General features: G+C 41.2%; 92 protein-coding genes, 1 tRNA gene and 4 riboswitches (2 of these 97 cut by a window edge). Of the genes, 64 read left to right on the top strand and 29 right to left on the bottom strand.

Annotated elements, in window-relative coordinates; all coding sequences use genetic code 11:
• On the top strand, positions 1–1,975 hold the 3' portion of the coding sequence (locus tag QZR76_RS03545; protein WP_294140448.1) for a hypothetical protein. The gene continues 1,244 nt to the left of window position 1, outside the view; 1,975 of the gene's 3,219 nt are visible here — the last part of the coding sequence; its start codon lies off the left edge, out of view; the stop codon is at positions 1,973–1,975.
• Positions 1,976–2,151: 176 nt separating this feature from the next.
• Positions 2,152–2,607, top strand: coding sequence for a hypothetical protein (locus QZR76_RS03540; protein ID WP_294140446.1), 456 nt, complete (start codon positions 2,152–2,154; stop codon positions 2,605–2,607).
• Between the two features lie 88 nt (positions 2,608–2,695).
• Here QZR76_RS03540 and QZR76_RS03535 read toward each other — a convergent pair whose 3' ends face one another.
• On the bottom strand, positions 2,696–4,000 hold the full coding sequence (locus QZR76_RS03535; RefSeq protein WP_294140444.1) for a cobyrinate a,c-diamide synthase: 1,305 nt from the start codon (positions 3,998–4,000) through the stop codon (positions 2,696–2,698).
• 174 nt (positions 4,001–4,174) lie between these two features.
• Positions 4,175–4,386: riboswitch (cobalamin riboswitch) on the top strand.
• A 55-nt stretch (positions 4,387–4,441) separates the two neighbouring features.
• On the opposite strand from QZR76_RS03535, the gene QZR76_RS03530 reads away from it, so the two are divergent.
• The 8 genes from QZR76_RS03530 (at position 4,442) to QZR76_RS03495 (ending at position 15,269) form a co-directional block, all read left to right on the top strand.
• Positions 4,442–6,025, top strand: a complete 1,584-nt coding sequence (locus QZR76_RS03530) for a TonB-dependent receptor (protein WP_294140442.1) — start codon at positions 4,442–4,444, stop codon at positions 6,023–6,025.
• Positions 6,022–6,681, top strand: a complete 660-nt coding sequence (locus QZR76_RS03525) for a TonB-dependent receptor (protein ID WP_294140440.1) — start codon at positions 6,022–6,024, stop codon at positions 6,679–6,681. The genes QZR76_RS03530 and QZR76_RS03525 overlap by 4 nt, the downstream gene beginning before the upstream one ends.
• 82 nt (positions 6,682–6,763) lie before the next feature.
• Positions 6,764–7,687 carry a sirohydrochlorin cobaltochelatase gene (locus tag QZR76_RS03520; protein ID WP_294140439.1) on the top strand — a complete coding sequence of 308 codons (924 nt, stop codon included), beginning with the start codon at positions 6,764–6,766 and terminating at the stop codon, positions 7,685–7,687.
• Between the two features lie 201 nt (positions 7,688–7,888).
• Entirely contained in the window at positions 7,889–9,298 is a 1,410-nt protein-coding gene (gene cobJ / locus QZR76_RS03515; RefSeq protein ID WP_294140437.1) for a precorrin-3B C(17)-methyltransferase, read from the top strand.
• A gap of 53 nt (positions 9,299–9,351) precedes the next feature.
• Positions 9,352–10,536, top strand: a complete 1,185-nt coding sequence (gene cbiE / locus QZR76_RS03510; RefSeq protein WP_294140436.1) for a precorrin-6y C5,15-methyltransferase (decarboxylating) subunit CbiE — start codon at positions 9,352–9,354, stop codon at positions 10,534–10,536.
• 4 nt (positions 10,537–10,540) lie between these two features.
• Entirely contained in the window at positions 10,541–12,352 is a 1,812-nt protein-coding gene (gene cobM, locus QZR76_RS03505) for a precorrin-4 C(11)-methyltransferase (RefSeq protein WP_294140434.1), read from the top strand.
• A gap of 17 nt (positions 12,353–12,369) precedes the next feature.
• Positions 12,370–14,154 carry a cobalt-precorrin-5B (C(1))-methyltransferase CbiD gene (cbiD, locus tag QZR76_RS03500; RefSeq protein WP_294140432.1) on the top strand — a complete coding sequence of 595 codons (1,785 nt, stop codon included), beginning with the start codon at positions 12,370–12,372 and terminating at the stop codon, positions 14,152–14,154.
• 224 nt (positions 14,155–14,378) lie between these two features.
• On the top strand, positions 14,379–15,269 hold the full coding sequence (locus tag QZR76_RS03495) for a DMT family transporter (RefSeq protein WP_294140429.1): 891 nt from the start codon (positions 14,379–14,381) through the stop codon (positions 15,267–15,269).
• 41 nt (positions 15,270–15,310) lie between these two features.
• On the opposite strand, the gene QZR76_RS03490 is transcribed toward QZR76_RS03495, so the two are convergent.
• The 3 genes from QZR76_RS03490 to QZR76_RS03480 are packed head-to-tail and all read right to left on the bottom strand — an operon-like array spanning position 15,311 to position 18,446.
• Entirely contained in the window at positions 15,311–16,336 is a 1,026-nt protein-coding gene (locus tag QZR76_RS03490; RefSeq protein WP_294140427.1) for an ABC transporter ATP-binding protein, read from the bottom strand.
• Positions 16,337–16,345: 9 nt separating this feature from the next.
• Entirely contained in the window at positions 16,346–17,386 is a 1,041-nt protein-coding gene (locus QZR76_RS03485) for an iron ABC transporter permease (protein ID WP_294140426.1), read from the bottom strand.
• 4 nt (positions 17,387–17,390) lie between these two features.
• Positions 17,391–18,446: an ABC transporter substrate-binding protein gene (locus tag QZR76_RS03480; protein ID WP_294140479.1), complete on the bottom strand. Its 1,056-nt coding sequence runs from the start codon at positions 18,444–18,446 to the stop codon at positions 17,391–17,393.
• Between the two features lie 131 nt (positions 18,447–18,577).
• Positions 18,578–18,774: riboswitch (cobalamin riboswitch) on the bottom strand.
• Positions 18,775–18,885: 111 nt separating this feature from the next.
• Here QZR76_RS03480 and QZR76_RS03475 point away from each other — a divergent pair.
• The 4 genes from QZR76_RS03475 to QZR76_RS03460 all read left to right on the top strand — a co-directional run bounded on the left by QZR76_RS03475 (position 18,886) and on the right by QZR76_RS03460 (position 23,656).
• Positions 18,886–19,593: a precorrin-2 C(20)-methyltransferase gene (locus QZR76_RS03475; protein ID WP_294140424.1), complete on the top strand. Its 708-nt coding sequence runs from the start codon at positions 18,886–18,888 to the stop codon at positions 19,591–19,593.
• A 91-nt stretch (positions 19,594–19,684) separates the two neighbouring features.
• Positions 19,685–20,860: a BamA/TamA family outer membrane protein gene (locus QZR76_RS03470; RefSeq protein ID WP_294140422.1), complete on the top strand. Its 1,176-nt coding sequence runs from the start codon at positions 19,685–19,687 to the stop codon at positions 20,858–20,860.
• Between the two features lie 61 nt (positions 20,861–20,921).
• Positions 20,922–22,562 carry a lipid A phosphoethanolamine transferase gene (locus QZR76_RS03465; protein WP_294140420.1) on the top strand — a complete coding sequence of 547 codons (1,641 nt, stop codon included), beginning with the start codon at positions 20,922–20,924 and terminating at the stop codon, positions 22,560–22,562.
• Between the two features lie 104 nt (positions 22,563–22,666).
• The gene (locus QZR76_RS03460; protein WP_294140418.1) at positions 22,667–23,656 is read left to right on the top strand and encodes an aspartate-semialdehyde dehydrogenase; all 990 of its coding nucleotides are present in this window, start codon (positions 22,667–22,669) and stop codon (positions 23,654–23,656) included.
• A gap of 31 nt (positions 23,657–23,687) precedes the next feature.
• On the opposite strand, the gene QZR76_RS03455 is transcribed toward QZR76_RS03460, so the two are convergent.
• On the bottom strand, positions 23,688–24,371 hold the full coding sequence (locus tag QZR76_RS03455; protein WP_294140416.1) for a 4'-phosphopantetheinyl transferase superfamily protein: 684 nt from the start codon (positions 24,369–24,371) through the stop codon (positions 23,688–23,690).
• A gap of 485 nt (positions 24,372–24,856) precedes the next feature.
• Here QZR76_RS03455 and QZR76_RS03450 point away from each other — a divergent pair, with 485 nt between their 5' ends.
• The 3 genes from QZR76_RS03450 (at position 24,857) to QZR76_RS03440 (ending at position 30,412) form a co-directional block, all read left to right on the top strand.
• The gene (locus QZR76_RS03450) at positions 24,857–25,549 is read left to right on the top strand and encodes an energy transducer TonB (protein ID WP_294140415.1); all 693 of its coding nucleotides are present in this window, start codon (positions 24,857–24,859) and stop codon (positions 25,547–25,549) included.
• A gap of 62 nt (positions 25,550–25,611) precedes the next feature.
• A complete protein-coding gene (gene hflX / locus QZR76_RS03445) occupies positions 25,612–26,835 on the top strand; it encodes a GTPase HflX (protein WP_294140413.1) in 1,224 nt (407 codons plus the stop codon).
• A 334-nt stretch (positions 26,836–27,169) separates the two neighbouring features.
• The gene (locus tag QZR76_RS03440; protein ID WP_294140412.1) at positions 27,170–30,412 is read left to right on the top strand and encodes a hypothetical protein; all 3,243 of its coding nucleotides are present in this window, start codon (positions 27,170–27,172) and stop codon (positions 30,410–30,412) included.
• A gap of 31 nt (positions 30,413–30,443) precedes the next feature.
• On the opposite strand, the gene tyrS is transcribed toward QZR76_RS03440, so the two are convergent.
• Positions 30,444–31,736: a tyrosine--tRNA ligase gene (gene tyrS / locus QZR76_RS03435; RefSeq protein ID WP_294140411.1), complete on the bottom strand. Its 1,293-nt coding sequence runs from the start codon at positions 31,734–31,736 to the stop codon at positions 30,444–30,446.
• 28 nt (positions 31,737–31,764) lie between these two features.
• Positions 31,765–32,244 carry a CvpA family protein gene (locus QZR76_RS03430; RefSeq protein WP_294140410.1) on the bottom strand — a complete coding sequence of 160 codons (480 nt, stop codon included), beginning with the start codon at positions 32,242–32,244 and terminating at the stop codon, positions 31,765–31,767.
• A 391-nt stretch (positions 32,245–32,635) separates the two neighbouring features.
• On the opposite strand from QZR76_RS03430, the gene aspS reads away from it, so the two are divergent.
• The 7 genes from aspS to QZR76_RS03395 all read left to right on the top strand — a co-directional run bounded on the left by aspS (position 32,636) and on the right by QZR76_RS03395 (position 40,110).
• Positions 32,636–34,390 (top strand): aspartate--tRNA ligase, encoded by a 1,755-nt coding sequence (gene aspS / locus QZR76_RS03425; RefSeq protein WP_294140408.1) that lies wholly within the window; start codon positions 32,636–32,638, stop codon positions 34,388–34,390.
• A 53-nt stretch (positions 34,391–34,443) separates the two neighbouring features.
• Entirely contained in the window at positions 34,444–35,571 is a 1,128-nt protein-coding gene (locus QZR76_RS03420) for a DNA polymerase III subunit (RefSeq protein WP_294140406.1), read from the top strand.
• A 100-nt stretch (positions 35,572–35,671) separates the two neighbouring features.
• Positions 35,672–36,943, top strand: a complete 1,272-nt coding sequence (gene ricT / locus QZR76_RS03415) for a regulatory iron-sulfur-containing complex subunit RicT (RefSeq protein WP_294140404.1) — start codon at positions 35,672–35,674, stop codon at positions 36,941–36,943.
• Positions 36,936–37,754, top strand: a complete 819-nt coding sequence (locus QZR76_RS03410; protein ID WP_294140402.1) for a rhomboid family intramembrane serine protease — start codon at positions 36,936–36,938, stop codon at positions 37,752–37,754. Before ricT ends, QZR76_RS03410 begins: the two co-directional genes overlap by 8 nt.
• A gap of 6 nt (positions 37,755–37,760) precedes the next feature.
• Entirely contained in the window at positions 37,761–38,696 is a 936-nt protein-coding gene (locus QZR76_RS03405; RefSeq protein WP_294140400.1) for a rhomboid family intramembrane serine protease, read from the top strand.
• Positions 38,697–38,735: 39 nt separating this feature from the next.
• Positions 38,736–39,770, top strand: a complete 1,035-nt coding sequence (locus QZR76_RS03400; RefSeq protein ID WP_294140398.1) for an endonuclease/exonuclease/phosphatase family protein — start codon at positions 38,736–38,738, stop codon at positions 39,768–39,770.
• 266 nt (positions 39,771–40,036) lie between these two features.
• Positions 40,037–40,110, top strand: a tRNA-Ala gene (locus QZR76_RS03395).
• Between the two features lie 77 nt (positions 40,111–40,187).
• Here QZR76_RS03395 and QZR76_RS03390 read toward each other — a convergent pair.
• The gene (locus QZR76_RS03390; RefSeq protein ID WP_294140396.1) at positions 40,188–40,919 is read right to left on the bottom strand and encodes a transposase; all 732 of its coding nucleotides are present in this window, start codon (positions 40,917–40,919) and stop codon (positions 40,188–40,190) included.
• Between the two features lie 175 nt (positions 40,920–41,094).
• Here QZR76_RS03390 and QZR76_RS03385 point away from each other — a divergent pair, with 175 nt between their 5' ends.
• From QZR76_RS03385 to mutL, 3 genes are read left to right on the top strand one after another with little or no spacing between them, the layout of a single operon-like run.
• Positions 41,095–42,186 (top strand): lysylphosphatidylglycerol synthase transmembrane domain-containing protein, encoded by a 1,092-nt coding sequence (locus QZR76_RS03385; protein ID WP_294140395.1) that lies wholly within the window; start codon positions 41,095–41,097, stop codon positions 42,184–42,186.
• 7 nt (positions 42,187–42,193) lie between these two features.
• The gene (locus QZR76_RS03380) at positions 42,194–42,502 is read left to right on the top strand and encodes a hypothetical protein (protein ID WP_294140393.1); all 309 of its coding nucleotides are present in this window, start codon (positions 42,194–42,196) and stop codon (positions 42,500–42,502) included.
• Between the two features lie 20 nt (positions 42,503–42,522).
• Positions 42,523–44,394 (top strand): DNA mismatch repair endonuclease MutL, encoded by a 1,872-nt coding sequence (gene mutL, locus QZR76_RS03375; protein WP_294140392.1) that lies wholly within the window; start codon positions 42,523–42,525, stop codon positions 44,392–44,394.
• A 72-nt stretch (positions 44,395–44,466) separates the two neighbouring features.
• On the opposite strand, the gene QZR76_RS03370 is transcribed toward mutL, so the two are convergent.
• Positions 44,467–45,798 (bottom strand): TlpA disulfide reductase family protein, encoded by a 1,332-nt coding sequence (locus QZR76_RS03370; RefSeq protein WP_294140390.1) that lies wholly within the window; start codon positions 45,796–45,798, stop codon positions 44,467–44,469.
• A 150-nt stretch (positions 45,799–45,948) separates the two neighbouring features.
• Between QZR76_RS03370 and QZR76_RS03365 the strand changes: the two genes are divergently transcribed.
• Complete coding sequence (locus tag QZR76_RS03365; RefSeq protein ID WP_294140388.1) at positions 45,949–48,231, top strand: NADP-dependent malic enzyme; 2,283 nt, start codon at positions 45,949–45,951, stop codon at positions 48,229–48,231.
• A 139-nt stretch (positions 48,232–48,370) separates the two neighbouring features.
• A complete protein-coding gene (gene rpiB, locus QZR76_RS03360) occupies positions 48,371–48,802 on the top strand; it encodes a ribose 5-phosphate isomerase B (RefSeq protein WP_294140386.1) in 432 nt (143 codons plus the stop codon).
• Between the two features lie 55 nt (positions 48,803–48,857).
• Here the strand turns inward: rpiB and QZR76_RS03355 are convergent, their stop codons facing one another.
• The 4 genes from QZR76_RS03355 to QZR76_RS03340 all read right to left on the bottom strand — a co-directional run bounded on the left by QZR76_RS03355 (position 48,858) and on the right by QZR76_RS03340 (position 52,803).
• Positions 48,858–49,547 carry a response regulator transcription factor gene (locus QZR76_RS03355; protein WP_041503374.1) on the bottom strand — a complete coding sequence of 230 codons (690 nt, stop codon included), beginning with the start codon at positions 49,545–49,547 and terminating at the stop codon, positions 48,858–48,860.
• 61 nt (positions 49,548–49,608) lie between these two features.
• Entirely contained in the window at positions 49,609–51,147 is a 1,539-nt protein-coding gene (locus QZR76_RS03350) for a HAMP domain-containing sensor histidine kinase (protein ID WP_294140383.1), read from the bottom strand.
• 80 nt (positions 51,148–51,227) lie between these two features.
• Positions 51,228–52,250: a Holliday junction branch migration DNA helicase RuvB gene (gene ruvB / locus QZR76_RS03345; protein ID WP_294140381.1), complete on the bottom strand. Its 1,023-nt coding sequence runs from the start codon at positions 52,248–52,250 to the stop codon at positions 51,228–51,230.
• A 115-nt stretch (positions 52,251–52,365) separates the two neighbouring features.
• Positions 52,366–52,803 carry a nucleoside deaminase gene (locus QZR76_RS03340; RefSeq protein WP_294140477.1) on the bottom strand — a complete coding sequence of 146 codons (438 nt, stop codon included), beginning with the start codon at positions 52,801–52,803 and terminating at the stop codon, positions 52,366–52,368.
• Positions 52,804–52,982: 179 nt separating this feature from the next.
• Here QZR76_RS03340 and QZR76_RS03335 point away from each other — a divergent pair, with 179 nt between their 5' ends.
• A complete protein-coding gene (locus QZR76_RS03335; protein ID WP_294140380.1) occupies positions 52,983–54,176 on the top strand; it encodes a phosphoglycerate kinase in 1,194 nt (397 codons plus the stop codon).
• Positions 54,177–54,547: 371 nt separating this feature from the next.
• On the top strand, positions 54,548–55,135 hold the full coding sequence (locus QZR76_RS03330; RefSeq protein ID WP_294140378.1) for a MarC family protein: 588 nt from the start codon (positions 54,548–54,550) through the stop codon (positions 55,133–55,135).
• Here the strand turns inward: QZR76_RS03330 and QZR76_RS03325 are convergent, their stop codons facing one another.
• The gene (locus QZR76_RS03325; RefSeq protein WP_294140376.1) at positions 55,136–55,654 is read right to left on the bottom strand and encodes a cob(I)yrinic acid a,c-diamide adenosyltransferase; all 519 of its coding nucleotides are present in this window, start codon (positions 55,652–55,654) and stop codon (positions 55,136–55,138) included.
• A gap of 221 nt (positions 55,655–55,875) precedes the next feature.
• Positions 55,876–56,079, top strand: a riboswitch (cobalamin riboswitch).
• Positions 56,080–56,294: 215 nt separating this feature from the next.
• Here QZR76_RS03325 and QZR76_RS03320 point away from each other — a divergent pair.
• From QZR76_RS03320 to QZR76_RS03265, 12 genes are all read left to right on the top strand, one after another.
• A complete protein-coding gene (locus tag QZR76_RS03320) occupies positions 56,295–58,217 on the top strand; it encodes a TonB-dependent receptor (RefSeq protein WP_294140476.1) in 1,923 nt (640 codons plus the stop codon).
• 18 nt (positions 58,218–58,235) lie between these two features.
• Complete coding sequence (locus QZR76_RS03315) at positions 58,236–59,411, top strand: YncE family protein (protein ID WP_294140375.1); 1,176 nt, start codon at positions 58,236–58,238, stop codon at positions 59,409–59,411.
• Between the two features lie 13 nt (positions 59,412–59,424).
• Positions 59,425–61,107, top strand: a complete 1,683-nt coding sequence (locus QZR76_RS03310) for a PKD-like domain-containing protein (protein ID WP_294140374.1) — start codon at positions 59,425–59,427, stop codon at positions 61,105–61,107.
• 17 nt (positions 61,108–61,124) lie between these two features.
• Positions 61,125–63,209 (top strand): hypothetical protein, encoded by a 2,085-nt coding sequence (locus QZR76_RS03305; protein ID WP_294140373.1) that lies wholly within the window; start codon positions 61,125–61,127, stop codon positions 63,207–63,209.
• A 25-nt stretch (positions 63,210–63,234) separates the two neighbouring features.
• Complete coding sequence (locus QZR76_RS03300; RefSeq protein WP_294140371.1) at positions 63,235–65,145, top strand: hypothetical protein; 1,911 nt, start codon at positions 63,235–63,237, stop codon at positions 65,143–65,145.
• A 71-nt stretch (positions 65,146–65,216) separates the two neighbouring features.
• Complete coding sequence (locus tag QZR76_RS03295; RefSeq protein ID WP_294140368.1) at positions 65,217–66,338, top strand: ABC transporter substrate-binding protein; 1,122 nt, start codon at positions 65,217–65,219, stop codon at positions 66,336–66,338.
• Entirely contained in the window at positions 66,335–67,381 is a 1,047-nt protein-coding gene (locus QZR76_RS03290) for an iron ABC transporter permease (RefSeq protein ID WP_294140366.1), read from the top strand. Before QZR76_RS03295 ends, QZR76_RS03290 begins: the two co-directional genes overlap by 4 nt.
• Positions 67,382–67,383: 2 nt before the next feature.
• Positions 67,384–68,406: an ABC transporter ATP-binding protein gene (locus QZR76_RS03285; protein WP_294140364.1), complete on the top strand. Its 1,023-nt coding sequence runs from the start codon at positions 67,384–67,386 to the stop codon at positions 68,404–68,406.
• A gap of 250 nt (positions 68,407–68,656) precedes the next feature.
• Complete coding sequence (gene zupT / locus QZR76_RS03280; protein ID WP_294140363.1) at positions 68,657–69,460, top strand: zinc transporter ZupT; 804 nt, start codon at positions 68,657–68,659, stop codon at positions 69,458–69,460.
• 10 nt (positions 69,461–69,470) lie between these two features.
• Positions 69,471–70,376: a cation diffusion facilitator family transporter gene (locus tag QZR76_RS03275; RefSeq protein ID WP_294140361.1), complete on the top strand. Its 906-nt coding sequence runs from the start codon at positions 69,471–69,473 to the stop codon at positions 70,374–70,376.
• 156 nt (positions 70,377–70,532) lie between these two features.
• Positions 70,533–70,713: riboswitch (cobalamin riboswitch) on the top strand.
• Between the two features lie 101 nt (positions 70,714–70,814).
• Positions 70,815–71,180: an ATP cone domain-containing protein gene (locus tag QZR76_RS03270; protein ID WP_294140359.1), complete on the top strand. Its 366-nt coding sequence runs from the start codon at positions 70,815–70,817 to the stop codon at positions 71,178–71,180.
• Positions 71,129–71,851 carry an anaerobic ribonucleoside-triphosphate reductase activating protein gene (locus QZR76_RS03265; protein WP_363664461.1) on the top strand — a complete coding sequence of 241 codons (723 nt, stop codon included), beginning with the start codon at positions 71,129–71,131 and terminating at the stop codon, positions 71,849–71,851. Before QZR76_RS03270 ends, QZR76_RS03265 begins: the two co-directional genes overlap by 52 nt.
• Here the strand turns inward: QZR76_RS03265 and QZR76_RS03260 are convergent.
• Together QZR76_RS03260 and QZR76_RS03255 are read right to left on the bottom strand one after the other, a co-directional pair.
• Positions 71,831–72,499, bottom strand: a complete 669-nt coding sequence (locus tag QZR76_RS03260) for a TrkA family potassium uptake protein (RefSeq protein ID WP_294140358.1) — start codon at positions 72,497–72,499, stop codon at positions 71,831–71,833. The genes QZR76_RS03265 and QZR76_RS03260 overlap by 21 nt on opposite strands.
• 21 nt (positions 72,500–72,520) lie before the next feature.
• On the bottom strand, positions 72,521–74,335 hold the full coding sequence (locus QZR76_RS03255; RefSeq protein WP_294140356.1) for a potassium transporter TrkG: 1,815 nt from the start codon (positions 74,333–74,335) through the stop codon (positions 72,521–72,523).
• Positions 74,336–74,565: 230 nt separating this feature from the next.
• On the opposite strand from QZR76_RS03255, the gene QZR76_RS03250 reads away from it, so the two are divergent.
• From QZR76_RS03250 to QZR76_RS03240, 3 genes are read left to right on the top strand one after another with little or no spacing between them, the layout of a single operon-like run.
• Complete coding sequence (locus tag QZR76_RS03250) at positions 74,566–75,069, top strand: HAD-IIIA family hydrolase (RefSeq protein WP_363664443.1); 504 nt, start codon at positions 74,566–74,568, stop codon at positions 75,067–75,069.
• On the top strand, positions 75,060–77,096 hold the full coding sequence (locus QZR76_RS03245) for a tetratricopeptide repeat protein (RefSeq protein WP_294140352.1): 2,037 nt from the start codon (positions 75,060–75,062) through the stop codon (positions 77,094–77,096). Before QZR76_RS03250 ends, QZR76_RS03245 begins: the two co-directional genes overlap by 10 nt.
• Positions 77,089–77,796, top strand: coding sequence for a class I SAM-dependent methyltransferase (locus QZR76_RS03240; protein WP_294140350.1), 708 nt, complete (start codon positions 77,089–77,091; stop codon positions 77,794–77,796). Before QZR76_RS03245 ends, QZR76_RS03240 begins: the two co-directional genes overlap by 8 nt.
• 4 nt (positions 77,797–77,800) lie before the next feature.
• Here QZR76_RS03240 and QZR76_RS03235 read toward each other — a convergent pair whose 3' ends face one another.
• Entirely contained in the window at positions 77,801–78,169 is a 369-nt protein-coding gene (locus tag QZR76_RS03235; protein WP_294140348.1) for a DMT family protein, read from the bottom strand.
• A 132-nt stretch (positions 78,170–78,301) separates the two neighbouring features.
• Between QZR76_RS03235 and QZR76_RS03230 the strand changes: the two genes are divergently transcribed.
• Positions 78,302–79,138 carry an AAA family ATPase gene (locus tag QZR76_RS03230; RefSeq protein ID WP_294140346.1) on the top strand — a complete coding sequence of 279 codons (837 nt, stop codon included), beginning with the start codon at positions 78,302–78,304 and terminating at the stop codon, positions 79,136–79,138.
• Between the two features lie 34 nt (positions 79,139–79,172).
• Entirely contained in the window at positions 79,173–80,132 is a 960-nt protein-coding gene (locus QZR76_RS03225; protein WP_294140345.1) for a DUF4435 domain-containing protein, read from the top strand.
• Here the strand turns inward: QZR76_RS03225 and QZR76_RS03220 are convergent.
• From QZR76_RS03220 to QZR76_RS03210, 3 genes are all read right to left on the bottom strand, one after another.
• Entirely contained in the window at positions 80,118–81,029 is a 912-nt protein-coding gene (locus QZR76_RS03220) for a hypothetical protein (RefSeq protein WP_294140343.1), read from the bottom strand. The two genes, QZR76_RS03225 and QZR76_RS03220, sit on opposite strands and share 15 nt — an antisense overlap.
• A complete protein-coding gene (locus QZR76_RS03215) occupies positions 81,016–81,594 on the bottom strand; it encodes a sigma-70 family RNA polymerase sigma factor (protein WP_294140341.1) in 579 nt (192 codons plus the stop codon). Before QZR76_RS03215 ends, QZR76_RS03220 begins: the two co-directional genes overlap by 14 nt.
• A 134-nt stretch (positions 81,595–81,728) precedes the next feature.
• Positions 81,729–82,418 carry a DUF4163 domain-containing protein gene (locus QZR76_RS03210; protein ID WP_294140339.1) on the bottom strand — a complete coding sequence of 230 codons (690 nt, stop codon included), beginning with the start codon at positions 82,416–82,418 and terminating at the stop codon, positions 81,729–81,731.
• Positions 82,419–82,652: 234 nt separating this feature from the next.
• Here QZR76_RS03210 and QZR76_RS03205 point away from each other — a divergent pair, with 234 nt between their 5' ends.
• From QZR76_RS03205 to QZR76_RS03165, 9 genes are all read left to right on the top strand, one after another.
• Complete coding sequence (locus tag QZR76_RS03205) at positions 82,653–83,882, top strand: sigma-54 dependent transcriptional regulator (RefSeq protein ID WP_294140337.1); 1,230 nt, start codon at positions 82,653–82,655, stop codon at positions 83,880–83,882.
• 49 nt (positions 83,883–83,931) lie between these two features.
• A complete protein-coding gene (lptE, locus tag QZR76_RS03200) occupies positions 83,932–84,450 on the top strand; it encodes an LPS assembly lipoprotein LptE (protein WP_294140335.1) in 519 nt (172 codons plus the stop codon).
• A 14-nt stretch (positions 84,451–84,464) separates the two neighbouring features.
• The gene (locus QZR76_RS03195; protein WP_294140333.1) at positions 84,465–85,208 is read left to right on the top strand and encodes a hypothetical protein; all 744 of its coding nucleotides are present in this window, start codon (positions 84,465–84,467) and stop codon (positions 85,206–85,208) included.
• Positions 85,199–85,576 (top strand): preprotein translocase subunit SecG, encoded by a 378-nt coding sequence (secG, locus tag QZR76_RS03190; RefSeq protein WP_294140332.1) that lies wholly within the window; start codon positions 85,199–85,201, stop codon positions 85,574–85,576. The genes QZR76_RS03195 and secG overlap by 10 nt, the downstream gene beginning before the upstream one ends.
• 151 nt (positions 85,577–85,727) lie before the next feature.
• Positions 85,728–85,997 carry a co-chaperone GroES gene (locus tag QZR76_RS03185; RefSeq protein WP_041503344.1) on the top strand — a complete coding sequence of 90 codons (270 nt, stop codon included), beginning with the start codon at positions 85,728–85,730 and terminating at the stop codon, positions 85,995–85,997.
• Positions 85,998–86,041: 44 nt separating this feature from the next.
• Positions 86,042–87,673, top strand: a complete 1,632-nt coding sequence (gene groL, locus QZR76_RS03180; RefSeq protein ID WP_294140330.1) for a chaperonin GroEL — start codon at positions 86,042–86,044, stop codon at positions 87,671–87,673.
• Positions 87,674–87,878: 205 nt separating this feature from the next.
• Positions 87,879–89,573 (top strand): Na/Pi cotransporter family protein, encoded by a 1,695-nt coding sequence (locus tag QZR76_RS03175; protein WP_294140329.1) that lies wholly within the window; start codon positions 87,879–87,881, stop codon positions 89,571–89,573.
• Positions 89,574–89,615: 42 nt separating this feature from the next.
• Entirely contained in the window at positions 89,616–91,172 is a 1,557-nt protein-coding gene (locus QZR76_RS03170; RefSeq protein WP_294140328.1) for a glycine--tRNA ligase, read from the top strand.
• 244 nt (positions 91,173–91,416) lie between these two features.
• The gene (locus QZR76_RS03165; protein ID WP_294140326.1) at positions 91,417–92,655 is read left to right on the top strand and encodes a DcaP family trimeric outer membrane transporter; all 1,239 of its coding nucleotides are present in this window, start codon (positions 91,417–91,419) and stop codon (positions 92,653–92,655) included.
• 54 nt (positions 92,656–92,709) lie between these two features.
• On the opposite strand, the gene QZR76_RS03160 is transcribed toward QZR76_RS03165, so the two are convergent.
• The 9 genes from QZR76_RS03160 to fbp form a co-directional block, all read right to left on the bottom strand.
• Positions 92,710–93,651, bottom strand: a complete 942-nt coding sequence (locus tag QZR76_RS03160) for a bifunctional riboflavin kinase/FAD synthetase (protein WP_294140324.1) — start codon at positions 93,649–93,651, stop codon at positions 92,710–92,712.
• Between the two features lie 118 nt (positions 93,652–93,769).
• The gene (locus tag QZR76_RS03155; RefSeq protein WP_294140322.1) at positions 93,770–96,334 is read right to left on the bottom strand and encodes an adenosylcobalamin-dependent ribonucleoside-diphosphate reductase; all 2,565 of its coding nucleotides are present in this window, start codon (positions 96,332–96,334) and stop codon (positions 93,770–93,772) included.
• 283 nt (positions 96,335–96,617) lie between these two features.
• Entirely contained in the window at positions 96,618–97,148 is a 531-nt protein-coding gene (gene rimM, locus QZR76_RS03150) for a ribosome maturation factor RimM (protein WP_294140320.1), read from the bottom strand.
• An 8-nt stretch (positions 97,149–97,156) separates the two neighbouring features.
• Positions 97,157–97,735 (bottom strand): 30S ribosomal protein S16, encoded by a 579-nt coding sequence (locus QZR76_RS03145; RefSeq protein WP_294140317.1) that lies wholly within the window; start codon positions 97,733–97,735, stop codon positions 97,157–97,159.
• Positions 97,736–98,003: 268 nt separating this feature from the next.
• Complete coding sequence (locus QZR76_RS03140; protein ID WP_294140316.1) at positions 98,004–98,654, bottom strand: flavodoxin domain-containing protein; 651 nt, start codon at positions 98,652–98,654, stop codon at positions 98,004–98,006.
• A 72-nt stretch (positions 98,655–98,726) separates the two neighbouring features.
• Entirely contained in the window at positions 98,727–99,413 is a 687-nt protein-coding gene (locus tag QZR76_RS03135) for a hypothetical protein (RefSeq protein ID WP_294140314.1), read from the bottom strand.
• Positions 99,414–99,467: 54 nt separating this feature from the next.
• On the bottom strand, positions 99,468–99,665 hold the full coding sequence (locus QZR76_RS03130; RefSeq protein WP_294140312.1) for a hypothetical protein: 198 nt from the start codon (positions 99,663–99,665) through the stop codon (positions 99,468–99,470).
• Between the two features lie 8 nt (positions 99,666–99,673).
• Positions 99,674–101,731, bottom strand: a complete 2,058-nt coding sequence (locus QZR76_RS03125) for an acetate--CoA ligase (protein WP_294140311.1) — start codon at positions 101,729–101,731, stop codon at positions 99,674–99,676.
• Positions 101,732–101,804: 73 nt separating this feature from the next.
• Positions 101,805–102,824, bottom strand: coding sequence for a class 1 fructose-bisphosphatase (gene fbp, locus QZR76_RS03120; RefSeq protein WP_294140310.1), 1,020 nt, complete (start codon positions 102,822–102,824; stop codon positions 101,805–101,807).
• A gap of 111 nt (positions 102,825–102,935) precedes the next feature.
• On the opposite strand from fbp, the gene QZR76_RS03115 reads away from it, so the two are divergent.
• The 7 genes from QZR76_RS03115 to QZR76_RS03085 form a co-directional block, all read left to right on the top strand.
• A complete protein-coding gene (locus QZR76_RS03115) occupies positions 102,936–104,189 on the top strand; it encodes an aspartate kinase (RefSeq protein WP_294140309.1) in 1,254 nt (417 codons plus the stop codon).
• A gap of 13 nt (positions 104,190–104,202) precedes the next feature.
• A complete protein-coding gene (locus tag QZR76_RS03110) occupies positions 104,203–105,936 on the top strand; it encodes a hypothetical protein (RefSeq protein ID WP_294140307.1) in 1,734 nt (577 codons plus the stop codon).
• Positions 105,937–106,070: 134 nt separating this feature from the next.
• On the top strand, positions 106,071–109,499 hold the full coding sequence (gene ileS / locus QZR76_RS03105; RefSeq protein WP_294140306.1) for an isoleucine--tRNA ligase: 3,429 nt from the start codon (positions 106,071–106,073) through the stop codon (positions 109,497–109,499).
• 95 nt (positions 109,500–109,594) lie between these two features.
• Positions 109,595–109,975: a TraR/DksA C4-type zinc finger protein gene (locus QZR76_RS03100; protein WP_041503329.1), complete on the top strand. Its 381-nt coding sequence runs from the start codon at positions 109,595–109,597 to the stop codon at positions 109,973–109,975.
• A gap of 96 nt (positions 109,976–110,071) precedes the next feature.
• Positions 110,072–110,680, top strand: coding sequence for a lipoprotein signal peptidase (locus QZR76_RS03095; protein WP_294140304.1), 609 nt, complete (start codon positions 110,072–110,074; stop codon positions 110,678–110,680).
• 199 nt (positions 110,681–110,879) lie between these two features.
• Positions 110,880–113,258, top strand: a complete 2,379-nt coding sequence (topA, locus tag QZR76_RS03090; protein ID WP_294140302.1) for a type I DNA topoisomerase — start codon at positions 110,880–110,882, stop codon at positions 113,256–113,258.
• Positions 113,259–113,365: 107 nt separating this feature from the next.
• On the top strand, positions 113,366–115,343 hold the 5' portion of the coding sequence (locus QZR76_RS03085; protein ID WP_294140300.1) for a SurA N-terminal domain-containing protein. 155 nt of this gene lie beyond the right edge of the window; 1,978 of the gene's 2,133 nt are visible here — the first part of the coding sequence; the start codon lies at positions 113,366–113,368; its stop codon lies off the right edge, out of view.

Genomic DNA, 115,343 nt, shown 5'->3' with positions numbered 1-115,343 from the left:
CAAACGCTCGGCTTTTGTCTCGGGTAAATTCACGTTACTCATACCGCAAGTAATGTGGTACCCGACAGCGGTTCCCCCGGTCGAGTTGCAGGCATCCCAAGAGACTAATTTCACGGATTACACCCTTCGTGTTAAAAACCCGGGTGAAATGACCGTTTTATCGCAAGGAGAACCAACGAGAAAAGGAGATGACGTCACGTTCCATAATTTACAAAACCTGACCGGGCTAACCCTTTGTATCGGAAATTACGAGAAAAGGGCGATTACGGTCGATTCTGTTGCTATTGAGTTTTATACTTACCCGGGAAATGATTTCTACCTGAAATATTTCGATGAATGGGAAGTCCTGAAAAAAGATAACCCGGACCGGGAAAAAAAGTTAACGGAAATAATTCGTCAATGCAAAAATATAATCGAGGAGGGCAAACCCAATCCTTACCCCTTTCAATATTTTAAACTGATCGAAATACCTTCATCCTTTATAGAGGCATATTCGTTTAACGATAATATTCAACCGGAAATAGCACTTTTTAAGGAGCGATTCTGTACGATGGATCAATCCTTTGCTTTTCCTCGTGTTCTTCCCGATGACATGTCCATACAGGAAGATCTGCTGTACAAAAAGATGCCCTATTACTTGAGAGCGAGAAGAATAGATCGCATTTTCTCGGATTACAACAATAGTTTCACCTCCGACACGTATCAGGGTATAGAACTGATATTCAAACAAATGATAAAACCGATGGGAATTGCATCATATCATATAATGAGTCCGAAAATACTAAATCGTATAGCGGAAAAAGGATTAAAAGGCATCATCACGGAAGAATATAGCATGGAACAGAGCATTGCCATTACTTTAAAAGTTTCTCATTTACTGAGCTATCTCACGACAATTACCACCTGGGACTCCCTAAGCCGGTTTATACAGGAATTTAACGCCCATGCTCGTTTCCGGGAAGTTAACTTCGACTCGTTTATCGGAGAATTCGAACAGCGCTTCGGGCAGGACATCAAGGCTTACATGGACGAGTGGTACACGGGTCACCAGCTACCCTTATTAGCGATAAAAGATATGTCCTATAAAACAACTAAGGAGATGCAGATTATCGATTTCAAGGTAGGCAATTTCAGCGAAACGGACGGTATCGTTTCTATCATTACGTGTGGTTGGACTCAAAGTGGAAACGAGACAACCGATAATTGCCGGAGTTACGTGATTAAACCCGGGGAATGTAAACGAATTATCGTTCATGAAGACACAGGACATTCCTTGATATTGACCACGAACTTTTCGGGAAATTTACCGAAAAACATCCCGTTCAATTCCGGAGGATCTCCCTTATCGGGGCCCGTACCCAAAGCAGGGGTCACCCTGATCGAGAAAACTCAATTCTATCCCCCGGGAGAGATCATCGTCGACAACGAGGACGAAAACTTCCATTTGATCGATTCGACAAACAATCGGAAACGATTGGCCGATTTGATCAAAAAAGAGGACGATGATGGATACGATTATGAATACTTCCTCTGCGGTAATACGAAAGAAAACGGATGGAATCTTCCTTTCTTATTAAAGGATTTTTACGGCGAATATATTCGTAGTGCTTTCACCAAAAAATCCGGCACGGGAAAGTTCAAGGCCGAATGGATAGCCGACCTCCCGGAAGCAGGAAAATACGAGATATTTATCCATCGACCTCACTATACTCTGGGGGGTAAATACATATTTACAACCGATTATCCGGGGATGAAAAACTACTATACTGTCTATACCCCGGAAGGAAAAGAGGAAATCATTCTGGAAGTTCAAAAAGGAGATCCTTCTTGGGTATCATTAGGCACATTCACCCTACCGAAAGGAGAATCCCGTGTGATGTTGGACGACCGGGGAGTAGATCTCATCCAAGATGAACGTACATACGCCCAACTGGTGGTGGCCGATGCCGTGAAATGGGTGAAAACAAACCGATGATTCTCCAATTTACGATAATACCCACTTGAAATTTCATTTCAGGTGGGTATTATCATGTTAATTTTTAAAATACGGTAATACTTTCCTATCTTTAACGTATTTTATTATAAGACGTGGGAGCAAACCACATATTTTTAATTTAGAACGATGAGAATAATGACCTTACAATATCTCCTATGAAAACAAATTCCATTCTAAAAAGTATTTTATTCTGCATCCTATGCTGGGGATTCATTCCTGCTGCTTTTGCCCAGAAAACGTCATATTACCATATCACTCGGATCGATTCCGTTTACTCGTTAAAAGATTCCATACGTTCAGAAGAAAACACGCCCCTCCCGTTTTGTATTCGTTTTTCTCAAACGGACAAACAAAAGAAAGAGATTATCCGAATCCATATTCAGGAAAAAACAGCCACGACATGGAGTACTTTTATTCACGAAGAATACAATGATGTCATTAGTGTTTTCCGGAAATATTATATTCCGAGGAAAGGAGAATTTCGGTTGATTGTCGAATACAAACTCCCAAACGGTAAAATAGAAAATTATACTACTTCCATAAAATCATTAAAAAGTATTGAAATCATCCTCGACGGAAAAAAGAGAATCGTTAGAGAAAAGAACTTATAGCCATAACGATTCCATTTTATGATCATAGCATTATTCAAAACAAAATGGAATCACTTCTAATTTTCAATCATAACATAAAACAAAGGAATCAAATAATCGAATACAAAGCCCGAAACGTATCCTCATCCCAATAGAAATGGATATAGGAAGCCAGTATGTGTTTATCATGATAAATCGGCGTGTCCGTTTCCCGTCCCTTAGCACTATATGTCTTTCCAATTGTAGGGATGATGCGATCTTCTGGCAAAACCCGGGAATAATGAAATTCATGTCCCCGAAAAATATCTTTACCGATTTCAATCTGTCGATACCCCAGTTTCAATCCCATCTTCTCCATGGTCGCCTTTTGTTTTAAAAGTCCCACCATAGGGAATACATTTCCGTTCGGATCCGAAATAGAATTACAAAGATACATCATCCCTCCGCATTCGGCAAAAAGTTTTCCCCCATCCTCCCCGTAATCTCGGATCGATTTCAACATTTCCCGATTGGCTGCCAATTCGGCTAAGTAATACTCGGGATACCCACCGGGCAGATAAACAAAATCAGACAAGGGCAATTCCCGATCCCGTAAAGGACTGAAAAAAATAACTTCTCCCATCCGTTTTAAAACCTCGATATTTTCCCGGTAAGTGAAATTAAAAGCATTATCTCTGGCAACGGCAATCTTTAACCTCTTATTTTCCGTATTTTTGTTAACAACAATCGGTTCAAAGGCCCTTTGGGTCAACTCCAACAAACGATCGATATCTACTGTCTGCACGACACTCCTCGCTATCCGGTCGGCAAAAGCATTGAAATCAACGGCGTCATCAAGAGTTAATCCCAAATGCCGGGAAGGAATCTCGAAATCTTTTTGCTTCGGGATGTATCCCCAAGCTTCAATACCGACATCCTCGCACGCTTGTTGCAAATAAGAGTAATGCATAGCAGAACCGACAAAATTAAAAACGACTCCGGCAACCTGTAACTTCGGATAAAAATGCTTAAAACCATACAGGACAGGAGCTACAGAATAAGCCGTGGATTGGGCGTTCAACAACAATATCACAGGAATATCCAACAAAGCGGCAATCTCCGCACTACTCCCACTCATTCCGTCATAGCCGTCAAATAAACCCATCACCCCTTCCGTCACACACACATCCGAATGTTCGCCGTAACGGGCGTATACTTCTCGTACATGCTTTTCGGTAGCCATAAAAGTATCCAGATTCACCGATTCTTCCCCTGCTGCAATAGCATGATATTTCGTGTCGATATAATCCGGTCCGCATTTAAAAGGTTGTATGTTAAGACCTCGATTCTTCAAGGCCCGTAATAAACCGATCGTAAAAGTAGTTTTCCCGCTTCCCGAAGAAGCCGCTCCGATTAGAAATTGTGATTTCTGCATTTGATCCGAATTTGGAGACAAATATAATGATAATTGACGATTTAAATTAAAATAGCACACAGGGACGGGTACAATGGGCTATTTTTAATAAAAACCATCCCCACCGCAAGGATAACTCTTTATTTATAACTCGTCATTTTTTCAAGTATTTTTTTATTTTAAACCAAAAAATAATACATTTGCACCGTCTTTGGTGTTGTGTTACAATATCTGTTAACACACAAGAGGGAAGCCGGTTAGAATCCGGAACAGTGCCCGCTACTGTGATGCCCGGTTCTTCAAAAGAAGAATCAAAGAATAGATTCTTACACCACTGTCTAACCACGGACGGGAAGGTATCATTCTTAGGCGTAGTCAGGAGACCTGCCAAGACATATAAGGTAATAACATATTCCCGGGGCCAGGAATAGGATTATAAACAGCTAAAAATTAATCATCGCAATGAAAAAAATTGTTGTATTAACAGCTCTGCTGTTATCGGTTGTCAGCATCTCATTTGCCAACATGACACTAAAAGGAAAGGTTATCGATGCTAAAACCCAAAAAGCCCTCGCGGGAGCTAATGTAAGATTGGTTGGTACCAATATAGGTATCGCCACGGATAACAAAGGAGAGTTCATTCTAAAAAACATTGCTGACGGTGAATACACCCTCAGAGCCAGTTTCTCCGGCTATGAAACAGAAGACATAAAAGTAAACAGCAGCAAAGAAGACATCGTTTTCAAATTATCTTTGACTCCTGTAAACTTGAATCAGGTTGTCGTTACCGGTACGGGAACTCACCGCAGGCTAAAAGATTCTCCCGTACCCATGGAAGTTTTAAGCGGAGCAGAAATAAGAAAAGCCGGAGTCACCTCTTTCGAAGATGCTTTATTATTACTGAATCCCTCCTTTAACATCCGTCCTACCGTCATGGGTTCCTACTTTACAATGAACGGATTGGAGAATAAACATATTCTGATTTTAGTGGATGGGAAAAAAATGGCAGGAGATGTTTCCGGCAACACGGACCTGTCGCGTATCGATATGAGCCGGGTAAAGCGAATCGAAATATTAAAAGGAGCAGCTTCCTCCCTCTATGGTTCGGAAGCCATTGCCGGGGTAATCAATGTCATCACGGAACAACCCAAAGAAGCAATCAGCGTCCAATCCAAAACCCGATTCGGGGGAAAATCCAGTTTTGTTCAGAACGCCAGTCTGGATCTTAATTTCGGTAAGTTTACCTCTTCGACCTCTTATCAAAGACGTCAATCGGACGGATGGAAACTAAGTCCTTACGAAACAAGTGCGGACACCGTCATTCCGACCAGGAAAGAATCCGTTAACTCATTTTTCTCCAATATCGTGAGTCAACGTTTTACCTACGACCCGACCCAGAAACTATCCCTTTATGCCCAGGGAAGTTATTTTGACCGGGAAGTAAATCGTCCTGTTCAAGCAAAGAAAAACGACGGAGGATACACGTACGACTTAACCTATATGGATTACAATTTCGGTGTAGGCGGAAAATACCTGTTTGATAATAAAGCATATATTGCCCTGGATCTTTACATGGACAATTATGAATACAACAAGCTTTATACTGTAGCCCAAGTGGTTAAGAACGATACGACATTCCGGGTGGGAGACGAAGAACTGACCAAACGCCAAAAGTACTATAATGCCAATTTAAGAAGCGTATTCCGGGTAGGTGATTATAATAAATTTACCGTGGGAGCCGAATACGTGGACGATTATATGAAGAATCCCGGAAGTCTGGATGAACCTAAAGAGGTTTACACGATAGCCCTATACGCGCAAGACGAGATACGTCTTTGGGATAAGTTCCAGATCCTTCCCGGTTTCCGTTATGTATACCATGAAAATTTCAAAAATCGGTTTACCCCGAAGTTAGCTTTAATGTACTCTTTAGAAAAATTCAATTTCAGAGCTGCCTATTCGGCAGGTTTTAAAGCTCCGACCTTGCAAGAACTCTATTATGATTACGAGAACCGGGGATCTATTACCTCGGAAACCCTGATTTGAAACCGGAAAAATCAAACTACTATAGTCTGAACGTCGAATATGTAGGAAGATTCCTGAATATTTCCGTGAACGGATATATCAATGACATCAAAGATATCATCGACAGTTATGAATTGGAATTAACGGAAGAAGACAAGGAAAACGGAATAAAAACGAGAAAAATGTATCGTAACTTAGACAAAGCTCGCGTTCAAGGATTCGACATTTCTGTCAACAGTTACCTCGGATACGGTTTTTCCGCGGGTGGAGCCTACAATTGTGTCTACGCCAAGGACCGGAAAACTGGCCATCGCCTGAACGAAGCCGTAAGGCATGCAGCCACATTCCGTGCCGGATGGATGCATGAATGGAACAAATACAGACTGAACGTAAACGTAAACGGAAGAATACAAGGACAAAAATATATCTATTCCGAAACAAAAGATAAAACGACAGGAAACCCCATTTATACGGATAAGAGTGCTCCGAAGTACCAATTATGGAATCTGGCAACCACACATACTTTTGCCCCGGTAGGAAACTTCTTCTTTGAAGTGAATGCCGGAATAGATAACATTTTTGATTGGACCGATGATCGTCCGAACGGGGTGAATTATGCCACGTTGAATCCCGGCAGGACCTTATTTGCCAGTTTGATAATTCGTTTCACAAAATAATAATCTCCCCGGAGATGTTTGAAAAACACATCTACCCTTTTTTAGAATTTTCGAACATCCCGGGGGTTATTTCTTTTTTATCATGAAAAACATACTGATCATTCTTTTATTATTGCTCCAGACAACCGTTTTCGGGCATGGAGAGGGATTTAAAGACGCCGATATTTTCAAAACATTAGGACCCGATGATAAAATTGCCCTTCTTGTCGTACATTTCGGGACCACTCATGATGATACACGGGCTTTAACCATCGACGTCATTAATCAAAAAATTAAAAAGGCGTTTCCGGGTATTGAAGCCCGAGAAGCCTATACCTCCCGTATGATTATACGTCGTTTAAAAGAAAAAGGAATCCAAAAATCAAACCCGATAGAAGCCTTAAACAAACTGGCTGCAGAGGGCTATACTCACGTTATCATCCAGTCGACCAACATCATCGAAGGTGTTGAAATGGAATCCTTGCGTCGGGATGCAGCCCAATTGCAATCCAAATTCAAAGATATACGCGTTGGAAACCCATTACTCTACTCACCGGAAGACTACATTACGGCAGTAAAAGCGATTTCTGCAGAATTAAAAGGAAAGACAAAAGGAGAATGCATATTTGTCTGTCACGGGACCTATCATCCGGGAAATGCCTCTTACGGTATGCTCGATTATGTGATGAAGGCAGAAGGGCACAAAAATTACCATATCGGAACCATCGAAGGTTATCCGACATTCGAGAATGTCCTTTCCGGACTAAAAGCATCGGGAAATAAAGAAGTAACACTTGTCCCTTTTATGTTCGTCGCCGGTGACCATGCCAAAAACGACATTGCCGAAGATTGGAAAGAAGAGCTGGAAAAAAACGGATATCGGGTTTCTCTTTATTTGAAAGGATTGGGAGAATATCCCCGAATCCAAGACATCTTTATCCGACACGCCCAATACGCGGCAACTCATAAAAAAGAGGATATTGTAGCCAAGAAAAAGAAGTACGAAATATCGGATGACATCGACTAATAACCCACAGGGACGGGCGCAATGTGCTATTTTAATTGTAAATTGACGATTGTAGACTAAAAAAAGAACGAATTTAGGGATTGGGGATCAAAATCAAAAATTAGTTTCTGACCTTAAAGGAGATTATAGACTTTTCAGCCCCCATGAACCTTATGAAAGTGAAATAAAAAAAGTAACTTTGCCTTTACAAAAAAATGAAACATGAGTAAAGGAAAAATATACGTGGCAGGAATCGGTCCGGGAAGTGAGGACGATATTACACCTGCAGTAAGAGCAGCCATATCCGATTCCGATGTTGTTATCGGATATAAATACTATTTTAATTTTGTCCGAGAGATCATCGGTAGCCATGCCGAATGCATTGACACGGGAATGAAAAGAGAACAGGATCGGGCAACGGAAGCTTTCCGTCAGGCTCAAAACGGAAAAACGGTTTGTGTGATCAGTTCGGGTGATGCCGGTATTTACGGTATGGCCCCTCTTATTCTGGAGATGAAAAAGGAGTTGAATAGCGATATTGAGGTAGAAATTCTTCCCGGTATCAGCGCCTTTCAAAAAGGAGCCGCTCTTTTGGGGGCTCCGATCGGGCACGACTTCTGCATTATCTCTCTCTCCGACTTAATGACCCCTTGGGAAAAAATTGAAAAACGAATAGAGGCTGCTGCTGCCGCCGATTTCGTTACAGCCATATACAACCCGAAAAGCGAAGGCCGTTACTGGCAACTTCATCGTTTAAAGGAGATCTTTTCACAACACCGCCAACCGGAGAATCCGATCGGATTTGTCCGTCAGGCTGGTAGGACGGAGCAGGAGATAAAAATAACCACTCTTTCTGATTTTGACCCGGAAGAGGTAGATATGTTCACCATCGTCATCATCGGTAATTCTCAATCCTACACGTGGAATAACCACATCATCACTCCCCGCGGATACTACCGTAAACAAGAACCCGACGCAGAGACGAAAGTGGGACAGGAAATTATGATCCAAAGTTTCCGGACCATTGCTTCCGAACTAAAAAACAAGGATATACCTTTAGATCGAAAATGGGCTCTGTTACACACGATTCACACTACAGCCGATTTCGACATGGAAAATATCTTTTATTCCGATCCTCTGGCCGTAGAGACGTTGTTTCAAGGTTTCAAGGAAGGAAAAATCGATACCATTATCACAGATGTTACGATGGCAGCATCGGGTATCCGAAAAGGTGCTCTCGAACGCTTGGGTGTTTCCGTCAAATGTTATCTGCACGACGAACGGGTAGCAGAGATGGCCGCCCGGTTAAACATCACCCGTACACAAGCCGGTATCCGTTTAGCAGCAGAAGAACATCCGGGAGCCCTGTACATTTTCGGGAATGCACCTACCGCACTAATGGAACTTTGTTCGCTAATCCGCAAAGGAAAAGCTCAACCGGCCGGAGTCGTCGGAGCTCCCGTCGGTTTCGTCAACGTACGGGAATCCAAACACATGCTCAAAGCATTTACCCATATACCCAAAATCATTATAGAAGGACGCAAGGGAGGAAGTAACCTTGCCGCAACCATTGTCAATGCCATCCTTTGTTTTGACGATGCGGCTCAGTTACGTCCCGGAAGAGATTTATAACTTCAGACGTACCATTTGCGTTTTGAAGGTATTCCATTTTTAATTTTATACTTATGAAGTTTATCGTAATCGGATTGGATGACAACAAAGAACCGGATTTTAACGAACATATCCGTTCGCTCATTAATAGCCATTCTGTTTTCTCCGGAGGAAAACGACACCATGATCTCGTCAAGAACCTGCTTCCACCCGATTACACTTGGATAGACATAACCGTTCCTCTGGATAACGTGTTCCGACAATACACCTTATGGGGGGAAATGGTCGTTTTTGCTTCGGGAGATCCCCTTTTTTTCGGATTTGCGACTACGATCCAAAAGCGATTACCCCAGGCAAAAATCATACTATATCCCTATTTCAACTCGTTACAGATCTTATCTCATCGTCTACTTTTGCCCTACCACGACATGCATACGGTTTCTCTTACGGGGCGGCCGTGGCATGAATTCGACAGAGCTCTGATTGAAGGAAAAAGGAAAATAGGCATACTCACCGACCGGGAGAAAACTCCTCCCACAATTGCCCAACGAATGCTCGAATTCGGGTACGACAATTACCAAATGACAGTAGGAGAATTATTGGGAAATTCACAGGAACGTATCCGGACATTCTCTTTACCGGAAGTGAATAAACAGGAGTTTCAATTCCCCAATTGTATTATTTTGGAACAAACTTACCCGAGAGAACGACCTTTCGGCATACCGGAAGAGGAATTTCACCTGTTGAACGGGAGAAGCAAAATGATCACTAAAATGCCTATTCGCTTGCTCTCTTTAAGTATGTTAGATCTCCGTTCCCGGCAACATTTATGGGACATAGGATTCTGTACCGGCTCCGTATCCATCGAAGCCAAGTTACAATTTCCCCACCTGCATATCACGGCTTTTGAACAACGGGAGGAAGGAAAAGAATTAATATACGCAAACAGTCAAAAATTCGGCACCCCGGGAATCGACACGATCATAGGAGACTTCACGACGACGGATCTGACGGGGATTTCCTATCCAGATGCTGTTTTTATCGGGGGGCACGGAGGAAAAATGCACGATATCCTACATATCTTAAGTGAAAAGATCGTTCCGGAAAGTCCTGTCGTTTTTAATTCCGTATCCGAAGAGAGTGAACGATTATTTATTGCAGCAGCAGAGCAATACGGATTTACAATCACGGGCAGACACCGTATCGCCGTCGATCAATATAATCCGATAGAAATTATTCAAGCGACGAAAAACAGTTAATACCATGAACTCAATCGCCATCATCATAGCCTCAGACCAAGGAGCCGAAACCGCCCGGATCATCCGTCACGAAATTCAAAACAGCGAGATTTTTTCATCGGTGGAACGGGAAGGATGTACTCTCATAGAATCTATATCCACATTTACCTCAACTCATTTTCACGATTTCGATGCCTTTTTGTTTATAGGAGCCTTAGGTATATGTGTCCGGGCCATAGCCCCCTGCATTCAATCCAAATACAATGATCCTGCCGTGATCAATATAGACGCCGTAGGTAAACGTGTTATTTCAGTCCTGTCCGGACACGTGGGAGGAGCAAATGAACTGACCCGCCGTATCGCCGGGATTATCGGCGGAGAAGCCATTGTTACCACCCAAAGCGATAATACAAACCTATGGGCTCTCGATACCCTCGATCGACAATTCGGATGGAGAACGGACAAGACACACCCGATGAATGATATCATCATTGCCTTTGTAAACAAACTCCCGACAGCCCTATTACTGGAGGTCAGGGATAGAGGTACGGCTTACTTAGAACGTACCTGTCCGGAACATGTCGAAATATTCTATCGATGGGATGACATCCCACAAGAACGTTTCAAATTAGCCATAGCTGTTACTCCCTATCTGCATTCTTTTTCCATTCCTACACTCTCCTTCCGCCCACCCGTACTTCATTTGGGAATGGGTTGTAGAAAAGAGAGTAAGCCGGACGGGGTATGGGAATGGTTAAGTAAAGACTTACAAAATAAAGGCTTATCGCCGTTATCACTCAAAAATATTTCAACTATTGAACTGAAAAAAGACGAACCTCTCATCTTGGAAACAGCCCGGCAAGCAGGAGTTCCTCTTAAGATTTACACGGCGAAAGAACTGGAAGGGATAGAAGTTCCCAATCCTTCCGAAAAAGTGTTTGAAGTCGCTTCTGTCTATGGGGTAGCCGAATCCACGGCTTTAAAAAGTGCAGGAAACGATCAACTACTCATTGAGAAACAAAAAATGGCACTTACGGAAGGGAGTCATTTTACATACGCCGTCGCCGGAGACGCTCTTTCCGAACGCAAAGGTTTTATAGAAATTGTCGGAGCCGGCCCGGGAGATCCCGAACTAATTTCCGTAAAAGGAAAGCGCTTCCTCGAACAGGCAGACCTTATTCTATATGCCGGCAGTCTGGTTCCAGTAGAACTAACCTATTACGCCAAACCCGGAGCAACCGTACGCAGCTCGGCTTCCATGGATTTGGAAGAACAATTCGCAATCATGAAAGAGTTCTACGACAAAGGACTCTTTATTGTCAGGCTTCATACCGGAGATCCCTGTATTTACGGGGCAATCCAGGAACAAATGGCCTTTTTTGATGAATACGGCATGCACTATCATATTACGCCCGGAATCTCTTCATTCCTGGCAGCAGCAGCAGCCTTGCAATCTCAATTCACCATACCGGAAAAAGTACAGACTATCATCCTTACCCGGGGAGAAGGCCGTACCCCCATGCCGGAAAAAGAAAAACTACACTTGTTAGCCCGATCACAAAGTACCATGTGTATTTTTCTCAGTGCTTCTATCGTGGAACAAGTCCAAAGCGAGTTGCTGGAACACTATCCGCCGACAACTCCGGTGGCAGCCTGCTACCACCTGACCTGGAAAGACGAACGGATTTACCGGGGTGAACTAAAGAATCTGGCCCGAATCGTGAAAGAAAACCATCTGACACTCACGACAATGATCGTAGTGGGAGAAGCTATTGACAACAGACAAGGACTTTCTCGGCTCTATTCTCACCAGTTTAAACACCTGTTCCGAAAATAAAATAAATTAAAATTATTATGGTTTTAATATTCGGAGGAACAACAGAAGGAAGAACGGCGGTTCGCACATTGGACGAAGCGGGAACTTCCTATTACTATTCCACCCGAGGTATAACCCAACAGTTGGAATGTAAACACGGTACCCGGATCAATGGAGAGATGGACCGGACATCCATGCGCAATTTCTGTATCTCTCATGAAATCCGCCTTATCGTGGATGCAGCCCACCCTTTTGCAGAAAATTTGCATACGAATATTGCCTCCATATCCGAAGAATTGGAAATCCCCGTTATTCGTTTTGAACGCCGTTACCCCGAGCACGATCCAGCACTGATCTGGTGTGACTCTTTTGACGAAGCCATCCGATATCTTAAGCAACACTCCATCCGGAATCTATTGGCACTAACAGGTGTCCAGACAATTCGTAAATTACGCCCTTATTGGTCGCAATATCCGTGTTGGTTCAGAATACTCAACCGGGAAGATTCTCTGCAACTTGCTCTGAAGGAAGATTTTCCCCGTGAAAAACTACTTTTTTGGCAAGAAGGAGAAGAAGAACTCGTTCTTTTAAAAAAAATACGCCCGGAAGCCATTCTTACAAAAGAGAGTGGAGAATCAGGTTTCTTTACGGAAAAAGCAGAAGCCGCCAAAGCACTACATATTCCGCTACTTGTCATAAAGCGTCCTACATTACCGGATTCTTTTTATACTGTCAATGGCGAACACGGACTTCGTTACCGGGTAGAGCGTCTTCTACCGGGATTTTATCCATTACGTAGTGGATTCACGACGGGAACCTGTGCTACTGCGGCAACAAAAGCCGCACTACAAGGACTTCTTACCGGAACAGTTCCAACAGATGCAACGATAACTCTGCCCAACGGAGAAGAGGTGACTCTACCCGTCGCTCAAAGTTTTCTATACAAAGATTCTTGCACATGTTGCATCACTAAGGATGCAGGAGATGATCCCGATGTAACCCATGGGCACTTGATCTGTTCCGAAATCAGGTTCAATTCCTCTTCGGGAATTCGATTTCTCCCCGGGGAAGGAGTAGGAACCGTCACTCTTCCCGGACTGGGAATCCCCGTGGGAGAACCGGCAATTAATGCCACTCCCAGAGCTATGATGATCCGAGAGGTGGAACGTATGATTCATCATCACGAGAGCTCTCAAGGAATTGACATTCGAATTTCCGTACCTGACGGGAACGTTCTGGCACAAAAAACTTTTAACCCGAAATTGGGGATTATCGGAGGAATTTCCATCATCGGCACTTCCGGAATCGTTCGTCCCTTTTCCACGGAAGCATTCATTAACTCTATCCGCAAAGAGATTCAAGTCGCAAAAGCTCTTGGCTGTAAACATATCGTCATCAATTCCGGAGCTAAAAGCGAAAACATATTGCGGGAACGCTTCCCCGAGCTTCTTCCCCAAGCATTTATTCACTATGGGAATTTTATCGGTGAAACGTTAAAAATGGCAGAAAAGGAAGGCATTGAAAAAATTACCATGGGCATCATGATCGGTAAGGCGGTTAAACTGGCCGAAGGGCACTTGGACACACACAGTAAAAAGGTCATCATAAACAAAGAATTTATTCGCCAGCTTGCCAGAGAAAGCAACTGTCCCTCTTCTTTAATCGATTCAATCGCAGGTATCACCTTAGCCAGGGAGTTATGGGCTCTATTGGCAGATTTTCCTGTCTTTTTTGAAAAACTCACCGAGTACTGTTATAAATGCTGTCTTCCTCTACTCTCTTCATCCGAATTGGAAATTATTCTTGTACAAGAAAACAATTGACAATTGTAAATTAATTTTTGATTTATGATTTCCGATTTATGATTAATTTCTGATATTGTCCTCTTTAAATCGTAAATCTAAAATCCGAAATCGTAAATATTTTTAATCTCAATCTCTTAATCTTTTTAATCTACAATTTAAAATCGGCAATTATTTTATCTTTTTGACCCAAAAACAACCACATGTAAAATAGGTTTGGTACTTTTGCGCCGAATTTTTGAAATATGAGTAGGATTAAGGGGATTATATACGCTATCGTGGCCTCCTCAACATTCGGACTGGCCCCATTTTTTACTCTGACACTTTTAGCTGCCGGATATTCGTCATTTGAAGTATTATCTTATCGTTGGGGGGTAGCCTCTCTTTGTCTGATATTGTTCGGATTGTTTCTTAAACGCAATTTTTGTATAGGAAAAAAGGACCTCGGTGTTGTTTTTTTATTGAGCCTGTTCCGGGCTGTAACCTCTTTTAGCTTAGTCATTGCCTACCAAAATATATCGAGTGGGGTAGCGTCCACAATCCATTTCATGTATCCATTAGCCGTTGCTTTGGCCATGATGATTTTCTTCCACGAAAAAAAATCAGGCTGGGTCATTTCAGCCATTGTCATGTCTATCGTCGGAGCTGTCTTACTCTCATTCGGTAATGTCAATCATAACGAAGGAGATACTACTCTCGGAATTATATCCGCCTGTATCTCCATCTTCTCCTACGGAGGATATATTGTCGGTGTAAGAAAAAGCCGTGCCGTACAGATCGATTCGATAGTCCTCACCTGCTATGTAATGGCATTCGGGGCTCTTATGTTTATCATTTGTGGTTGCTTCACGGGAGGAGTCCGGTTAGAGACCAACGGAAGTCTATGGCTTTACATTTTAGGCCTGGCATTACCGGCTACCGCCATTTCCAACATGACACTGGTTAAAGCTATTCAACACATCGGCCCAACCCTTACTTCCATATTCGGAGCTATGGAACCTTTAACAGCCGTTGTTATAGGAGTATTGGCATTTCATGAATGGTTTACGGTACAAGGAGCTATCGGAATCCTATTAATTATCGCCGCCGTAAGTATTGTCGTCCTACAGGAAAAACGAAAAACAATCGATAATTAAAAAAATTAGGGATTACGGGATTAAAATGACAGTTTTACAATTTACTGCCTACAATTAAAATTATCAATCAATCGTTTCAGCAATATCTCGATATTGGGAGCGGACACAATTTCTCCAGAAGGGAAATGCACTTTAAAACCTCGGGTAGTCAAATTTCCTGTCTCTACAATAACATCCGACTCTACGTTCCGATTTGCCAGCATGCCGTTCCGTTGCAAAGCTTTCCGGGCCATAGCGTATTTTTGACCGTGTCCGATAAGTTTAACCTGTCTCGTATATTGATTTTCTATTCTGAACAGACCGGTCTCCATGTCGAAAACAATTCCTTTGCGAGCAAAAAAATTGCTTAAATGACCATCTAAAGCCAGATCCTCCGGAGTTCCGATCGTAATTCCGTGCAGACGGTCCATTAACCAGATTTTATCGGCAATTTGCAGAGCTAACTCCAAATCATGAGTAGAGAGAAAAATGGTTTTATCGGTTTCCCGCGTTAAACGATGAAGCAACTGCATGATCTCCACTTTACTCGGAAAATCCAGAAAAGCAGTAGGTTCGTCTAAAAAGATAATCGGAGTCTGCTGTGCCAATGCCTTGGCAATCATTACCTTTTGACGCTCCCCGTCACTTAGGGTATGTACCATCCGAGAGGCCAAATTTTCTATTCGGACCAAGGCGATAGACTCCTCGACGATTCGGCGATCCTCCTTATTCAACATTCCCCAAAATCCGGTATAAGGACTACGTCCCATTTCAACCAATTCTCGGGCCAACATATTCCGGACATCACACTTCTCCGTGAGTACCACACCTATTGTCGTCGATAACTCCTTATCGGTGTACCTTTCAATCTCTTTTCCTCTAATTTCGATTTCTCCCGCTAACTTCGGCTGAAAAGCAGAAAGCGTCCGTAAAAGCGTCGATTTACCTACCCCATTGGCACCCAACAAACAAGTCAACTCTCCCCCGTAGATAGTCGTACAAATATCTTGTGCCACTATTTTCGTATGGCTTTTCGTCTTATAACCAATCGAAAGACCCCTTATATTTACCGTATCCTTTAATGCCATAACCAAATCTTATTCATTCCAATCCCCTTTTCGTTTCCTGAACAAAACAGAAGCAACCACGGGAGCTCCCACCAAGGCGGTCACGGAATTGACCGGAAGAGCCCCTTCAAACCCAGGTAAACGAGCGATCAAATTACAGGCCAAAGCCAAAGCTGCTCCTACCAGCATAGAAGCAGGCATCAACATTCGATGATCCGAAGTTTGAAATATAGCCCGACACAAATGAGGAACCGCTAAACCCAAAAAAATAATCGGCCCGCAATAAGCTGTTACAATAGCCGTTAAAACTCCGGCACAAGTAATTACTTCCACCCGGGCTCTTTTTATATTTAATCCTAAATTACGAGCATACCCGTCCCCCAGCATCAATAAATTCAAGGATTTAATCAACAAAAATGAAAGAGGAATAATCACCACCATAATTCCGACAAACAACATCATCTGATTACCCGATACCCGGGAGAAACTTCCCAAGCCCCAGATAACATAAGCTTTGATATCCTCCTCTACGCTAAAGAATTTCAATACCCCTATAATCGCATTGGCAATATAACCGATCATCACTCCGATAATCAATAAGGTAACACTCCCTTTTATCTTTCCTGAAGCAAAAACGATCAAAGCCATAACAGATAAGGCTCCTATCACGGCAGCAACGGACATGGCCACCTCGCCTATAAATCCTAAACGACTCAAAGCTACCCCACCGAGATTACCTGAAAGAAGTACAACGAAAGCAACACCCAAGCTGGCACCGGAACTAATTCCTAATACAGAAGGACCAGCCAAAGGGTTTCGAAAAATCGTTTGCATCTGTAATCCGCTAATAGACAACCCGGCTCCCGCGACCAATGCCGTCAATGCCTGAGGCAAACGAGACTTCCATACGATATTCTGCCAAGCTACCGGTTCTCCCTCTCCTCCTGTCAATACATTCCACACGGAGGTAAAAGGAATGGAAACCGATCCTAAAACCAGATTCAGCAACAAAAAGACGATAATAAATACTATAATGAAAAAAATCAATACCGTATTTCTCCGTACGTTCATCTTCCTACTTTTTTAATAAATCATAATATACCGGTTGATAATCAGGCAACAACTCCGGATGAAATACCTTAATCATATCAGCCAAAACAATATCCGGCTCGGCCGGCATACTCTCGTAAAAAGGTTTCTCCCTCATATTACAATAAATCACCCCCTTCTGCCGGAACGCTCTAAAGTCTGCATATCGTTCATCCTGTGCTCTCAACGCATCATAACTATACTCTCCGGCAAAACTATTCGCGATTCGCCAATAATCGGCACTCTCGGCCTGATTGTAAACCGTCTCAAAATCAAGGGTGACTCCCCCCGACCGGGGATCATCTTTTAAAAAATAATCGGCTCCCGCATCATGAAACAATTGGGCCAGGAAGCTTTTTCCCCCGACCGCATACCATACGCCTCCCCTCAACTCTCCACTAAAAACAACCGGGCGTCGCTTCACGTCCTTCACCAACTGCTTTAATTCATTATATCGCTGCTCAATCTGACCAAATATTCGATTCGCATCCTCTTCCATCCCCAACAATAAACCGGTAAACTTAATCCACTCGGCTTGTCCCAAAGGAGTCATCTCCTTATAACCCAAATGAGGGACCAAAGGAATACCTATATCTTTTACCGCATCATATCCTCCACGTTTGAAAGGAGAAATCAACATCAAATCCGGATTAATACTCATAATTACCTCATTATCAAAATTCCCTTCAATGCCGATTTTCCGGGTTTTTCCCTCCGCTACTTGTTCCTGCATGGTTTTATTAAAAAGATAGCGCGTACTGGTAATTCCGACTACCCGATCCATGGCACCCAATTTAATAACATTGGACAATTGTAAAGAGGTCATACAGATCAAGTGTCTGACCGGAAGATCAATTACGGGTATCCCCTCGGGAAGAGAGGCATTACTTCCCCGTTTTCTTAAAACAAACTGATAACAGATGCTGTTTTTATTCTGTGGATCTTGTACCTCCAATAAGAAATAATCTTTCCGGTATTCAACCCGAAAACCTTGGGCGTACTTCAACCGGATCTGTCCCACGGTATCTGCTTCCGTCTCCATACCGGACACTACTGAAACGGTCTTACCCTGGCGTTTTCCTGATTTACAAGAAAATAAACCGACAAATAATAGCAATACTAAAGATAACCGCATGAAAGTATTCATTTTCTTCTCCTCCGAAAGATTAAATTTAATCAACGTACATATCTGGCAGGTTTTCTGGCTTGTCATCTTTTCTCCTTCCCAAAACAGACACATTTCAGTGGTTGTACCGAAAAGATCTACCTCATTGCGAGATAGCGATTGACTTTACAGCTGCGGGGACAGCCCCGGAATTTCACCGGATTCCCTTTTCCCTTACGGAAATACCAAGACGCATGCAAAGATATAAATATTATTTTGATCACATTCTTTTTTTTACGACTTTTGCCCCCGCAAATTTATGAACCAGAGATCATAAAGAGATTCAAATTTGCTTTTTACGATTAAAATCATAGATATGGCGATAACAGGAAAAATCATAAACGTCTCATTAGGACCGGGTGATCCGGAATTAATCACGATTAAAGCACTAAAAGCCTTACAAGAATCGACAAGCATATACTGCCCGGGGACCGTAGACAAAAACGGTAATTTAAAATCCCGGTCTTTAACCATTTTGCAGGAATTACCCGTAGATACTACCCGAATCCATTGTTTTCCGGTCTCTATGTCAAAAGACCGGACGGAAGCCAATCGGATTTACGATCAAATAGCCCTGGAAATCCGGGAAAAAATAAACAAAGGGGAAATTATATCCATTACAGCAGAAGGAGACTCCGGTTTCTATTCTTCCGGTAACTACCTGTTTGAAAAACTATCAAACGCCGGACTCCCCATTACCACATCAGCCGGTATTCCGGCTTTTATTGCGGCCGGAGCATTGGCCGGTCTCCATGTTGTGAAACAGGAAGAAAAACTAATTGTTCTTCCCGGCACCGTTTCCACGGAAGAGCTTCAAAGCCTGATAGGGAAAAACTATGTCATTGTTATTATGAAGCTTTCACAATGCACGGAAAATATTCACCGTTTCATAGCAAAGAACCCGTCACTTCACGTTCATTATTTTGAAAATATCGGAACAACCGGAGAGCTATATTGTCAAGACAAAGATAAGATCATGACGAAAGAGTTTCCTTATTTTTCTTTGATGATCATCAAAAAGTGAACAAATGGCATAAATCTTGCGTACATCATCTAACAGAATTAAAACAGTGTATTAAAATCCATATTCCAAACTATCTCCAACAAAACAAGATATGATTCAACGATCACTATATATCTTTATTCTCCTGTTTGGCTTTGGTATATTCCAAGGCAGGGCAAACGGATTAATAGAAAAAAGGGACAGCATAAAAGAGACTCCGGATTCTGTGAAAATAAAAAAGGATAATTTTTTCAAGCGTTTTTATCGTTATTTTGCCGAATCGAACGAAGTGAAAGAAGAGAAAAAATTTGATTTCTCCATTATCGGAGGACCCCATTTCTCGAGTGATACAAAATTAGGTATCGGATTGGTTGCTTCCGGTTTATACCGATTGGATCGTTCCGATAAATCCATTTCTCCCTCCAACGTTTCTATTTACGGCGATATCACCACAACCGGATTTTACCTATTAGGTATTCGCGGGAATACGATTTTTCCCAAAGATAAATTTCGAATCGACGGAAATATCTATTTTTTCTCTTTCCCAAGTTCTTACTGGGGAATCGGATACGAAGCCGGCTATAGGGATTCCAGCACGACTTTTAAACGACTGGAGAACCAAATCAAACTGGACTTCTTATTCAAGGTTGCCAAACACACCTACGTGGGACCGAACTTGATGTTTAGAAACGTGAATGGAAAAGACTTCAAAGATATCTCATTCCTCAACGGAGAAAAGAGCAGTATCTCCTGTTTCGGTCCCGGGATCGTGGCCTCCTATGATTCGAGAGATTTTATTCCGAATCCAAGCGAAGGATTTTATGCCAAATTAGAACAACAGTTCTTTCCTAAATTCTTAGGAAACGACTATGATTTCAATAGAACGAGTGTCGAACTCCGCTATTACCATAAACTATGGAAAGGAGGTATTCTTGCCTCAGAGATACAAGGTACCTTCAATTATGGAGATACCCCATGGAGTATGGTAGCCCTATTAGGAGGGTCCTATCGAATGCGCGGATATTATGAAGGGCAATACAGGGACAACGATATGGTTCAAACCCAAGTTGAACTCCGGCAAAAAATCTATAACCGACACGGTGTTGTTGTTTGGGGAGGAGCCGGAAACGTTTTTCCGAAAACGGATAAATTCAAGTGGAGTCAAACCCTTCCCTCTTACGGATTGGGGTATCGTTGGGAATTTAAAAATAGAGTTAACGTAAGATTAGATTATGGTTTCGGTAAAGGACAGAGTGCATTCTACTTCAATATTAATGAAGCTTTTTAAACATATTTCCAATTTCACGAAAAAGCCCAAAGCAGTTTTTTGGTTTTTCATTATCCTAAACATGATACCTAACTGCTTCTTAATCTTCACGGAACCTCTTTCGGGATTAGGGAGGATTATGCTTATCATTGCCCCTTTAGGAGTATACCTTATCGTATTCTCCTTACTTAAAAGGGCCGGATTAATCCAACTGATCCTAATTCCCTTATTGATATTTCACGCCTTTCAAATGGTTCTGTTTTATCTTTTCGGAGAATCCGTTATCGCCGTTGACATGTTTCTGAATTTACCAACGACCAACGCTTCCGAAGCGGGTGAACTATTAAATAGCTTATGGCCGGCTATTATTCTGGTCTGTGTACTTTATATTCCGACCATTGTTATTGCCTCCATGTCGGTACACTATAAAGTAATCTATCCCGCGGTATTTCGCCGACGTACGATCATAGGAGGTATTGTTTTACTCCTACTAACGTCGGGGGGCATCGTTTTTGAAAAATCACGGGACAACAGCTATGAAGTAAAAACGGATATCTATCCTGCCAATATATTTTATAACCTGGGATATGCCATTCATAAATGGCATCGTAGTGAAATCTATCCGAATACTTCTAAAAATTTCACCTTTCATGCTACCCGGGATTCCCTTGTTTCCGAAAAGAGAGAAATTTACGTGCTCGTTATCGGAGAAGCTTCCCGTGCCAAAAATTGGAGTTTATGGGGGTATGAAAGGGAAACCAATCCCCGTTTAAAAGCGACAGAAAATTTAGTATTGTATAAAGACGCTCTCACCCAATCCAATACCACGCATAAAAGCGTTCCTTTAATTCTTTCTGCCGCGGATGCGGAACATTACGAGGCTCTTTATACCCAAAAAAGTATTATTACCGCCTTTAAAGAAGTCGGTTTCAAAACCGCTTTTTTTTCCAATCAAATTCCCAACCGCTCTTTTACGGATTATTTCGCCTCCGAAGCGGATATCTATAAAACAATCCGATTACCATTAGAAGGAGGATTAATCACCGAAAACAATTACGATCAAGCCTTAATTCCCTTACTTAAGCAATGTATCGATTCCTTACCCGACAACCTTTTCATCGTACTCCATACCTATGGATCACATTTTAACTACCGGGAACGATATCCGGCAGAATTCGCCGCTTATTTACCAGATAATACATCGGGGATCGAATACAAATACAAGCAACAATTGATTAATGCTTACGACAATAGTATTCGTTATACCGACAATTTCCTGGCCGACATTATCCAACTGTTGAATGAAAACCAGGCGGAATCAGCTCTATTATACTCACCGGACCACGGAGAAGATCTATTGGATGACAGCCGGAAGAAATTTCTTCATGCTTCTCCCATCCCTACCATTTATCAAATACATATTCCTTTCTTCCTGTGGTTTTCCGAGTCCTACAAAACACTCAAACCGGAACATTACTCTCAAGCCGTTACGCACGCCGACGCCCCGGTTTCGACAAGTGCTATTTTCCACACATTACTGGACTTAGCAGACATTCGGACTTCTTACTTCAGACCGGATTTATCTCTGGTCAGTCCGGAATTCAAGCGTCGCCCCCGCATGTACTTAAACGATCATGACAAACCCGTCAACTACTATCTCATGGGTATGAAAAAGCAAGACAAAGAATACATTCAAAAAATGAAGTTAAACCATGATGATTGACAACGATTAATTGTAGATTAAAATATTATATATTTGCCGTTGTTTTAATATCATTAATCATAAACCCTGCAATCCCAATATATCGATTGCAAAATTTAAAAAACATGAAAGTAGCTGTAGTAGGAGCGACAGGTCTTGTCGGAAGAAAAATGTTGCAAGTTCTGGATGAAAGAAATTTCCCCGTAACCGAATTAATCCCCGTAGCCAGCGAACGCTCCGTGGGTAAGGAAATCGCATTCAGAAATCGAATGTATAAAGTAGTGGGTATCCGGGAAGCCATTCAAATGAAACCTCAAGTGGCCATTTTTTCAGCCGGAGGAGAAACTTCCCTGGAATGGGCTCCTCAATTTGCAGCCGCGGGAATCACCGTCATAGACAACTCTTCGGCCTGGAGAATGGATCCGACCAAAAAACTAATTATTCCCGAGATCAATGCCGATACATTAACTCGAAACGATAAAATTATTGCCAACCCGAACTGTTCTACCATACAAATGCTCATGGCAATAGCTCCTCTCCACAAAAAATACAAAATCAAACGAATGGTTGTGTCCACTTACCAGTCCGTTACCGGAAGCGGCTTAAAAGGGATCATGCAACTTGAAGGAGAACGGGAAGGCAAAGAGGTAAAAAAAACCTATGCACATCCCATTGACCGCAATTGCCTGCCTCATTGCGACTCTTTTACAGAGAACGGTTACACGAAAGAGGAAATGAAACTGACGAATGAAACCTGTAAAATTTTAAACGACGACTCCGTAAAGGTAACGGCAACTGCCGTACGGGTTCCCGTGACAGGCGGACATTCCGAGAGTATCAACATAGAATTCGAATACGATTATGATTTAGATGACGTTCGAAATTTACTGTCTCAAACCCCCGGAGTGGTCGTGGAAGACGATCCGTCACAAAATATCTATCCGATGGCACTTACGGCTAACGAAAAAGACGAAGTCTTCGTGGGACGTATCCGACGGGATTTCTCCCGGGAAAATAGCCTTAACATGTGGGTCGTATCCGACAACCTGCGCAAAGGAGCAGCGACCAATGCCATTCAAATAGCAGAATACCTGAATAAGTATCAATTATTATAATTTTCATTTTCGGCTTTAAGTAGCGATCGTTTTACTCATCCCTACTTAAAGCCGAAATTAAAAATTCCTGAACATGAGGAGGTTCTTTTTGCCTGCCGCATACAAAACAGGAATACCGGTGATCAACCGGACATTCCCTGACTTCTAATGGTAGTTTCTTGTCTCCTTCGTGTAAAAAAACACCACGCTCTTCAAAAGTAACCTGAAAACTATTCAACGGACGGGTCAAGCCGGTTCCCGTATATTTCAAAAAACTCTCTTTTACCGACCAAAAGTCATAAAACAATTGATCTTTTCTCTCTACCGATACGGATTTCAACTGCTCTATTTCCAAAGGATGGAAAAAACGAGAAGCCACTTCTATTCGAGCCTTTTGCCTCTTTTCTATATCGATTCCCACAACCCGATCAGAAAAAGCACATACCAGGTAATCTCCGGAATGAGAAATATTAAAAAAAAGATCCGAAACTCCTTCCAAATAAGGTTTTCCTTTTTCTTGTCTTAAAATTCGGTAGGAAAAAGGAGCAATATGCCAATACTTATTCAACACGTAACGTACTAAGGCCTCCCCTGTCAACCGGAATAACTTTACTCGCTCGCTTCTGTATAAAGCAATTTCTCGACAAGTCTCTTCAGATACCCATTTTCTCAATCCGATTGAAACTTCCTCATACCTTATGGTTGAAGGCATATAAATATAAAATACCTCGAGCATGATACAAATGTAAAAAACTTACTTGAATTTCTATCCCGGAACGTCTGTTTTTAGCTTTTGAAGCGCCGGAAATACATAATTAACGTTAATTTAAGCCTCGATCACAAAAAAATTAAGAAAATATTCACATTTGTCTCTTGAAAAATTGTTTTTCTCATTTTTATATTCTATTTTTACATCATCAAATTAACGTTTGAATAACATTTAAACAGAAAGGCAGAAAATAAAAAAAGCCTTTACAAGAAAAAAGATACATACAGTGATTTACATACAATACGAACATCCCGAAAAGTGGCAGTCCTACAAAGCTGCCTCTTTTTATTTTATTCTATTTCAACCTCCTACTCACACATTAACAAGATTTTAAAAGACATTAATTTTTCATTTAACATTTTATTCGAAAAAAACTTGTTATTTCTCTCCATATTGCTTATCTTTACAAACGAAAAGTGGAATAATAGTAAGCACATATTTAAACTAATAAAATGGAAGTAAAGAAATCACCGAAAGCAGACCTGGAAAGAAGAAAAGGAGTTTTCTTCGAAATCGGTTTGATTGTGGCCTTGGCTGTCTTATTCTTCGCTTTCGAATGGAAAGTAAGCACTACCGTCGAAGAAGGATTTATGACCGTGGCAGAGCCTACAATGGAAGAAGAGGTCATCCCAGTTACACAACAAATGCTGAAACCTCCTCCACCTCCTCCACCTGCGCCGAAATTAACAGACTTAATCGATATTGTTGAGGATGATTCGGACATCGAGGAACAACTGGAGATTGAAGACGTTGAAGCTGACGTTGAGAACAGGGAACCTACAGACTACGACTACGATGGGGAGTATGACCCGGATGCAACAGGAGAAGATGATGTTTTCATAACGGTAGAAGACATGCCGGTCTTCCCGGGAGGAGATATCACCAAATGGATTAACAAACATGTGAAATATCCGATGATTGCTCAGGAGAATGGAGTACAGGGTAAAGTCATTATTCAGTTCGTGGTCGGAAAGGACGGAACCGTTGGTGACATAAAAGTGATGCGCGGGGTAGATTCGTCTCTTGATCAGGAAGCCATCCGTGTTATCAAATCCATGCCCAAGTGGAAACCGGGGAAACAGAGAGGAACAGCTGTAAAAGTTTCTTTTACTGTACCTATCAATTTCCAATTGAAGAATCAATAAAAAAGATTTTAAATTATAACAAGGGGCTGTCGTAATCGTCAGCCCCTTATTTATCGTTATTTATGGGGAATTATTTTTATACGGAAAAACAAGCAGAAAAAGCAATTCTTGTAGGTGTGGCCCTACAATCAGAAAATATCAACTACGACATCATGTGTGAATACTTAGACGAATTAGCCTTCCTGGCCGAAACGGCCGGAGCCGAAACCGTGAAAGTTTTCACACAAAATCTGGACAAACCGGTAACGGCAACCTTTATTGGTAAAGGGAAATTGGAAGAGATCAAAAATTACGTGGAAGAAAACGACATCGATTTGATTATCTTCGATGACGAATTGACCCCTACCCAACTTCGCAATATAGAACGGGAACTGAAAGGAAGAAAGGTACTCGATCGAACCAACCTGATCCTGGATATATTCGCCAAAAGAGCCCGGACCGCAGAGGCAAAAGCTCAGGTCGAACTGGCACAATACCAATACCTCCTACCTCGTTTAACGGGAATGTGGACCCACTTGGAGCGGCAAAAGGGAGGTATCGGTTTACGAGGTCCCGGAGAAACGGAAATCGAAACAGACCGAAGAATCATTCGGGATAAGATCTCCCGCCTAAAAGAGCAACTCGATAAAATAGATAAACAGATGATTACCCAACGTAAAAACAGGGGGAAATTGGTTCGGGTCGCCCTCGTCGGATATACCAATGTGGGTAAATCTACTTTGATGAATTTATTAAGTAAATCGGAAGTATTCGCGGAAAACAAACTATTCGCAACATTAGATACGACCGTACGAAAAATTGCCATTAAAAACGTACCGCTTCTATTAGCCGACACCGTCGGTTTTATCCGCAAACTGCCCCATCATCTGGTTGAGTCCTTCAAATCGACCTTAGACGAAGTCCGGGAAGCCGATGTGATCTTACATGTCGTAGATATCTCTCATCCTCAATTCGAAGATCAAGTCCGGGTTGTCAACGAAACATTAACAGAATTAATCGAAAATCCGAAACCGACCATTATGATTTTTAACAAAATCGATGCCTTCACGTTTGTCCCTAAAGAGGAAGATGACCTGACCCCTATCGAACGGGAAAATTACAACCTTGATGATCTCAAACAAATGTGGATGGCTAAACAAGGAGGAGAAACCGTATATATATCAGCTAAAAACAAAGAAAACATCGAAGAACTAAAAGAAAAATTATACGAAATCACAAAAGAGATTCATTCAGCACGTTTTCCGTTTAATGACTTTCTGTATCAAGACACTACAATTGATAATTGATAAATAATATATTATTAAGATATTATAAAACACGACAATCAAACAAATAGAGTTCGGAACAATTCCGAACTCTATTTGTTTGATACTTAAATACAATCAACCTTAAACTGAGTCCAATTTTATCATTTACTCTTGCTTTATAAATATTATATACATATATTCGTATTAATTTACTAATAACAAAGAACTATCTTATGAAAAAATTTTTAAAACATGCAATATCAGGGATATTCCTATGCATTCGTACATCTCTGTCAGCTGAAGCGACAGTAAGAATTACGACCCAAACCCCTGTTGTCATTCGTTATACTTTGTTATAGAAATAAAAATAAGCATGAGTTTCCCATCCTTCAGATCGATCGTCCATTACGAGATAAAAACACTAACCAGAGAATGGAGTTTTCGTTTTATCGTATTAATTGCCGTTATTTTTACGGCCGGACTACAACTTACCGCACAAAGTAATTTAAGTTCACCAAGCTGGTCCGTAATTTCTTTAATTTCCTCCTTTCCATTCGCCAATGCCTATATCGTAAACTATTTACAAGTTATCATTATTGTTTTGCTGAGTGGAGGATTTCTATACAGAGAACAGAAACTGGACACGTTATCCTCTATTCAGGTACATGATTTCAACAATATCAAATATTTATTGGGAAAAACATCAGGAACATTAATCGTGTTATTTTGCTTAGACTTCGTTCTGACAGGAATCGCGTTATTTATCCATTTATTCGCCAGCGATTCACCATTTGCGCTCTGGCCCTACATCTTTTATTTTAGTACCTTAACATTACCTACTTTGATTTTTATCACAGGATTAACTATTTTTCTTAAAAGTATTATCCATAACCAAGCGTTATCTTTTATTATTCTCCTCGCCTTTCTTTATATCGAGATCATGCACGGAAATCAATTTTTTCACGGAGCTTTTGATCTTTTTGCCTCCTCCCTCCCGAATGCCTTTTCAGAATGGACCGGCTTTTCAGGTCTAAATCTCTATCTTCTTCAAAGAATGACATTCTTACTCTGGGGATGCGGACTGTTTATTTTAGGAGCCGCATTTTTCCAGCGAATACCAAATATCCCACACCATCCGATCAAATATAAAAAAGCTGGAATTATACTATTACTTGTGGGGATACTTCCGGCAGGAAGTTTTCTTTACAGCATCCACCTGGAAATATCCAAACGGGCATTGTACCGGGAGATCTTCGCGAAATACGAGGAAACACCTAAGATTCAAATTAACAAACATCATATCACCTTTGAACAAAAAGAGAAAAGTTATATCGCCAAAAGTCAATTGACCATACTGAATCCCTCGGATAAACCATTAGATTCTTTCATACTTTACCTGAATCCAGGTTTGGAGATTATTTCCCTTACACATAACGGCCACTCCTTAACCTATCGGCGAGATCATCAAGTTATCAATATTTATTTACCGCTATCTCCCCAACAGGAACAAAACATACAAGTAGAATATAAAGGAAAAATAGTACCCGAAATTAGTTATCCCGAGATAAAAGATTTATCCTCGCAAGATATCACCCGAAGTCATTCTTTCTTCCGTTTCGGCAAAGAAACTCATTTTTTACAAAAAAAATTTACCTTATTAACCCCGGAAAACCTATGGTATCCGACAAGTCTGCCCCCGGTAAATGTTCTCTCGCCATTGACAACAACGGAAACATTTATCGATTTCAGTCTTGACGTCGTGGGAGAAAAAGAACGTTTACCCGTGTCTCAAGGAATAAGCAACACTTCGAACGACACGGTACATTTTACGAACAGGAAGAAACTTCCAAGCCTTTCCCTTTGTATCGGAAATTATTCCCGGAGATCAGTTCTTATCGATTCCTGCCTTTACGAGTTATATCTTTTTAAAGGACATGAATTTATGACCGACGGTTATGATTCTCCGCAAGATTTCATTGCGAATATGTACAAGCAAATCAGGGAATACAAGTTTGACAAATTAGCCATGGTAGAAACACCTGTACATTTTTGCGCCTACAGTCGGGAATGGAAAAAAGGAAGCGAATATGTACAACCGGAAATCATTTTTCGACCGGAAAGAGAAGCATTGCTCGCTCGTCCTATCCACATGAAACCCAAACAGGAAGAAGATGTTATTTATGTATCTCCTTACCAATCCGCATTCGGAACAACCCGTTTTATCCGTCCCGAAAATTTATTCATTAAAATCTCATCCCGTAAAAAACCATGGATACAACTTAAAAACGAATACGATCTCTCCTCCCTACAAAACTTCAATTTTCATATATCATCTATTGATTTTCAGGGAATTAATTTGATTTTTCAAACCTTTAGGCAACAACAAAACCCGGAAGACTTTGTTACAGAACCAACCACAAACCCGATTATCTTGGAATATTTAAAAAAACATAGCTTAGAAAAGGCATTACAAGACACAGCAATATCTCCTTTCCTCAACGATATATTGAAGGCAAAAGCCAATATATTGCTAAAACGCCTACTTTGTGATATTCCCTACGATAAATTTTACTCTTTTACGCGGGATTTCGTTCAACGCAATCTATTTAAAACTGTTTCGTTCGAGCAATACGGACAAGAATTTCAACAACAATTCGGGTTGGATTTGATTGCCTGTACCCGCAAATTATACAAGGAGAACAGGCTACCTGTTTTTCTTATTAAAAATATCCAGATTGAGAATGTCGAACAGGCTGGAAAAATCGGACATATCCGTTCCCTCAATGTATGGAATAAAGGAGAAGTTGACGGGGTAATCTCTATTTCCGGTTACTGCTATTCCAGGTACTATGCAGTACAGCCGGAATTATACGTTATACCTGCCGGTACAAGCAAAGAGATCAGGAGCTGGTTTCCGGGAGATTGTCCCAAAGACATTACAGTCCGGCTACACACGAATCTTTCTCAAAATATACCGGCAAATTATAACTTCTCCCGTATCCCTATCACCTCCTCCTCACATGTGATAACCGGCATCTTCGATACGAACACAATAACATTCTGTCCCAAGGCCAACGAGTTTATCGTGGATAATAACGATCCCGGTTTTCATTTGGTCGAACCCAATAATCTTTTACAAAAGCTAACAAAAAAGAAGCATGTGATTGCCATACAATCCCCCTATGAATTTCCGGTAAAGTGGACTCCTTATATACATGAGAATGCTTACGGTGATATTATCAGAAGCTATTATTGTAAGAAATCCGGGACAGGAGAGACTCGCGTAGAATGGGAAACTCAACTGCCGACAGAAGGTAAATACGAACTATTCGTCTACAATAATGAATTTGGCGGAGAATTGGGTATAAAACCCCATCGTATCGGAGACCCGGAAGAGGAAGAACAAGAAAAAAATCCCACGCAAACTTATATTTTCTCACACCGGGAGGGAGAAGAAAAAGTGATTTTGGAGATCAATAACGTGGGAAGCGGTTGGATATCTCTTGGCAAATATACATGCCCGGCAGGAAAAGCAAAAATAACGTTACTCGACACGGGAGCTTATCCCGACCAATTGATTTTTGCAGATGCAGTCAAATGGGTGAAATTACCATAATAAAAGCGACCTAAAAGGTCGCTTTTATTATTTATTTGACATTCAGCAAGAAATAATTCTTTTTCCCGCTTTGCAATAAAACAAACTTATCATCGATCAGGAAACCTGCATTCACGATCAGTTCCTGATCCGTTATCTTCTCTTTATTGATACTGATAGCATTTGACTTCAATGCACGCCGAGCTTCCCCCTTAGAAGACATAATTGATGTTTTCTCGGCCAACAAATCCACGATAGAGATCCCCGCTTCCAAATCTGAACGTAAGATATCATATTGAGGTACACCCTCGAAAACCGCTAACAAAGTATCTTCATCCAAACGCTTCAATGCATCCGAAGTTGCATTTCCAAATAAAATTTGAGAAGCTTCCACGGCGGCTTCGTAAGCCTCCGGACTATGAATCAGACAGGTTATTTCTTTCGCCAGAACCTTCTGTAATTTTCTCAGATGCGGAGCATCATGATGCTCGAGAATCAATGCATCGATTTCTGCCGGAGGAAGGATCGTAAAAATCTTAATGTATTTCTCCGCATCTTCATCCGTGGCATTCAGCCAGAATTGATAAAATTTATAAGGAGAAGTCCGTTGGGGGTCCAGCCAGATATTACCGGATTCCGTCTTTCCGAACTTTTTACCATCACTCTTCGTCATCAAGGGCCAAGTCAAACCATAAGCCTCCGCTCCGTCTTTCCGACGAATCAATTCTCCTCCCGTCGTAATATTTCCCCACTGATCCGACCCTCCCATCTGCAAAAGACAATTATAATGACGACGTAAATGCAAAAAATCATACCCTTGAACCAATTGATACGTGAACTCGGTAAAAGACAAGCCTTGTGTAGAATCGGCACTCAACCGCTTCTTCACCGAATCTTTGGCCATCATGTAATTTACGGTAATATGTTTTCCTACCTCCCGGATAAAATCAAGAAAGGTAAAATTCTTCATCCAATCATAATTATTTACCATGATCGCGGCATTCGGAGCATCGGAATTAAAATCAATAAACTTCGACAACTGCGCCCTGATTCCATCCATATTTTTCTGCACGGTCGTCTCGTCCAACAAATTCCTTTCCAGGGATTTACCACTCGGGTCCCCTATCATTCCGGTCGCCCCTCCTATTAAAAAAATAGGCTTATGACCTGCCATTTGAAGATGTTTCATCATCATAACCGACACCAAATGCCCCACGTGCAACGAATCTGCCGTGGGATCGATACCCACGTAAGCCGTTGTCTGCTCTTTCGTCAGTTGCTCCTCTGTTCCCGGCATGATATTATGAATCATACCCCGCCATTTTAATTCTTCAACAAAATTCATCGATTCTCAATTTATAGGATTTTGACAATTAATTTACAGCACTCTGATAGACTCCATTTGCAAAATTAACAAAAGGATAATACAACATGCTCTGATTCTTCGTTTTTGCAGGAATAAAATCATATTTAGAGTCCAATGCATTGATAACAAACAAAATGACACATACCACAATGGCAGCCTTCACCGTCCCTAACAGAATTCCGAATAACTTATTAAAAAGTCCCAAAGAAACCATATCGACTAATTTCGTCAACAACTTTCCCAACAAATGAATAACGATAACAACCAACAGAAAGGTTACCGCAAAAGCCACGTAATAAGAATAAGAAACAGGGATATCGATAAAATCTTTCAAAAACGCCTCCGTCACGCCTCCGTACTTTAAAGATATGAATACGCCTAAGATCAACGCGAACAGCGTCGACATCTCTACAATTAATCCGGAAGTAAAACCTTTATATGCTCCATATACCAAAGGAAGCAAAATAATCACATCAACATAATTCATCTCTACCTTTCAATCCATATAATAAAGTTTCAAAGATAAAAATTTGTTTATTCATATCCGAAAAAAATAACATACATAAATGGAGTATTTGGCATTTTAACAAAAGAATGAAACATAAGAAGCCCAAAAACAGGAAAAAGAGGATTCGTTCCATAGAAAATTTATCCGAAATAGAATGCTTGATTACAATCCATCGAAAAACCTCGAATACCTATTTTTAATCCGTTGACTTCATATACTGATTTTTTATGGGATTAGCGCCAGAAACTGATAAATTCTTATTATTTTCGCAAATTGTTAAATAGGCGAATTATATCCTATAACAAAAGTCATATAAAAACAAAAGAGGACTTAGGAGTAGCTCCGAATCCAAATATTTAATAGTAAAACTATGTATAGAACACATACTTGTGGACAATTACGGATAGAAAACGTAAATGAGAGCGTTTGTCTCAGTGGCTGGGTTCAAAAAGTAAGACGATTAGGTGCCATGTCATTCGTGGACTTGAGAGACCGTTATGGTATTACACAGTTAGTCGTGGAAGAATCTGCTCCGGACGAGATAAAAAAAATAACGGAAAAATTAGGACGGGAATATGTCATCCAAGTAAAAGGAACCGTGGTCGAAAGAGCCAGCAAAAACAATAAAATTCCTACCGGAGAAATCGAAATCTTAATCAAAGAGCTAAATATATTAAGTACTTCCGAGGTACCTCCGTTCACCATTGAAGATCAAACCGACGGAGGAGACGATATACGAATGAAGTATCGATATTTGGATTTACGGCGGGCAACTGTTAGAAAAAATCTTGAATTAAGACATCGAATGGCCCAGATTGTACGTAATTATCTGAGTAATCAGGAGTTTATAGAGATAGAAACCCCTGTTCTAATCAAAAGTACACCGGAAGGAGCCCGTGATTTTGTCGTTCCCTCGCGGATGAACCCGGGACAATTTTATGCCTTGCCCCAAAGCCCGCAAACATTTAAGCAATTACTTATGATCTCCGGATTCGACCGTTATTTCCAAATTGTAAAATGTTTCCGGGATGAAGATTTACGGGCCGATCGTCAACCCGAATTTACCCAGATTGACTGTGAAATGTCCTTTGTCGAACAGGAAGATGTATTAGAGGTGTTCGAAGGATTAATTCGTCACTTGTTTAAAGAGATTCGAAACGTTGATATTCCGGCTCTTCCCCGCATGACATGGGCTGATGCTATGGAATATTACGGATGTGACAAACCGGATATCCGTTTTGATATGAAATTTGTCGACCTGACAGCCATTGCCAAAGGAAAAGGCTTTATCGTCTTTGATGATGCAGAATACATCGGAGCCATATGTGCCTCTCGATGCGCCCATTATACCCGCAAACAACTGGATGAACTGACGGAATTTGTAAAACGTTCTCAAATCGGGGCTAAAGGATTGGTTTACGTGAAATATAACGAGGACGGAACCCTCAAATCTTCCGTGGATAAATTTTACGATGAAACCGATTTGAAACAGTGGGCAGAAGCTTGTAAAGCTCAGCCGGGAGACTTGCTTCTCATTTTAGTAGGTCCTAAAATGAAAACCTTACCCCAATTGAGCGAATTGCGCTTGGAAATGGGAAATCGTTTGGGATTACGGGATAAAAATGTATTCAAGCCTTTATGGGTTGTAGATTTCCCTCTATTGGAATGGGATGAAGAGACGCAACGCTTCTACGCTATGCATCATCCTTTTACTTCTCCCAAACCGGAAGATATTTCTCTGATGGACACCGATCCGGGAAAAGTTCGGGCAAATGCTTACGATATGGTGATCAACGGGGTGGAAGTAGGAGGAGGTTCTATTCGTATCCACGACTCCAACTTACAATCCAAAATGTTTGATTGCCTTGGGTTTACTCATGAAGCGGCACAAGCTCAATTCGGTTTCCTGATAGGAGCCTTCAAATACGGAGCACCTCCCCACGGCGGAATCGCTTTCGGTTTTGATCGCCTGGCCTCCATGTTTGCCGGGCTGGATTCTATCCGGGATGTCATAGCTTTTCCGAAAAATAATTCAGGAAGAGACGTCATGATCGACTCTCCTTCTGAAATCTCGGAAGAACAATTAAAAGAACTGAATATCCATTTAACCGGCAATTGCAAATAACGGATTACTAAAGACCATACCGTTATTTCAATCGTCAACCTAAAATTTGATCTGTGTTTTTTAAAGAAGTCATAGGCCATGAAGAGATAAAACAGCGACTACTCGCCTCTTTGCAATCGGGAAGAGTAAGTCATGCGCAGTTATTTACCGGAGAAACAGGCTCCGGTAGTCTGGCTCTGGCCTTGGCTTTTGCACAATATCTTTTTTGCACGGGCGACAAACACGAGGAAGCTTGTGGGGTCTGCCCGGCTTGCAGAAAGATGCAAAAATTAATTCATCCGGACCTGCACTTCGTCTTTCCCGTGGTAAAATCCACCAGAATCAAACTTCCCATTAGTGACGAATACCTCAACGAATGGCGAAATTTACTATTAAGTAATCCCTATACGGACTTGGAAAACTGGCTGTCTGCCATGGGAGCCGACGAGAATGCACAAGCCATGATCTACACGGAAGAAAGTGGAAACATCCTGAGAAAACTGGCACTAAAACCTTTTGAATCGGATTATAAAGTAATGATCATATGGCTACCGGAAAAAATGAAACCGGAGTGCTCGAATAAATTACTCAAAATTTTGGAAGAGCCCTATCCGAAAACCCTCTTTCTGTTGATCTCTGAACATCCGGAAGAGATTATTAATACCATTTTATCCAGAACGCAACGTATTCATATCCCCCCTCTCGGACAAGAAGAAATTGCAGAACAATTGATCCGTACCCAAAAACTATCTCCGGATTCCGCCAGAGAAGTCGCTCACGTGGCCTCCGGAAGTTGGTTAAAGGCTCTTAAAATTCTTGATGAAACGGAAGAGTCCGTTTATAATCAGGAAAAATTCATTCAGATGATGCGCTTGTGTTGGGAGAGAAAGATGCTAACGGTCAATGAATTCGTCAATGAACTTGCCGTTTTGGGAAGAGAACGACAAAAAAGTTTTCTGGCTCATTGTATTCGAATGATACGAGAAAATTTTGTCAGAAACTTTGATCTCGAAAATATAGTATACATGACCAAACGGGAGAAAGATTTTTCCGTAAAATTTTCTCCTTATGTACATGAAGGTAACGTCATCCCGCTTTACGAGGAGTTTGAAAGAGCTTATAGCGATATCATACGCAACGGAAACGGGAAAATCATATTCACGGATCTTTGCATTAAAGTAATGCAAAATATTCGTCCATAGTCAGCAATAAGTTGTGTTGACCATAAAAGTGAAAACAGAAAACAACCTAATTTTCAGTCGTAACTTTTAGCTTTTAATTTTTAACTTTTAGTCATAACGTATGAGTGAAGAAATAAATGAAGAAATCCGGGAAAATCCCGAAAGCCAAAATAAACAACCCTATCCGATTGTTCCGGTGATAGACCATCGTTTACTCGCCGGTAAATTGACGGAATACAATTGGATGCAAGATATTCCGGAAGGTTGTAGTACTTCCGAAATTGTCGAGGTTCGTTTTAAAAATACAAGGAAAGGCTTCTACCTGAACAATAGCAATCTGAATCTTAATATCGGAGATATTGTTGCCGTAGAAGCAGCTTTAGGACATGATATCGGTATCGTTTCCCTGACAGGAGAATTAGTCCGGGAACAGATGCGATTGAAACGGGTAGATCTGGAACGGAATCCGCTGAAAAAAGTATATCGAAAAGCAAAACCGCATGATATCGAAAAATGGCAACAAGCCATTGCTCTCGAGTACGATACCATGATTAAGTCCCGTAAGATTGCTGCCGACCTGAATTTGGACATGAAAATTGGAGATGTCGAATACCAGGGAGATAAAACAAAAGCTATTTTCTATTATATTGCCGGAGATCGGGTGGATTTTCGGAAATTAATTAAAGTACTGGCCGAGACCTTTCACATCCGAATCGAGATGAAACAAATCGGGGCCCGGCAGGAAGCAGGACGCATAGGCGGTATCGGCTCATGCGGACGAAAACTATGTTGCTCGACCTTTATCACCAACTTTATATCGGTATCGACCTCTGCGGCGCGTTATCAGGATATCTCCCTGAATCCTCAAAAACTGGCCGGCCAATGCGGCAAGCTAAAGTGTTGTCTCAACTATGAAGTGGATGCTTATATTGACGAACAAAAAGATTTCCCTTCTTCCAATATCTGGCTAAACACCGGCGAAGGCATGCTTTATCACCAAAAGACCGATATATTCGGACGTTCCATGTCTTACACCTATGATAAAGAGGGGAAGGGAGCTCTAATTAAACTTCCCGTAGAGCGGGTGAAAGAGATCATCGCCATGAACAAAAGAGGATATATTCCACCTAAAGCTCTGGACACAAACGAGAAACGACCGGAGGATATCAAATACACGGATGGAGTAGGAGAGGAAAGTTTAAATCGTTTCGACGAAAAGAAACAGCCCAGAAAGAATTATTCCAAAAACAGAAATAACCGGAAAAACGTACAAAAAAACAACAACCGAACGGAAGCGAATAATTCCAATGGAAACAAACCGGTGAACAAAGTGGAAAACAGACAGCATAAACCGGTAAACAAACAAAACACAAAACCGAACAAAAATGAGTAATTATCGTCCGCTTTCAAATATTACCCCAGCGGTAAAAGTGATCATCATCATCAACGTGATCATTTTTCTGCTGATAAACATCGTGGGAAAAAGATCCGGTATCGATTTGGTCAATATCCTGGGATTACATCTTCCGGAATCCAAACACTTTGCTTTTTATCAATACATTACTCATATGTTTACCCAAGAAGGGTTAACACATATGTTCTTCAATATGTTCGCCGTATTTATGTTCGGCCGTATTCTTGAATCGGTTTGGGGAAGCAAACGTTTTGTCATATACTACATGGTTACGGGAATAGGAGCGGCACTACTCTATTCGTTGGTCAGCTGGTACGGTTACCATAACATGCAAGAGGAATTCTATGCCTTTCAAAACACACCGGACCCCGGTCTATTAGCAGAATTTTTACGAGCTCGTTTAGGAGGGATTCCGAATGACTTAGTCTCATTTATTGACGGTTGGACCAACCAACCGAATTCCCAAGAATACATCAAAACAGCAGAGGCTATTTATCAAAACGTCATACAGGGATACGTTAATGTCCCGATGATCGGAGCTTCCGGAGCTGTTTTCGGTATTTTACTGGCATTCGGTATGTTGTTTCCCAACACGGAACTATTTCTTATGTTCATTCCGATACCGATCAAGGCTAAATATTTCGTTCTTTTCTATGGAGCCGCAGAGTTATATTTAGGTATTCAAAATCAAGTGGGAGATAACGTGGCCCATTTTGCTCACTTGGGAGGAATGCTGTTCGGTTTCTTTATGATACGTTATTGGAGTAAACACAGTAAACGTTTTTATTAATAGATCATGTCTGCATATTATAACTCATATGGCAATAACTCTTTTTCCGAAGGAATTTGGAGCGGAATAAAACGCTCTTTCAAGCAAGGATCGGCCCTTAGCCGGCTAATTTACATTAACATTGCAGCTTTCATTATCATCAAGTTAGTATCTGTATTTTTTTTATTAGCCGGCTATCGGGAAATGGACAACTTCTTATTGCCATACCTGGGTGTCCCCGCTTATCCTTACAATCTTCTGCGCACACCCTGGACCATCGTTACATACATGTTCACACAGTTCGGGTTTTTCCACCTGCTGTTTAATATGCTATGGCTATACTGGTTCGGAAGCATTTTCTTAAACTATTTCTCGGAACGAAAACTGACGGGAATATATATTCTCGGCGGAGTGTCGGGAGCCATCGTTTACATGGCTGCCTATGCCATCTTTCCGGCTTTTGCCACGGAACGCTATTTTTCATGGGCCGTGGGAGCTTCGGCTTCCATCATGGCCATTGTATTTGCTGTTTGTACTTATTTGCCGAACCACCGGATCTATATTTTCCTGATCGGCCCGGTAAAACTGATTCACCTGGCCCTTTTTACGGCAGCAATCGATATCATCAGTATCCCTTCGGGGAATGCCGGAGGACATATAGCCCACTTGGGCGGAGCCCTTTTCGGCTATCTTTTTACGTTGGGTATTCGAAAAAACCGGGATATTGCAAGCGGTATTATCAACCTCTTTGAAAAGATCGGAAAGCTATTTGTTCCCCGGAAAAACATGCGGGGAAAATACAAAAAGAAGGTATCGGATATGAACGATAGAGAATACAACGAGTACAAAAAGCAAAAAGACGACCGGATCAACGATATTCTGGATAAGATCTCTAAATCGGGATACGAGAGTTTAACAAAAGAAGAGAAGGAAATTTTGTTCAAATCGGGAAGAAAAAATTAATTCCGGACGAAATCGACAAAATCCATAAAAAGAATCAGGTTGAAACGAATCATAGACATCCTTATCAGAATCATTACCTGGACGGCTATTCTGGGTCTATTGGGGAGTTATACCTCTCCCTATGTCAACCCGAATACTTGTTATATTTCCTCTCTCTTGGGGTTAGCTTATCACTATCTCTTGATCGTCAATCTAATCCTACTCCTTTATTGGATTGCATGTTGGAAAAAAATGGCCTGGCTCATTCTACTCGTATTAGCCGCGGGATATCCTTTTATGAGAACCTATTACGGCATGAACGGCCCGGCATCCGGAAATACACCATACGACATCTCCCTCCTCTCCTACAACGTCCGACAAATGGATATATACGGTTGGTCTAAACAAAAAGAGACTCCTCGACAATTAGAAGAATACATCAATCGATTCCCGGGAGACCTCGTCTGTCTTCAGGAGGTTCCCCAACAAACCGGAATTTTTGAAAAATTCTCAACCTATCCTTACCATTACAATCGAAAAGATATTGCTATCTTATCTCGCACTCCCCTGTTACACACAGGTTTCATCGATTTCGACAAAAAATATACGGCCGCCTGCATTTACGCGGATGTCGTCATCTCAAACGACACCATACGAGTATATTGCGTCCATTTAGAATCCTACCGGTTAGGAGACAAAGACCGGAAGCTCCTTCAAAAACTATCGGAAGGAAAAGGACAGGCCGTATCTGAAGAAGTCCACTCTATCGTATCCCTGTTGATTGCCGCCAACAAAAACAGAGCCCGACAAGCCGAAATCATCAAAAAACACATGAACCAATCCCCCTATCCCGTTATCCTGTGCGGAGACTTCAACGATACACCCCTCTCCTACACTTATAGCACACTGGACGACAACATGAAAGACAGTTTTGTCGAAAAAGGACGAGGACTGGGCAACACCTATATCGGAGAATTTCCCTCCTTCCGTATCGACCACATCCTTCACTCCTTTTCGTTCGAAACCGTCTCCTACCTCCGGGACACCGTTAAATTTTCAGACCACTACCCCATCCAGAGTAAACTCAAAAAATAACAGAGCATAAACCGTGAACGGCGAAAATCGTGTTTAATCTTCGAAGTAGCCGTTTGACGAGCTATCAGAGCAAAGCAAGTTACGGAAGATCGTGAATAAAAAACATGACCGACAAAAACATCCAAGCCCCGTAAGAGTTATTCCAGATATGATAGACAATCGACCGTTGTAAATTAAAACGGCATGGAACTATTCGTCCCAAATAAGAAATTCTTCTCTCCCGAATTTCTTATTTTCGGATTTTTATCTATATTTGCACCGCAAATGGGGAATTAGCTCAGTTGGCTAGAGCGTTTGACTGGCAGTCAAAAGGTCGACGGTTCGATTCCGTTATTCTCCACAATTCATTGATAACAGTCTAAAAATAGGCTGTTATTTCTTTTTTATAGCATTTAGGGACGGGGCAAAAGTGCTATTTTATAAACGCCGAATAATATTAAAACCAATCCCCGTAATTCGGGCAAGCTGACGATTCCTGACACCAGGATTTTGTTTCATTTCCCTTAAAATCTGTTTTTGTTCTCCTACAGAAAATTCCGTTAACCTTTTACCATTTAGTTTTTCTTCCAATAATCCTTGTACCTCACCATCGTTCAATTGATAATTCTGATCAATATCCATACACTCTTCTTGCCCCTCTTCTCGCAAATAAGCCCGTAAATCCTCTTCTCTATCAAAAAAAAGATTTAGAAAATCAGTTACAACAAAAGAATTGCTTTTGTTAAAGCACGCATGGTAACTACTCCATTTATAATCAGCAACATTACGACTCATTCCTGCTTTTACCGGATTATTCAAAATATACCTGAAACACCGCAATAAATATCCTTCCTCTTCTATTACTTCACTTTTAAAACGATCTTGGAAAAGATAGCCTCGACGTCCATATTTCTGATTAAACCACATAGCATAGACCGAAGCAATACGATGAACATGAAAACTAAGATTATTACTTTCTGCAATGAAATGTATATGGTTATCCATCAAACAATAGCAATATATCTTAAAAAATTCACCAGCCTCTATACTTAAAAGGTTTAAAAACATCTGACGGTCATCATCGTTACGAAAAATCATCATTTGGTCGATACCACGTTGAATAACATGGTAAATACCTGTAACCGAACGTTGACGAGCTTGCCTGGACATGATCAAAGAAATTTAGCTGTATGTCAAATTTAAGAAAAAATACGAAATTTTCCAAATAGCACTTTTGCCCCGTCCCTAAGTGCTATTAAAAAACTTAGAATCTTGCGGGGAAATATAAAAATATAATAGGGCGTTGGACTTTTTTTAGTAATTTAGCCTCGACAAAACGTTGATTATGGCAAAAGAAAATCCGGAAGGGAATAAACAGTTAACGAAAAAAATAAGCCCATACAAAATCATATATCCAATCATCATCGGGTTGGCTGTTGTCTCTTATATGTTATACAAGGAATTTGACCCGAAAGCTTTCGACGTGATCACTTTCACCTGGAGTACGATTTTTTGGCTTTTCGTGGCTCTTTTGTGTATGTTTATACGAGATTTGGGATACGTAATTCGGATTCGCATTCTTTCAGGCAACCGGTTAAAATGGATTCAGGCCATACGAATTATCTTTTTATGGGAATTTACTTCGGCAGTTACTCCTTCGGCCATCGGGGGAACAAGTCTGGCCATCCTATTCGTGCATAAAGAGGGCATAGGCGTGGGAAAGAGTTCGGCCATGGTCATGGCAACCTCTTTTTTGGATGAATTGTATTTTATCATTATGTTTCCGTTGATTTTGCTGTTTGTCAACCACCAGGCCCTATGGTACATGCCAGATACCACCAAGGCTATCGCAGATAGTTTAATTCTTTTTGCCGTTATCGGTTATTGTATCAAACTAGCTTATCTGATCGTTTTAAGCTACGGGCTATTTAGAAACCCGAGGGGGCTGAAGTTTTTAATCATGAAGTTTTTCAAATGGAGAATATTACGAAAATGGAGGCACGATGCCAACGAAGCGGGAAGCGATATCATCCGTAATTCCATTGAATTGAGAAAAAAACCTTTCAGTTTCTGGCTGAAAACGTTCGGAGCTACTTTCTGCTCGTGGACAGCCCGGTATTGGGTGGTAAACGCTATTTTAGTCGCCTTCTGGTTCGGGCGTTATGATTGGGCCCAACATTTTCTTATCTTTGCAAGACAACTCGTGATGTGGATCATGATGTTGGTAAGTCCCACTCCCGGGGGAAGCGGTTTTGCCGAATTTGTCTTTTCAAAGTATCTCGGGGAATTTCTTCCGAATGCGGGAGTCGCTATTGCAATGGCGATTTTATGGCGCCTAATCAGCTATTATCCTTATCTGTTTATCGGCGTTTTCATTGTTCCCCGTTGGATAGCAAAAAATTTTGGTAAGTCATCGAAAAAAGAAACCGTAAATTGAATGAATTATGGGATTTTTTAATCAACCGAAACCCAAACGTTTCGAACTAAAACCCCGCTATTGGGATCCGGAAGCGGAGGCAAGAAAAGAGCGAGAGAAAAGAATGAGAGCCGAACTCGGCTTAAAAGAGGACGGTGAAGAGTACATCCCTGACGTAAGAGCCGGTTTTCAACGAGAGTATGCCCGTAGAAAAGCCAGCAGACCTGCCAGGTCTATGAGCTATTCCTTACGCCTATTTCTAATCCTGATTGTTATCTTACTGGTCATATTCTATTTGGCCACGTACAAACTCGACCTGATTCTCAAATTATTTTAAATTTAAAACAAGCGAAATTTATGTCCGATATTATTCAACTCTTACCTGATTCCGTAGCCAATCAAATTGCAGCCGGAGAGGTTGTACAACGCCCGGCTTCCGTGGTCAAAGAATTAATGGAAAACGCCATTGATGCCGGAGCCACACAAATTCAGGTCATTTTGAAAAATGTAGGAAAAGCGCTTATTCAAGTCATTGACGACGGTAGCGGCATGTCACCGAGAGATGCCCGCATGGCATTCGAACGTCATGCCACCTCTAAAATCAAAGCAGCGACGGATCTGTTCAATATCCGAACCATGGGATTCCGGGGAGAAGCCTTAGCTTCCATTGCCTCTGTTGCCGAAGTGGAATTAAGGACTAAAAAAGAAGAAGAGGAATTGGGTACTTATCTTTTTATTGCCGATTCCGAGCTAAAGAATCAGGAGAGTGTCAATTGCAACAGGGGAACAAATCTTTCCGTGAAAAACCTATTTTACAACATCCCTGCCCGGCGCAAATTTTTAAAATCAGACACCACGGAATTACGAAATATTACAACCGAATTTTTACGGGTAGCCCTTACCGCTCCGCATATCGCATTCTCTTTGGTCAATAACGGAAATGAAATTTACAACTTCCCTGTCTCCGGGCTACGACAACGCTTGGTCAATGCTTTCGGTAAAACCATAAATCCCAAGTTAATCACGGTGAGTTGCGAAACCGGTTTTATCACGATCAACGGCTTCGTGTGTGCTCCCCAGCACTCCAGAAAGAGCTACGGGGAACAATATTTTTTCGTGAATAACCGTTTTATGAAACACAACTATTTTCACAAAGCGGTATTGGAAGCCTACTCGGGTCTGATCAGTCCGGACATGATTCCTTCTTATTTTCTCTATTTCACGATAGATCCCTCCATGATTGATGTCAACATCCATCCGACAAAAACAGAAATAAAATTCCAGGATGAAAATGCCATTTTTCAAATCATCTTAGCCTGTATAAAAGAGGCTTTGGGAAAATTTAATATTACACCCACGATAGATTTCGACACGGAGGGGAAGGTCGATTTTTCACCGGAAACGCCACCCATTATTCCCAAGATTCCGAAAGTAAGCTATAATCCGCATTACAATCCGTTCAATTACGCGACCTCCATCTCAAAAGAGGATTCCGATTTCGAACGTTCGCCCTCCTCTCCCCGGGAACATATACATGAGCAGGTTAAAAAAGAACGGGTACCGGCTAATTGGGATGCTCTTTTTCAGGGATTAGAGGAAAAAGAGGAAGTAATACAGACCGAAATTCCGGAAATGGCCATTAAACAAGAAGACCACGAGGGAGTGATCTCCTTTATCCAAATGAAAGGTCGCTATATCGTTACCCCGGTTCATTCGGGATTAATGTTTATAGATCAGAAAAGAGCCCATGAACGGGTACTTTTTGAACGTTATCGTGAATCATTAGTACAACAGAAAGTTTGCGGACAGAAGAGCCTCTTCCCCGAAACATTGGAGTTATCAGCAGATGACTTTCTGCTGGTAAAAGAGATACTCAACGACTTAAATGTATTAGGCTTCGAATTAGGTGAATTCGGTAAAAATTGCTATGCTATTTATACGACACCTCCCGATCTCTCACACGCTCGAGGCAAAGAGGTGCTGATCAGTCTGCTCGAACACTACAAGAATACGGAAGGTTCCATCCGGGAAAAAATGCAGGACCGGATCGCACTTTCATTGGCACAAGCCGCCGCTTTAAGTTATGATACCGTATTGAACAAACAAGAGATGAACGATCTTTTCGACAGCCTTTTTGCCTGCAAACATCCGAATTACACGGCCGACGGAAAACCCATCATTCACATCTTGAAAAACGACGAGGTCACGCCTTGGTTCAGTAAATCATAGGGATTGACGATTGTAGATTGTAAATCAGAAAATTCAGCTTCCAATTTACAATCTACAATTCAGAATTTACAATTAAAAAAGCTGTTTCAGGTATTTTTCCGTTTCCGGATTGGTCGGGCGGGAAAAATCGGAATCCATGATATTTCCTTCCGGATCAATTAAAATAAAACGAGGAATTCCGCGGATCAGATAAAAATCCATTAATTCCCGGTTCTCTCCCATATGGAGTTCTATACCGCAGGAGTGATTTTCCTTTAAAAAACGTTCCCAAGTCCCCCTATCCTTATCACAGGATATAGAAACAAAAGCTATTTTTTTATCTTTGAATTTTTCAACTAATTTATCCCAGGCTACACTTTCAATCCGACAAGGTGCTCCCCAGGTCGCCCATATATTCAACAAAAGGTATTTACCCTTAAAATCCCGGGAGCAAACAAGATTTCCATTCTGATCCGTATAAGTAAAGTCCAATGCAGGACGCCCCTTTACAATCCGGGCACATCGGTTATAAAAATCATAAAAATGTTTCCGAAGAGAAGAATCTTTAACATAATAATCGTAAATATTAACAATCTCTTCCGTATGTTCGTCAATCCCGGAACCTACTAAATAATTGTAAGCAAAGCGATCAATCAAATACGCTATCAATGCCCTATTCTCCAAATTTTTCTCCACATAATCAAATTGAGCCATGACCCGCTTATACGCGTCAAACTCCTGAATACGATAGGTACTGATTAAAGAAACCAGAGAAGCCATCCCCTCTTTATACTCCTTCAACGGCATCAATCTCTCATCCTCCCGGATTAAGGATTTGATACAATCCATATAAGCCGTATCGGGTAAATAATCCTTATTCCCAGTACTCCATGCATGGTATAAAGGATAATTTTCCATAGCGGTATAGGTTGCAAATTTTATTCTTTCCCGCTCTATTTTTGTGAATTCCGGATCAAAAGACATAGAATCCAGATGTTTACACTGACTGGCAATATGATCTTTCAATTGATTCAAAAAATCACGTTCTTCCAAAGCATAGTCAAGAGATCCTTCCTGAAATCTTCTGCTATTCAGATAAATATTCTTGGCAGCCCCATCCCCTTCAAAACGAATATTTTGACGAACCTTATTCCCGTAAATAAAAATCGATAACGATTTCCCATTTTCGAAAAATAGAGGAATTCGATCCTTTCCGTATTTCAACACACCATACCCCAATTCGTTTAACACGATATGTCCGTGTCCTTTATCATCCACATTAACCCTATATTCAATAGTATCAACGGATAACACAAATTGACGTTCGTTAGTTCCTACAAGATTAAAATCAACAACAACCTTTTGATTTCTGGTACAAGATATGAATGACACCAACAAAACAAATATTAACCCAAATTTCATCATTATCTATTCTACCTATTTTAGCTCGGCTAAATTAATAATAACCTCTTTTAACCTGTGTTAATATTTTGACTTTAACTTTTCATTAACACATTAAATTTGTCGTTTGAAATAAATCCGGATAATTTTACATTAACACAAAGAAATTTATTTATGGATTCTATTGAAAAAACACAGGCTTTACAATATCACGCAATGGGGCGTCCCGGAAAGATTGAAGTTATTCCGACCAAACCACACAGTACTCAACATGATTTATCATTAGCTTACTCGCCAGGAGTAGCAGAGCCCTGTCTCGAGATTCAGAAAAATCAGACGGAAGCGTATAAGTACACGGCTAAAAGTAATTTGGTTGCCGTCATCTCCAACGGAACCGCCGTTTTAGGCTTAGGAGATATCGGTGCTCTATCCGGTAAACCCGTAATGGAAGGTAAAGGACTTTTGTTCAAGATTTTTGCAGACATAGATGTTTTTGATATCGAGGTAGACACAAAAGACGTTGACAAGTTCATCGAAACGGTCAAAGCAATAGCTCCGACTTTCGGCGGAATAAATTTAGAGGACATCAAAGCTCCCGAATGCTTTGAAATAGAACGACGCCTAAAGGAAGAATTAGATATCCCTGTCATGCACGACGATCAGCATGGGACAGCCATCATATCGGCAGCCGGACTATTAAACGCCTTGGAGCTCAACGGCAAAAAAATAGAAGAGATAAGAGTTGTCGTTAACGGAGCCGGAGCGGCTGCCATCTCTTGTGCCCGCCTATATCTGACATTGGGAGTGAAGAAAGAGCATTTGATCATGTGCGACAGTAAAGGTGTCATCCGAAACAATCGAAAAGATCTAAACAAAGAAAAACAAGAGTTTGCCGTAGACACGCCTTTACAAACGCTACAAGAAGCTCTGGTGGGAGCAGATTTATTTTTAGGCTTATCCGTGGCTGACATTCTGACAGAGGAAATGGTTCAAAGTATGGGTAACGATCCGATTGTTTTTGCCCTGGCCAATCCTAATCCTGAAATCTCCTACGAAAAAGCCATTCATAGTCGTCCGGACATTATCTTTGCAACAGGTCGCTCGGATTATCCCAATCAGATTAATAACGTTTTAGGATTCCCCTATATTTTTCGAGGGGCATTAGACGTGCAAGCCAAAGGAATAAACGAAGAAATGAAATTGGCAGCCGTTTACGCTTTAGCCAAGTTAACCAAAGAACCTGTGCCGGAAAAGGTGAAAATGGCTTATAATGATCCGTCTATTGCCTTCGGCCGGAATTATATCATCCCCAAAGCTTTAGACGGCCGATTGATCAGTCGTATCGCTCCTGCCGTGGCTCAAGCAGCAATAGAATCCGGAATTGCCCGTAAGGCAATTACCGACTGGGAGGCTTATCGGGAACAACTCGAAAAAAGAGTCGGAGAGGATGATCGTCTTATGCGACGTATGACCGGAAAAGCTAAAGCAGCCCCCAAACGTATTGTTTTCGCGGAAGGTGCTGATGTAAAAGTATTATTGGCAGTACAGGAAATCGTGGCAGAAAAAATAGCATATCCTATTCTTATCGGAGATACGACAGAAATTGAAGACCTGAAAAAACAGCTTCATTTGGAGATAGACGGATTAACGATTTTTGATCCGGCCGTGGAAAAGGAGAAGATAAAAGAATACACGCAAGCTTATTATAAAATAAGACAGCGAAAAGGGATCACGTCCGAACAAGCCGGTGAATTAATGCAAAATTCGAATTTTATCGGATTGATGATGGTCGAATCCGGAGACGGGGACGGATTGATTTCCGGTATTCATTCCGACTATCGCCATGTGCTGCGGGCAGCTAAAGATATTATCGGTCTACGGGAGTGTTGCAAATACGCTGTAGGAATGCATATCGTCACGAATAAAAAAGGAACTTACTTTTTAGCGGATACCACCGTAAACAGCCATCCTTCTGCCGACACGCTGGAATCCGTCACCGTACTCGCCTATGAGGCGGTGAAACAATTTAACGTAGAGCCTATCATTGCCGTCACCTCTTACTCTAATTTCGGAGAATACCATTTGGGAAGTCCGGCGCAAATACAAGAAGCTATTGAAGTTCTGCATCAAAAATACCCGGAGATCATCGTAGACGGGGAGATGTCGGCATCCATAGCCTTCAATAAAGAGTTAAGGAAAAAGCGATATCCGTTTTCCCCATTAGCAGATAAAGACGTAAATACGATTATTTTCCCCAACCTGAGTTCCGGCAGCATTGCCTTGGGCATATTACAGGAACTGGGAAGTAATGAAATTATCGGCCCGGTATTGCTGGGATTGAAAAAACCGGTACATATCCTGCAAATGGGATGCAGCGTACGGGATATCGTATACATGGCCACCCTTGCCGTAACAGATGCCCAAAAAGAAAAACCGGTAGATATGTGCAGGCTCTGATAATTGACGATTAAAAAGAATGAATGATTAGGATATTAAATTAATCAAAGAATCTCCAATCACATAATCATAAATGTTTCCTACCTTTGTAAAAAATAAACGTATAATCATCCGTTAAACGGAAACTTTAATTTATCGTATGAAAATAGCAATAGCATGTGACCATGCAGGTTACGAGTACAAGGAGAGATTAGTAAAATACCTCCGGGACAAGGGACATGAAGTAAAAGATTTCGGAACACACTCTACCGAAAGCATGGATTATCCGGACACGGCACACCCGTTGGCCGTTAGCGTGGAATCCGGAGAGTATGAAAAAGGAATTGTTCTATGCGGAAGTGGAAACGGTATCTCCATGACCGTAAACAAACACCAGGGAATCCGTTGCGCCCTATGTTGGAACATGGAGTTAGCAGCCTTGGCGCGTCAACATAACAACGCCAATGTATGTAGTATTCCGGCCCGTTTCATCGCCTACGAGGAGGCTCAAAACGTGATCGATATCTTTTTATCGACAGCTTTTGAAGGTGGAAGACATCAACGGAGAATAGACAAGATTCCGGTCAAATAAATACCATAAAAAAACGGGTCCCGAAAACGAGACCCGTTTATTCATTCATTAAATATCAAAGAATCAATTTATATCCTTTTCCGTGAACATTGATGATCTCTACAGAAGGATCTTTCTTCAAATGTTTACGCAATTTGGTGATATAAACATCCATGCTTCTTGCATTGAAATAGTTATCATCGGCCCAAATGTTCTTCAAAGCAAAGTTTCTCTCCAATACCTTATTAACATTCAAGCATAACAGACGAAGTAATTCAGATTCTTTCGTGGTCAGTTTCTGCTCCTCTTCTCCATCAAACAAAGTTTGCTTTTTAGAGTTGAACGTCAACTTTCCGATCTTAAAGATCTCTTGTTCATCTTCCGGTTTCAATCCAGTTGATCTTCTCAATACAGCTTCGATTCTCAGAAGTAACTCTTCCATGCTGAAAGGTTTACTCATATAATCGTCAGCTCCTAATTTAAATCCTTCCAATACATCTTCTTTCATTGTTTTAGCTGTTAAGAAAATGATTGGAATTTCGCTATTAATTTGTCTCACGTCTTTTGCCAAAGTAAAACCATCTTTTTTCGGCATCATTACGTCAAATATACAAATATCGAAAGGTTGGTTTAAAAAAGTCTCATAAGCAACTTCTCCATCTTCACATAAAACAGTGTCAAAACCTTTAGCTCTTAAATACTCTTTAAGCAGCATGCCGAGGTTTGTATCATCCTCTGCTAATAAAATTTTAATTTTCTCATCCATAGCTATGTTGTTTTAAATAATTCTCTATGTCGTTTTAAATTCTCTGAAAAAATATACGAAATTAGAAAAATAAGGTTCTCTTTACCTTTTGTTTTTTTGATGTTAATGGTAAAATAATGTCAAAACAGCTCCCTTTATCCGGGGAACTTTCCACTTCAATGTTTCCCCCGTGTGCTTCCACGATCTTTTTCACGTATGAAAGGCCTAGCCCAAAACCTTTCACGTCATGCAAATTCCCTGTCGACACACGATAAAAACGTTCAAAGATCAATTTCTGATCTTTCTTAGCAATTCCTATGCCATTATCAATCACACTAATAACAATCTCATGATTCCTATTTCGTGTATAGATTGAGATCTCCGGAGCCCGGATACAATACTTAATAGCATTATCAACCAGATTCGAAATGACGTTCGTTATATGAACCTCGTCGGCCAATATTTCGTCATTTTCAGCCTCCAGATGACCGAACATTTTACCCCCTTTATCCTCAACCCGTAAGGTAAATTTAGGTAACAAATCTTCTATTATGTCATTTATATTGATCTTTTTCAATTTTAACTTCATTCTCGTTTCTGTAAAAAGAGCGGTTTGTAACACTCGTTCTACCTGATAAGTTAAACGTTTACTCTCGTCCCGAATAATGGTCGCAACCCGGTCAATGGTTTCCGGGGTATTCGTTACAGCCCCATCCTTTAACATCTGTGACGCCAAAGAGATCGTCGCTATCGGGGTTTTAAATTCATGAGTCATATTGTTAATAAAGTCATTCTTTATTACCGATAGTTTTTTCTGACGAATAATAACCACTAAACAGAATACAGAACAAAACAACAAAGCGAATGTGATCAATATACTAGGTAACAACATCCACAAAGAACTCGCCGTATCCCCTGCCAAATCAGGAAACCTTAAATATAGTACCGTTCCTCCTTTTTCTCCCGGAAATATTCTCTTATCCCAGTATCGATCCTGTTGACTTAAAAAGTTCTTAGAAGCCAACACGAACTTCCCATTCTCTTTTATCCCGAACTCAAACGAGTTACGAATACCATTATCGATCAGAGCATTCCCGATAAAACCGTACAAATCATTCACATCTATCCTACCCTCTATCATTCGTTCCGGTTTATTCCCCTCTTCCACTACCAACACGTAATCTTTTCCCAAACTCTCCTTAATCTGTTGCTGTAATTTTGCAAGAGAGGTCGATAAATTATCTTTGGTTGCCTTACGACCCACAAAATCACTAACATCCTGTATATCCGAGTCATCATCTATCAAACTCAGTACAGAACTAAACATCAAATCAGGATCGTTCTTAGAAGCAATTTTTCGCTTCGGATCCACGTACATTCGAGTATCTTCTACACCATCCTCTGAACTTTTCAACAGATTGTTCCCCTCTGCAATACGATTCATCTTCACCTTCCCTCGGATATAATCAACGACCTCATCCATCACCTTATTGACGGTATAGTCAAATTGCTCTTTTTTTACTTCAAAGGCAGTCTGAAAATAGCTTGTCTGAAGCAGAATTAATCCAAATAACGAGAGACCAAACACAACACCCAATATGATAATCTGTTGTTTTCTCATACCACAAATTTAACAATTCAATTTTAACATTTCCCACTATTAACACAATTTAACCGTATAACGTTTGCGTAATTCATCGCCTAAAAAAGAGTGGGTTGATCATTCTTTATTTGGCCCTTTTTTAGATGTTTATAAGCCAAATCCGTCACTTCGCGTCCTCTGGGTGTTCTTTTCAGGAACCCTTCTTTAATCAAAAAAGGTTCATAAACCTCCTCCAACGTTCCGGGGTCTTCACTTACTGCAGTAGCGATGGTGGTTAATCCGACAGGCCCCCCCTTAAATTTATCGATAATGGTCAACAGAATCTTATTATCCATCTCATCCAAACCGAATTTATCGATATTCAAAGCTTCAAGAGCATATTGAGTGATCTCATGATCGATAACACCATTTCCTTTTACCATTGCAAAATCGCGTACCCTCCTCAACAGGGCATTTGCTATACGGGGGGTTCCCCGGCTTCTGGAAGCGATTTCTTTCGAGGCCTGGCTTGTTATCTTTACACTTAGGATAGAAGCGGAACGTTCGATAATCCCTGTCAAAATATCCAGATCGTAATATTCCAGGTGACTGTTAATGCCAAAGCGAGCCCGCAAAGGAGCTGTCAGTAAGCCGCTACGGGTAGTGGCACCTATCAGGGTGAAAGGATTCAACTGTATTTGCACGGAACGGGCAGCCGGTCCTTTATCGATCATGATATCGATTTTAAAATCTTCCATAGCCGAATAGAGATACTCCTCCACGATAGGGCTCAATCGATGAATCTCATCAATAAAAAGAACATCGTTCGTTTCCAAATTAGTCAACAAACCGGCTAAATCGCCCGGCTTATCCAACACCGGTCCGGAAGTAATCTTTATTCCTACCCCCAACTCGTTGGCAATAATAGCCGATAAAGTTGTCTTTCCTAATCCGGGAGGTCCATGTAGTAATACATGATCCAACGACTCGTCTCTCATTTTGGCCGCCTGAACAAAAATCTCTAAATTATCCACGATCTTTTTCTGTCCTTGAAAATCACGAAAGGTCAGCGGGCGTAAAGCCTTCTCTAATTCTTTCTCACTTTCAGGAACATTCCCACTTCTTATATCAAATCCAGCCATCTATTTTTTTTTACCTGTTTCAAAACCTAAATCCTTCCCTTAAAAGAACACTTCGTTTTCTTTTTCGAGTCTCAAATGTATAAAAACTCCATCGCATATACAACGCGGGAAAGGATTAATCACGCTTACGAATAAAAAATGCCCTTACCAGATCGGCACACTCTTCGCCCAACACTCCGGCAATTACTTTCGTCTTCGGGTGAAGTATACAGGGTGTCAATCTCGCGTATCCCCGGTGCGGGTCCGATGCCCCATACACCAGTTCTCCCAGCTGAGCCCACGCTAAAGCCCCCCCGCACATGGTACAAGGTTCCATCGTCACGTAAAGTGTACAGTCATTTAAATACTTCCCTCCCAGCGAGGCTGTCGCCGAGGTTATCGCCAACATTTCCGCGTGAGCCGTCACATCATTTAGTCTCTCCGTCTGATTATGAGCCCTGGCAATGATTCTATCTTTACAAACAATAATTGCCCCCACGGGAATCTCTCCTTCCGATTGTGCAATTAAGGCTTCCTCCAAAGCCTTTTTCATAAATAATTCATGTTTATCCATCTGGTATATCGTATGAATAGCTAAAGTCTGCATTTTTTTCGAGACCTACAAATTTTCCCCTTCATTTCCCGACAAACCGACTCCCTGAAAGCCTTTTCACTTTTTTTCTTTGTTTAAATTCATTTTATACATACCTTTATCAGGACAATTACGTAAGAATATATCTAAACATAAATAATATGCAGACGATTGACAATTACAATTTTAAAAACAAAAGGGCGTTGATCCGGGTTGATTTTAACGTACCTATGAACGACAAATTTGAAATTACAGATGATACCCGCATGCGGGCAGCCATTCCAACCATAAAAAAAGTACTGGAAAAAGGGGGGGCTGTCATTCTCATGTCACATTTAGGACGTCCGAAAAACGGACCGGAGGATAAGTTTTCTTTGAAACACATTCAAAAGCATTTGGAGGAATTATTACATACCCCTGTAAAATTCGCGGAAGATTGCATCGGAGAACAGGCCCAAAAAATGGCTGCCGATTTAAAACCGGGAGAAGTGCTTCTATTGGAAAACCTTCGTTTCCATAAAGAAGAAGAGAAAGGCGACGAACAGTTTGCGAAGGAGTTGGCATCTTTAGGAGATGTATGGATCAACGACGCCTTCGGAACTGCTCACCGGGCTCACGCCTCTACTGCCGTAATCGCTGAATTTTTCCCGAACGACAAACTTTTCGGTTATGTCATGAAGGGAGAATTGGAAAGTGTGGATAAAGTGATGCATAACCCGACCCGTCCTTTTACTGCCATTATGGGAGGTTCGAAAGTCTCCTCCAAAATCGATATTATCATGAACCTGATGGACAAGGTAGATAATCTGATTTTGGGCGGAGGTATGACTTATACCTTTAAAAAGGCATTGGGAGGTCATATCGGAAATTCGATTTGTGAAGAGGATAAATTGGATTTAGCCCTTGATATCCTCAAGCTTGCCAAAGAGAAGGGGGTCAATCTGGTTCTTTCCAACCAAACATTAGCTGCCGACGCCTTTAGTCAGGACGCCCACACCCAAATTGTAGATCCCATGAATATCCCGGACGGTTGGGAAGGCCTGGACATCGGTCCGGAGACCCGTAAGGAATTTGCCAAAATCATCGAGAATTCAAAAACCATCCTCTGGAACGGTCCCGTGGGAGTGTTTGAGATCCCTAAATTTGCCGAAGGAACAAAGGCCATTGCCGAAGCCATCGTGAAAGCAACCGAAAAAGGAGCCTTCTCACTTATCGGCGGAGGAGACTCAGTAGCAGCCATCAATCAATTCGGTTTAGCCGATAAAGTTAGCTATGTCTCTACCGGAGGAGGTGCGTTGCTCGAATACATCGAGGGCAAAAAACTACCCGGAATCACAGCTATTCGAGGAGAATAATCAAAATAACGGATATCAGGCATCCGAAACCTGATAAAAAACGCTACCTGTTTTTAGGTAGCGTTTTTTATCGTATCACTCTTCCCTTCCGTTAATTTCAAAAACTAACGTCAAAAAAAGATAAAAAATACACGCACCCTATGCCACAACGGCCGGAGGCTCCATACAAAACGGATGCGGTAGTTGGGGAAACATATCACCAGGGTTGCACCTCTGTCCACACGTATACATATGCCTTCCGACGAGGAGATATGGAATTAAAAAAATTAATTGTAAATTTGCAGGGTCACAAAACAACCGTTTTGAAGGTTCTGAGTTGGTTTCATAAGTAAAAACAGTTTTGTACCCTGCAAGTTTTAACAAGTTCATACATGGAATTAAGTTTTAAAGAAATTTTCACAGCCTTTATGGTATTGTTCGCCGTGATAGATATCACAGGCTCCACTCCTATCATTATAAACCTAAATAGCAACGGCAACAAGGTTAATGCAGAGAAGGCAACCGTAATTTCCCTGATCATTTTTATCACCTTCCTTTTTGCCGGAGATGCCCTGCTAAAGTTATTCAATATCGATATCTCTTCTTTCGCCATAGCCGGAGCTCTGGTACTTTTCGTATTAGCTATCGAAATGACCTTCAGTATAGAAGTTTTCCGTAACGACGGCCCCGGGGGCTCAGCCACCATCGTTCCCGTTGTTTTTCCTTTAGTTGCCGGAGCCGGAGCACTTACGACGACCTTGTCTCTTCGGGCCGAATGTCATGTTATTAACATCATTATAGCTGTCGTCTTAAATATGATTGTCGTCTATATCGTATTAAAGAAGGTAACCTTAGTGGAACGTTTGATCGGCAAAGGGGGAGTATATGTCCTCCGCAAATTTTTCGGTATTATCTTGCTTGCCATGTCCGTAAAATTATTTACGACCAACCTGACAAGCCTGCTCAACTCTTTTTCCTGATTAACGATCGATTCCTTCCCTGGACAATACTCCCTGGGTATAATAATGTTTAACCTCCCGCATTTCCGTCACCAGATCGGCAATCCCGATCAAAGCCGCAGGAGCATACCGACCAGTAATAACGACCTCTGTTCCGGCAGCTTTCGTCAGCAAAGCCTTTATGACCTCTTCTTCCGTTAATAATCGATAGTAAAGGGCGATGGTCAACTCATCCAAAATAACCACGTCGTATTCTCCCGAAGTCATATTCACCCTGCACTCTTCGAAACCTTTATGAGCCATCCGGATATCTGCCTCTTCCGGATCACGCCTTATAAAACAACCTCTCCCGAACTGACGGATTTCCAATCGATCGAATAAAGATTCTATTCGGGTTTCATGATATTTCATACTTTTGACAAACTGTCCGATAAAAACCCTTTTACCGGCACATAAAGCTCTCACCGCCAAACCAAAGGCGGCCGTAGTCTTTCCTTTACCATCACCCGTATATACCTGTATATATCCTTTGTTTTCCATTTCTTATTTTTTATTCTGGAACCGTTACTTCATACCATAACAAATATAGATAAATTACCAGGCCTTTTACAGGAATACCCCTGAATATATCATTCCATTATCCTTATCCATCATTGTAATAAGTTAATATTCAAATAAAAGAGTCCTCCATTTTTTCGGATTCAAATTTTTAATTTCGGATTTTATTTGTTTCTTACTAAATGTTATCTACTTTTGTTCCCGATTAAACAATCGATTTTGGTGTCACGCTTCGTTTTACGAAACGTGGTGAAAAGGGAATCAGGTGAGAATCCTGAACAGACCCGCTGCTGTAAGCTCCGCCAAAATTTTCGAACAATACTCACATCCACTGTTTCGACACGAAATGGGAAGGGCGTTTGAAAATGGAGTAAGTCAGAAGACCTGCCAACATCGTATAATCTTAAGCTTTCTGGGAGTAGAGCTTGGATACAAACGTGAACATAATCCGATTTATTCTTCATGACAAAAGAGTAATTCCGTTATTTGTACCGCAGGATATTTTCCAGGGAGCTGTTTATCATATTAATAACAGCTAAAAATGAATTGTTTTCGTCTTATAGGCCTGAGTTTATTGTTGTTAAAACCACCAGGAGTTTATGCCCAAGAGGATACGACCAAAATGTATCACATCAAGGAAGCCGTTGTTTCCGCCAAACAGATACAAAAAGAGATTATTCCCGTACAAATCTTATCCGGGGCGGCTTTACAAAAATTAAGCGTACACTCGGTAGCGGATGCCTTACGCTATTTTTCCGGAGTACAAATTAAGGATTACGGGGGAATCGGTGGATTGAAAACCGTTAATATCCGTAGTATGGGAACCCAGCACGTGGGAGTTTTTTATGATGGAATAGAATTAGGAAACGCACAAAACGGAACCATTGACCTGGGACGATTCTCTTTGGATAATATGGAATCCATCTCCCTTTATAACGGACAAAGAAGTGCAATCTTCCAATCAGCCAAGGATTTCGGCTCAGCCGGATCCATCTACATGGTTTCCAGAATCCCGCGCTTTGTCACGGGTAAGAAATACAATGCCAAACTCACGTTTAAAACCGGTTCCTTCGGTTTGGCCAATCCCTCCTTTCTATTGGAAAACCGATTGAGTACAAACGTGAACAGTTCATTAAGTGCAGAGTACATGTATACCAACGGGCGATACAAGTTCAGCTATCGAAAGAAAAACGGTTACGACACGACGGAAGTACGTAAAAACGGAGATGTTTACTCCATCCGGGCAGAGTATGGTTTATTCGGCAAAATAAGAGAAGGGGAATGGAAGGCAAAAGCCTACTTCTACAATTCCGAGCGGGGCTATCCCGGAGCATCCGTACGGGAAGAACCCGGTAAATTCAAAAATCAGGATCGTCAATGGGATTCCAATTTTTTCCTGCAAGGTTCTTTTAAAAAATACTTTAGCCGTTACAGCATGCTTATAAACGGAAAATATGCTTACGACTATCTGCATTATCTCTCCGACCCCCGTTTGGATGCATCCACCATGTACGTAAACAATCACTATCGCCAACAAGAGATTTATCTCTCCTCTGCCAATCTATTCAGTCTTTTACCCGGTTGGAACCTAAATCTATCCGCCGATTTTCAATGGAATAAATTGAATGCCGACCTGATCGACTTCGTGTATCCTGCCCGGTATACCGGATTAATAGCCATTGCTACCGCCATTCATCTCCAACGTTTAAACATACAGGCAAGTTTGTTAGGAACTTTCGTCAACGACAAAACCAAAGTTAAAAATGCCGCCGCAGGCAGCAAACAGGAATATACACCTACCGTTATTCTCTCCTGGCAACCGTGGGAAGAGACAAATTTGAATTTCAGGGCTTTTTACAAACGTATTTTCCGGATGCCGACCTTAAACGACCTGTATTATACCTTTATCGGAAACAAAGACCTGAATCCGGAATACACCACCCAATACGACGTCGGAATAACTTACGCTCGAAACTATACCCTTTCCGCTCTCAATGGGCTCGAAATACAGGTTGACGGATACTATAACGAGGTGACGGACAAGATTATCGCCATGCCAACATCCAATCAATTCCGCTGGACGATGGTCAACCTGGGAAAAGTAGAAATACGGGGACTGGACGTAGCTTTACAATCCCATTGGAGTTTTAGCCGACAATGGTTACTGGACGCCCGAATCAATTATACGTATCAGAAAGCACAAGACTTTTCCAAGCCGGGAGGTTCCTATTACGGAGACCAAATCCCCTATATTCCCTGGCATAGCGGATCTATCATTCTGAACGGCAGCTATAAAAGCTGGGAGTTAAACTATAGTTTTATCTATACCGGGAAACGGTACGAAGCGAGTGCCAATATCCCGGAAAACGAAGCTAAAGAGTGGTATACCAACGATCTTTCCGCATCCAAAACCTTTTTATGGAAAAAAACGAAAGTCCGTCTGACAGCAGAGGTCAATAACCTATTGAACCAGCAATACGAAGTGGTACAATGCTATCCCATGCCGGGTACCAATGTGAAATTTACGATAAATATAGAAATCTAACAAATCAATTATTTAAGTATGAGCAAACTAAAACTTTACGTGTGCATGTTCTTTCTGGCAGGAGTCTTTTTACTCTCTTCCTGCCGGGATGACGAAGAAGAGATCATCCCTTCGGTCATCACTCAGGTGATTCCGAGCGATTCAGTCTCAGGTTCGGGTCCTATTAAAGGATTCTTTCTATTGAATGAAGGAAATATGGGTAGTAATAAAGCGACGTTGGATTATCTCGATTATACGACCGGAAAATACCATAAGAATATTTTTCCGGAAAGGAATCCTTCCGTGGTAAAAGAACTCGGGGATGTCGGTAATGATATTCAAATTTACGGTAACAAATTATACGCGGTTATCAATGCTTCCAATATGGTAGAGGTCATGGATGTTAACACGGCCAAACACATCGGGACCGTTTCTATCCCGAACTGCCGTTATATCATTTTTGACAAAGGATATGCTTACGTGAGCTCCTATGCCGGGAAAATAGAAATAGACCCCAACGCCCGATTGGGATATGTCGCCAAAATAGATACGGCCACCTTGCAAATACTCGATTCCTGTACCGTGGGCTACCAACCCGAGGAGATGGTCATAGCAGGAAATAAACTTTACGTGGCAAACTCCGGAGGATATCGTGTTCCCAAGTACGATAATACCGTTTCAGTCATCGACCTGAATAACTTTAAAGAGATAAAAAAAATTACGGTAGCCATTAATCTTCACCGGATGAAAATCGACCGGAACGCCAATATTTACGTTACCTCCCGGGGAGACTATAAAAATATACACTCCAACACCTATGTCATCGACCCCAGAAAAGACATCGTGACAGACATCCTGAATTTTCCGGCAAGCCAACTTTACCTCTGCGGTGATTCGCTTTATGCCTACAGTTCCGAGTACAGCAAGATTACCCAGAAATATACCATTACGTATGCCATATACGATACCCGAAAGAAACGAATTGTAACCAGGAATTTTATCACGGACGGAACGGAGAAATCCATAGAGATTCCTTACGCTCTGGCGGTAAATCCCCAAACCAAAGAAATATACATTTCGGACGCCAAAGATTACATCACTCCGGGGACTCTGTATTGTTTTACTCCAGACGGTAAGAAAAAATGGGAAGTAACTACGGGAGATATTCCGGCACATATCGTTTTTACAACAAAACCTTTAAAAGATTTAAAATAAAAAATCGGTTATTATGAAAAAGCTAAAAATCCTATATATTATCTTATCATGGAGTATTTTTACCGGACTATTCCATGCCTGCTCCGATGACGATAAAGTAAATATCGGCGCACCCAATCTGACCTTCAATAGTGAAAACGGAGAGTATCGTGTCAAGATCGGGAAAGAGGTTGTGTTGAAAGCACAGATCAAAGATGCCGTAAATCCTATTTACTCCTGGAAGTTAGACGGACAAATCGTCTCCACGGACACCACCTTTTTATTCAGCGGCAAACAGGCCGGAGAATATTTTGTTAATTTCCGGTTAGACGCGGATAACGGAAGTGTCGAGGAGCAGGTAAAAGTCTCCGTGGTAGACAAAGCCCTTCCGGAGATCTCCTTCGAAGGTTCTTTTGCCCCGTTTACCGGGATAGATTGCCCGATTGCCCCCACGGTAGCCAATAGTGAAGGAGCCAGCTATTCCTGGCGAATAGACGGAAAAATCGCCGGTACTGACAGCGTACTAATTTTTAACCAACTGGAGTCCGGTGAATACCAACTGGCCTTGACCGTGAAAAACGAAGACGGTGAAGCTGTATACATGACCAAGGTTATGGTTCTCGAAGTTATCCAAGCCCAATTGATCTTTAGTGACGGACATTACCGTTTACCTTCAGACAATAGGATTCCCGGTTTCACGGTTCCGTTAGGCAGAAAATTAGTCATGGCCCCGACGACATTCGGGATCTCCGGTAATGCCGTTTACGAATGGAGTGTGGACGGAACCGTACAAAGCGAAAAATCCGCATTTTTCACTTTCGAGCCGACACAACAAAAGACCTATCGCTTAAAAGTGTCGGTCAAAGAGGGAACTGAAACCGTATACGCGGAAGCTGATGTAACCTGCACGGAACCGGAAGAGACTCATCGTAGAGCTATCATCAACGAAAGCTCCGCAAAAGTATCGGATATTTTCGAATATATTCCGGCCCCGAATCAATTCAATTCATACCAGACCGGTTCTACTGCCGCCCAAGCTTTAAACGATGCCCGTTCTATTCTTACCAACGAGAGTTATACCTTCCTCGGTGCTTACGGGGGATATATCGTTATGGGCTTCGACCACAGTGTGGAAAACAAGACGGGAGAATACGATCTACAGATAAAAGGCAACGCTTTTTCCGGTAATTCGGAACCGGCCATCGTGTGGGTAATGCAGGATGAAAACGGAGACGGACTACCGAACGACACCTGGTACGAACTGAAAGGAAGCGCCACCCCGGAACAAACCACCCGCCAATACGCCATAACCTACTATAAACCGAAAGAGGCTCATGCCAACGTGATCTGGGTCGACAACGAAGGAAAAACCGGAAGCGTGGATATCAATATCTACCACTCTCAAGATTATTATTTCCCGATGTTTATCCAGGGGAACAGCTATACCCTATTCGGGACTAAATTGGCCGCTCAGACCGAGGATGTCGGAGGAATATGGAAACATCAGGATTATGAATGGGGATACGTGGACAATTATGGGACAAACAAGGATTGTTTTGATATCGACAATGCCGTTCAACGAGACGGAACTCCTGTAAAATTAAAATACATTGATTTCGTTATGGTACAAACCGCAGTAAGTTCCAAGGCAGAAAATATCGGGGAGTTGTCCACAGAATGCTGTGCCGCTTACGATTATCATTTAATGGATAAATAATTATTCAAATAAGAATTATGAAAAAATACAATATAACCCTTTATATCCTCACTCTCTTTCTTTTTTTAGGAACAATGGGATGTAACGATGAAGACGATCCTTTTACCGGAACCGATAATTACGTGACCTCTTTCACGCTGACCCAAGGTAGCAATACGCTGGAAGCCGAACTGGTGAATGACAGTATTATTATAATCGCCCCGGCCACCCTCACTTTACAGGGAGCCAAAGCAAAGGTGAAATTAAGTGAAAACGCCCGGATAACTCCTTCCCCGGAAGAAATTACCAAATGGGACGAAGAGATGCTTTTTAAAATAAATGCTAAAAACGGAGCACAAAAAAGTTACTTCTATATCGTCAAAAGAGAACAAAATACGCGGGAGGGAAGTATACAACTCTCTACTCAAGAAGAGGTAGATGCCTTCGGAGTTAGCGGAATCACAGCCATTAATGGAAATCTGATTATTGCCCGGACCTCCGGCGAAGATTCGATTACCTCCCTGGCCCCGTTACACAATCTCCGGGAAATTCATTACGATTTGATTATAAATAACCGGTACACGGGAAAAGATCTATTGGGATTAGAAAATCTTAAAAAAGTGGGAGGAATCTCTATTCAGGCCGGTAAAAACCTACAACAGATTGAATTTCCTAATTTACTTTCGGTGGGAAAAGATTTTACGGTCAACAATATGACGGTAGAAGAGATTATGTGTCCCCAATTAAACCATATCGGGCGAGACCTGAATATAACCGGAAATCTCGCTGAGATCCAATTCCCTGCCTTGGAAGAGGTGGAAGGGAATTTAAACTGCTCTTCTAAATCAGGCAATATTGCCCTTATTCCGACGATCTACTTCCCTAATTTAGCACAAATCGGAGGAACTTTCTCGGTTGAATACTTAGAGAAAACAGAACGAATCGACCTTCCCGTTTTGGAGAGTTGCGGTGGTATCTCCATTTTTGCCAAGACCTCAAAAGCAATCCTGAAAGTACTGAACACACCTATTTTAAAAGAGATTACCGGAAAATTAGAAATCAAATATTGTCAAATCATCGAACTGGAAATGCCCAAATTAGAGCGGGTAACAGAGATCAACCTGAATAATAACTCCATTAGTTCGTGTAAATTCCCTGCACTTCATGAAGTGACCGGTAATTTAACCCTGGATAATTTATCCAAGCTGGATAATTTGGAAGGATTTTCCGCCTTATCTTCTGTCGGAGGTATATTCACTATTCAAACCATTGCAAATCTGGAGAAATTCGAAGCCCCGGCATCATTGAAAAAAATCAATGAACTGAAGTTGTCTAACTTGAATAATGTAAACGATATCCAGATCAAAGGTTTGGAGATTATGACACTCAATTTGACAAACGGAACCTTATCGAATACAAAAGTGATCGGAGACAAAATATTTAACGGAATTCTCCGATTGGAATGTACCTCGTCCGTTTCCCAAACCGACAATCTTTTCCCGGCGTTGGAAGGAATAGAAGAGGTCGGAGGCTTAGATTTAAACGGATCCCGTTTATATAACATTGACGCACGAGGAATAAAGAAAGTAAACGGAGATCTTATCACAAATACGAGTGTCTTTAAAACATTAAAATTTCCGGACTTGACAGAGATTACCGGAAACTTTACCCTAAAATCAAGCATGACCTCTTTGACCGAATTTGACGTACCTCTTCTTAAGAAGGTCGGTATCGATTTATATATCAACAATTTCTCTAAAAACTTTGCCTTGAGAATGCCGGCCCTGACAACAGTCGGCGGGAATATGACCATTTCAACGGCCGACTACAGTAACTCCTTCGCCTCTATCGATATGCCGGCTCTGACAAGCATCGGGAATAAACTGACTCTGAATACGAGCAGCAGTTATTATACCAATAAAGCGTTAACCGACCTAAACGGATTCTCCACCCTTACAAGCGTAAAGGAAGTAGAGATTACCAATCAGTCAGCATTGGAGTCTTATTTAGGTCTCCGACAGGCGATTTCGGGAATTACTGTTTTTAAAACGGATAAAAACAAATACAATCCGACGCTCGAGATGCTACAAAACGGTCAATGGACGGAGTCCGGTCAAAATTAAAGTTTAATATTAAAGAGAATACGATATGCAATTGCTATTTATAAAAAGAACCATACTCTTCTCGCTACTCTCGCTCCTTGTGATGAGTTGTAACGATGACGAAAGCGATTTTACAGGAGGGGATAACTACATAACCTCTTTCCGGTTGAAACAAGGAGAGAGTTCTCTGCACACGATCATTCACGGGGACAGCATCAAATTAATCGTTCCCGAAAACTTCACGTTCGACGGGATTTCCGCCACGATCGGTACGAGCGAAAACGCCACACTCTCTCCGGATCCTTCGGAGGTAAAAAAATGGGATAACAAACAAATCTTTACGGTTACCTCGTATAACGGAAGTAACCGGACTTATACCTATATCGTGGAGAAAAGATGTATTGCCCACGAAGGCAATATCGTATTGGCCACGCAAGCCGATCTGGAGGCTTTCGCCGCACAGGATGTAAACGAAGTAAACGGTAGCCTGACCATCGGACAGACGGAGGGGGAAGAAACAATTACCACCCTCGCACCTTTGGCCAAACTACGAAAAGTAAAATATGACCTGGTTATTAACCCAACTTACGAGGGAACGAAGCTGGAAGGTTTAGAAAATCTGGAATGTGTCGGAGCCCTGCAAATCAATAAAGGCTCTAACTTGGAAGAACTCTCTCTGCCGAAATTAAAAGAGATCGCCCAGACTCTGTACGTGGATTACAACCAAAGTAAAATCGTAACCATCGATTTTCCGGAATTAACTTCCATCGGAGGTGCCGTAACGTTAAAATCGATCTCTTTCTTAGAAAAACTTTCCGCTCCAAAGGTGAAAAGGATATGGGGGAATTTAGACCTATCTTCCAATAGTAAATTACTGGAGCTCGAGCTCTCCTCGTTAAAAGAAATCGATGGAGAATTGAATCTTTCAAGAGTAAGCACAATCACAAATATGGACGGATTCAAAGCTTTGGAATCTATCGGGGGTAAATTAACCCTGGAATATTTATCGGCAACAGAAAACCTGGACGGATTTAAAGCTCTATCCTATGTAGGAGGAGACTGTTATCTGTACCAAATTCCGTCGATAGGCAACCTAAAAGGGTTCTCTTCCCTTCAGGAGGTAGGAGGGACCCTTACGATCATGTCTGTTCCGTTCGAATATCTCTCAGATTTTGCCTCGCTGAAAAAAGTACCCAAGTTAGCGATCAAATACAACGATATACTAAAGGAAGTAAATATTTCAAATATAGAAAACCTCACAACAATAGAATTTGAGAACATTAAAAATCAGGCAACCCTTACCGGCAAAGCCGTCTTCCCGGGATATATCAATGTTTCGACGGCCAATATCCTTATATCTGGTATTAAGGAAGTCGATCAATTGAGGTACTATATCAATATACCGGATCAGGACAGAACTTTGGATATTGAAAAAGTAAACGGAGATTTCACTTTACTCGTTTACGGTATTGCAAGAAGTATGAATTTACCCCAGTTAACGGAAATCGGAGGACACTTCGATATCCAGATACAAAATAAAATAACGCTCGATCTATCCGCCTTAAAAAAGTTAGGAAGCATCAAAGCCGAGGGCGTTAACGTGGACATTCTGGCATTTCCGGCATTGGAAACGGTAGAAGGCGATTTCTACATCTGCACGGCCAATTACCAGAGCAACATGTCCGACGTTCAAGCTCCCAACCTGCAAAGCGTAGGCGGAATGTTTGCATTACGCGGTTTCAGTTCATACTACACGAATAAAAATATAACCGACCTGAACGGTTTTACTTCTTTAAAAAACGTGGGTAGTGTAAAAATCCAGTACAATGAAAAACTGACCTCATTTAAAGGAATAAAAGGAGTTATTCCTACCCTATCCGAAGGGAAATGGGAAGTTTCCGATAATGAATATAACCCGACTTACCGGGATATGGTAAACGGCTTGTGGAACCCATAAAACTATATACAGCCGGAAAAGTTGACTTTTCCGGCTGTATCTTCATCTTAAAATTTTATATTCTCGCATCTATGAAAATTTATATTTTTCTCATCGGTTTTCTTATTTTCTGTTCTTCCTGTAAAAACAAACCTTCCGGTTCAAATGCGACAGGCTCTCCAATTCCTTTGAAACATACCGAAAATCTACGACTCACATCCTATAAAGATTACACGATCGCCCGATTACGAAATCCATGGGACACGACCCAAACACTACATACCTATATACTCGTTTCAAAAAAGAAAGAGGTTCCGGCCAATCTCCCGGAAGGAACGGTCGTAAAGATCCCTTTATCCAAAGCGATCGTATATTCCTCCGTTCATTGTAGCCTGATCCGAGAAATGAACGCAATAAACAGTATTGCCGGGGTCTGCGATATCGAGTACATTAAATTACCTGAAATACAGGAGGGATGCTCCTCCGGAAAAATCTCAAATTTAGGAAGCAGCCTGAATCCGGATATAGAAAAAATCATAGATGTTCATCCGGATGCCATTTTACTCTCTCCGTTCGAAAACAGCGGCGGTTACGGAAGAATTGAAAAGCTAAACGTACCGATTATCGAATGTGCCGATTACATGGAGACTTCTCCTTTAGGGCGGGCAGAATGGATGCGTTTTTACGGGTTACTATTCGGGCAGGCGGCAACAGCCGACTCTCTCTTTTCATCCGTTGAAAAAGAGTATAACCAACTGCGCCAACTGGCCCGGGATGTACCGTCAAAACCCTCCGTTATCAGCGAGTTAAAAAGCGGATCGGCCTGGTACGTGCCGGGTGGAAAAAGTACGATGGGGCAATTGTATTCGGATGCCGGAGCTCGTTATCTATGGAGCGACGACCCCCGGAGCGGATCTATTCCCCTTGCCTTCGAAGTCGTTTTCGACAAAGGACACGATGCTGATTTCTGGTTGATAAAATACAATCAGACGACAGACAAAACCCTCCGCGAATTAAAATCGGACTACGCTCCATATGCAAGATTCAAAGCTTTTCAAGAAGAAAATATTTACGGATGCAACACGGGTAAAGTCGCCTTTTATGAAGAATCTCCTTTTCATCCGGAATTGTTATTAAAAGACCTGATTTCCATTTTTCATCCGGAACTAATAAAAAATTATCATCCGCATTATTTTCAAAAACTGACAGAATGAACATCCAGCTTCCAACATCTTCCGGTCAAAGATTCGGTTTACTACTCGTAGGAGTTATCATCATATTGCTGTACTGCAATCTGATTATAGGTTCCGTACACATACCAGTCGGTGCTGTCTGGGACATATTGTGCGGCCGGGAAGTTGAAAAAAACAGTTGGACGTTTATTATCTGGGAATCACGGATTCCCCAAAGCATAACCGCATTATTATGCGGTTCGGCATTGGCAGCCTCCGGTTTAATGTTACAAACCGCCTTTAACAACCCTTTAGCCGGTCCCTCTATTTTGGGTATCACTACCGGTTCCAGCTTAGGTGTGGCACTCGTCATGCTACTGGGAGGAGGAGTTATTTCGGCAGGTGTTTTCAGTCTATCCGGTTTTTTGGCAGTTATCCTCGGAGCGTTTATCGGTTCCATGTTGGTCATGGGGTTGATCTTGTTTTTTTCTACTCTGACAAAAAGTAATATCATGCTGTTGATCATCGGAATCATGATCGGCTATATCGCCTCTTCCCTCATTGCCCTGCTTAATTTCTTCGCCACGGCAGAAGGTGTCCACTCCTATATTATATGGGGAATGGGAAATTTCGGCGGTGTATCCATGGAACAATTACCCTTCTTTTCCATTACCTGCCTTCTCGGACTACTTCTTTCATTATCGTTGATAAAACCTTTGAACGCTCTTTTGTTGGGTACGCGATATGCCGAAAACTTAGGCATCAACATCCGACAAGTTCGCAATTTGCTACTTGTCGCCACCGGATTACTAACAGCCATTACAACCGCTTTTTGCGGACCTATTGCTTTTATCGGATTGGCGGTACCCCATGTTGCCCGTCTGCTGTTGGGAACTTCAAATCACAACTCCCTTCTTCCGAACACGATGCTTTTGGGAGGAGCCATTGCCTTATTGTGTAATCTGATATGTGTATTACCGGGAGAATCAGGTATCATTCCCCTAAATGCCGTAACACCCGTATTGGGAGCACCTGTAATTATCTATGTCATTATTAAGCAACGCAAGATTCAATATTTTAACTGAATATGAAAGCAACTCCCGTCGTCCAAGCTCAAAACCTAACCATCGGGTATAAAAAAGGTCGAAAAGAGACAATTAAAGTTCAGGAACACCTCTCTTTCGAACTATACCCGGGGGAACTCGTTTGCCTTTTGGGACCTAACGGTGCCGGTAAATCAACTTTATTGCGTACTCTCTCCGCGTTTCAACTCCCATTAGCCGGGGCATTGCGATTCGAGGGTAAACCCCTATCCGACTACTCGGAAAAAGAGCGTTCCCGAAAAATAGGAGTCGTACTCACGGACCGTACCCAAGCCGGAGGATTAACCGTCTATGAATTGGTTTCATTAGGACGACAACCCCATACCGGATTTTTCGGTCGACTCGATCAAAACGATCACAAAATTGTCAAAGAGGCTATTCTTGCGGTGGGAATACAGAACAAATCCAATAACTATATAGCCGAATTATCCGATGGCGAACGTCAGAAAGCAATGATTTCCAAAGCATTGGTACAAGAATGCCCCGTGATCTTTTTGGATGAACCTACCGCCTTTCTGGATGTAACGAGTCGTATCGAAATCATGCAACTCCTGCATACCATCGCCCGTCAACAAAAGAAAACAATTTTATTATCCACTCATGATATAGAACAGGCTCTTATCCTGGCAGATCGTTTATGGTTGCTTTCCAGAACAAAAGGATTGGATTGCGGGGTAACGGAAGACCTGATTTTCAATGATAGCATGGACACCTTATTCGATCGGGAAAAAATAAAATTCGACCGTAACCAGGGAACTTACTACCCTCCCATACGAGGAGAACACCACATCATTGTAGAGGCGGAAGATTCCACCCTAAAACATTGGGCGACCAATGCTCTAAACAGGAACCATTATATCTGCCTGTCAAGTCACACCGCTCCGTCTTCTCATCCGGTATTAAAAATAAAAACGGCTCAGGACATGACTCTCCTCCTAAAAAATAAACAGGAAATTCCCATACACTCTTTTGCCGACCTAATTGAATCCTTAAAATTACTACCGTAACCGACCATTTAATACATAAAAACGACAAATTTCTAACCCGGCACTCGTACCAGAACAATACACGTTGGTTTTCAGGTTTACAAAAACTTAATCATCGCCTGATTCACACTCTTCAGGAATAAAAGAGGATGTGAATTTTCATTTTCCTTCCCGAAGCTTTCCCATACTTGCAAAAAATTTATCTTTGTAAGATCAATTAAACGAAACCTCCGAAAGAAACATCGGGTATAACCCGGATAATATCGAACTCATGAAGGAAAGTCTATTTATTCCATTATTATTGACCTTGTTTGCAGGATTAGCAACCGGTATCGGTAGTTTAATCGCTTTTTTCACCCATCACACGAACAAACGTTTTCTTTCGTTCTCGTTGGGATTATCCGCCGGCGTGATGATATATGTCTCTTTTGTAGAGATTTTTCAACAGGCAGAATCTTCCCTCACTGCCGAATTAGGTTCAAAATACGGCATGACGGCAACGGTTCTCTGCTTTTTTGCAGGGATGTTACTGATCGGGGTTATCGATCGTCTGGTTCCCTCTTTCGAGAATCCTCACGAAGTTCGTTCCGTCGAAAGCATGGATACTCCCCCTCCCAAGGATACAAAATTGATGCGAATGGGGCTGATGACGGCTTTAGCCATCGGCATCCACAACTTTCCGGAAGGCATTGCCACCTTTACGGCTGCCGTGGAAAGTCCGACTCTGGGAATTGCCATCGCCGTCGCTATCGCCATCCACAACATTCCGGAGGGTATCGCCGTTTCGGTCCCTATCTATCATGCAACCGGAGATCGTAAAAAGGCATTTCGTTATTCCCTCTTATCCGGTCTGGCCGAACCGATCGGCGCTCTTTTAGCTTATTTAGTACTTATGCCTTTTATGTCACCCATCCTCATGGGATGCATCTTTGCGGCCGTCGCAGGCATTATGGTCTTCATCTCCATTGACGAACTACTCCCTGCCGCCCGGGAATACGGAGAACACCATATCTCCATCTACGGACTTATCTCCGGGATGGGTATCATGGCTTTAAGTTTAATTTTACTGGCATAACCTGACGGATATGGAACATACACATGAACATCATCACCATGAAATTACCTCCCTAAACAAAGCTTTTATCATAGGGATCACGTTAAACATGGCCTTCGTGGTCGTCGAATTCGTCGCCGGATTCTGGTTTAATTCCCTGGGACTGCTCTCGGATGCAGGGCACAACTTAAGCGATGTTTTCAGCCTTGTATTGGCCATGCTGGCTTTCCGGCTATCCCGTGTACAAGCCAATACCAAATACACGTACGGCTACAAAAAGAGCACGGTTCTGGCCTCCCTTCTAAATGCCGTCATCCTGCTGATTGCCGTAGGTTTTATCCTGGGAGAAAGCATCAACAAATTATTCCATCCCCAACCGGTTGACGGGGACGCCGTCGCCTGGGTAGCCGGAGTAGGGGTTATCATCAACGGGATAACAGCTTGGCTGTTTATGAAAGATAAGGAAAAAGACTTGAACGTCAAGGGAGCTTATTTACATATGGCCGCAGATGCCTTGGTCTCGGTCGGAGTTGTCGTTTCCGGACTGATCATCGCCCGTACCGGATGGGACGTGATCGATCCGCTTATCGGAATCGGAATTGCCGCAATCATTATTTATTCCACGTGGGGACTTTTACGAGACAGTATTCGTTTATCCCTGGACGGGGTTCCCGTCGGAACAAACTACAAGCAGGTCGAAGAAACCATTGCTTCTGCCAATGGAGTAAAAGGATTTCATCACCTGCACATCTGGGCTTTAAGTACTACAGAAACCGCTCTTACCGTACACGTCATCATCGATGATATGTCCCGAATGGAAACCATAAAATGTAACCTAAAACACGAATTGGAACATATCGGCATTGTTCATGCCACGTTGGAATTTGAAGAGCCGGGAGCCCATTGTAAGGATTGCCATAAAGAATATTCAGACTGAATTATTTTCCAAAAATGAAAACTTTATCACAAATACATTAGACGAAGTTTCCCAAAAATATACATAACAATATCTATATAAGCATATTAATAAAATACTTTATATAGAATTATTGTTAAAAACAAAAATTAATATACACCTTGTACTAATTATATTTATTTTCGTCATGCATTCGGTTCACGTTTGTGATCAATAGGGAACCCGGTGAAAATCCGGGACTATACCCGTAGCTGTAAGCTTTTCTATTTTTCGATCAAGGAATCCACTGTCGAGTAACCGATGGGAAGGAGATCGAAAAAAGCGAGTCAGAAGACCTGCCGATTGCGATATATCCGTAACTTTCGGGTGAAAAGTGAGGAGAAAGCTTGCCAGCCAAACTATTCTCATTCTACCCAAGGTTATAGTAAATTTATTTATTCATTACTAAAACCTTTAAAAATGAACGAAAACAGCTCTTTTTCAAAAATTGTAAAACGCAACGGGGAGATTTGCGATTTTAAAGCGGAAAAAATCGAACAAGCGATCTTCAAAGCGATGCGAGCCACGGGAAATCCTCATCGTAAAACAGCACATAACCTTTGCAACAAGGTAATTGAAATTCTAAAATCCAACACCCCGGAAGGAATCATTCCCCACGTGGAGATCGTACAAGATACGGTAGAATTGGTTCTTTTCCAACACGGAGATTTCCACTTGTTGAAAATTTACCTGCTCTACCGGAAGCAACATGAACAGATCCGGAATTCCAAGGTATTGCTTACCAATATCGAAGTAATGGACAATTACCTGACGTTAAAGCGCTAATTCGTCCTATTTCTTTACAAGGATTAAATCAACATATTTCCACCCAGGTCACTTTAAAACAAAGTCTGATTGACTGGGAAGGAAGAGTGACAGCCGTTATATTCACCCAGGGATGCAATTTCCGGTGTGGTTATTGTCACAATCCCTCTCTTGTCTTACCGGAACTTTTTAGTCAAAATCAGAAATGGACGGAAACGGAACTATTTTCGTTTCTGTCCAAACGCCAACAATGGCTGGACGGGATTGTTATCTCCGGAGGTGAACCGACCCTTCAACCGGATCTCCTTCCGTTCATCCGGGAAATAAAAAGATTAGGGTTTGCCATAAAACTGGACACGAACGGCACCCATCCCGTTCTACTCCGGGAACTCATTACCGGAAATTGGATCGATGCCGTCGCCATGGATATCAAATCCGCGTTAACATTAACCGCCTACCGGAAAATAAGCCCGAACATGACTTCCGGATTATTGGAAAAAATACAGGAATCCATTCGTACGATCCGGGCCTCAGGCATAGAGTATCTTTTCCGGACAACCGTCATTCCCGGGTTACAAACAGAAGAAGAGCTGGCAGCTATAAAAGAAGAATTCAAAAAAGACCCTTTTCTTTTACAAGAGTTTCGGAACGGAGACATTTTAAAAAACTACTCATTGCAATTGGACTCCTAACTTTCTGAAATTCTTATGCAAACCGAAAAGTACCAGAATATCCCTTCTTTCAAGGATCAGCTCATCGGTCAGGTCAGAAAGAACCGTAGGTTTATCCTCCTTCTCCTGTAAACGCTTTAAAGTGATTAATTTCAGCCCGAATTCCCGTTCGAAATCGACATCTCCCAATTTGCGCCCGACGAATCCGGCAGGGACTTCCCATTCGATAATTACATGATCTATATCCACCACATAAGAATCTATCGTTGTCGCTAACTCTACTTTCAAGGCAAAAAAATCGGCATATTCCCATTCCGGATTGATAATCTCCGTGATCCCCATAGTTTCCAGAATCGTCTTATGCACATCCGATATGGCCCTGGCAACGATACGTTTGACCGCAAATTGTTTTAAAAGAGCCAATACATATAACGAGGTACCGAAATCTTTACCAATAACCACAAACACGATATCCACGTCTTTCAGGGGCAAAGACCCCAAGGCTTGCTCACTCCGGACGTCCAGGGCGATGGTCGTTGTAATGGTATCCTTGTATTGATTGACTTTACTCAAATCGTAATCCACCCCGATGACCTCATGTCCCAAGGCTGTCAGCCGCTGGGATAAAGCCACGCCAAAATGTCCTAAACCGATAACAATACACTTCATATCATTCAAAAATTAATTTCATTATAAAATGACCGTATCATCAGCATACCTGTAAAGTTTTTCTTCCCGCTGCCTGATCACTCCCGACAATAGCGTGATCAACCCTACCCTTCCCACAAACATGGTAAGACTGATGATAATTTTTCCCGCATCACTCATGTTCGGAGTAAAATCCAATGTCAACCCTACCGTCCCCAATGCGGAAAACACCTCAAACACAATCTGAACGAACCGTCCCTGAGGCTCCAAAATCAAAAGCAACATAACTGCCAAGGCCGTCCAAGCCAAAGACAGGAAAATAATTGCCTGAGCCCGGTTTACGTTCAATCGGGTCAACTGTCTTTTGCCGATCTCCACCCGGTCCTCTCCCCGGAGAATAGCTATCATATTCTTTAAAGCAATGACAAACGTCGTCGTTTTTATTCCTCCTCCCGTCGACATCGGAGAAGCCCCGATCCACATCAATAAAATGAATAAAAATACAGTAGCCTGATGTAATGCAGACATATCCACATTATTAAAACCCGCGGTACGGGGAGTTACGGAAGCCATAAAAGAAGTCGCCAATTTCCCTTGCCAGGAAAGACCTTCCAGAACGTTATTATTCTCAAAACACCAGAAGAACAACATTCCCAGCACTAACAGAATCAGGGTAGTCGGTAACACGATTCGGGTGGTCGTACTCACAATATGAGCCCTGTATTTTACCTTACGTTTTCCATGAAACAAATACACCAAAAAACAGCGTATTTTATATTTAAAATAACTTCCGTAATTAAACAGAATAGGAAAACCCAAGCCACCAAAAACAATCAGAAGCCCCAACCAAATCTGCAACCCGTAAATATTCCGAACCAGGGGATCATACAAATTCCCGGGCAAGGTAGAAAAACCAGCGTTACAAAACGCCGAAACGGCATGGAAGAGCGAAAAAAAGAACTTATCCTGAATTCCTTCCACATCCTGAATTTGCAGATAGACTATATACACCCCGACAGCCTCGATCAATAAAGTTGTCGTCACCGTGTACAACAAGGTTCTGAAAATATTATTCAAAGAAGATTCATTCAATAAATTCTTGAGTGCCAATTGATCCCGGAAGGTTGTTTTCCCCAGAAACGACATGGCGAAAAAACTGGTAAACGTCATGACCCCGATTCCTCCTAACTGAATCAACAATAAAAGGATGACATCCCCTGTCGGCGTAAATACTTTTGCCGTTTCCAACACCGTCAATCCCGTTACACATACTGCACTCGTTGCCGTAAAGAGCGCATCTACAAAACTGATTTTCTCGTAAGTCGCCGTAGGCAGTTTCAGCAAAAAAGTCCCTATCAGTATTAGCATCAGAAAACTGATAACAAACATCATTTCGGGACGAACATTACTTTTAAGCACAACAAAAAATTCTTTTGAAAGATAAATCGTGCTCAAAATCAGAACGACCGTATAGGTCGCAATTCGATTTAAACGATACAATACCGGATTTCGTTCGATCACTTCAGGAATAGAAAACTGATATTCGGCAACAATCAAACCGAATAAAATAATCAAAAAAATGACCTCCAACCAGAAACCTTTTTCTTCCCGCAATAACTTAAAATTAAGGAGGAACCGGATGGTAAGAAAAATAAAAAAGAGATTGGTTATCCCTTTGTACATGCTATAAATTTCCTCCTGATACGCCGAAGCTCCCTTAAAACCAAATTTATAGACGACTAAAAAGACCGCCACAAAAGAAGCCAGAAACAATACGACACGCCCTGCTCCTTCTAAAATCGTTTTTGTTATCCGGTAAAATTTCCGAAACTGATATTGTATTTCTGTTGAAAACATAACTTCTATTTTCAGAAAGGATAAACGTTATTAAAATCTCTTTAGTTTCATTTTTTTCTGCAAAATCCGCTCCTATGCTTCCAAATGTAAACATTTGTTTCGATATCACCAAACATATTCAAGAGACCACTTTATTGTAAATAATAAAACATAAATTACAACATTTATATTCTTGCTTGTCTAATAAATCATTATATTTGTCAATAAACACAGATTTAGCACCTATTCGTATGATTTCCGCAATAATTTTTGATTTAGGAGATACTTTGATCCATCAAAGAATAGATGATCAGGAGACTTTAGACCAAATGGACTTAACATTACAGGATCATGCTCGAGAAATTTTAGATTATCTGTTCAAACATTATCGTTTAAATATTCTCAGTAACACAGAAACGACCACCTCCCTACAATTACGACAAGCATTGAAAAAAATGGACATAGATCACTTTTTCGAACATGTACTCACCTCCGTTGATATAGGAATCAAAAAACCGGCTCCATTAATGTTTGAAACTATGTTAAATCACCTAAAATGTACCCCCGAATCGGTCATTATGGTAGGAAACGACATAAACGGAGACATTATGGGAGCTCAAAATATGGGTATAAAGACTGTATTTTACAGTATTGTTCCCTCCGATATAAAAAGATTTCAGGAATCTCGGATACAACCAGATTATATCATTAAAAATCTTATTGACCTCATTAAATTGTCTTCTACATGGAATTAAACAATATATCTGTCGCTGAAATCGTATGGGGTATCTTATGTTTTTTGGGACTATCTGGTCTCCTCTGGTTAGGTAAATATCTTTTAAAGTTTTGGTTTTTCGTAAGAGCAACCAACAAAGTTGGACTGAAAAAGATTTTCGAAATAGCCAATATCGCAGAAGCTGGCAGACCGCATAATCTACCTCATAAACCGACAATTATCGGACGGAAAGTACAAGTAAAAAATCTAAAGCACAAACTTATTACGTCACAAGAGCACATCATCTCTATTGTTGGAGTCGGAGGCATCGGTAAAACGACCCTTACCTGTTGTGCTCTACACCAATTGGTTTCTCAAAACAAATTCAATAAAATCATTTGGATCGACGGAAAAAACGGCAATGTGGATATGAACATTATATACGATACGATCATTGACGTATTTGGCAAAAGCGAATGGCTAAAACTATCATTGGACGAAAAGAAGGTTAAAATTAATAACGAATTATTTCCCAATAACAAATGCCTGATTGTTTTCGACAACTATGAAACAATTCATGATCCTGCTGTTGATTCGTTTATTCGAAATATTCTGGAACCAAACAAAATATTAATTACCAGCAGACACGGGAAATTCGAAGAAACCGGAATTATAAAACTGGAAGGTCTTTCATTACCCGAAACTCTCAAATTGCTTAAGGAAGAGAAATTAGAATTAGATCTGAAAGAGCAAACAATTAAAAATAACATTCAAAAATTGCATCAACTAACAGGAGGTTCTCCTTTTGCTCTAAAAAATATTTGCGGACAAATCCGAAACGGGGCTAATATTTATAATATCCTCCATTATTTAGAACAAGCTCAAGGAGAAATTCATGATTTCATATTCCGCTATTCATTTGACAATTTAGGAGATAATGAAAAAAAAATTGCCTCCTTATTATCTCTTCACTCCTATCCATTGGATCGAGAAGTTATTATTCAAACACTGAAAATCGAACCGCACATATTCAACCAGTGTATTAAAAATCTATCGGAATTTTCATTAATCGATATTATCCACTTAGATAAAATCAATCTAATCACAAAATATAGATGCCACGAACTAACCAAAAGATATTTCAAATCAAAACTTACACCAAAAGATAATGAATCCCTGAACTCTGCAATTACTCAGACCTATATTAATATTATTCAAAAAGATTTATCCGAAAGGATAGATAACTATGACTTTATAAAACACGAACTATATAATATTCTAGAAGCTTGTAACAAAGCTTTCACTACAGATTGGGAAGCCGGTAAGAACTTACTTTTATCAATAAAGTGGTATTTATGGGAAACCGGATTATGGGATCTTAGGAACAAAACTTATATTACATGTTATCATGCCAATTCCTCTATCTCCCTTAATGATCGAATCGTCCTTCTAACAGACATTGCCTGGGTATTTTTCCGGCAAAAAGACGAAGTAAATTTCAAAAAATGGTTTGTTGAACTGACAGAAAAGGAGATTAAAAACTTACCAAATGAAACACTGGGCACTTACTTTAGTGTCTTAGGTATGAGCATGAAAAGAAAAGGAGAAAGAAAAAAATCGGAAGAGTATCTATTAAGGTCATTGACCTACCTTCCTGAAACTTCTCATAACTTATTGGAAAGGATGAGAATTCTCACTTATATAGGTGAACTACACAGGGGGTACGATAATAAAAAAGCAAATGATTATTTTCAACAAACTTACATTTTAGCCACCAAGAATAACTATACCGCCGGAATATGCTGGAGTTTACAGAATATTGCAACGATAGAAATATATAATGGTCAACATCAGCAAGCAATTCTAAGCCTAAAAAGGGGATTAAAAATAGCCGAAAAAATTCATCGTACACATACAATAGCCGAATGCAAATCTTTATTGGCTCAATTGTATCAACAAAAGAATTTTATTCAAAGATTAAAAGCCAAGAAAATAGAACAAGAAGCTCTAGCCATGTTTGAAACACTTGGATTAAAAGAATACGAAATAAACAACATTCATGAATAATAAGGATTTCATAGCAATTATCACCGAACTAACTACCAACCTAATTAAAATTTGGGAATACGGGAAACCTCCTGCACATATGGAAAATTGGGGACCACACTACACGTTTCCAGGAAGCGAACGTCCTGTTTCAATAGGGAAAATAGAAGCGTATTTTTTACACAACATCATCTCTTGCATTCACCCCCTAAATGTTTTCGAAATCGGTACTGGATTCGGTTATTCCAGTTGGTGGATAGGACATGCTATGCGACGGAAAGGATGGTTTGGCAGTATCGATAATTTTTCCGAAGGAAAAATGGAAAAAGAAAGAATAACTTTTATTAAAGAAGCCATCTCAAAATTAGAATTGAAAAAAATCTTATATTTTTATAAAGCAGAATCTCCTTTGGATCTGCCAGCAATTATCCAGAATAGAAAATTAGATGCTATTTTTATTGATGGGCATCATTATGAAAATGCTCCTATCAACGATTTCTCTCATATACTGGAATACACTCACAAAGATTCCACTATTATCATGCATGACGTACAAAAAAAATATACTGTAAATCATGCTCTCGCTTACGCAGAAGAGCACCAATGGTTCGTAAAAAGATATATCACAAGTTGTGGAATCGCCATCTGCTGCCAAAACAAAGATTTTTTTTCTTTATACGACAAAGCTTATAATTTGGCGAATCAATTAATACTTCTTTAATATATTATTTCATAAACACGAAATAGACAGCCAAAACAAGGCAGATGCAAGCTGCCAAATGATTCCATTGAAAGGTAACACCTTTGAAGAATAGCATGGAAAAAATGATAAATATAGTCAATGTGATTACCTCTTGTATCACCTTCAACTGCATCAACGAGAAGGGACCTCCGTTTCCTTCAAAACCGATCCGGTTGGCAGGAACCTGGGCGCAATACTCAAAAAAAGCGATCGCCCATGAAAAAAGGATAACGCCGATAAGCGGCCAATGACTGATTATCTTCGTCTCTTGTAATTTCAAGTGTCCGTACCAGGCAAAGGTCATAAATATGTTAGACACCAAAAGTAATACGATCGTATAAACCCCTTTCATTTTCTTATTATTAACACATTTATATTCTTAACGTATAGATGATAATCCCTCTTAAAGCGACACAAAAATATAAATTTTATTACCTTTGTTGATAATGATTCGGACAAAGTTCATTTTAAATTACCATTTGTCATGAAAGCCAATAAAATTCAAAAAATCGAGATACGGAATGTTTGGGGAAAATACAATTTTCGATGGGAAAATCTCAATCCGGATGTTAACATTCTAACCGGAATCAACGGTAGCGGGAAAACGACCTTTTTCAACGTGATGGATGCGTTGCTGTCCGCAGACGTAAAGAGGTTGCGAAATTACAATATTGAGGCGGAAGTTACCATCGACGATGTTACCGTTCTCTACAATAGACAAACGACGCCCAACGAAATCAAACAAAAACTATCCGGATTCAATTACATGAAGATAAGCACCTTCGATGTTCCATTGAAAGACCGTCGAAAAATGGGAAAAGAAGACAGTCCGCTATTAAGCGAATTAAAAGAGATTGTCTACAGCGTAGGAGAGAACAATGCTTCTTTTTCTGATTACCGGTTAAAAGCGACCAATTTTCCCGATCAAGCGGAAGAGATAAATACCCGAATCCGACATTTTTATGATACGGTCAATCACCTTTTTGCCGGAACGGGGAAGACGATCGAGATCGACCCGATGACCAATCAATTAATCTTTAAAGACGGCAAAGAGACAATCCACCTTTATAAACTCTCTTCCGGAGAAAAGCAACTATTGATTATTTTATTGCGTGTTTTCCTGATGGACGGACAACCTTACGTGTTACTGATGGACGAGCCCGAAATCTCCCTTCACATCGAATGGCAGTACCGATTGTTTGAAGAAATACAAAAACTAAATCCTTATTGTCAAATCATTACATCTACTCATTCGCCCAGTTTATTCGGAGACGGATGGGGAGATAAGCTGGTATTTATTGAAGATCTGATCGTTCAATAATAATCATTGAAAATCACCTTAAGCATTAACTTACATGTTTCCTACTGTCGATATTAATAAAGAGAGATATTATTATCACGCGGCCAAACGCTTTATGATGGATGCACAAATGTTACGCTGTCGAGCCGCCATACATGTTGAAGACAAAGATGATATCCTGTTTTGGAGTAAGATATTTAATCATTTTCGTCCTCGCGACCGTTTCCATTTCATTGCAGGCTCCCGAAACGAGAGAGGAAATGAAACAAAAGGAGTCACTCAATGCTTGAAATACCTGAAATTTTTAGGACCTAAGTTTTTCATCTGTATCGATAGTGATTATCGCTATTTATTACAAGAACGGGAAATGAGTATAAAGCATTTTGTCTTTCAAACCTATACTTATTCTTTCGAAAACCACCATTGTTACGGAAAGGGATTAAACGAGATTTGCCAACGAATCACCACTCTGCCTAATACGCTTTTTGATTTCGACCAATTCATAAAAGCATTTTCCCGTATTATTTACGAACTTTTTTTATGGCATCTCTATTTTCTCGTCGCAGACCCCAAACGTTTTCCGATTTCCGAATTCAACGAATTGATCACACCCCGGTGGAAAGGCCCCCATCCGGATATCCGGCATAACGCCCAACGACTGCTCCAGGAGTTACAACAACGCATCAGGCAGAAAACAAATTATTTACATCGCAGATACCCTAAAGCCGACCTTGACATTCTAAAGGAGAAATACAAAGACTTGGGCCTAACTCCGGAGAATACCTATTTCTTTGTCAGAGGACATAACGTTTATGACCTGATCTACTCTTTAAACAAAGAGGTCTGCAAAAAAGTTTTACGATTAGCCAAGGAATCATCCGGCAAAGAAATTCCAAAAATCAATCTTTTTGGTTATAGAAATAGTATAGACGAGCAACTTAAAAAGAATTTACACTTTGGGGCTTACCCGGCCATTCTGAAAATCGAAGAAGATATCCGGTCACTTTTTAATTAAGTCCGCCAAACGTAAAACGACTCGATCATCCTTTCGTTCTTTCCCTAATTCAAAACGGACAATCACCTCTACCCGTTCTATCCCATCCACCCGTTTCCATCGGGGACCGTTAACGAGCAAACGAATGATTTCATCGTTTGCAGGATAAGAAAACCCATGAGCGATTCGTATATGGGAAGGTACGCCTTTTTGATTGATTTCGAAAGAGAGTCGAATCTCTCCGGTTCTATTCTCCTCTATATCTTCTTTCGGATACTTCAAATTCTTCTCCGCGTAACGATTAAAACGGATGACATTTTCTACCATAAGGGAATCACCCTTATTTTTTTGTACTCCGGGAGCAGCTTCCATCGAACGCACCAGCACAGCCCTCTTCACCCGGTCTTCTTTTTTAATGGTATCCCGAAAAGTATTTTGCCCGACACGATCCACCAGTACATCTTTTTCCTCCGTTGTAGTCGTATCTATTTTTTCCACGTCGGCAATCATAGCCGGCTCCGCGTTTTCAGCCAAAGAATCCGGCTTTATACTTCCCGACAATAAGGCAGGACTCTCTATCTTTTTCGCCGGAACACTATCTTTACCACCCTTGGCTAACAACACCTCCTGAACAGCCTCGTTTGCCGGCCATAAAAAACACAAAGCAATACCCATAACAACAACGACCCCCGCAACGATCCCCCATACCCTTTGCTTGAAGTGACTTCCCTCCGAAGCCCGGTCATCGAGTTGTCGCTCCAGACGTATCAAACCATCGATAGGATCGGAAGTCTGTGACAATCCTTCCATTGCCTCATACAAAAAAGGATCGGACAAAGCATCTTTTTCCAGACGATTAGCCGCCTGGCCTTTTCGATTACTTCGAAGGTACTCTTTTATGTCACTACTCCTTATCATAAACACCAAAACCTTTCCGATTTATGCAAAGCTTCAAATTACGTTTCCCGTTTTGAATAAAACTCTTCACATTCTTAGAAGAAAAACCTGTTCGCATCTCCACTTCCTTATAAGAAAGTTCATCAAAAAAGAAGTGATTAATACAAATCCTCTGTTTCTCAGGTAACTCTTCAATACATTCCTGCAATGCTTTTTCCCGCCCTATATTCCCTCCATCAAATTCAAGATGCAAATCTTCACAGAAATCCATAAATGAAAGATCTAAATTTAAAGATACATTCCATGTTTTTTTCCGCAACTCCATCAGACAATAATTCCTCGTACAGGTATAAAGCCAAGATTTAAACACTTCTATCTTCGTATTTTTAGCCTTTTCCACCGTATTTTCGAACAATTGCATAACAGCATCCTGCGCATCTTCTGTCTTTTTCAGGTATTTTAACGCAACTCCATACACCAAAGGCATATATCTCTTGTAAAGATCGGTCAGATAAATAAGTTTCCCGCTCTTACAATACAGTTGTAAAAGTTCCTCATCGCTTTTATATTTATCTACAGGAGCCACACTTACACACTCTTTTTTACAAATATATGAATAAAGTCGAAGTAATTCAATCTATCGGAATAAAATTGTCTTTTTTTATCCTTACCTTATTATCGGAAAAACAAGATCAGGTAAAAAGAGACAATTTTAACATTCTAATGAATCAACAAATTTCCTTTCAATTCCGCCCGGGGGATCTTTATTTGAGCTACGCCACAAGCATAGGCACCCAATACATACTGGGCGTAAGTAAAGCACAACTCTTTCTGATTAAAATTAATCGTCGTCACGGCGTCTAATGTCGGATCGGTAGTAAAACAATCATCCGGATTTTCAAAATGCGCTTTTAGCAAGGTATTGATCGCTTCCTCTTTGGAGTAATTCACAATATCCTTCGGAGATAGCAGTTTTTGGTTTTTCACATCATAATTGAAAGCATAAAAACTGGTCATTCCGTGCGCTCCCCCCGTAAAAGTGTAAACCGTTAAAAGAACACTCACGTATTCGTCTGTCGCCATAAATACACTATCACCGGCAACTAACTCATAAGTCCATATCGGGCGATCTGTCGTATCCGTAGCATAGGTTTTAAAAAATTCGGTCGCATCTGCTTTCAAACTATCGACCAATTCATTTAAACATTTCTGGATTTCTCCGTTTAACACCTCACAGCTCTTGTTTGCAGCCGGATTCGAAGAAGAGAAAACCGAATGTTTTACTTCAATACTCCAATCTCCTGTCGTATGAGACAAGTGATCCTGTTTTACGTTCAGATTTTGAATTTTAGGTTGACATCCGGCCAAAACAAAGGCTAAGAGTGTCGCAATCATTAATGTGTTTCTCATGTTTCTGTGCTTTTAATTTGTCACGAATATATAAATTTAACTCCAAAGAAAAACTAAATTAGTAAAATATTCTATCCACGTCACTAACTTTAAACCTTTACTTTTACGTAAGTCATTTCTCAAAGTTATCTATTAAACAGAAAACATAATAAAAACTATTTTTTACGATGTAATTATGTCAGTAAAATCTGCTATTTTTGCAGGTAGGCATAATTCAAAAATAGAAATTGGAAAATGGAAGATATAAGAGCCATCAAGCAACGATTCGAAATTATCGGTAATGATTTAAAATTAAACAGAGCGATAGAAAAAGCAGTACAAGTTGCACCCACGGACTTCACCGTCATGATTACAGGAGAAAGTGGCGTGGGAAAAGAGATCTTCCCGAGAATTATTCACAGTTACAGTAGTCGTAAACATGCCCAATACATTGCTGTAAACTGCGGTGCCATTCCGGAGGGAACCATCGATTCCGAACTATTCGGACACGAGAAAGGTTCATTCACGGGAGCATTGTCAGACCGGAAAGGATATTTCGAAGTAAGTAACGGAGGTACTATTTTCCTGGATGAGGTAGGAGAATTACCTTTATCCACTCAAGCTAAATTATTACGCGTACTTGAAGCCGGAGAATTCATTCGCGTCGGTTCTTCGAAAGTGCAAAAAACCGATGTAAGGGTTATTGCGGCAACCAATGTGGATCTTCCTACGGCGGTAAAAAACGGTAAATTCAGAGAAGATCTTTATTATCGGATCAGCACCATCCCCATTCAAATCCCTCCGCTTCGGGAACGCAAAGAAGATATTGTCTTGCTTTTCCGTAAATTTGCGGCAGATTTTGCCGAAAAGTACCGCATGCCAGCGATTAAACTTTCGGAAGATGCTGCTCTCGTGTTGGAAAATTATTCCTGGCCGGGTAATGTCAGGCAATTAAAAAACATTACCGAACAAATCTCTATTCTGGAGCAGGAACGAATCGTCGATGCTCAAACACTGAAAGAGTATCTCCCGCGACAAGGTAACAATCTCCCGACTCTGACCAATATCCCCGAAAACGATCAGAGTTTTGCCAATGAAAGAGAGATCCTGTATAAAATTCTTTTCGACATGAAAAAAGACATGAATGACTTAAAACAACTCGTGTACGAGATCATGCAAAAAGAACAGATAGAAAAAACGGATATCAAACCTTCGACCTCTATTGTTCTCCGGAATCTATACGAAACCTCTCCGACAGAATTCGGGAAACCGCCTGTTACAAAAGTTTTCACCAAAGAGGAAGAACACATCGAAGATACCGAGGCCGTTATTGAAGAATCCCTTTCCCTGGAAGAAAAAGAGAAAGAGATGATCATAAAAGCGCTGGAAAAAAACCACGGGAAACGAAAATTAGCAGCGCAAGACCTCGGAATTTCGGAAAGAACCTTATATCGAAAATTGAAAGAATACAATATCGAAAATTGATTCTTGGAAAAGTTTATTACTTTTGTTCACTTGGTTTTATAAATTACTTATGATAAAAAAAATTATACCCATATTACTATTGGCTATCGGATTTAGTGGTTGTAAGTTAGCAAGCGTAAGCTACTCTTTTACCGGAGCACAGATATCTCCCGATGTGAAAACATTTTCCGTCGACTATTTTTCGAACAAAACCGCATTCGCTCCGGATTTGGGATCAAATTTCACAGAAGCATTGAAAAGCTACCTCCGTTCCAGGACGAACCTGACGGAAGTTACCAACAATGACGGAGATGTACGTTTCGAAGGACAAATTGTCGGGTTTTCCCAACGCCCGATGGAGATACAGAATAATGAAGTAGCGGCATCCAACCGACTAACCATTGAAATCAGGGTAAAATTTACCAACACGAAGGACGAAACAGGCAAATCAAACTTCGATTCCCGGTTTTCTCATTATCAAAATTACGGTATAGATGAGGATTACGATGCCATCGAGGCCGATTTAATCAAAAAAATCGTTGATGAAATTATCGAAGACGTATACAATAAGGCATTTGTCAACTGGTAACATTTAACAGATCGGTGAATTTAAACGAACTAATCGGATTAATTCATTCGCATGAGGCGGAAGGAGAAAAATTAAAAGCATTGGAAAGCTTAATAGAAAAATTCCCCTACTTCGCCGTTCCCCGAATGGTATACCTGAAACTACTACATGTTTCAGGACATATATCCTATACTGAAAAATTAAAGCAAAGCACCATCCACATTCCCGATCACAAACAATATTACCGGTACCTGCACGATATGATCCCCTTAGAGGAAAAAACGACATTTACCTTTTCAGAATCTGACGAGGGAAACCAGGTTGCCATTGAATTCATTAAAGACACGGAGGAAAGCGACCTGAAAAAAGTCCCCTCATCTCCTGTAACGCCGTTATTGATACCTTATCGAATCGAAAACGAATTTCCCGACGAAGAAATTTTGCCGATAAGCGAGATCGCACATGTCTTAAGAAAACCCTCAAAAAACAAAAACACGAGTCAGGATACTCTCATAGAAGAGTCCGACCAGGAAAGCAAGCTTATCCGGAAAGAACCAGAAGATCCGAGTACAGACTCCGATATCGCCATAGAAGAAAACGAAAGTTTCTTTTCGGAAACATTAGCTAAAATATACGTGAAACAAAAACTATATGACAAGGCTATCGCAACTTATCTAAAATTAAGTTTGAAATATCCGGAAAAAAGTATTTACTTTGCAAACCAAATTGAAAAAATTAAAGAGATAATAAATAATAATACGAATTTATCATGTACATAGCTATTTCTGTTTTGATCTTTATTGTTTGCGCTTTACTTATATTGATTGTTTTGGTGCAAAATTCAAAAGGAGGTGGGTTATCTTCCACTTTTGCTTCCTCAAACCAAATTATGGGTGTAAGAAAAACAACAGATTTTCTGGAGAAAGCGACATGGACATTAGCAGGAGCCATGTTGGTTCTATGTGTTGCAGCTTCAATGCTCATTCCCAGAGAAGAACAAGGAGGTAAATCTGCCATTCAGGAAAAAATCGGTAATATGGCCGCTCCGATACAACAGTCAATGCCTGACTTCTCAACGGGAAATACAGACAATAGTACGGCAAATCCGTCTGAAGAAAATAAAACTTCTACTCCGGAAGAAAAATAAGAAACAATATAACGACAAAACTCGTAAACTAATAATGTCAGTATGTCAGTCATACTGACATTTTTTTGTTTGGCACGGAAAATGCAAGTTTTTTGTCGTGATTAAAAAACGAATCGAAATAATTAATATAAACTTTTAAACGGTAAGAATTATGGCACTAAAGACTGTTCTTAGCAAAATCATCGTAGAGCCGGTAGAGGCAGAAACAAAGACAGCATCTGGGATTATCATTCCGGATTCAGCACAAGAGAAACCACAAAAAGGAGTTGTCATCGCAACAGGTAATGGAAAACACGATGAACCAATGGAGATTAAAGTTGGCGATACCGTTTTATTCGGGAAATACGCCGGAACAGAACTCCACATTGATGATAAGAAATATTTAGTAATGAATCAAACGGACGTTTTGGTTGTCCTCTAATCTCAAATCGTAAATCTTAAATCAAAATTTAAATTAAAATCGTTATGGCAAAAGAGATAAAATTCAATATGGAAGCCCGCGACTTACTGAAAAAGGGCGTTGACGAGTTGGCTGATGCAGTAAAAGTAACCCTTGGTCCGAAAGGTCGCAATGTTGTGATCGAGAGAAAATTCGGAGCCCCTCACATTACGAAAGACGGAGTTTCCGTGGCAAAAGAAATTGAATTATCCGATCCCTATGCAAACTTGGGAGCCCAAATGGTAAAAGAGGTTGCTTCCAAAACGGGAGATGATGCCGGAGACGGAACCACGACCGCAACTATTTTAGCCCAATCCATCATTAACGTAGGTTTAAAGAACGTTACAGCCGGAGCCAATCCGATGGATTTGAAGAGAGGTATCGACAAAGCAGTCGTAGCCGTAGTTAAGAGCCTGGAAGCACAAAAAGAGGAGGTAGGAGAAAATTACGAAAAAATTCGTCAGGTAGCCCGTATCTCCGCCAATGGAGACGACACGATCGGTTCCCTGATCGCTGAAGCCATGAAGAAAGTAACCAAAGAGGGAGTTATTACCGTGGAAGAAGCAAAAGGAATTGAAACCGAAGTAAAAGTAGTAGAAGGTATGCAATTCGACCGGGGATATATCTCTCCCTATTTTGTAACCGACACGGAAAAGATGCAAGTAGAATTTGACAATCCTTACATCTTACTATACGATAAAAAAGTTTCTACCATGAAAGAGTTACTTCCGGTTCTGGAGCCGGTAGCTCAATCAGGCCGTGCTTTATTGATTGTAGCTGAAGACGTGGAAAGCGAAGCTTTGGCAACATTAGTGGTGAATCGTCTGAGAGGTTCATTGAAGATTGCCGCTGTTAAAGCCCCCGGCTTCGGAGACCGCAGAAAAGAGATGTTGGAAGACTTAGCCATCCTAACCGGTGGAGTCGTTATCTCCGAAGAAAAAGGATTGAAACTGGAAAGCACAACCATCGATATGTTGGGGAGAGCTGAAAAAGTGACCATCGACAAAGAGAATACAACCATCGTAAACGGAGCCGGCAAAAAAGAAGCTATTGTCGAACGAGTAAATCAAATCAAGAAGATGATTGAGAACTCGACTTCCGATTACGATAAAGAAAAATTACAAGAAAGATTAGCCAAATTAGCCGGTGGGGTTGCCGTTCTTTATGTCGGAGCCGCTTCTGAAATCGAAATGAAAGAGAAAAAAGACCGTGTAGACGACGCATTAAGCGCAACTCGTGCGGCCATTGAAGAAGGAATTGTTCCGGGCGGTGGCGTTGCCTATATCCGGGCCATTGAAACCCTGAACGGTTTAAAAGGTGAAAATGAAGACGAAACTACGGGTATCGAAATCATCAAACGTGCGATCGAAGAACCGCTTCGCCAAATTGCCCACAACGCGGGAGTAGAAGGAGCCGTTGTTGTTAATCGCGTAAAAGAAGGCAAAAAAGATTTCGGATACAACGCACGTACCGACGAATACCAGAACTTACTGGAGGCCGGAGTGATCGATCCGAAGAAAGTTGCCCGTGTCGCTTTGGAAAATGCCGCTTCTATCGCCGGAATGTTCTTAACGACTGAATGCGTATTAGTCGAAGAAAAGAAAGAAGAAGCACCGGCAATGCCCCCCATGGGCGGAGGAATGCCCGGGATGATGTAAAAACATTCTTATTGACCATAAAAAAACCGCTCGAAAAATCGAGCGGTTTTTTATTATCTTTCCTACGACACGACAGTATCATTAATATATTTTCACAGGATTTAATCGGTAAAAAACAAAAAAGGGGTAGCAATAGGGGCTTTTTTTATTTACTTTATATACCTTTACCGTCGCAAATTTTAATTTTGTTAGGAAAAGTATATTTATGAATTATTCAATTCTTGATTTTCTCCAGTTAATCGGATCGCTGGGAGTGTTCCTCTTCGGAATGAAGATGATGAGTGAAGCCTTACAGAAGGTTGCGGGTGACAAGATGAGGCACATATTGGCGGCCATGACCTCCAACCGGGTAAAAGGTGTCATCACCGGACTATTAATTACAACAATCATTCAAAGCTCCTCCGCAACCACCGTTATGGTTGTCAGTTTCGTGAACGCGGGACTATTAAACTTAGTCGGCTCCATTGGAGTTATCATGGGAGCCAATGTCGGAACTACTTTTACAGCCTGGTTAATCTCCATTCTCGGTTTTAAGGTCAGTATGGTCAGCCTCTCACTCCCTTTAATCGGACTTAGTCTACCTTTACTTTTTTCAGCAAAACGGATTCGCAAGAGCTGGGGAGAATTAATTATCGGATTCGGTTTACTATTCATCGGATTGGATTTCTTGCAAAAATCGATGCCCAATATCCATGAAAATCCGGAGATCCTCAACTTTTTACACAATTACACGGACTTAGGATACGGTTCCTACATTCTATTCATGTTGATCGGAACGGCTTTAACCATCCTTATCCAATCCTCTTCGGCGACCATGGCCTTAACCCTGGTAATGTGCGCCAACGGCTGGATCGGCTTTGATATTGCCGCCTCCATGGTATTAGGAGAAAACATCGGAACGACTATTACAGCCAACCTGGCTGCCATGATAGCAAACACAACAGCCAAAAGAGCAGCCTTCGCCCATTTTTTATTTAACGTATTCGGAGTCATCTGGGTCCTTTCCATCTTTCCTTTTTTCTTAAGATGGGTTGCGGGACTTAGTGAGCACCTCGGGATTGGCGATCCTTTTACCAATATCGGTTCCGTACCGGTTGCCCTCTCTCTGTTTCACACCTGTTTCAATGTAGCTAACGTCGTCATTCTTATCGGCTTCACAAAAGTGATCGCCCGATTGGTTACCCGCATTATCAAATCGAAAGAGACGGCCGACGACGCTTTTACTTTAAAACACATTAAAATCGGATTACTCTCTACTCCGGACGCTTCCCTCTTCCAAGCGAAACAGGAGATTGCGCATTATGGAAATAACACCTTGGATATGTACCGACTCGTCGTGGAATGTTTACATACCCCTACGAAAGATTTCGAGAAAAAATTCAATAAAATCGATAAGTTAGAAGATGAAAGTGATTTGGTGGAAGTCGAGATTGCCGATTACTTGACCAAGGTCTCGGAATCCAAACTTTCAACCGAAAACTCTCAGCGTGTCCGGGCCATGTTCCGTATCGTTTCCGAAATAGAAAGCATTGCCGATTCTTCCTTAAATATAGCCAAAGCCATTGGTAGAAGAAACAATCAAAATATCGTCTTTCCGGATTTCATAGACGAGAAGTTACAACACATGCTCGATATTGTGGACGAGGCTTTGATTGTTATGTGTGCCAATCTGGCCATAGAGTATAAAGAAGTGAAGGCTAAAAAAGCTTATGAGGTAGAGCAAACAATCAATGATTACCGGACGATTCTACAACAGGAACACCTCACGGCAATCGAAGAGAAAAAATATGATTATGCCACCGGTATTATTTATAGTGATATTTTCTTCGAATGTGAAAAAATCGGGGATTATGCTATCAACGTCACGGAAGCAATAAAAGAGATCGGCGTCGACAATTGATTCGTATTTTTAATGATCTATAAATCATAATTCTTAAATAAAATGGCACAAGAAGATGTATTTAAAAAATTGGTAGCACATTGTAAAGAATACGGGTATGTGTTTCCATCTTCCGAAATATATGACGGGTTAGGAGCCGTATACGACTACGGGCAATACGGGGTGGAATTAAAAAATAACATAAAAAAATACTGGTGGGACTCTATGGTTCTACTACATGAGAATGTAGTAGGTTTGGACTCTGCCATTTTTATGCATCCGACCATATGGAAAGCTTCCGGACACGTAGATGCCTTTAACGATCCTCTCATCGATAATAAAGATTCCAAAAAGAGATATCGTGCGGACGTATTAATCGAAGAGCACATTGCCAAGTACGAGGATAAAATCGAAAAGGACGTTGCCAAAGCCAAAAAAAGATTCGGGGAAAGTTTCGATGAAAATCTTTTCAGGCAAACCAACCCACAAGTAGTGGAAACCCTCCGGAAAAAAGAGGAACTGACAGCAAGAATGTCCAAAGCACTAAACGACAACGATCTGACGGAGTTACGACAAATTATTATCGACAATAAAATCGTATGTCCTATTTCCGGAACTTGTAACTGGACAGAAGTCCGTCAATTCAATCTGATGTTTTCTACCGAAATGGGATCAACAGCGGAAGGAGCAAGTAAGATCTATCTTCGTCCGGAAACAGCTCAAGGAATATTCGTAAACTTTTTGAATGTACAAAAAACCGGAAGAATGAAAATACCTTTCGGTATCGCCCAGATCGGTAAAGCTTTCCGGAATGAAATCGTGGCACGGCAATTTATTTTCCGTATGCGGGAATTCGAACAAATGGAAATGCAATTCTTTGTACGTCCGGGCTCTGAATTAGAGTGGTTCAAAAAATGGAAAACAACCCGTATGAGCTGGCATCAATCGTTAGGCTTCGGTACAGAAAATTATCGTTTTCACGACCACGAAAAATTAGCCCATTATGCAAATGCGGCTACGGATATCGAATACCGTTTCCCCTTCGGTTTTAAAGAGGTGGAAGGAATTCATTCCCGTACCGATTTCGATTTAAAACGCCACCAAGAGTTTTCAGGTAAAAAAATACAATATTTCGATCCCGAATTAAATGAATCCTACGTTCCTTACGTGATTGAAACCTCTATCGGTGTAGACCGGATGTTTTTACAAATTCTTTCGGCAGCTTATCACGAAGAGGAGATCAGCAAAGAAGACGGTTCGAAAGATTCCAGAGTTGTCCTTAAACTACCGGCAGCCTTAGCTCCGATAAAATTGGCAGTCATGCCGTTAGTGAAGAAAGACGGTCTACCGGAAAAAGCAGAAGAGATCATGAAACTATTACGCTTAGACTTCAGGTGCCAGTACGATGAAAAAGATTCCATCGGAAAACGTTACCGTCGTCAAGACGCTATCGGTACTCCGTTCTGTATTACCATCGACCACCAGACACTGGAAGACAACGCCGTTACGATTCGTTACCGGGATTCCATGGAACAGGAACGAGTTGCCATCGACCGTCTCTTCGATATACTGAAAGCCAAAACAGATGTAAAGCAATTACTAAATCAAGTTATTCTGTAAACTTATAGAAACATATACTGAAAATCGCTGTTTTTGGGGACAGCGATTTTTTTTGATCACCATTTTTCAACCAGTTTTATAAACGTCCTTTTTATAAAATACAAACAAATTGAATCCTTTTATCTTTTTATATTACAGGCTTCGTTTCTTTTAACTTCCCTCTCTCAACTTTCAATTTCTCATGTCGTATATAGCTCTATAATATTCTATTAGAAATTTATAATAACCTAATAATTGTAATGCTATGAGAAAATGGACTTTTCTATTGTTGATCGCCGTAATATGCGGTTGTTATTCCGAGACTCGCGCACAGGTCAACGTAACCTCCGTATCAGCCAAGAATGATGCGGACAATTTTTACAAAATGATGAAAGAAGCTTTTCCCCTCTCTTTCAATGATCCGGCCTCGCCGCGATTTGTTTTTTTCAATAAAAACAAAAATTTTGTTTTCGGTGTCGGCGGCTTTGTCCAAGTACAAGGATTATACGATTTTAACGGTGTTCCCAATGATAACTATTTCACAACGAATTCCATCGCTCTCAAGGGACAGCAAGCAGGCGGACGTTATGGCATTACAATAGGTCAATCCCGTCTATTCTTCAAATTAGTCGGAGACACGGAGGTCGGTCGTTTAGTAACTTATATGGAGATGGAATTCGAAGGGGAAAATAATACGCCTATTTTAAGACAAGCCTTTATTAAATTCAAAGGATTTACGATCGGTAAAACCTGGAGTACTTTCTGTGATATCTCCGCAGGTCCTGCAACGATAGACGAAGAAGGTCCCTCGAGTGAAATTGCATTACGTCAACCTCAAATCCGCTATACCTATGACTTCACGAAAAACTTGCAAGCTTCTTTAGCCATAGAATACGTGGAACCCTCCTACACGGATGCCAAATTCACAGAGTATATTCATCAACGAATTCCGGATATTCCCTTAACCGTAAGATATGCGTTCAAAGACGGTAGTCATTTACAAGCAGGAGGTATCCTAAGAAACATGTACTATAAAAATACGGCAAAAGATAAAGACAAAATAGTAACCGGCTGGGGTGTCGCATTAAGCGGTATTTGGCAATTTGCAAAAAATACCTCGTTCAACTTTCAAGGTGTTTACGGAAAGGGTATTTCCAACTACATTCAGGATCTCTCCGGTATAGGCTTAGACCTGGTTCCGAGTGAAACAGACGATTCCCGTTTAAAAGCATTTAACGCCTGGGGAGGTTTTGCCGGTTTTGCCCATCAATGGAACGAAAAACTCTCTTCAAACATCATGTATAGTTACGCCAGGGTATTGGACCAATACGGAATGCCAAGTACATCTTATAAATACGCTCAATATGCTGCCGCTAATCTATTCTGGGATTTTTCCGAATACGGAAGTTGCGGTATTGAATACGTGTACGGACGTCGTAACGATTTTAACAAAGACTATGGCAATGCCAACCGTATCAATACCATGATACAGTATAGGTTCTAAAAAAGTAAGATATCGCTATTTTTATCAATAGGCCATTCCTGGAGAACAAATGTTTTATCGGGAATGGCCCTCTTTTAATAAACGAACGGCCTCCTCTCTATCTCTTTCCAATTGTTCCTTCAATTCATCCACTCCGTCAAATTTCTGCTCCCCGCGAAGTCGGGCAACAAAATCTACCGTTAATGTTTGCCGGTATATATCCCGTGCAAAATCAAACAAATGAACCTCAAGAGAAGTTTTTCCGTCATTACTCACGGTAGGACGAATCCCTATGTTTAACATCCCCGAGTAGACCTCTTCGCCGACTTTTACCCGCACGACATATACTCCATTCGCCGGTAATAACTTTCGCTCATTGTCTACTTGCAAATTAGCCGTGGGAAATCCCAACTTTCTCCCCAACCGATGTCCTTCAATCACCTCTCCCGTAACGGAATAAGGATAACCTAAAAATAGATTCACCTGTCTGATGTCTCCAATGGCCAAAGCATTACGAATCTTGGTGGAACTCACGTTCACGTGCTCCGTTACAAACACCTTTTCCTGTTCCAGTAAAAAATGATATTTTTGAGATAAGTGCTGCAAGTTTTCAAAATTTCCGGTCCGGTCTTTTCCGAATCGATGATCGTATCCCACGACCAGAGCTTTTATACCGATCCTATCTATCAAAATCTGTTTTACGAACTCCGCGTAAGACAATTCGGATAACTCTCGGGTAAATGCAAGGATAATCAAATGGTCGATGCCACAACGTTCCAAAATAGAGATCTTTTCCGATAAAGTCGTCAATATTCCCGGTTTCTTTTCCATGGGATAGAGTACTTCCCGCGGATGAGGCTCAAAACTTATGATTACAGACTCTCCTCCCATTTGCCGGGCTTTTTCTTTCAAATGCTCGATCACACTCAAATGTCCCAAATGTACCCCGTCAAAACTACCGATTGTGACAACCGGACGATTTATTTCTATATTTTCAACACCATAATGAACCTTCATGATCAACCTTTAATTACTTAAAATCCTTGTCACAAAAGTAATACAAAAAATAGTAAAGAAGCTGTCCGGATTCATTTATCGAACAGCTTCTTCCACTTTTATGTCAAAAATAACAGCATCAACCGCATTTAGAGGATCCGCAAACCTTACAGATTAAACACCCCTCTTGATAAACAACAGATTTTGAACCGCAATTTTCACAAACAGATCCCGTGGCCTCCGTTCCGTCCGGAATAAATTTCCTTAAGGCACGTTCCACTCCGTTTTTCCAAGTATTGATATTCTCATTATCGAATTCCATTGCCGCTACCAGTTCCACTATCTGAGAAATAGGCATTCCGTAACGCAATACACCGGAGATCAGTTTGGCGTAATTCCAATACTCTTTATTGAATTTATAAGATAATCCCTCCACGGTCGTTTTGAATCCCCGTTTGTTTGAGAACTGGAAGTCGTAACGGCTATTCCCGTCCTCGTCTACATTCTTCACGATCTTTCCATCCGTCACAGCCTTCGGTAACATGATTCCCTCTTCGTCGTCGGCAATACCCGTAAAGATTTCATAGGGTTGTCCCTCGTACAATCCGATAAAGGCAATCCATTTTTCTTTATTATTCTGGAAACGTACAATTTCTGCATCCAACTCTTTCGGACGCTTCGAAGGCATACTTCCCGTCTCCTGTTTTTTCTCTTTATTAGCGACCAACACTCCAGAACGGGAACCGTCCCGGTAAACCGTACATCCCTTGCATCCGCTCTTCCATGCCTCGATATAGAGTTGTCCGACCAACTCTTCTGTCACGTCGGCCGGCAAATTTACGGTTACGCTAATAGAATGATCCACCCACTTTTGGACACGTCCCTGCATCCGGACTTTAGCAACCCAATCAATATCATTGGAAGTCGCTTTATAATAAGGAGATTCGGCCACCATGGCATCAATTTCCTCGTTGGTATAATGTTTATGAATATCATAACCGTTCTTCTCCATCCAAACCATAAACTTATGGTGGAACACGATGAACTCCTCGAAACAATCTCCCGTTTCATCCGTGAAATCGACGTGTACATCTTTATCATTCGGATTTACCTTTCTTCTCCGTTTATATACCGGCAAAAAGACCGGCTCGATTCCGGAAGTGGTTTGTGTCATCAAACTGGTCGTTCCAGTGGGAGCAATCGTCAGACAGGCAATATTCCGGCGACCGTATTTAAGCATCTCTTCATACATCTCGGGAGCAGCCTCCTTTAAACGCAAAATAAACGGATTATTTTTCTCCCTTTCGGCATCAAAAATCTTAAAAGCACCTCTCTCCCGAGCCATATCAACAGAAGAGCCGTAGGCGGCGATCGCTAATCTTTTATGTACGTCCACGGAAAAATCGATAGCCTCATCACTTCCGTAACGTAATCCTAAAGCGGCCAGCATATCTCCTTCCGCCGTAATTCCCACACCGGTACGTCTTCCCTCTTTCGCTTTCTGTTTAATCTTATGCCATAACCGAACTTCAACCCCTTTCACCTCTTCCTCCTCCGGGTCTCCATCAATTTTATCCAGAATGGCATCGATTTTCTCCAATTCCAGGTCGATGATATCATCCATTATACGCTGAGCGATTCCCACGTGTTTATCAAACAGCTCATAGTCAAATGAAGCATTCGGAGTAAAAGGATCTTTCACGTACGAATAAAGATTGATCGCCAACAACCGACAGGAGTCATAAGGGCACAATGGTATCTCACCACAAGGATTCGTGGAAACGGTACGATAACCCAGATCAGCGTAACAATCAGGTACACTTTCCCGAATGATCGTATCCCAGAATAAAATACCCGGCTCGGCCGACTTCCAGGCATTATAAACAATCTTATTCCATAATTTTACAGCACTAATCTGTTTTATATTTTTCGGGTTTTCGGAATAAACCGGATATTTTTGAACATATTCGCGTTCATCCACGACAGCCTGCATAAATTCATCGTCAATCTTCACAGAGATATTGGCTCCGGTTACTTTACCTTCCGTCATTTTAGCATCTATAAAGCTTTCCGAATCCGGATGATTAATGGATACACTCAACATCAGGGCACCCCGACGGCCATCTTGTGCCACTTCCCGGGTCGAATTGGAGTAACGCTCCATAAAAGGTACTATTCCGGTTGAAGTTAAAGCCGAATTTTTAACCGGCGATCCCTTCGGGCGAATATGAGACAAATCGTGTCCCACTCCCCCTCTTCGTTTCATCAACTGTACCTGCTCTTGGTCAATCTTCATGACTCCTCCATAAGAATCGGAAGGACCTTCATTTCCGATAACGAAACAATTGGATAAAGAGGCAATCTGAAACTCATTACCAATACCTGTCATCGGTCCGCCTTGAGGTACAATGTACTTGAAATCTCTCAATACCTCAAAAATCTCCTCCTCGCTTAACGGATTCGAATACCTTCTTTCTATACGGGCTATCTCCGATGCCAACCGACGATGCATATCGTTCGGATTCAACTCAAAAATATTCCCATAAGAGTCCTTTAAAGCATATTTGCTAACCCAGACCCTTGCCGCCAATTCATCTCCCTTAAAATATTCAAGAGAGCTCGAATAAGCTTCTTCCTGCGTATAAACCTTTTTTTGTTCCACGACTTCTTTTTGCTTTTTAATTAGAGTAGTAGTTTTTTCCATTTTATATAATAAGTCTTTTTTTATTTTCACTTCTGACCAAACAAAACTAAATAAAAAAAACTTCTTGGAAAAATATTTTTACTAACACTAATAAAAAGTTTTCCGAATTAAGCACATAATATACTATATATTAAATACTTATAATTTCATAAGATACAGAAAAAAATTCAAAAATATAAATTCATTATAAACTACAGATAATTTTACAATAAACACATCATGCAGACATTAGAGTCCAATATTTGACAAATGATACACGAAATGGAGCAATCGCTTAAAAGAATCAGTATAATTCTTTAATCTCTTCCGGTATTTCCACTCGAAGAAGTTGTTCGTTTTCTAAAATTTCTTTCACGTATCTTTCGGAAAGTGGAAGTAAAATCTCTTTCGAAAATATTCGGACAGACAAGAGCATATTTCCGGAATAATTGGCCACATCGACCACCTCACCAGATTCTTGAGTAAGAATATCCAGAACGGAAAATCCTATTAATTCGGAAAGCTCAAAGGGTAAATCCTCCTCTTCCTCCCCCACTAAATCTTTGTCCATCAAAAGATCTCTCCCGGCTAACCGGTCCGCCTGAGCCTTTGAATCGACATAATCAAACTTAACGATATACGACGAATGATTTCTCGTCATCAATCCGTCTTTGGCTATAAAAAAGGGAACCGGTGCTCCTTCCAAAAGAATAAACACCGGTTCTTCCCTGTATTGTTCGAGAAGATCGTTATCAGAATAAACAACAACAGCTCCTTGCAAATTATGCGCTTTGCCAACCTCTCCAATCTTTATACAATCTTCCTTTTTGATCATCGTAAACCTTATTCTGCGACTGGAGTTTCCGTCTCCGCCGGAGCCTCTGCGGCTTCTGCAGCCTCAGTTGCAGCCGTTTCTACCTCTGCTCTGGCAGCAGCCTCAGCCTCTGCTTTAGCAGCTGCAATTTCAGCTTGCTTTTTAGCGACCAATTCTGCCCGGGCTTCGTTTACTTTAGCCTCAGCTTCGATACGTGCCTTGTAAGCACTCTCTGACTCGTTGGCCAAACGATTGATCTTGGATTGGATCTTAGCTACTTTCTCTTTTTTCCAAGCTTCGAATTTTGCTTCGGCAGCAGCCTCATCGAAAGCACCTTTTTTCACACCTTCCAACAAGTGTTTTTTCAATAAAACTCCCTCATAAGAAAGAATACTTCTCACCGTATCCGTCGGTTGAGCACCTACATTCATCCAATACAACGCTCTCTCGAAGTTCAAATCGATCGTAGCGGGATTGGTCATCGGATTATAGGAACCGATTCTCTCGATGTATCTTCCGTCACGCGGAGCTCTACTGTCTGCTATCACTACATGATAGAATGGTCTACCTTTACGACCGTGTCTTGCTAATCTAATTTTAGTTGCCATTTAGTTAAATTTAAATGATTGAATTACTGCCTATTCTCGATAAGCGCCGCAAATATAGTCAATTAATCTGAATCTGAAAACCAAACGAATAAAAAAAGCGACAGGGTTTCATGAATTCCATCCTTTTATAGTATTTGTCACGCCTACCGGCATTTACCCCGTCTCTCTTTTATCTCAAAAATTCCTGATAAAATAAGATAAATTAATCACCACAGACACTTGACTATGCAAAAAGAGACTGCCGACGATAGGCAATCTCTTTTATATATCAAATATCTTCAAACTCAGGCAATACCAAGGAGAGCCATTTATCCAGGCGGGGTTCTGTCTTTTCGGGTTCGTAATCTTCATCCAAGGGCAAACCGACAAAAAGATTATCCACAATGGCCGCCGAACTACTGAAAACATATCCGTCCGTTGAAGTTTTTCCGACTAATTCGGCACCCAACTGCGTAACCAATTCCGCAATATACCCCATGCCATCCACAAAATTGGCAGGATAGGTCACGTGATCTCCCAAACCGACCAACGCCACCCGGCGGTCACGTAAAGAAAGCTTCCGCATGGCCGGAAAAAACTTGGCCCATTGATCCCGTTGTTCCCGTTCCCAGGTACTGCGTCCCAAAGAAGAACACACTATGATTATATTCTTGTAATCCAATAGCTTCGTCGCAGGAATTTCCGAAATATAAAACATATCTACCCGCTTAGCTCCTATTTTTCGTTTTAAGATTTTAGCTACACGATGTACACTTCCTCCCGTCGGAGCATAAAAGATCCCTAACCATTTCAAATCGGAAACCCGTTCTTCCAACAGATAATTGCCTTCCAAATCCGCCGTTAAACGTAAAGCTTCATTCTCACTCTCTTTTTGAGTGTTTTTCTGCTTGCTGCTTTTCCCTGTATCTTTTTCTTTCATATCTTTTTGTTTAAGTAAAATGCTTTGTTCCTTAAACTATACGAAGGAAAATATGAAAGGTTTAACAGGGCTTTACTTTTTATGTGTCGCAATGGCTAACAGTACCCCTAAGGCAACCCCCAGCAAGGCGGCAAAAAGTACACGCGTATCTCCCGGAAGCAAAAAAGTTATGGTATGAGCAGGGTACCAGAAAAAGGGTATCGTCTTTTTAAACACAAAATTCCACTGTACCCGCCAATTCAAATTGGCCATGATCTCCCCCATGGGAATAGGGGTAAAAAATCCGCGTAAGGTTCCCCCATTACTTATAATATGGGTATCCGTTATTTTGTGTAGGGTCATAAACACAGGGGCAAAAATAGTATTCATTGCCACGGATATGCAAAAAGCTACAAAAACCTTTTGCCACGAGAGAGAAGCCCCCATAACAGTCATCGCATCGGTCATCCCCATCGTTGCCAAAAAAGCAGGTACACCATTGGCAAATATCGTCATTGCCATACTTATGCCCATTCCCAAAATACCCCATACAAAAGCTCGAGGCAATATCCCGAAACCTTTCCGATTGTATACGCCGGCACTGATTCTCAAACCGATACACTCTCCTAAAGTCGACAGAATCGCAAACTTTAGAAAACTCATGATCATACCATGCTCTGCATTGAATGTCTTATAAAAAGAGTACACGTCTTCCGATACGAAGAAAGGAAGCAAACAGATAACCACGCACCCTACGAAAATAAAGTCTTTTTTTTTCATTTTACACGATAACGGTTTCGCACACACCCGACAAACCCTCTAAATTATATTCAGTTATAAAGATCCACCCGCTTTCTTCTCTCCCACGGAGTCGGGGGTACTCACTTTTTCCAAAGAAGGATAAAAAAACTTTACCCCTTTTCTAAACTCCCGGTTAACACGACCAAAACTTAGGAGTACTGCCAAAAGCAATACTCCCAATACAATGATCATTCTCTTTTCCTGTTTCGTATAATCTTTCCAGGCTTTCATAAGAGATTTTATTTTTCGATCCGGATTCGGGCATCTACAGCCACGACTCCGTCTTTATTACCTAACAACGGATTCAAATCCATCTCAAAAATTTCAGGAGCAACCTTCACCAATGCAGATATCCGCATGACCGTTTCGGCAAATTTATCTTCATTTACAGGCTCTTGCCCGCGTACTCCCTGAATAATCTTATAGGATTTCAATCCCTGTATCATAGTCTGTGCTTCCTTCTTCGAGATCGGGGCTAATCCAGCATTCACATCTTTCAATACCTCAATAAAGATTCCACCCAAACCGCAAAGCACCATATGACCGAACTTATCGTCCCGTTTGGCACCGATAAACACTTCGGTTCCGCGCAGTTGCTGGGCAAGCATGATCGCATAAGTATCTTTAATCTGCATCATCCGCTTAAATTCACGTCGAACAGTCTCTTCGTCTTTCACGTTAAGCACCACTCCTCCCACGTCGGATTTATGTACCGGACCAACAACCTTCATGACTAAGGGGAATCCGATCTCTTTAGCCATTTTCACAATCTCCTCCTCCTTGTCGGAAACACCCTCTTTCGCACGGGCAACCCCCGCCGCATCCAATAATTGATGTATATCTTCAGGAGTCAAATAACCGTTGGAAGCCCGATCAACGACCTCCCGGATCTTCTTCACGTCCATATCAGGCATCTCGAAATGCTCTGGTTGCGGAGCAGGCGTCTTCGTGATCTTGCATAACGCATTCCCGAAAAGAACCTCATCCGGGAAATAGACCCGTCCCTTGGCCACGAAAGCATCTATTTCGTCTTTCACGATCTTGGAAGAAGGAAATATCGGGAATATCGGTTTTTTACTGCTCTTCATTTTCTCGTCCAGTACATCATAGACATCGAATACAGGGAATAACCCCGGACTTCCGAAGATAACAGCCATCCCGTCGATCTGATCGAAATCGCGATCACAGGCATCCAGGATATATCCCAATTGCTCGGCGGTTCCCGTCGCCAGGAAATCAATCGGATTTCCCACCGAAGAGCCGGGAAACAATTTTGCTAACAATTCCCGTGCTTTTTCGCCTTCGATGTGCGGAACATCCATTCCCCCGTTAGAGAGAGCATCCGTCAACATCACGGCCGGTCCTCCGGCATGCGTTACAACCGCCATATTTTTTCCTTTCAACTCCGGATGCATAAATATTCCGGCAACCGTCATCAACTCATCTCTACCGTTACAGCGTACGATTCCTGCCTTTTTGAATAAAGCCTCCACGGCTACGTCAGGACTGGCCATAGCTCCGGTATGAGAAGAGGCGGCACGACTTCCGGCTGCAGATCCCCCGGATTTGATAGCAGCAATACGACATCCTTTCCGGATCAACGAAGAAGCATGCTTCAACAATTTTTCCGGTTTATCGATACTCTCCACGTATAATAATTTTACCCGAGAACTGGTCCGCGGGTCAAAAGATTCATCCATATACTCCAGTATCTCCTCGATACCCATTTGAGCGGAATTACCCACAGAGTAAGTACTGTTAAATTTAATACCCTTCTGCATTCCCGTATCCATAATAAACAAAGCCGTTGCTCCGGAACCGGATATCAAATCCACCCCTTGAGGATCCAATTTAGGTATCGGTTGCGTGAAAACCCCACTATAATGATTCGTCAACACCCCGATACAATTCGGCCCGATCAAAGCACCTCCCACGGAATCGATGGTTTCAACAATTTGTCTTTCCAATTTCGCTCCCTCCTCGTTCTCTTCATGAAAACCGGCAGACAAAATGATAAAGGCCCGGGTATTTTTCTGTTTTGCCAACACCTCTACGGCTGCAGGACAATATTTAGCGGCAATAGCTAAAATCGCACAATCCACCACAGGAAGATCTTTCACGTCCTTATAAGACTTAATCCCCTGTACTTCATCCATTTTAGGGTTTACCACATAAAGTTCTCCTTTGAAGTTCCCATCCTGTAGATTTCTCAAGACGGCACCACCCGGTTTATGAATATCATCCGAACCACCTACTACAACAATGCTTTTCGGATCTATTAATTGTTTTGTTACCATAAAATACTGCTATTTATCTTTAAAATCAAATGGATGATTCTCTAAGGATCATCCATTTGAATCTATATAATTTTTAGATATGATTAAAAAATGTCAGAAACTCCCGAGCTTTTAATACCATGTTTTTTGATCCGGTATACAAGGGCACTCTTTGGTGAATGGCTTCCGGTTGAACTTCCAGTATTCTTCTTTCACCGTCTATCGCCATTCCTCCCGATTGTTCCGCAATAAAAGCGATCGGATTGCATTCATACAACAGTCTTAATTTCCCGGTCGGATGAGAACTCGTCTGCGGATACAAAAAGATTCCACCTTTCAGCATATTTCTATGAAAATCAGCCACCAAAGAGCCAATATAACGAGAAGTATACGGACGTTTCGTCGCATCGTCTTTTTCCTGGCAATATTTGATAAATTTCTTCACTCCGACAGGAAAATTCACGTAATTTCCTTCATTGATAGAATAGATTTTCCCGCTTTCCGGTGTTTGCATATTCGGATGAGACAAACAAAATTCCCCGATAGAAGTATCCAGCGTAAAACCGTTCACACCGTTTCCGGAACTATACACCATCATGGTAGAAGATCCATAAATAACATAACCGGCTGCAATCTGCTCCGTCCCCGGCTGCAAGAAATCTTCAATCATAGGAGGTTCTCCCAACGGGGATTTCCTTTTGTAAATAGAGAAAATAGTTCCCACGGACACGTTCACATCTATATTGGAAGAACCGTCCAAAGGATCCATACAGATAATGTATTTGGCATCCCGGCACAACCCCTCTTCAAAAATAACGATATCCTGATTCTCTTCCGTCGCTACACCGCAACACTCACCACTTGCACGCAATTCATCCATAAAGGTCGTATCGGCATATACATCCAGCTTCTGTTGATCCTCTCCCTGCACATTCATACTCCCGACTTTTCCCAGGATATCCACTAATCCGGCCTTATTTACTTCTCTGTGTACTTTTTTTGCAGCAATTCCTATATGGTGCAAAAGTCTTGAAAACTCACCGGTGGCTCCGGGTATTTCCGCCTGTCTTTCAACGATAAATTGATTTAAAGTTGTAACTTTATGCATTATCATGGTTCTGTGTTTTTAATTTTCTGCAAATATAGGTTATAATCTTTAATTTAAAAAGTTTACCCAGTTTATTGCCTATTTTATTATTTTTGTCTCGAACTAATTTTTTGACGAATGAAAATATTCAAATTCGGTGGTGCGTCCGTGAAAGATGCGGAAGGCGTTCGGAATTTAGCTTCCATTATACAAGAGCAAAAGGGAAATTTGATTGTTGTCGTATCGGCCATGGGGAAGACGACGAATCACCTGGAAGTTTTGTGTAATGCCTATTTTCATAAAGATCCCCGACTATCGGTTATTTTGAACGAGCTGAAAAAATACCATCAAGAGATCGTGAATCAACTATTCCCGATAAATGATCCGGCATACCGTCACATGGAGAAATGGTTCGGCACTCTTCAGAACATGCTATCCGAAGAATCCTCCCTATGCTACGACTACGAATACGATCGGATCATCTGTTTCGGAGAACTTCTCTCCACCACGATTGTTTCCGATTATTTACACATGACAGGATTAAAAAATCAATTTGTCGATATTCGAAAAGTCCTGAAATCGGATCAAAATTACCGGAATGCCAATGTCGACTTAACACTTTCGGAAAAGTTCTGTAAAGAGACTTTTACCTTTTTGGATACCTCTCTATACGTGACTCAAGGATTCATCGCGGGAACGAAGATCAATCAAACGACAACCTTGGGACGAGAAGGCTCCGATTACACGGCCGCCTTATTAGCCAATCTTTTGGATGCGGAAGATGTCACGATCTGGAAAGATGTTCCAGGCGTCATGAATGCAGATCCCAAAGAATATGCACAAGCAGAAGTCATACATCGGATGTCTTACAAAGAGGCCATCGAACTTTCTCACTTCGGAGCAAAAGTGATTCATCCCAAGACCATTAAGCCCATCCAGAATAAACAGATCCCCCTATACGTGAAATCGTTTCTATTTCCGGGTACGGAGGGAACCGTTATTCAGGAGTTGGAAGAGCGACTCAACCTGCCACCCATATACATCAACAAAGAGAATCAACTCTTGTTGACTCTTACCCCGCGAGATTTCTCCTTCATTGCAGAAGAGAAACTAAGTCAAATCTTCGGGATTTTGGCAAAATACAAATTAAAACTGAACCTGATGCAAAATTCGGCTATCAGCTTTTCGTTTTGCATTGATAATCACGAAGCCATCCTTAAAGACTTTATCAAAGAGTTGCAAAAAGAGTACGAGGTATTATATAACCGGGATGTAAAATTAATCACCATCCGACATTATACAGAAAACTGCATACAAGAAATCATCGGTCAACAACCTATCCTGGTTGAACAACGAAGCCGGATCACAGCACAATTTGTCTTACATAATTAAAATCAAAAATACCATGACAAACATCCTCAACAAAATCAATACAAAAGTACAGACTTATTTGTGTATCTGCCTGATAGGTGTTGTTTTTGCTTTTAACTATGGAAAAATCTTCGATTACAAACCGGACTTAAACGGAGATAACGTTTATTACTATGCTTTGGGGAAAGCACTTGCCGAAGGGAAAGGATATACCAACATCATGGGCTTTGAAGAAAGTCCACATACCCATTTCCCTCCCGGTTATCCGCTGTTTACAGCTTCCGTGTTGTCTATTTTTCACTCTTATGTTTCTTTAAAGATGGCTAACGGAGTCCTCTTTTTCTTAGCCATTTTATTCCTCTTTCTGTTTATACGGAAAATCTCCGACTCCATCCTTCTGGCTTTAGGTAGTTGCTTGCTTTGCTGTATGCAGCCCGAACTTTTACGATATTCGACTATCGTTATGAGTGAAATGTTATTCACCTGCCTGTCGATAGCCGCCCTATACTTACTCAGCTTGCTTCATACCGATAATCTTTTCGGGGGGAATCGACCCAGATCCCAAATCTTTTTATTTATCCTGCTGATCATATGTTTGAACTATATCTACTTTGTCAGAACGATGGGTGCTTCCATCATTTTGGCATTCATGATCTATTTTTCGATTCGTTGTATTCAACGCATCATCACCTATATCCGGGAAAAACGACAAAACGAGAATCCCGATCTAACAGCAACCAACAAAAGGATCGTGGTAAGTAACGTATTGGTTCTCGTCATCCTGGTCGGATCCTTCTCCTGTTCTAAAATCGGATGGGATATGCGTAATCGGAGTCATGGGGTTGTACACAGCGATTATCTCAATGATTTCAAGAAAAAACCCAAAGGAGAACAAATGGCGACATTCTCCGATTGGGCAACCAGAATCCAGAATAACATAACCAGCTATTCCGTGAAATGGATCCCTTCTGCCATCTGGCCATTTGATTATGACCGTCAAAAAACGAATTCCACGGCATGGGCCCGGGGCTTTTGTGTCATTGCCTTGATTATTTTCGGATTAAGTCGATTGAAAAAATACAGGTTATTACTATCCCTCTACCTGGGCATTACCATGACAGTCTTACTTTTTTGGCCGGAACAGTATGCCGGACACCGCTACATGATCGGAATTATCCCCCTGTTGATTTTCCTTTTCCTCAACGGATGTGTCTCTTTGGTAGCCTATCTGTTGGCGTCCTATCCCAATTTCAAGTACAAATACAAGGAACTCATCCCAACGGGTGCGCTCGTCCTGTTCATCGTATTTTTTATGTTTCCGAAATACTCTCAAGCATTGGAAACACAAAGGAAACTGGCTTCTTTTAAAGTCTGGAACGAACGGATTGCCCCGGAGGCCTTTATCGAATACGTATATGCCATTCAATGGTGTAAAAAGAACTTACCGGAAGATGCTCGTATTGCTTGTCGCAAACCGGAACTCTTCTACCTGTTCTCGTCCGGAAGAAAAGCGGTTTCTTTCCCCCAATACGGGAAACCCGAAGTTATTTTTAATAACTTTAAAAAAGACGGCATCACTCACGTGATTATAGACAGGTGGTTCCGTCACGGCTACGTCACCATTTATCCGCTCGCGGCAAAATACTACCCGGAATATTTCAAACCGATCGTTCAATTCGGGAAAAACACGGACAAACAATTGCCTACTTTATTATTCGAGTTTCATCCGGAAGGAGTGACTCCTATTGACGAAAATGCTCAAAAATAGAAGAATAGTATCCCTTCGAATCCCATTTTTATATAAGAAAGAGAGAAAAGTCTGTTTTTCTTTCCTAAGAAAATGATATATTTGCAACTTGATTTTTCAGATGCGAACAATAACTATAAAAATTAGTGACCACAATGGACAAAAAATTCCATGAATATAAAGGTTTGGATCTCTCCCGGATCAATCAGGAAGTGCTGAAGGAGTGGGAAGAGAACAAAACATTTGAGGAAAGTCTGAAGACCCGTGAAGGGAATCCTTCTTTCGTTTTTTACGAGGGGCCTCCTTCTGCTAACGGCATGCCCGGTATCCACCATGTAATGGCGAGAACGCTCAAAGATGTTATCTGCCGTTACAAAACATTGCAGGGGTTTTACGTGGAGCGTAAAGCCGGATGGGATACCCATGGTTTACCTGTCGAATTAGGCGTTGAGAAAAAACTCGGTATCACTAAAGAAAATATCGGCAAAACGATTTCCGTGGCAGATTATAACAAAGCTTGCCGGGAAGACGTGATGAAATATACCCGCGAATGGGAAGACCTGACCCAGAAGATGGGGTACTGGGTAGACATGCACGACCCATATATTACCTACGATAACCGTTATATAGAAACCTTGTGGTATCTATTGAAGCAATTATATGAAAAAGGATTGCTTTACAAAGGGTACACGATCCAGCCCTATTCTCCGGCCGCTGGAACAGGGTTAAGTACGCATGAATTAAATCAACCGGGTTGTTATCGCGACGTAAAGGATACGACCTGTGTCGCCCAATTCAAGGTAATTCGCAATGCAAAATCAGAAAAATTATTTGCTCATAGTGATCAGGTCTATTTCCTTGCCTGGACGACAACTCCATGGACATTACCTTCAAACACGGCATTGGCCGTGGGACCAAACATTACCTATATCGAGGTAAAAACGTACAACCCGTACACCTTCCTGCCGATCACGGTTATTATGGCCGAAGAGCGGTTCGATAGCTTTTTTAATAAAAAAGCGGAGTCTATCGCGTTGGAAGAGTATAAAGAAGGCGATAAATTAATCCCTTACCAAATTGTAAATCAGTTTAAAGGGCCGGAACTGGAAGGAATACGTTACGAACAATTAATACCGTGGATGAAGCCGTTAGGAGACGCTTTCCGGGTTATCCTCGGGGATTACGTGACAACCGAAGACGGTACGGGAATTGTACATATTGCTCCGACCTTCGGTGCCGATGACGACCGGGTAGCTAAAGTTTCCGGTATCTCCCCGATGCTACTCATCGATAAAGAGGGAAACAGGCAACCGATGGTAGACAAGCAAGGGAAACTTTTCCTACTTGACGAGATAGATCCGAGTTTTATCAAAAATAATGTTGATGTTACACTATACGGTAATTACGCCGGACGTTTCGTGAAAAATGCCTATGATCCCAACCTTTCGGAAGACGATACCACGTTAGATATCGATCTTTCCATCATGCTTAAACGGGAAAACAAAGCATTCAAAGTTGAAAAACACGAACATAACTATCCGCACTGCTGGCGTACGGATAAACCGGTACTTTATTATCCCTTGGATTCATGGTTTATCAAAACAACGGCTGTAAAAGAACGGATGATCGAACTGAATAAAACCATCAATTGGAAACCGACCAGCACGGGAGAAGGAAGATTCGGAAAATGGTTGGAGAACCTCGTAGACTGGAATTTGTCCAGATCTCGTTATTGGGGAACTCCCCTTCCCATATGGATAAGTGAAGACGGAACAGAACAGGTATGTATCGGTTCGGTGAAAGAGTTAATAGAGGAGATCGAACGAGCTATCCAAGCCGGTTTTATGAAAGAGAATCCGTTTAAGGATTTTGTTCCCGGTGATAACTCCGACACGAACTACAATAAAATCGATCTTCACCGTCCCTATGTAGACGAGATCATTCTGGTTTCTCCGACAGGGCAACGGATGATTCGGGAGAAAGACCTGATTGACGTCTGGTTCGATTCCGGGGCTATGCCTTACGCCCAGTTGCATTATCCTTTTGAAAATCGGGAGGCCATCGACAACCGTTATCGTTTCCCCGCAGACTTTATCGCCGAAGGGGTGGATCAAACACGGGGTTGGTTTTTCACATTACATGCCATTGCCACTATGATATTTGATTCCGTGGCCTTTAAGAATATCATTTCAAACGGGCTGGTTCTGGACGCCAAGGGCAATAAGATGTCCAAACGTTTAGGCAACGCGGTAGATCCGTTCGAAACCATTGAAAAGCAAGGGTCGGATGCTTTACGCTGGTATATGATCACCAACTCTCAACCATGGGATAACCTGAAATTCGATATCACCGGAGTAGACGAAGTAAAGCGGAAATTTTTCGGAACATTATACAATACATACGGCTTTTTTGCCTTATACGCGAATATTGATAAATTCACCTATGCGGAAGCGGATATCGATTTTAACGAACGCCCTGAAATTGATCGTTGGATCTTATCTCTGTTAAACACGCTAATTCAGGAAGTGACGGAAGCATACGAGAAATATGAGCCGACACGAGCCGGACGGGCCATACAGGATTTTGTCATTGAAAACCTTTCCAACTGGTATGTTCGCTTATCCCGGAAACGCTACTGGGGAGGCGAATACACGAAAGATAAGATTTCCGCTTACCAGACACTTTATACCTGTCTCGAAACGGTAGCCTTATTATCGGCTCCGATAGCTCCATTCTACATGGATCGTCTCTTTGCCGACCTGAACCAAGCCACAGGCCGCTATCAAACGAACGTGCATTTGGCGACCTTCCCGATCGCAGATTCAAGTATGATCGACAAACAACTGGAAGAGCGTATGGAGATGGCCCAACAAATCTCATCCATGGTATTGGGTTTACGAAGAAAAGTTCAAATCCGGGTAAGGCAACCGCTGAGTAAATTACTGATTCCGATCTTAAATGGTGAGATGACAGCCCAACTGGATGCCGTGAAAAATATCATACTCTCGGAAGTAAATGTAAAAGAGATCGAATACATCACGGATACGGCCGGTATTTTAATTAAAAAGATCAAACCGAATTTTAAAACCTTGGGACCGAAATACGGGAAGTATATGAAGCAAATTTCTGCTTTAGTAGGGACCATGACACAAAGTGATATTTACAATTTCGAAAAACAGGGCTCTTTTTCCTTACAAGCAGGAGAAACGACCATTGAATTAACATTGGAAGATGTAGAAATCCTTTCAGAAGACATCCCGGGCTGGCTGGTAGCCAACGAGGGCCGGCTGACCGTTGCCCTGGATATAAATCTGACACAAGAGCTGAAGGAAGAGGGTATTGCCCGCGAATTGATAAACCGGATACAGAACCTCCGGAAAGACAGCGATTTCAATGTAACGGATAAAATTGACCTGCAAATCGGGAAGCACGAACAGATCAACGATGCCGTATTGCATTTTAAAGATTATATTTCCAGTCAAGTGCTGGCAGAAAACATAACATTAACGGAATCTGCCGGTGAAGATGCTCAGGAAATCGAAATTGACGATATTCGTACATTTATAAAAATTCAACGGATGTAACCTCTCGCTCACAAATAGAGTAAAAGTGGATATTTTGCCACAATGGAGAGCCATCTGGGAATTTTTTTATTAACTTAGACAAAAACTTTATTACTATGTCAGAAAAGACAAGATATTCAGATGAAGAGTTACAGGAATTCAAAGAATTGATCCTCGAAAAACTCGAAAAAGCTAAAAAAGATTACGACGTTTTAAAGGCTGTAATCTCTGGTAGCGATGGAAATGATATAGCCGATACTTCTCCAACCTTTAAGGTACTGGAAGAGGGAGCCTCCGTACTTTCCAAGGAGGAAGCCGGACGTTTAGCTCAAAGACAAGCCAAATTTATCGCCCACCTGGAAGCAGCACTGGTACGTATAGAAAATAAAACTTATGGGATCTGCCGGGTAACAGGAAAGCTGATTTCAAAAGAAAGATTACGTGCGGTACCTCATGCGACACTTAGTATGGATGCTAAAATGGGACAAGATTCCTAAGCATATCCAAAACTCATATTGAAAAATGAAAAGTGAAGAAAAATTGTTTCTTCACTTGGATTTTTTCAATTTCAATATCAAATTCAAATTGAAAAAATGACAAATCAGAAGAAATTAATACTGTTTATTATCGTTTTACTGATCATCGATCAAATTGTCAAAATCTGGGTTAAAACACATATGCAACTCGGTGACTCGTTCAACGTTTTCGGAAACTGGTTCAAAATTCTCTTCGTCGAAAATAACGGAATGGCTTTCGGAATGGAGTTAGGAGGAGGTAAATGGGGAAAAACCGTATTAAGTATCTTTCGCATCGTTGCCGTGATCGGTATCGGTTGGTATATTCGTCATCTACTTAAACAAAAAGCCCCCCAAGGGGTTGTTTTTTCTTTTGCATTGATTTTTTGTGGAGCCATAGGTAATATCATAGACAGCATGTTTTATGGTATGATTTTTAATGAAAGCTTTTCCCAGGTGGCAACACTCTTCCCGAGTGAAGGAGGATACTCCTCTTTCCTGCACGGACGAGTGGTAGACATGTTATATTTCCCTCTGTATCGCGGTTGGTTACCCGAATGGATTCCTTTCTGGGGCAATACCTATTTTGAATTTTTCCGCCCGGTATTCAACCTGGCAGATTCTTACATCACCATCGGCGTACTTATATTGATTATTTTTTACCGCAAATTCTTTTCGACAAAATAAGAAGCTGCTTGAATAAAACCAACTAAAACGGAGTGTTAAAGTTCGAGATTGAATGTCTTCAGGGGATTTTCATGGAAAATATTCATTTTCATTTTTCAACTTTCAATTGTTTTACGTAAGTTTGCAGCCTAAATTTAGAGTGAACCGCTTGAGAAAGCGATAATTCTGTGCCTTAAGGCCAGGGATAAAAGAATCATCTATGATTGAAAATTTAGTAATAGTGGAGTCTCCGGCGAAAGCTAAGACTATCGAACGTTTTTTAGGAAATAATTATACAGTAAAATCTAGTTTCGGCCATATTCGAGATTTGGAAAAAAAAGATTTAGGTATCGACATTGAAAACAATTTTCAACCTAAATACGAAATATCCGCAGACAAAAAAGCAATTGTTAAAGAATTAAAGCAATTAGCCAAAGAAGCCAAAACAGTTTGGTTAGCTTCCGATGAAGACCGGGAAGGAGAAGCCATCGCCTGGCATTTATTCGAAGTATTAGGTTTAAAGAGTGAAAACACAAAACGCATTGTTTTTCATGAAATTACCAAAGATGCGATTTTGCATGCTATCGAAAATCCAAGAAGTATAGATAAAAATTTAGTCGATGCTCAGCAAGCTCGCCGTGTACTGGATCGGCTCGTCGGATTCGAAGTTTCTCCCGTACTCTGGAAAAAGGTCAAGCCTTCACTTTCTGCCGGACGGGTTCAATCTGTTGCAGTGAAACTCATCGTAGAGAGAGAACGAGAAATCAATCACTTTGTCGAACAAAAATATTATAAAGTTTCCGGCCAGTTTAATACGAAAGACACCGAAGGCGATCCAATTCTGTTAAAAGCCGAACTATCCGAACGTTTTTCGACGGAAGAGGATACCCTTCAATTTTTAGAAGCCTGTAAATCTTCCAGTTTTACCGTAGGAGAGGTAGAAACCAAACCGACAACCCGTAAGCCGGCTCCTCCTTTTACAACCTCCACCCTGCAACAGGAGGCTTCCCGGAAATTAGGTTTTTCTGTATCACAAACCATGGCCGTCGCTCAAAAATTATACGAACACGGGCATATCACCTACATGAGAACAGATTCCGTGAATCTTTCCCAATTGGCCATTCATTCAGCTAAAAGCGTCATTATAAATTCGTTGGGCGATAAATATTCAAAACCCAGAAATTACGCGACCAAAACCAAAGGCGCACAAGAAGCACATGAAGCTATTCGTCCGACCTATATAGACAAAGAAGAAATTGACGGAGATCGTAACGAGCAACAACTCTATTCTCTAATCCGCAAACGCACGCTGGCTTCCCAAATGGCAGATGCGGAATTGGAGAAAACAACCATTCCCATTCATATCTCTTCGCTCCCACAAATTTTTACGGCCGTGGGAGAGGTTATTAAATTTGACGGATTTTTAAAAGTATACATGGAGTCTCAAGATGACGAGAAAGAAGACGAAAAAAACGATTTACTTCCGCCGCTTCACAAAGGAGACCGCCTGGAAAGAACAAAAATAGAAGCCTTAGAGCAATACACGATGCATCCTCCCCGTTACACGGAAGCCAGCCTCGTGAAAAAGATGGAAGCCTTGGGTATCGGACGCCCCTCCACTTATGCCCCGACTATTACGACTATTCAAAACCGGGGATATATCATTAAAGAGAGTCGGGAAGGAGTCGAACGTCAAATTCAAAACTTTGAATTAAAAGGTAACGACATAAAAAAGCATTCGTTAACCCGCATCTTCGGAAGTGAAAAGAAAAAATTATTCCCCTCGGATATCGGAATGGTTGTCACCGACTTCCTATCCAACTATTTTACCAATATCATGGACTACAATTTCACGGCTAAGGCCGAAGAAGCTCTCGACCATATCGCAGAAGGAGAAGTGGGATGGCAATCCATGATCGGAACATTTTATACTCCTTTCCACACGAACGTGGAAAAGACATTGAAAGAATCAGAACGCAATACCGGAGCCCGTACACTCGGAACAGATCCTCAATCGGGAGAAAACGTATCGGTTCGTATCGGACGCTTCGGCCCGGTGGCACAAATCGGAGAAGGAGAGCATGTGCGTTACGCCAGCCTGTTAAAAGGGCAGCTCATGGAGACGATCACATTAGAAGAGGCATTGGCTCTTTTCAAATTTCCGAGAATACTCGGAACATATGAAGAAAAACCCGTTTCTGTCGCCATCGGACGTTTCGGCCCTTACGTCAAGCATGATCAACTATTCGTATCTCTAAAAAAAGGAGTCGATGATCCCGGAACCATCACGTTGGAAACAGCCATTGAGCGAATCAACGAGAAAAGAGAGATCGAAAAAAATCGACGAATCAAAGTATTTGAAAACGGAATACAGATTTTAAACGGACGCTTCGGACCCTATATCACTTATAATAAAGTCAATTACAAAATACCCAAAGGGAAAGATGCGGCACAACTGACCCAGGAGGAGTGCATGGAAATCATCGAAAAGAGCGGTGATTCCAAAAAGAAAACAACAAAAAAAACGACAACAAAAACAAGTAGTAAGGCAGCGACAAAAACGCCTAAAAAATCATCGAAAAAGAAGGAACAGCAATAGACGAGCGACAGCATAAAATTTATTTGCAAAAAAGCGATCCATTTTATATATTCGTACGCTCGAAAAAATAGATTAATCGTGTGTAAAAACATTAAAATTTAACATAAATGGCAACATTACAAAAAATTAGAAATCGCGGTGGGATACTTGTTAGTATCGTGATTGGTTTAGCCCTCGTGGCTTTTATTGTCGGAGATGCTTTGAGCTCTGGTGCCAGCATTATGAATCGCTCCAGAAACAAAGTAGGAGAAATAGCGGGAGAATCCATCAGCATTCAAGAATACCAACAAAAAATCACCAAAAATGAAGAGATGGTAAAATCCATGAATGGGATTTCCGCCTTATCAGAAGACCAGCAACAGATGATCCGTGAAAACACATGGCAACAAATTGTTACCAATGCCATCATGGAAAAAGAATATGAAAATCTCGGAATGGGCCTGAGTGGAGACGAATTATACGACCTCCTTCTTGGAGACAACATGAATCCGGCCGTCCAACAATTATTTGCAGATCCTCAAACAGGACGGGTAGATAAAGACCGGGCCCGTTTAATCATCAAGCAATTGATCGAAGCTCCCGCGGGAACTCCACAAAAAGCCTATTGGTTGAACATGGAAGAGCAAATAGCAACCGCCAGAAAACAAAGCAAATATAACATATTATTAACGAGAGGATTATTCGTTACGGATGCCCTTGCTAAAAACTTTCTGGAAAATGCGGCAACAACCGTAGATATCAGTTATATTTTGAAAAGCTATAATACAATCAGCGATTCTTCTATAACCGTCACTTCCAATGAAATCAAAGATTATTACAACACGCATCAATACCTGTTCCAACTGCCGGAAAGCAGACGAATTGCTTACGTCAGCTTTGATATTACCGCATCTCCTGAAGATATCAAAGAAACAGAGGAGTGGGCAAACTCGTTAAAAGACGAATTTGCTTCGGCTCCGAATGTTATTGAATTTGCCAACCTCTCTTCCGAAAAAAGGTTTCCGACCACTTATTTGAAAAAAGGAGAACTCGGGTATAGCGAATTAGATGATTTCATTTTCGTTGAAAAAAATAACGGCGTATTCGGCCCTTATTTAAAAGATCAAGCTTACAATATCGCACGGGTAGCTGATCGCAGAATGTTACCGGACTCCGTTAAAGCTCGTCATATCCTAATCGTTCCGGAAAACGGAAGGTCTGTTCAGGCAGCAGAAAAATTAGCAGATAGTTTAGCCGGAGCTTTACGTAAAGGAGCCGATTTTGAGGCTATCGCCAAACGCTATTCGGCAGATCAAAATTCCGCCATCAATGGTGGAGATTTAGGGTGGTTTACCCAAAATGCAATGATTCAACCGTTTAGTGATACCGTATTCTTTGCCAAGAAAAACGATATTAAAACGGTTAAAACACAGTATGGATATCATATTGTACAAGTAACCGATAGATCCAAACCGGAGGAAAAAGTATTAGTAGGAATCATTAGCAAAGAAATCACTCCGTCTCAGCAAACCATTAACAACATCTATAATGATGCACGCATATTTGTCAATAACGTAACCACGTTAGCGGATTTCGAGACAGCCGTTGCCGACCACAAACAAACGAAACGGATTGCCAATCTGGGGAAAAACGACAAAACAATTCCGGGTATGGACAATGCCAGAGAGATCATCCGTGAGGCTTATCTAACGGATAAAACAGGTAACGTATTGCTGACGAAGGAAAAATCACCGATCTTCGAGAGCGGCAATAAGTTCACTATTGCCGTACTAACAGAGATACAAAAAGAGGGTATAGCCCCGCTTAATAGCGTCTCAAGCCTTATTAAAAGAGAGTTGATACGCCAAAAGAAAGGTGACATTATCGCTAAAGAATTGGAAAAAGACATGAGCGGAAGCCAGAGCTTACTCTCCATAGCCCAAAAAGCCAAAGCGGAAGTAGTAGATGCAAACGATATTAACTTCAATTCTCCTCAATTGCCAGGTGCCGGAATCGAACCCAAAGTTATCGCCGAAGCTGTCGCTATGAATGAGGGAGAGATATCCAAACCGATTATCGGTAATCAGGGAGTTTACATTGTCACAG

The organism is uncultured Sanguibacteroides sp., assembly GCF_900543425.1.
Taxonomy (GTDB): Bacteria; Bacteroidota; Bacteroidia; order Bacteroidales; family Marinifilaceae; genus Gabonibacter.
Note: the sequence above shows the minus strand (reverse complement) of the source record. Positions and strands in the feature narration are given on the sequence as shown.

Excerpts from the sequence above, each read along its gene's own strand:
- QZR76_RS03325 (WP_294140376.1), bottom strand. The coding sequence starts at position 55,654 with ATGGAAAACAAAGGATATATACAGGTATATACGGGTGATGGTAAAGGA.
- cobJ (WP_294140437.1), top strand. The coding sequence starts at position 7,889 with ATGAGTAAAGGAAAAATATACGTGGCAGGAATCGGTCCGGGAAGTGAG.
- cbiE (WP_294140436.1), top strand. The coding sequence starts at position 9,352 with ATGAAGTTTATCGTAATCGGATTGGATGACAACAAAGAACCGGATTTT.
- groL (WP_294140330.1), top strand. The coding sequence starts at position 86,042 with ATGGCAAAAGAGATAAAATTCAATATGGAAGCCCGCGACTTACTGAAA.
- QZR76_RS03535 (WP_294140444.1), bottom strand. The coding sequence starts at position 4,000 with ATGCAGAAATCACAATTTCTAATCGGAGCGGCTTCTTCGGGAAGCGGG.
- QZR76_RS03300 (WP_294140371.1), top strand. The coding sequence starts at position 63,235 with ATGCAATTGCTATTTATAAAAAGAACCATACTCTTCTCGCTACTCTCG.
- QZR76_RS03305 (WP_294140373.1), top strand. The coding sequence starts at position 61,125 with ATGAAAAAATACAATATAACCCTTTATATCCTCACTCTCTTTCTTTTT.
- QZR76_RS03110 (WP_294140307.1), top strand. The coding sequence starts at position 104,203 with ATGACAAACATCCTCAACAAAATCAATACAAAAGTACAGACTTATTTG.
- QZR76_RS03380 (WP_294140393.1), top strand. The coding sequence starts at position 42,194 with ATGGGATTTTTTAATCAACCGAAACCCAAACGTTTCGAACTAAAACCC.
- QZR76_RS03125 (WP_294140311.1), bottom strand. The coding sequence starts at position 101,731 with ATGGTAACAAAACAATTAATAGATCCGAAAAGCATTGTTGTAGTAGGT.
- QZR76_RS03130 (WP_294140312.1), bottom strand. The coding sequence starts at position 99,665 with ATGAAAGCCTGGAAAGATTATACGAAACAGGAAAAGAGAATGATCATT.
- QZR76_RS03340 (WP_294140477.1), bottom strand. The coding sequence starts at position 52,803 with ATGGATAAACATGAATTATTTATGAAAAAGGCTTTGGAGGAAGCCTTA.
- QZR76_RS03370 (WP_294140390.1), bottom strand. The coding sequence starts at position 45,798 with ATGATGAAATTTGGGTTAATATTTGTTTTGTTGGTGTCATTCATATCT.
- topA (WP_294140302.1), top strand. The coding sequence starts at position 110,880 with ATGATTGAAAATTTAGTAATAGTGGAGTCTCCGGCGAAAGCTAAGACT.
- QZR76_RS03210 (WP_294140339.1), bottom strand. The coding sequence starts at position 82,418 with ATGAGAAACACATTAATGATTGCGACACTCTTAGCCTTTGTTTTGGCC.
- QZR76_RS03450 (WP_294140415.1), top strand. The coding sequence starts at position 24,857 with ATGGAAGTAAAGAAATCACCGAAAGCAGACCTGGAAAGAAGAAAAGGA.
- QZR76_RS03465 (WP_294140420.1), top strand. The coding sequence starts at position 20,922 with ATGATACCTAACTGCTTCTTAATCTTCACGGAACCTCTTTCGGGATTA.
- QZR76_RS03320 (WP_294140476.1), top strand. The coding sequence starts at position 56,295 with ATGTATCACATCAAGGAAGCCGTTGTTTCCGCCAAACAGATACAAAAA.
- fbp (WP_294140310.1), bottom strand. The coding sequence starts at position 102,824 with ATGATAATGCATAAAGTTACAACTTTAAATCAATTTATCGTTGAAAGA.
- QZR76_RS03140 (WP_294140316.1), bottom strand. The coding sequence starts at position 98,654 with ATGAAAGAAAAAGATACAGGGAAAAGCAGCAAGCAGAAAAACACTCAA.
- QZR76_RS03470 (WP_294140422.1), top strand. The coding sequence starts at position 19,685 with ATGATTCAACGATCACTATATATCTTTATTCTCCTGTTTGGCTTTGGT.
- tyrS (WP_294140411.1), bottom strand. The coding sequence starts at position 31,736 with ATGAATTTTGTTGAAGAATTAAAATGGCGGGGTATGATTCATAATATC.
- QZR76_RS03175 (WP_294140329.1), top strand. The coding sequence starts at position 87,879 with ATGAATTATTCAATTCTTGATTTTCTCCAGTTAATCGGATCGCTGGGA.
- QZR76_RS03475 (WP_294140424.1), top strand. The coding sequence starts at position 18,886 with ATGGCGATAACAGGAAAAATCATAAACGTCTCATTAGGACCGGGTGAT.
- QZR76_RS03240 (WP_294140350.1), top strand. The coding sequence starts at position 77,089 with ATGAATAATAAGGATTTCATAGCAATTATCACCGAACTAACTACCAAC.
- QZR76_RS03165 (WP_294140326.1), top strand. The coding sequence starts at position 91,417 with ATGAGAAAATGGACTTTTCTATTGTTGATCGCCGTAATATGCGGTTGT.
- secG (WP_294140332.1), top strand. The coding sequence starts at position 85,199 with ATGTACATAGCTATTTCTGTTTTGATCTTTATTGTTTGCGCTTTACTT.
- QZR76_RS03315 (WP_294140375.1), top strand. The coding sequence starts at position 58,236 with ATGAGCAAACTAAAACTTTACGTGTGCATGTTCTTTCTGGCAGGAGTC.
- QZR76_RS03520 (WP_294140439.1), top strand. The coding sequence starts at position 6,764 with ATGAAAAACATACTGATCATTCTTTTATTATTGCTCCAGACAACCGTT.
- QZR76_RS03440 (WP_294140412.1), top strand. The coding sequence starts at position 27,170 with ATGAGTTTCCCATCCTTCAGATCGATCGTCCATTACGAGATAAAAACA.
- QZR76_RS03495 (WP_294140429.1), top strand. The coding sequence starts at position 14,379 with ATGAGTAGGATTAAGGGGATTATATACGCTATCGTGGCCTCCTCAACA.
- QZR76_RS03255 (WP_294140356.1), bottom strand. The coding sequence starts at position 74,335 with ATGTTTTCAACAGAAATACAATATCAGTTTCGGAAATTTTACCGGATA.
- QZR76_RS03335 (WP_294140380.1), top strand. The coding sequence starts at position 52,983 with ATGCAGACGATTGACAATTACAATTTTAAAAACAAAAGGGCGTTGATC.
- mutL (WP_294140392.1), top strand. The coding sequence starts at position 42,523 with ATGTCCGATATTATTCAACTCTTACCTGATTCCGTAGCCAATCAAATT.
- QZR76_RS03115 (WP_294140309.1), top strand. The coding sequence starts at position 102,936 with ATGAAAATATTCAAATTCGGTGGTGCGTCCGTGAAAGATGCGGAAGGC.
- QZR76_RS03455 (WP_294140416.1), bottom strand. The coding sequence starts at position 24,371 with ATGCTCGAGGTATTTTATATTTATATGCCTTCAACCATAAGGTATGAG.
- QZR76_RS03355 (WP_041503374.1), bottom strand. The coding sequence starts at position 49,547 with ATGGATGAGAAAATTAAAATTTTATTAGCAGAGGATGATACAAACCTC.
- QZR76_RS03530 (WP_294140442.1), top strand. The coding sequence starts at position 4,442 with ATGAAAAAAATTGTTGTATTAACAGCTCTGCTGTTATCGGTTGTCAGC.
- QZR76_RS03205 (WP_294140337.1), top strand. The coding sequence starts at position 82,653 with ATGGAAGATATAAGAGCCATCAAGCAACGATTCGAAATTATCGGTAAT.
- hflX (WP_294140413.1), top strand. The coding sequence starts at position 25,612 with ATGGGGAATTATTTTTATACGGAAAAACAAGCAGAAAAAGCAATTCTT.
- QZR76_RS03235 (WP_294140348.1), bottom strand. The coding sequence starts at position 78,169 with ATGAAAGGGGTTTATACGATCGTATTACTTTTGGTGTCTAACATATTT.
- QZR76_RS03310 (WP_294140374.1), top strand. The coding sequence starts at position 59,425 with ATGAAAAAGCTAAAAATCCTATATATTATCTTATCATGGAGTATTTTT.
- QZR76_RS03275 (WP_294140361.1), top strand. The coding sequence starts at position 69,471 with ATGGAACATACACATGAACATCATCACCATGAAATTACCTCCCTAAAC.
- QZR76_RS03230 (WP_294140346.1), top strand. The coding sequence starts at position 78,302 with ATGAAAGCCAATAAAATTCAAAAAATCGAGATACGGAATGTTTGGGGA.
- QZR76_RS03480 (WP_294140479.1), bottom strand. The coding sequence starts at position 18,446 with ATGGAGACGGAAGCAGATACCGTGGGACAGATCCGGTTGAAGTACGCC.
- lptE (WP_294140335.1), top strand. The coding sequence starts at position 83,932 with ATGATAAAAAAAATTATACCCATATTACTATTGGCTATCGGATTTAGT.
- QZR76_RS03460 (WP_294140418.1), top strand. The coding sequence starts at position 22,667 with ATGAAAGTAGCTGTAGTAGGAGCGACAGGTCTTGTCGGAAGAAAAATG.
- QZR76_RS03485 (WP_294140426.1), bottom strand. The coding sequence starts at position 17,386 with ATGAACGTACGGAGAAATACGGTATTGATTTTTTTCATTATAGTATTT.
- QZR76_RS03135 (WP_294140314.1), bottom strand. The coding sequence starts at position 99,413 with ATGAAAAAAAAAGACTTTATTTTCGTAGGGTGCGTGGTTATCTGTTTG.
- cbiD (WP_294140432.1), top strand. The coding sequence starts at position 12,370 with ATGGTTTTAATATTCGGAGGAACAACAGAAGGAAGAACGGCGGTTCGC.
- cobM (WP_294140434.1), top strand. The coding sequence starts at position 10,541 with ATGAACTCAATCGCCATCATCATAGCCTCAGACCAAGGAGCCGAAACC.
- QZR76_RS03430 (WP_294140410.1), bottom strand. The coding sequence starts at position 32,244 with ATGAATTATGTTGATGTGATTATTTTGCTTCCTTTGGTATATGGAGCA.
- QZR76_RS03540 (WP_294140446.1), top strand. The coding sequence starts at position 2,152 with ATGAAAACAAATTCCATTCTAAAAAGTATTTTATTCTGCATCCTATGC.
- ricT (WP_294140404.1), top strand. The coding sequence starts at position 35,672 with ATGAGTGAAGAAATAAATGAAGAAATCCGGGAAAATCCCGAAAGCCAA.
- rimM (WP_294140320.1), bottom strand. The coding sequence starts at position 97,148 with ATGATCAAAAAGGAAGATTGTATAAAGATTGGAGAGGTTGGCAAAGCG.
- aspS (WP_294140408.1), top strand. The coding sequence starts at position 32,636 with ATGTATAGAACACATACTTGTGGACAATTACGGATAGAAAACGTAAAT.
- QZR76_RS03285 (WP_294140364.1), top strand. The coding sequence starts at position 67,384 with ATGAAAGCAACTCCCGTCGTCCAAGCTCAAAACCTAACCATCGGGTAT.
- QZR76_RS03365 (WP_294140388.1), top strand. The coding sequence starts at position 45,949 with ATGGATTCTATTGAAAAAACACAGGCTTTACAATATCACGCAATGGGG.
- QZR76_RS03410 (WP_294140402.1), top strand. The coding sequence starts at position 36,936 with ATGAGTAATTATCGTCCGCTTTCAAATATTACCCCAGCGGTAAAAGTG.
- QZR76_RS03295 (WP_294140368.1), top strand. The coding sequence starts at position 65,217 with ATGAAAATTTATATTTTTCTCATCGGTTTTCTTATTTTCTGTTCTTCC.
- QZR76_RS03260 (WP_294140358.1), bottom strand. The coding sequence starts at position 72,499 with ATGAAGTGTATTGTTATCGGTTTAGGACATTTTGGCGTGGCTTTATCC.
- QZR76_RS03270 (WP_294140359.1), top strand. The coding sequence starts at position 70,815 with ATGAACGAAAACAGCTCTTTTTCAAAAATTGTAAAACGCAACGGGGAG.
- QZR76_RS03250 (WP_363664443.1), top strand. The coding sequence starts at position 74,566 with ATGATTTCCGCAATAATTTTTGATTTAGGAGATACTTTGATCCATCAA.
- QZR76_RS03225 (WP_294140345.1), top strand. The coding sequence starts at position 79,173 with ATGTTTCCTACTGTCGATATTAATAAAGAGAGATATTATTATCACGCG.
- ruvB (WP_294140381.1), bottom strand. The coding sequence starts at position 52,250 with ATGGCTGGATTTGATATAAGAAGTGGGAATGTTCCTGAAAGTGAGAAA.
- QZR76_RS03405 (WP_294140400.1), top strand. The coding sequence starts at position 37,761 with ATGTCTGCATATTATAACTCATATGGCAATAACTCTTTTTCCGAAGGA.
- rpiB (WP_294140386.1), top strand. The coding sequence starts at position 48,371 with ATGAAAATAGCAATAGCATGTGACCATGCAGGTTACGAGTACAAGGAG.
- QZR76_RS03350 (WP_294140383.1), bottom strand. The coding sequence starts at position 51,147 with ATGAGAAAACAACAGATTATCATATTGGGTGTTGTGTTTGGTCTCTCG.
- QZR76_RS03185 (WP_041503344.1), top strand. The coding sequence starts at position 85,728 with ATGGCACTAAAGACTGTTCTTAGCAAAATCATCGTAGAGCCGGTAGAG.
- zupT (WP_294140363.1), top strand. The coding sequence starts at position 68,657 with ATGAAGGAAAGTCTATTTATTCCATTATTATTGACCTTGTTTGCAGGA.
- QZR76_RS03145 (WP_294140317.1), bottom strand. The coding sequence starts at position 97,735 with ATGGCAACTAAAATTAGATTAGCAAGACACGGTCGTAAAGGTAGACCA.
- QZR76_RS03290 (WP_294140366.1), top strand. The coding sequence starts at position 66,335 with ATGAACATCCAGCTTCCAACATCTTCCGGTCAAAGATTCGGTTTACTA.
- QZR76_RS03155 (WP_294140322.1), bottom strand. The coding sequence starts at position 96,334 with ATGGAAAAAACTACTACTCTAATTAAAAAGCAAAAAGAAGTCGTGGAA.
- QZR76_RS03100 (WP_041503329.1), top strand. The coding sequence starts at position 109,595 with ATGTCAGAAAAGACAAGATATTCAGATGAAGAGTTACAGGAATTCAAA.
- ileS (WP_294140306.1), top strand. The coding sequence starts at position 106,071 with ATGGACAAAAAATTCCATGAATATAAAGGTTTGGATCTCTCCCGGATC.
- QZR76_RS03330 (WP_294140378.1), top strand. The coding sequence starts at position 54,548 with ATGGAATTAAGTTTTAAAGAAATTTTCACAGCCTTTATGGTATTGTTC.
- QZR76_RS03220 (WP_294140343.1), bottom strand. The coding sequence starts at position 81,029 with ATGATAAGGAGTAGTGACATAAAAGAGTACCTTCGAAGTAATCGAAAA.
- QZR76_RS03390 (WP_294140396.1), bottom strand. The coding sequence starts at position 40,919 with ATGTCCAGGCAAGCTCGTCAACGTTCGGTTACAGGTATTTACCATGTT.
- QZR76_RS03095 (WP_294140304.1), top strand. The coding sequence starts at position 110,072 with ATGACAAATCAGAAGAAATTAATACTGTTTATTATCGTTTTACTGATC.
- QZR76_RS03170 (WP_294140328.1), top strand. The coding sequence starts at position 89,616 with ATGGCACAAGAAGATGTATTTAAAAAATTGGTAGCACATTGTAAAGAA.
- QZR76_RS03245 (WP_294140352.1), top strand. The coding sequence starts at position 75,060 with ATGGAATTAAACAATATATCTGTCGCTGAAATCGTATGGGGTATCTTA.
- QZR76_RS03160 (WP_294140324.1), bottom strand. The coding sequence starts at position 93,651 with ATGAAGGTTCATTATGGTGTTGAAAATATAGAAATAAATCGTCCGGTT.
- QZR76_RS03490 (WP_294140427.1), bottom strand. The coding sequence starts at position 16,336 with ATGGCATTAAAGGATACGGTAAATATAAGGGGTCTTTCGATTGGTTAT.
- QZR76_RS03385 (WP_294140395.1), top strand. The coding sequence starts at position 41,095 with ATGGCAAAAGAAAATCCGGAAGGGAATAAACAGTTAACGAAAAAAATA.